This is a genomic window from Streptomyces sp. NPDC028907, assembly GCF_055564995.1.
Window position 1 is genome coordinate 563,206 of record NZ_JBVHVE010000005.1, and the last position, 102,477, is coordinate 665,682.

Here is a 102,477-nt window from a genome sequence, read left to right on the forward strand (position 1 = left end):
TTCCACCCCTGGCCGGTGCGCCGTGACGACGTCGACCGCCCCGACGAACTCCGCATCGACCTCGACCCCCAGCCCGGCACCGACTTCGACGACGCCGTCCGCGCCGCCCATGAACTGCGCGCCGTTCTCGACGAGTTCGGCGGTCTGCGCGGCTGGCCCAAGACCTCCGGCGGGCGCGGCCTGCACGTCTTCGTGCCCATCGAGCCACGTTGGACCTTCACCCAGGTCCGCCGCGCCGCCATCGCGGTCGGCCGGGAGATGGAACGCCGGATGCCGGAACACGTGACGATCAAGTGGTGGAAGGAGGAGCGGGGCGAGCGCATCTTCATCGACTACAACCAGACCGCCCGTGACCGCACCATCGCCTCCGCCTACTCCGTACGGCCCCGCCCGCACGCCCCCGTCTCGGCACCCCTGCGCTGGGAGGAGGTGGGGGCCGCCCACCCCCAGGACTTCGACATCGCGACCATGCCCGCGCGTTTCGCCGAACTCGGCGACGTGCACGCCGACATGGACGCCCACCGCTTCTCGCTGGACGCGCTGCTGGAGCTGGCCAACAAGGACGAACGCGACCATGGACTCGGCGATCTGCCGTACCCGCCCGAGTATCCGAAGATGCCGGGGGAACCCAAGCGGGTACAGCCGAGCCGGGCGAAGAAGGAACCGGGCGGGAGCGGCTAGGACGGCTCCGCACGGGGCAACGGGCCTGACGGGAGCCCCGGTCAGAGCTCCGTCAGCTCTCCTTGCAGACCCTTCAGAGCTCCTTGATCCGGATGTCCCGGTAGGACACCACGTCCGTCGTGCCGTGCACCTGGAGTCCGATGTATCCGGAGGCGAACCGCCGCCCGTCCGTGCCCGGGTCGTCCGAGCGGGGCGGGACGAACTCCTGGCCGCCGGTGTTGTCGAACTCGTTGATCAGCACGCCGTTGCGGTAGACCGAGTAGTGCTGGTCGACCACTCGGATCTCGTAGTCGTTCCAGGTGCCCTTCTGGGTGACGCCGGCACCGGCGAGCCCCACCCGGTCGAAGCCGTAGACCGACCCCGTCTTGTACATGTCGCCGTCAGGACGGTCGAGCACCTGCACCTCATGCCCGTACTTGATGGCGACCCACTCGGGCCTCGACTCCTCGGGGTGGTCGTGGACCCACGGGAACCGGACGAACACGCCGGAGTTGGCGTTGCCCGTACCCGGGGCGTCGTCACGCCACTGGAGCTTGAGCGAGAAGTCGCCGTACTTGCGCTCCGGGAACCACAGCATGCCCAGGCCGGCCTTCGTCGTCCCGGACGTGATCGAGCCGTCGCCGTTCGGTGCGAACGAACCGCCGCCCACCTGCTGCCACTTGGCGAACGACTCAGCGCTGCCGTCTAGGATCGTGCGGTAGCCCTCGGTCTGCCCGGGCGTGCCGATCTTGGACTGACGGGCGGCCTTGCGGATGGCGTCGTACTCGCGCTGGTCGACGACCCCGTCCCTGAGGAGCTGGTCCAGGACCGTCTTCACATGCTTGAGGAACAGCGCCTGGGACGTCCACTCCTTCTCGTCCTCGATCAACTCGTTGATGCGGCACCGGCTGTTGGTGAGCCGGTTCGGGACACCAGAGTCGACCGTGCCGACGATCACCGTCAACCGCTCGTCGAACTCCGGGCAGTTGGGAGCCGGTACCTGACTGGACACGACGGTGAACGTCACCGTGCGGGCGTCGGAGGTGTTGCCCGCCTTGTCCGTGGCCCGGTAGGCGAGCGTGTGCGTGCCGGCGCGGTCGACGACCACCGGGGCGCCGTACGCCAGATATGGACCGCCGTCGAGCGAGTACTCGATCCGGTCCACGCCCGAGCCGTGGTGCTCGTCGGTCGCCGTGACGGTCACCTTGGCGTTGCCGACATACGCACCGTCGGAGTTCTTCGTGCCCTCGACACTCACACCGGTCACCGGCGCGGTCGTGTCCGGCTGCGGCGACGCCACGACCGTGAACTGCACGTTCTCCTCGGCCGCGACGTTCCCCGCCTTGTCGGTGGCCCGGTAGCGCACCGTGTGGCTGCCGACCTCGTGCACCATCACGGGCGCGGTGTACGGCTGCCAGGCGCCGGAGCCGATCGCGTACTCGATGGTGTTGACGCCGGAACCGGTGTCCGAGGCGGAGACGGTGACGGTCGCCATGCCCACGTACGTGCCGTCGGGATTCTGCTCGCCGCTGACCGTCGCTGAGGTCTCCGGCGGGGTCGTGTCGTCGGACTGCGGTGCCACGACCGTGAACTCGACGCTCTTCTCCGCCGAGACGTTCCCCGCCTTGTCGAGCGCGCGGTAGCGGATCTTGTGGTCGCCGACCTGGTCGACGACGACCGGGGTGGCGTACGGCGTCCAGGCGCCCTCGTCGCCGACCGCGTACTCGACGCGGTCGACCCCGGAGCCGCCCTCCTCGTCGGTGGCGTGGATCGCCACGCTCGCCGAACCGACGTACTGGCCCTGGGTGTTCTGCGTCCCGCTGACGTGGGCCGAGGCCTCGGGCGCCGTCGTGTCCTCGCCGCTGCCCTCGGTCACCACGAGAATGCCCTGCATCTGCCCGTGCCCGGGGATCGTGCAGTAGTAGCGGTACCGGCCCGGGGTGAGGGTGACCTCGGCGGTGTGGCGGCCGCCCTGGTCGTCGTTCGGATTGGCGAGGATGTTCAGCTGGACGTCGTTGTTGTACTCGGGATCGGACGTGTCGAACGTCAGCGTGTGCGGCATCCCGGTGGTGTTGCCGGTCGCCGTGCTGTTCTCGAACACGATCGTCGTCGTACCCGCCACGGCGGTCGTGGGCGCCGAGGAGTACTTCGTGATGTCGTCACCGGCGGTCCAGGTGAGGACCTGTGCCGCGGCGGCCTGCTGTGGTTGTGGCTGTCCGGTCGCGGGAAGGGCCTGCAGCCCGAGCACCACGAGCAGTGCGGCCAACAGGGCCGCCCACATTCTTCGCTGTCGTGTCACTGTGCCCCCCTGGCCAGCTGGTCGGCGGCCGGAGTGGGTCCGCCGCCCGTGTAGGTCACCCTCCACAGCGCCGACTTGGCGTCCGAGGTGAAGAAGCCGCGGCCGTAGTCGAGCACGTACAGCGCGCCGTCCGGACCGAACTTCCAGTCCATGAGGTTCTTGATGCCGTCGTTGCCGATCGGCACGATCTTCTTCAGCGACTCCGAGTGCACCGGCAGACCGCCGTCACCGTGGGTCTTCGGGTCGGTGATCACCGCGTTGCGCGGCTGGTCGGCGTCGTAGAAGTCACCGACGAACCACTTGCCGTCCCAGTACGCCGGCCACTTCGTCCCGCTGGTGCTCGCCGCGTCGTACCGGTAGACCGGCCCGTTCATCGCCGCCTGACCGCCGCCCTTGAGCCACGGCAGCCCGTAGATGGCTTCCTCCTGCTTGTACGACGGCACGCCGCTCGCGTCGCGCGGGAAGTCAGGGGCGCCGCCCTGGGGCGAGTACCAGATGTTGTTGCCGGTGACCGGCGGGAGGTTGACGAGGCCGTCGTTGTTCGGCGACTCGTTCTTCGGGTGGTCGCAGTCGTACCAGCCCAGCGGCTTGCTGGGATCGGGCAGATTGCGGTCCCGGTAGGGCTGCTTGTTGCCCATGCAGTACGGCCAGCCCCGGTTGCTCGCCTTGGTGATGACGGCGAACGTGTCGTACTTCGCCGGGCCCCAGGTGGTGGACGGCGCCGAGGCGTCCGGGCCGACCCAGCCCGCGTACAGGACGTCGGTCTGCTTGTCGACGGAGATACGCGCCGGGTTCCTGACGCCCATCACATAGATCTCGCCGCGTGTCTTGCCGCCGCCCTCGTCGGTCTCCTGGCCGGTGAAGAGGTTGCCCTCCGGCAGCGTGTACGTGCCGTCCGGCTCCGGGTGGATGCGCAGGATCTTGCCGTTGAGGTTGTTGGTGTTGCCGGCGGTGCGGCGCGCGTCGGCGAAGGACACGCCCTTGTAGTCGGGCTCGGGGTTGTTGCCCGAGTAGCCGCCACTGAAGCCACTGGAGTTGTTGTCGCCGGTCGCGATGTACAGGTTGCCCTTGGAGTCCCAGGCCATCCCGCCGCCCGCGTGGCAGCAACTGTGGATCTGCACCGGCCACTTGAGCAGCACCTTCTCGCTGCCCAGGTCCAGCTTGTTGCTCGCCAGGTCGAGAGTGAAACGGGAGACGCGCCGCTCGGCCATCCGCGTGTCGCGGTTGATCTGCGAGTGCGGGGTGTAGTGCAGATACACCCACCCGTTCTCCTCGAACCGCGGGTCGAGCTCGATGCCGAGGAGCCCCTCCTCTACCTTGATCAGCTCGCCGCCGCCGCCCTTGTTGCCGAAGACCGTCAACGCCCCGGCCAGGGTGACCTTCTTGGTCTTCGGGTCGTAGACGTGGATCTCGCCCTTGCCCTTGCCGATATCCGGGTTGTTCCAGTCGATGATCACCGGCTGGGAGGAGTCGGCGCCGCCGCGGCCGATGTAGAGCACCCGGCCGTCAGGGGCGGTGACCAGGCCGTGCGGTTCGCCGATCTGGTCGTTCTGGCCCGGCTGGTTGGGCTGGGTGAGCCGCTCGGCCTTGTAGTTGCCGTTGATGGTGGCCTTGCAGTCGGCCTGCGACAGCCGGGTGGTCCACAGCAGGGCGCCGCGCAGATGCGTACGGAAGTCGGTCTCGTCGTACGACGACACCGTGCCGCCCATGCCGGTGTAGAAGGAGCGGCCGCCGTCGTAGTCACGGCACCAGCTCACGGGATGGTCCCAGCCGTTGGCGCTCGAACCCGGCTGGTAGCTGGACTCCCGCACTCGGGCGACCGTGTGCACCGAACCCGAGGGGTTCTTCGCCCAGTTCAGCCACTTGTCCGGCCGTTTCCACTGCACCGGCAGGTCCTTGGTGGCCGGATGCCGTCGGTCGCCGACCTCGACGACGGCGCGCTGCGCGTTCGTCGGGCCGCCGGCCGCCGGACGGGCGCCGACGAGACCGGTGAACCAGTCCGAGTAGGGCTCCGCGCGGGCCGCGTCATGGATGCCGACGAAACCGCCGCCAGCCTCCATATAGGCCTCCAGGCCCGCCTCCTGCTCGGGGTCGAGGACGTCGCCGCCACCGGTGAGGAACACGATGGAGTTGAAGCGGCCCAGCTTGGTCTCGTTGGTGAACACCGAGGCGTCGTTCGTGGCCTCGACCTTGAAACGCTGGTCGGCCGGCCCCGACAGGCCGATCTTCTCGATCGCCCCGATCCCGGCGTTCACCAGCGGCGACTCGTCGCCGGCGGCCGCGGACCCGTAGAAGATGAGCACCCGTACATTCGCGCCGCCCGGTGGCGACTTCACGGACATCGTTGTCAGGGGTGGGTCCGGGGCCGGGCGCGCGTCGGCGGCCGGGGCGGACATCAGCCCGGCGGCGACGAACCCGGCGGTCACACCGGCCACCCAGGTCTGTCTTCTTGTGCTCAACCCTCGTAAGCGCATGGGCACCTCCACGGTCACAGCAACAGCGACAAGGAAGCTAGACCCCTTTGAACGACTCGCCAATACCTATGGCCGTTCTGGGACCAACTTTGTCCTGAGTGTGGATAAACGAGAGATCGGCCGGTACCGTCTCAGCGGTTCATCCCCGTAATTTCCGTACCGCCGCTGGGAGTTCGGCATGAACAGACGCAACCTCGACAGGCGTACCTTCAACAGACGCATGCTGCTGGGTGGTGCGACCGTCGCGACATCGTTGTCCCTGGCGTCGGTACCCGAGGCCGTGAGCGCCGACACCCCGCCGCGCACCGCCCCGGCCGGCGGCGAGGTCCGGCACCTCAAGCTGTACGCCGAGAAGCTCGCCGACGGGCAGATGGGCTACGGCTTCGAGAAGGGCAAGGCGACGATCCCCGGCCCGCTGATCGAGCTCAACGAGGGCGACACCGTGCACATCGAGTTCGAGAACACGATGGACGTACCGGTCAGCCTGCACGTCCACGGCCTCGACTACGAGATCACCAGCGACGGCACCAAGCTCAACAAGAGCGACGTCGAACCAGGCGGCACCCGCACCTACACCTGGCGCACCCATACCCCCGGACGCCGGGGGGACGGCACCTGGCGGGCGGGCAGCGCCGGATACTGGCACTACCACGACCACGTCGTCGGCACGGAGCACGGGACCGGCGGCATCCGCAAGGGTCTGTACGGGCCCGTGATCGTCCGGCGCAAGGGCGACGTCCTGCCCGACGCGACCCACACCATCGTCTTCAACGACATGCTCATCAACAACAAGCCGGCGCACAGCGGACCCGACTTCGAGGCCACGGTGGGTGATCGGGTCGAGTTCGTGGTGGTCACGCACGGGGAGTACTACCACACCTTCCACATGCACGGTCACCGCTGGGCCGACAACCGCACCGGCATGCTCACCGGCCCCGACGACCCCAGCCAGGTCATCGACAACAAGATCGTGGGCCCGGCGGACTCCTTCGGCTTCCAGGTGATCGCGGGGGAGGGGGTCGGGGCGGGCGCGTGGATGTACCACTGCCATGTCCAGAGCCACTCGGACATGGGGATGGTGGGGTTGTTCCTGGTGAAGAAGGCGGACGGGACGATTCCGGGCTATGAGCCGCACGAGCACGGGCACGAGGCGGCGTCGGGGGCCGGGCACGAGCACTGACGGATCACGCCCGGGTGACGGTTGCTCCGCGTCGTCGGCGGGTGGACCCGCAGACAGGGGGTTCCGGGCGCTTTTGGTCATTCGAGAGCGCTCTCACCTCCGCCTCCCGCCACGGCTATCCTGATCGGCAGTCGCCGACGAGGAGCCGCGCAGTGACCGAAACCGCCCCGCGTCCCACCCTGGAGGCCGTGGCCGCCCGGGCCGGGGTCTCGCGGGCCACCGTGTCCCGGGTCGTCAACGGCGGGGACGGGGTGCGCGAACCCCTCGTGGAGCGGGTCCGCAAGGCCGTGGAGGAGCTCGGATACGTGCCCAACCAGGCTGCCCGCAGCCTGGTGACCCGACGGCACGACGCCATCGCCGTGGTGGTCGCCGAACCGGAGACCCGGGTCTTCGCCGACCCCTTCTTCGCCCTGCAACTGCGCGGCATCAGCAAGGAGTTGACGGCCCACGACAACCAGCTGGTGCTGCTCCTCACGGAAGGCCGTGACGACCACGCCCGTGTCGGCCGCTACCTCGCCGGCGGCCATGTCGACGGGGCGCTCGTCTTCTCCCTGCACCTCGACGACCCGCTGCCCGGACTGATCCAGCGCGCCGGCGTCCCCACCGTCTTCGGCGGACGGCCCGGCTGGGCCGGCGACCGGCGGGGCGTCGTCTACGTCGACAGCGACAACCGCGGCGGCGCCCGCGACGCCGTACGGCACCTCGCCGGCCTCGGCCGTACCCGTATCGCCCACATCACCGGTGCCCTGGACCAGACGTCGGCGGTGGACCGTCTCGACGGATACCGGGACGTCATGGTCGACGCCGATCCAGGGCTGATCGTCGAGGGCGACTTCACACCGACCGGCGGTGAACGGGCCATGCGTGAGCTTCTCGCCCGCTGCCCGGACCTGGACGCCGTCTTCGCCGCCAACGACCTCACCGCGGCCGGTGCGCTGCGGGTGCTGCGCGCGTCGGGGCGGCGGGTGCCGGACGACGTCGCGGTGGTCGGCTTCGACGACATGCTTCCCGTGGCGGAACAGACCGACCCCGCTCTCACGACGGTCCGTCAGGACATCGAGGAGATGGGCCGGCTGATGGCCCGGCTGCTGCTGCGCGGCGTCGACCGCCGGGTCGGCGAGCAGGTCGGAGGGGCGCCGTCCAGTGTCGTCCTGCCGACCACACTGGTCCGACGCGCCTCCGCCTAGGGCCTGTCTGTGCGAGGCGATGGGGTGCCCGGGCCGCCGGGCTCAGCTCGGTGCCGGAGCGCTCTTGATCACCGCGAAGCGGGCGCCGTACCGGTCGGTGAGCTTGGCGATACGGCCCACGTCCGGCAGGTCCGTCGGAGGCATTCGGACGGAGCCGCCCAGCTCCTCCGCCTTGGCGGCCGTGGCGTCCGTGTCGGTGACCTCGAAGTACGGCAGCCAGTACGGCGGGCTCTCCGCCTCCGCGGGGTCGTCGGCCTTGTCCACCACGCCGCCGAACATGGCGTCCTCCCCGGCCGCGGCCGGGCTGAACGTCGTGTACGTGCCGCCGTAGAAGTCGAGGGCGAAGGTCTCCAGACCGAGCGTCGCGTGGTAGAAACCGGCCGCGGCCGGCACGTCCGTGGTGTACAGCTCCAGCCAGCACAGCGAGCCGGGCTCCTGGACGACGTCGAGGCCCTTGTTGGTGCCGGGCTGCCAGAGCCCGAAGCCGACGCCCGCCTTGTCGGCCAGGATGGCCATACGGCCCATGTCCAGCACGTCCATGGGCTGCACCAGCACCGAGCCGTGCGCTTGCTCGGCCGCCTTCGCGGTGGCGTCCGCGTCCGGCGTCTGGAAGTACACCGTCCAGGACGGCGGACCCTGCTCCTCGGTGGTCTGCATCCCGCCGGCCACCGTCCTGCCGTCGAGCTGGAAGACGCCGTAACCGCCGGTCTCGGGACCGCCCGGTCGGAACCGCCAGCCGAACAGGCCGCCGTAGAAGGAACGGGCGCCCTCGATGTCGGGTGTGCCGACATCGATCCAGTTCGGCGCGCCGGTGACATAACGAGTGGTGAGCATCATCGCCCTCCTCGGAAGGGGTCCCCTTTGTCAGCTCTGCCGGTCTCTGCTCTGCCGAGTCTTGCACCGCCCACTGACAATCGCTGCCGGAGCGCCGCCGTCGGCTGAAGCGGCGACGGCGATCACCGTGGATGACCGGCGGGGATCTCATCGCTTTCAACTGTTTCCGCGCGCCGCCGTGCGCCGCACCGCGCGGAGGGAGACCATCGGACTCGGCCGGAGGCCCTGCGGCGCGGCGTTGATCCCGCGTTGATCGAACGTTTTTCGCCGAGCGGCACGATCCTGAGCATGCACATCGATTCGATCACAACGATCACCTCGCCCGACCTGGACTGGCAGCAGGATGCGTTGTGCGCACAGACCGGCGCGGACTTCTTCTTCCCCGAGCCGGGCAGCTCCGTACGGGAGGCCAAGCGGATCTGCGGCATGTGCCCGATCCGCTCCGCCTGCCTGGAGTACGCCCTCGACAACGACGAACGCTTCGGCGTCTGGGGCGGCCTGTCGGAGAAGGAACGACTGGAGCTCAGGCGTATGTCACGTTGAGCCCCCGGCAACGGCGGTGGGCGGCGCGATTGCCGGGGCATCGCGCCCAGTCGTCCGCGGGGCGGCGGGGGCGGGCGGGCCACGGCCGAACTCATCGGGGCCGCACGGTCGTTGCGCACGTCGCATCTGGTGCAGACCGCCGCCGTGATCGAGGCGGGTGCCGTCGATGAACTGTTCGTCGCCGGCGCCCTGGAGCGGGCACCTTACGGCCGGCTCGACCTCGGGCGGTGCGGGCGGCGGCGCTCGGTGCGGTGGACCACCGCGTCGAGCGCGCGGGTGCCGGGGTGATGGGAGAGGTGCGTGCTCCGTCAGGGGATCCCGGCGAGCATCGAGCGCCGTACGGACGGACGGCGCCCGCCCGGCGCGACAGCCGGCGCGAGGCTTCTCGCCCTGCCGCTTCCGCCAAGGGGCCGCCGAGGGGCGCATCGCACCCCCGGCCGGCCCCGGCAGCAGGCCGTCGGGTTCCTGCGCCCCGACCGCTCGTCAGCCCGCGGCGCGAGCCGCCATCCGGGCCTTGCGGGCCGCCAGCTTCTCGTCGAACTTCAGGGCTTCCGCGTCGAGACCGCCCATGAACAGGCCCAGTTCCTCCTGGGCCTTCTGGCCCTCGGGGCCGAGGCCGTCGATCTCCAGGACCTTCAGGTGGCGGAGGACGGGCTGGAGGACGTCGTCGTGGTGGATGCGCATGTTGTAGACCTCGCCGATGGCCATCTGGGCGGCGGCGCGCTCGAAGCCGGGGATGCCGTGGCCGGGCATGCGGAAGTTGACGACCACGTCGCGCACGGCCTGCATCGTGAGGTCCGGCGCGAGCTCGAACGCGGCCTTCAGCAGGTTGCGGTAGAACACCATGTGCAGGTTCTCGTCGGTCGCGATGCGCGCCAGCATGCGGTCGCAGATCGGGTCACCGGACTGGTGGCCGGTGTTGCGGTGCGAGATGCGGGTCGCGAGCTCCTGGAAGGCGACGTAGGCGACGGAGTGCAGCATCGAGTGCCGGTTGTCCGACTCGAAGCCCTCGCTCATGTGGGACATGCGGAACTGCTCCAGCTTGTCCGGGTCCACCGCGCGCGAGGTGAGCAGGTAGTCCCGCATCACGATGCCGTGCCGGCCCTCCTCGGCCGTCCAGCGGTGCACCCATGTGCCCCAGGCGCCGTCCCGCCCGAAGAGCGAGGCGATCTCGTGGTGGTAGCTGGGGAGGTTGTCCTCGGTCAGCAGGTTCACCACCAGCGCGATCCGGCCGATCTCGGTGACCTTGGACTGCTCCTTGTCCCAGGCCTCGCCGTCCTCGAAGAGACCGGGGAAGTTACGGCCGTCCGTCCACGGCACGTACTCGTGCGGCATCCAGTCCTTGGCGACCTTCAGATGCCGGTTGAGCTCCTGCTCGACCACTTCCTCCAGGGCGTACAACAGCCGGGCGTCGGTCCAGACGGCAGGGCTGCCGAGGTGAGGGGAAGCGATCGTCACGGGAACTCCAGGGGACGCACAACACGGGGCAGGTGACCGGCGAGCGGTTGCCGGGAACCTACGGGATCGTAGGCTACGAACCCGTAGGTTACGAAGCCGTAGGTTAAGAACGATGTAAAGACCCCTGATCAGCGGCCATTCCGCCTGGACTTCCCGGGTATGTGAAAAGCCCGAGGACCCGCAGGTCCCGGGCTGAAAGAGTGTTGCGCTCAGTCCGTCAGGCGTACAGATCACGCATCCGGACCGAGAGACATGTCACACATCCCTCGAGCTTCTCGAACTCGCTGATGTCGACCGGCACCGGCTCATGGCCCAGGTCGGCGAGCAGCTCCGCCGTCTTCGGCGCGCTCGCGGCCATGAGCAGCTTGCCGCCGCCCAGCAGCACCACATGCGCCCCGGACTCCTCCGGCACCGGCAGGAAGCGCGGGAACAGCGAAGGGGCGTCCAGCTGCGGAATGCGGCCGAGAATCGTTCCGTCGGGCAGGGCCGTGATCGCCGACTTCAGGTGCAGCACCTTGCTCACGGGGACGGCGACGACCTGTGCCCCCAGCGGTTCGAAAGCGGCCCGCAGCTGCTGGACGCCGGCCGCGTTGGTACGGCCGCCCCGGCCGACGTAGATCGTGTCGCCGACCTTCAGCACGTCGCCGCCGTCCAGCGTGCCAGGCTCCCAGATCCAGTTCACGGAGCAGCCGAGCGAGGCGACGGCCTCCTCGACGCCGAGGGTCTCGTCGCGCCGGGACTCGGCGCCGGGCCGGGTGATCAGCGCGACGTTCTTGTACATGACGACCGTGTCCTCGACGAACACCGAGTCCGGGCAGTCGTCGGCCGGGTCCACCTCGATCGTCTCCCAGCCGTGCCCCCGCAGGGCCTCCACGTACCCCTCCCACTGCTCGACCGCCAGGTCGACGTCGACCTTCTCCCGGTCGATGTGCGTCAGAAGCCCTTCGGCGAGGCGCGGGCTGGGGTGGCGGACGAGGGCCTTCTTGCTGGGCACGAGGGATCTCCGGGTCGGTGGCAGGTGTCGGCGCCATGATGCATGGGGCACCGACCCGCCATCATGCAGGCGTTACCCGCCCGTACAAAACCCCCGGCGTCAGGCTGTGGCCCTCCTGAGATGCTCGGCGGTGAAGGAACCGGTGGCGTCGAGGAGCTGGCGCGGGGTTCCCTCGAAGATCACCCGGCCCCCGTCGCGGCCTCCGTCCGGCCCCAGGTCGATGATCCAGTCGGCGTGCGCCACCACGTCCAGGTTGTGCTCGACCACCACGACCGTGTTGCCCGCGTCGACCAGCCGGTCCAGCAGCCCGAGCAGCCCGTCCACGTCCGACATGTGCAGTCCGGTCGTCGGTTCGTCGAGGACGTACACCGCTCCCGTGCGGTGCAGCCGCGTCGCCAGCTTGATGCGCTGGCGTTCACCCCCGGAGAGAGTGGAGAGCGGCTGCCCGAGCGTGAGATACGTCAGCCCGACATCCCGCAGGGCGCGCAGCCGTCGGCGTACGCCCGCGTCCTGGAAGAACTCCAGCGCCTGGTCGGCCGTCATCTCCAGGACGTCCGCGACGGAGCTGCCGTCGACGGTCAGCCGCAGCACCTCGTCCCTGAAGCGCCGCCCCTCGCAGTCGTGGCACGTCGTCGTCACCGGATCCATGAAGGCCAGGTCGGTGTAGATGATCCCGCGGCCTTCGCAGGTGTCGCACGCGCCGGACGAGTTGAAGCTGAAGAACCCCGGCTGGGCGCCCGTCCCGCGCGCGAAGATCTTCCGAACCGTGTCCATGATTCCGAGGTACGTCGCCGGAGTCGACCGCGCGGAGATCCCGATCGACGACTGGTCCACGACGACGGCGTCGGCGTGCGCGGCGGTGAACTCCGCGACCAGCGTGCTCTTCCCGGACCCGGCGACCCCGGTGACGACGGTGAGCACCCCGGCCGGGAACTCCACCGTCACGTCCCGCAGGTTGTGCCGGCCCGCCCCCTTCACCCAGAGCCCCCCGTCCGCCGCGCGGACCTCCTCCTTCAGCTCCGTACGACGCCCCAGGCAACGCCCGGTCAGCGTGTCGGACCCGGCCAGCTCGCCCGGCGTCCCCTCGAACACGACCCGTCCGCCGCCCGCGCCGGCCCCCGGCCCCATGTCGACGACGTGATCGGCGAGCGCGATGACGTCCGGGTCGTGCTCGACCACGAGCACGGTGTTGCCCTTGTCGCGCAGCCGCAGCAGCAGGTCGCCGAGACGCCCGACGTCGCGCGGGTGCAGTCCGACGCTGGGCTCGTCGAAGACGTACGTCATGCCGGTCAGGCTGGACCCCAGGTGGCGCACGGTCTTCAGTCGCTGTCCCTCGCCGCCGGAGAGCGTGGACGTCTCGCGGTCGAGGCTGAGATAGCCGAGCCCGATGGCGGCGATGCGTTCTAGGGCGGTGACAGCGGCCCGGGCGACCGGCCCGGCGACGGGACCGTCGATCTCCTTCAGTACCGCGATCAGGTCCGTGACCTGCATATGTGTGCAGTCGGCGATGTTCAGGCCGTTGATGCGGGTGGCCAGCGCCGCCGCGTTCAGCCGGGCCCCGTCGCACACCGGGCAGTCGCCCTCCACCAGGAACTCCCGCACCAGATCACGGGTCTTCTGGCTCATCGCCGACAGGTCCCGCCTCAGGTACAGGCGTTCGAAGCGGGTGGCCAGGCCCTCGTAGTCGGTGGTCCAGGTGCCGCCCGTGCCGTTGACGGTGACCTTGCTGCCGGGGCGGCCGCGCATCAGGAACTCACGCTCGGCGGCGGTGAACCGCCCGACGCGCTTGTCCGGGTCGAGTTCGGCGCTGTTCGTGTACGCCTGCCCCTGCCAGGTGCCCGCCGCGAACGGCGGGAAGCGGACCGCCCCGTCGGCGAGCGTCCGGTCCGGGTCGAGGATGCGGTCCCAGTCCGGCCGTACCGTACGGCCCAGGCCGTCGCACTCGGGGCACATGCCCGACGGGTCGTTGAAGGAGTAGGCGGTCGCCGGTCCGGCGCCAGGGGTTCCGTGCCGGGAGAACAGCACGCGGATCACCGAGTAGACGTCGGTCATCGTGCCGACCGTGGACCGCGAGTGGCCCCCGATCGGCCGCTGGTCGACGACGATCGCGGGGGAGAGGTCCTGAAGCGCCTCCGCGTGCGGGCGCTCGTACTTGGGCAGCCGGTTGCGCACGAACCACGGGAAGGTCTCGTTGAGCTGGCGCTGCGACTCGACCGCGATCGTGTCGAAGACGATCGACGACTTCCCCGAGCCCGAAAGGCCGGTGAACACGGTCAGCCGGCCTTTCGGGATACGGAGGGAGACGTCCTTGAGGTTGTTCTCCCGTGCTCCGCCGATGGTGATGAACCCGGGCGTGAATTCGGGCGTGAATTCGGGTGCGGATCCGGACGTGAAATCAGGCATGAAGCCGAAGCTAGGCGGGATACCCGACAGCTTCTGGCGTGATTTCCCTCAGTTCTCCCTCCTCCATCATCAGCCAGCGAGTGATGCCGATCGACTCCAGGAACGGCAGGTCGTGACTGGCCACGATCAGCGCCCCCTCGTACGACTCCAGGGCGGTGGTGAGCTGCCGCACGCTCGCCATGTCCAGGTTGTTCGTCGGCTCGTCCAGCATCAGCAGCTGCGGTGCGGGCTCGGCCAGCATCAGCGCGGCCAGCGCCGCCCGGAAGCGCTCACCGCCGGACAGCGTCGCCGCCTTCTGGTCGGCGCGAGCGCCCCGGAACAGGAAGCGGGCAAGCCGCGCCCGGACCCGGTTGTTGGTGGCGCCCGGCGCGAACCGTGCGACGTTCTCGGCGACGCTCAGCTCACCGTCCAGAACATCGAGCCGCTGTGGCAGGAACCGGTGCGGGACATGTGCCGTCGCCTCACCCGACACCGGCGGCAGTTCCCCGGCGATAGTCCGCAGCAGTGTCGTCTTGCCCGCGCCGTTGCGCCCGACCAACGCGACCCGCTCAGGGCCGCGCAGATCGAAGCCGCCGGTCACACGCGCGCCGTACGCCAGCTCCAGGTCCATGAGCGTGAGGACGTTGCGCCCCGGCGGTACGGCCGTGTACGGCAGGTCGACGCGGATCTCGTCGTCGTCCCGTACGGCCTCCACCGCCTCGTCGAGCCGCTCCTTGGCCTCGGCGAGCTTCTCCTCGTGCATGATCCGGTGCTTGCCCGCGGACTCCTGTGCCGCCCGCTTGCGCGCACCCATGACGATCTTCGGCTCGCGCTTCTGCTCCCACATCTTCTGCCCGTACCGCTTCCGCCGGGCCAACTTGACCTGGGCGTCGACCAGTTCGCGCTTCTGCTTCTTCAGATCGGCCTCGGCGACCCGAACCATCCGCTCGGCCGCCTCCTGCTCGGTGGCGAGCGCCTCCTCGTACGCGGAGAAGTTGCCGCCGTACCAGGTGACCTCCCCGGCCCGCAGATCGGCGATCTGGTCGACGAGCTCCAGGAGTTCACGGTCGTGGCTGACCACCACCATCACCCCCGGCCAGGACGCCACGGCCGCGTACAGCCGTCGACGCGCGTACAGATCGAGGTTGTTGGTCGGTTCGTCGAGCAGCAGGACGTCCGGACGGCGCAGCATCAGCGCCGCCAGCCGCAACAGCACCGACTCGCCGCCCGACACCTCACCGACGGTGCGGTCCAACTCGACGTGCCCGAGACCGAGTTCGCCGAGGGTGGCCACGGCCCGCTCCTCCACGTCCCAGTCGTCGCCGACGGTCTCGAAGTGCTCCTCGGCCACGTCGCCCGACTCGATGGCGTGCAGCGCGGCCCGCTGGTCCGCGATACCGAGAACCTCGTCGACCTTCAGGTCGGTGTCGAGCGTGACGTTCTGCGGGAGATACCCCACCTCGCCGGCGACGCGCACGGCGCCGTCGGCCGGTGCGAGCTCACCCGCGACCAGCTTCAACAGGGTTGACTTTCCAGACCCGTTGACGCCGACCAGCCCCGTCCGGCCCGGACCGAACGAGACGTCGAGGCCCTCGAAGACGGGAGTGCCGTCGGGCCAGGTGAAGAAAAGGGAAGTACAAGTGATGGAAGTAGACATACGGGCCTCCGCGGATGCTCGAAGCGATCAAGGGCAAACGCGTATCGAGACACCGGCGACCAACGGGGAGGCCTCGGGGAATTCAGGGAAACGAAAAAGCCCTGCTCCGGAGGACGGCTCGAACGCAGAGGTCGCACGCAGCGCAAACACACCTCAGGTGTGGCGCGGTGTCTCAGGACCTCAGACGAGCAACGTCCTTCTCCAATCGACGGCAACAGGACCGAGATACACGGTATGGAGGCGAGGAGAGGGTGTCAACGGAATTAAATCGAGCCAAGCCGACGCACCCCCAGCCCATCCGCCGTTTGAGGGCGAGCCGCATTTTCAGCCCGTCCGGCGTTTGAGGACGAGGCCCTCCGGGCCGATGGCGGAATCTGGGGCGGCAGCCCCAGCGGGGTCGAAGGGGCGGAGCCCCTTCAAGGGATGGGGCGGGTAGGGGCGGCGGGGGCGAGAAAACCGCCCGCGTCAGCAGGCGTCCCTCATCAGCTCCGCCAGATCCCGGTCCAGATCCAGCTGAAGATGCTCCAGCCCCATCGGCACCAACTCACTCGTCGACTCCAGGAACCGCCGAACCTCCCCCGACCGGATATGCACGACAGCCGTCCCCTCGGGCGCGTGGAACTCCAGCACCGTACGGTCGAACCCGTACGGCCGCACCCGGACGTCCCCGTGCCCCTGGGGCTCCTCAAGCCCGCCCACCAGCAGCTCCCGGCTGAAGGTCCAGCAGACCTCGACCCCCTCCAGCGTCGCCGGGGCCGGAAAGGACATGCGGACGGCGAACGGATCGCGCCGGTCGTAGTGCAGGGTCGCCGGAATGCTCGGCATCCGCGGCGCGGCGGCGACGAGACGGGCCTCAACGGGCTGCTCGATGACGGTGGACAACGCCTTGCTCCCTTGTGACGGCTGGACGAACATCCGGGCGGACGAGACCGGGCACTGGTAGAGACGATGGAATCAGCCAATCCGTGCACACGAAGAGCGAGTGACCTCTGTCACCGCCTTCATGCACGGGGGTGACGCGTTCGTCCTGCTGTGCCGGGAAAGTCACGTGTGACGGGGGCGGTCTGGACGCCGCCGGAGCCGTCGGCTAGCTTCGCCCGCCATGAGGCGTTCGGGGAGCACGCGACGGTCGGGGCGTACGTTTCGGACAGTGGCCGCGGGGGTGGCGTGCGCGGCGGCGCTGGCCGCGCTGACGGCCGTACCCGCGCAGGCGCACGAGCGGGAGCGCCGGGCGCCACACTGGGAGCTCAAGGACAGCGGCACACCCGAGGTCCGCTTCCGGGGGCTCTCGGCGGTCAGCCGGAACACCGCCTGGCTGGCCGGAACGGCGGGCACCGTCCTGCGCACCACCGACGGCGGCACCACCTGGCGAAACGTCTCGCCGCCCGGCGCCGGCGAGCTTCAGTTCCGGGACGTCGAGGCGTTCGACGCGCGCCGCGCGGTGGTGCTGGCCATCGGGGAGGGCGAGGCGTCCCGCGTGTACCGCACGGACGACGGCGGCGCGACCTGGACGGAGTCCTTCCGCAACACCGACGCGCGGGCCTTCTACGACTGCATGACCTTCTTCGACCGTCGTCACGGACTGGCGATGAGCGACCCGGTCGACGGCAAGTTCCGCATCCTGTCGACCAGCGACGGCGGCCGTTCCTGGAGGGTGCTGCCCAGCGCGGGGATGCCCGCCGCAATGGAGGGCGAGGCCGGTTTCGCGGCGAGCGGACAGTGCCTGGTCGGCTCCGGGCCGAAGGACGTCTGGCTGGCCACCGGCGGCGCCGCACGCGCGCGCGTGCTGCACTCCCGCGACCGAGGACTGACCTGGACGGCCGCCGACACCCCCATCCCGGCCGGCGACCCCGCCCGTGGCGTCTTCGCCCTCGCCTTCCGCGACCGTACGCACGGCCTGGCGGTCGGCGGCGACTACCGCCCGGACCAGGCCTCCCCGCAGGCCGCCGCACGCACCCGCGAGGCAGGCCGGGCGTGGCAGCCCGCCGCCACGCCCCCGCCCGCCTACCGCTCCGGTGTCGCCTGGCTCCCGCACAGCCGTACCGCCGCCCTCGCGGTCGGCCCCACCGGCACCGACCTGACGACCGACGGCGGCCGCACCTGGCGGACCGTCGACAGCGGCTCGTACGACACCGTGGACTGCACGCCCGACCTGGGCTGCTGGGCCGCGGGGGAGAAGGGCCGGGTCGCACGGCTGGAGAGCTGAGGCCGAAAAGTGGGTACTCGGGCGCCGACTGCGAGAGGAGTGACCCGAGATGCCACGCGGTTCGAGCCCCAAGCGGGAACGCCAGTACGAGCACATCAAGGAGAGCGCCGAGGACCGGGGCGAGAGCACACGCCGCGCCAAGGAGATCGCGGCGCGGACGGTGAACAAGGAGCGAGCCCGGTCGGGCGAGTCGAAGACCGCGAGCCGCACGTCCACCCAGGACATGTCCTCCGGCAAGCGGGGCGGCCAGCGGTCCGGCAAGGGTTCCCAGGGACCCACCTACGACCAGCTCTACGAGGAGGCCAAGCGCCGCAACATCCACGGGCGTTCGGACATGAACAAGAGCCAGCTCAAGCAGGCGCTGGGCGGGAAGTGACCGACCGCCCCGACCGACCCGCCCCGGCCGACCGCCTCAGCCGGACGTCTCGCGGTAGCGCTCCAGCCCCGGCGCCGTCTTCGTGGCGACGAACTCGGTGATGCGGTACGCGCACACCCCGGCCGTGACGAACGGATCCCCGGCGGCGATCTCCTCGATGCGCCCGCGGCCCTCCGCGACGGCGAGGATCACCCCGCCGTCGCGGGGGTTCTTGCGTCCGGACGCGAGGAACACCCCTTGCTCGTACTGCTCGTCGAGCCACGCCACATGGGCCTCCAGCACGGCGTCGACGTCCTCGAGCGGGGCGGTGTAGGTCAGTTCCAGCACGAACATGATCGCGAGCCTACCCCTGGGCCCGTACGCTCGTGCCCACCATGACGACCGTAAGCATTCCAGCGGGCTGGCCCGCGACCGAGGCAGAGGCCCGCGCCGTCCAGGACGAACTGCGGGAGCGAGTCGTGCTCGACGAGCCGGGCCCGCCGCCTGGATCCGGCCATGTGACCGGCGTCGACGTGGCCTACGACGATGAACGGGACGTGGTCGCGGCCGCGGCGGTCGTCCTGGACGCGTCGACTCTCGAAGTCGTCGCCGAGGCAACGGCCGTCGGCCGGATCTCCTTCCCGTACGTCCCCGGCCTGCTCGCCTTCCGCGAGATCCCCACGGTCCTCGCCGCCCTCGACGCCCTGCCCCGCCCGCCCGGCCTGGTCGTCTGCGACGGCTACGGCCTCGCCCACCCCCGCCGCTTCGGCCTCGCCAGCCACCTCGGCGTCCTCACCGGGCTGCCGACGATCGGCGTCGCCAAGAACCCGTTCACCTTCACCTACGACGACCCGGGCCCCGAGCGTGGCGCCGCCTCGCCCCTCCTCGCGGGCACCGAGGAGGTCGGCCGCGCCCTGCGCACCCGCGACTCCGTCAAGCCGGTCTTCGTCTCGGTCGGCCACCGGGTGAGCCTCGACAACGCCTGCGCCCACACACTCGCGCTCACCCCCGAGTACCGGCTTCCGGAGACGACCCGCCGCGCGGACTTCCTGTGCCGGCGGGCACTCAAGGAGGCGACCGGTCCCCGGCCGGAACTCGCCGCCCGGGCAGCGGCGGACCCCACCCGGACCTGGGGGCGTTCCGTGTTCGAGAGCCAGCCGCTGCCCGTGAGCTGGGCAGGGCGGGTGCTCGCGGCCGCGGCGCAGGGCGTCGGCCGGACCCCGGAGATCGACGCCGCGGTGGAACTCGCGGCCGATCGCGCTCGCTGGAGCCGTGGCCGGGATGTGTTCGGGCTGGTCCGCGGGAGAGGGCTCGATGCCTGGGAGCATCCGACGGAGCAGCAGCGGTTGCTGATCCGGCTGGCGGAGCTGGTCGGCAAGGTCGCCCACAACGAGGCAGGGCCCGCTCCCTTCTTCGACCATAACGCGGGCTGGCAGATCGGCCCCCTCGCCGTACGGCTCGCGACCTCTTCGCCCGATCCGTCCGTGCGGGAGCGGATCGCGGAGGCGCTGGGGGACTGGCCGGCGACGACCGATGACATCGGCTGAGCACCCCGGCTGAGTACGTCGTCTGAGTACCTGTACGGATGTCGCCGCCCACGGTGATCGGCAGGCTGTGACGCATGACGACGCACCGCGCCCCGAAGCCCCTCGCCGACCCCGACCGCCCCGTCGAGCGCGCCGTGACGGCCGCGCTGGTCCTCGCCGTGGTGGCGGGGCTCGCCTGGATCGGCGGGATGATCTTCACCGTGGCGGGGTGGACCCTTTAGGGCCGCTCAAAGAGGTCGCGCAGGGCCGGTTCAGCAGGTCGCGGCCACCCGGAAGGTGATGCCCGCCTTTCGCAGCCGTTCGATCAGCGCGTCCCCCATCGCGACCGCCGTCGTGACCTGACCGGCCGTGGGCGGCAGATCGTCGACGGCGAGGGACAGGGCCGACTCGGCGAACATCTTCGCCGTCTCGCCGTACCCGGGGTCACCGCCCGCGACCTCCGTGAAGACGCGCCGGCCGCCGCCTTCGCCGACGAAACGGACCGAGAACCAGCTCTTCGCGCGCTTCTCCGGGCTCGGCCCCTCACCGGGCTTGAGCCGGTCGGACAACCAGCGCCGGGCGGGCGGCAGTTGGGCGGCCGTGGCGAGGGCGCCGACCGCCGCGACCCCGCCGAGCGCGACCGGCAGATGCCGCACGGCGGCGTAGTGGCGGTAGCGGAAGTCCGGGCCGTACCGGTCGAGGGCCCGCGCTGAGCGCCGGACGATCTGCGGGTCGATCGTCGGCAGCGGCACCGCCCAGGCGCCGACCTCCTTGGCGAACCGCGGCGCCCCCGTCGGCGCCTGCGCCCGGCGTCCCATCAGCCGTGGCTCGTGGCGGGCCCGGTCGCGCGCGGCGGACAGCATCTGGCGGCCGCGCGCGAACTGGTTGAGCGCCGACGCGAACGTGCCACCGGAGAACATGGCGTCGGCGGTCACGAACCCGTCCACCGTCAGCGGCACGCCCTGTGGCAGTTGCTGGACGGTGAAGTACGCGCCCAGGTCGTGCGGGACCGAGTCGAAGCCACAGGCGTGCACCAGCCGCGCGCCCGTCTCACGCGCGCGTGCGTCGTGCCGGACGTACGTCAGGTCCACGAACTCCGGCTCACCGGACAGGTCGAGATAGTCGGCGCCGGTGTCCGCGCAGGCGGCGACGAGATCCTCGCCGTACTTCAGGTACGGCCCCACCGTCGTGGCCACCACGCGCGCGTGCTCGGCGAGCCGCCGCATCGAGGCCGGGTCCGAGACGTCCGCCTCCAGCACCCCGACCCCCGCGCCGCCCGGCAGCCGGTCGCGCAGCCGCTCCAGCTTCTCCTTGCCGCGCCCGGCGATCGCCCAGCGCAGCCCCTCGGGCGCCTGCGCGGCGAGGTACTCCGCGGTGAGGATCCCGACGAAGCCCGTCGCTCCGAAGAGCACCACGTCGTACGGGCGATCCGTCCTGTTCAGCCTGGTCATGACACCCCTCGGTCTCGCAGCACGCGCCGTTGTCGGTGGCCGAGGCTAGCGTGAGGTGTGCGGAGCCCGACGACGAGCCCGGAGGTAAGCGGTGGCCGTGCCCAGGTCTGCCCTGAAGAAGTGGGAAAAAGTGCGCGGGTTCGCGCTCGGGATGCCGGGTGCCGTCGAGCCACGCGGCGGAGCCGCAAATCGATACAGCCCCTGGGGCGAGACGGCCGCGAAGGTCAACAAGAAGGTGTTCGTCTTCCTCGGCGTCGACGACGGCAGCTACCCGCTGGGCGTCACGGTCAAGCTCAAGGACGAGGCGGCCCACGCCCACGCCCTGACCTGCCCGGGAGCCGAACCCGCCGGATACGGCCTGGGCAAGGCGGGCTGGGTCGGCATCCCGCTGGAACACAAGGGCGCCCCGACGGCCGAGCTGCTCTGCGACTGGGTGGAGGAGAGCTACCGCACCATCGCCCCGAAACGGCCGTTAGCGGAGCTGGACGCACGCTGACTCGTACGGCAACGGTTCGCGGACCGGCTTCCGGCGGGTAACTTCCTAAGCGCTTGCTCTTGTATCCGTCGGTGCATGTTCTTAGCATCACTGGTGTTACAGCAGTTGTGTCATATACCTGGGGGCAGGATGGCGACGACGCCACAACAGGGCCCGCTCACCGGCGTGCGCGTGGTCGAGCTGGCCGGAATCGGGCCCGGCCCGTTCGCCGCCATGCTCCTCGCCGACCTGGGCGCCGACGTCGTCCGCGTGGACCGCCCCGGCGGCACGGGACTCGCCATCGACACCGCGTACGACATCACCAACCGCAACAAGCGCTCGGTGATCGTCGACCTGAAGTCCCCCGACGGCGCGGACCGAGTCCTCGACCTCGCAGGTCGCGCCGACATCCTCATCGAGGGCTACCGCCCCGGCGTCGCCGAGCGCCTCGGCGTCGGCCCCGAGGCCTGCCACGCCCGCAACCCGGCGCTGGTCTACGGCCGGATGACCGGCTGGGGCCAGGACGGGCCGCTCGCCCAGCGCGCCGGCCACGACATCGCCTACATCGCGCTCACCGGCACCCTCGGCATGATCGGCAGCCCCGACGAACCGCCCGCCGTCCCCGCCAACCTCGTCGGCGACTACGCGGGCGGCTCCCTCTACCTCGTCGTGGGCGTCCTCGCCGCTCTCCACCACGCCCGCGCCACCGGCACCGGTCAGGTCGTCGACGCCGCCATCGTCGACGGCACCTCGCACCTCGCCGCGATGATCCACGGCATGCTCGCCGCCGGCGGCTGGCAGGACCGGCGCGGCGCCAACCTCCTCGACGGCGGCTGCCCGTACTACGGCACCTACGAGACGGCCGACGGGAAGTACATGGCGGTCGGCGCCCTGGAGCCGCAGTTCTACGCCGAGTTCCTGCGCCTGCTCGACATCGAGGAGCACGCGGACGCCCGCAAGGACTGGTCCCGCTGGGGCGAGCTGCGCGAGGCGGTCGCGGCCCGCTTCAAGTCCCGTACGCGGGACGAGTGGACGGCCGTCTTCGAGGGCTCCGACGCCTGTGTGGCCCCCGTGCTGTCCCTGCGCGAGGCCCCGCACCACCCGCACCTCGCCGCGCGAGGCACCTTCACCGACCACGGCGGCATCACCCAGCCCGCCCCCGCGCCCCGCTTCTCCGCGACCCCGACGGCCGTACGCGGCGGCCCCGCCCAGCCCGGCGCGGACACCGCCGACGTGGCGCGCGACTGGGACGCACCCGACCTTCTGAAGCACCAGGAACCCACGAAGGGCCCCGAATGAAGCGGCAGATCTTCGCCCCCGAGCACGACGCGTTCCGCGCGACCGTGCGCAGCTTCCTGGCCAAGGAGGTGCTGCCGTACTACGAGCAGTGGGAGAAGGACGGCATCGTCTCCCGCGACGCCTGGCGCGCGGCCGGCAAGCAGGGCCTGCTCGGCTTCGCCGTCCCCGAGGAGTACGGAGGCGGCGGCACACCCGACTTCCGCTACAGCGCCGTCCTCGCGGAGGAGTTCACCCGCGCGGGCGCCCCGGGACTCGCGCTCGGCCTGCACAACGACATCATCGGCCCGTACCTCACCTCGCTCGCCACCGACGAGCAGAAGCGCCGCTGGCTGCCCGGCTTCTGCGACGGCTCGCTGATCACGGCCATCGCCATGACCGAGCCCGGCGCCGGCTCAGACCTCCAGGGCATCCGCACCCACGCCGAGGACCACGGCGACCACTGGGTGCTCAACGGTTCCAAGACCTTCATCTCCAACGGGATCCTCGCCGACCTGGTGATCGTCGTCGCCAAGACGAGCCCGGAGGGCGGCGCGCACGGGCTGTCGCTGCTCGTCGTCGAGCGCGGCATGGACGGCTTCGAGCGCGGCCGCAACCTCGACAAGATCGGCCAGAAGGCACAGGACACCGCCGAGCTGTTCTTCCGCGACGTCCGCGTGCCCAAGGAGAACCTCCTCGGCGACCTCGACGGCGCCTTCGTCCATCTGATGACGAACCTCGCGCAGGAGCGGCTGAGCATCGCGGTCTCCGCCATCGCCGCCGCCGAACACCTGCTGGAGATCACCACCCGGTACGTCAAGGAACGCGAGGCGTTCGGCCGGCCACTGGCCACCAAGCAGCACATCCGGTTCGAGATCGCCGAGATGGCCACCGAGTGCGCCGTCACCCGCACCTTCCTCGACCGCTGCATAGCCGACCACGACAACGGCGAGCTCGACGCCGTGCACGCCTCCATGGCCAAGTGGTGGGCGACCGAGCTCCAGAAGCGGGTCGCGGACCGCTGCCTCCAACTGCACGGCGGCTACGGCTATATGAGCGAATTCCCGGTCGCCCGGGCCTTCACCGACGGCCGTATCCAGACCATCTACGGCGGGACGACCGAGATCATGAAGGAGATCATCGGACGTTCCCTGCTCGGCTAGGGCTCCCCCGCTCAGCTCCCTCGCTCGGCTGACCCTCACCCTCGAAAGGCTTCCCTGTGAGCACCGAAGCGTACGTGTACGACGCGATCCGCACCCCGCGCGGCCGCGGCAAGGCCAACGGCGCCCTGCACGGCACCAAGCCGATCGACCTGGTCGTCGGCCTCATCCACGAGATCCGCGACCGCTTCCCCGGCCTCGACCCGGCCGCCGTCGACGACATCGTGCTGGGCGTCGTCGGCCCGGTCGGCGACCAGGGCTCCGACATCGCCCGCATCGCCGCCATCGCGGCGGGCCTCCCGGACACGGTGGCCGGCGTACAGGAGAACCGCTTCTGCGCCTCGGGCCTGGAAGCCGTCAACCTGGCCGCCGCCAAGGTGCGCTCCGGCTGGGAGGACCTCGTCCTCGCGGGCGGCGTCGAGTCCATGTCCCGGGTGCCGATGGCCTCGGACGGCGGTGCCTGGTTCAACGACCCGATGACCAACCTCGCCGTGAACTTCGTGCCGCAGGGCATCGGCGCCGACCTCATCGCCACCATCGAGGGCTTCTCGCGCCGCGACGTCGACGAGTACGCGGCGCTCTCCCAGGAGCGGGCGGCGACGGCCTGGAAGGAGGGCCGCTTCGACCGTTCCGTCGTGGCCGTGACGGACCGCAGCGGTCTGACGGTCCTCGACCACGACGAGCACCTGCGCCCGGGCACCACCGCCGACTCCCTCGCCAAGCTGAAGCCGTCCTTCGCGGACATCGGCGACCTCGGCGGCTTCGACGCCGTGGCCCTCCAGAAGTACCACTGGGTCGAGAAGATCGACCACGTCCACCACGCGGGCAACTCCTCCGGCATCGTCGACGGCGCCAGCCTGGTCGCCATCGGCTCGAAGGAGGTCGGCGACCGCTACGGCCTCACCCCGCGCGCCCGCATCGTCTCGGCCGCCGTCTCCGGCTCCGAGCCCACCATCATGCTCACCGGCCCCGCGCCCGCCACCCGCAAGGCGCTCGCCAAGGCCGGCCTGACCATCGACGACATCGACCTCGTCGAGATCAACGAGGCCTTCGCTGCGGTCGTCCTGCGCTTCGTGAAGGACATGGGCCTGTCCCTGGACAAGGTCAACGTCAACGGCGGCGCCATCGCCCTGGGCCACCCGCTCGGCGCGACCGGCGCGATGATCCTGGGCAGCCTGATCGACGAACTGGAGCGCCAGGACAAGCGGTACGGCCTCGCGACCCTCTGCGTCGGCGGCGGCATGGGCATCGCCACCATCGTCGAGCGCATCTGAACACCCGGCGGAACCAAGAGACTTCAGAGACTTCAACGGAGACCCCGTCATGACGCAGAGCACCACCATCCGCTGGGAACAGGACCGCACCGGCGTCGTCACCCTCGTCCTCGACGACCCCGACCAGTCCGCGAACACCATGAACCAGGCGTTCCGCGACTCCCTCGCCGTGATCACCGACCGGCTGGAGGCGGAGAAGGACACCATCCGCGGTGTCATCATCACCTCCGCCAAGAAGACCTTCTTCGCCGGCGGCGACCTGCGCGACCTGATCCGCGTCACTCCCGAGACGGCACAGGACCTGTTCGACGGCGGCCTGGCCATCAAGCGCGACCTGCGCCGCATCGAGACCCTGGGCAAGCCGGTCGTCGCCGCGATGAACGGCGCGGCCCTGGGCGGCGGTTACGAGATCGCGCTCGCCTGCCACCACCGCATCGCCCTCGACGCGCCCGGCTCCAAGATCGGCTGCCCCGAGGTCACCCTCGGCCTGCTGCCGGGCGGAGGTGGCGTCGTCCGCACCGTCCGCCTCCTCGGCATCGCCGACGCCCTGCTGAAGGTCCTCCTCCAGGGCACCCAGTACAACCCGCGGCGCGCCCTGCAGAACGGCCTGATCGACGACGTGGCCACCACCCAGGAGGAACTGCTCGCCAAGGCCCGCGCCTTCATCGAGGCCCACCCCGAGTCGCAGCAGCCCTGGGACAGGCCGGGCTACAAGATCCCCGGCGGTACGCCCGCCAACCCCAAGTTCGCGGCGAACCTGCCCGCATTCCCGGCCAGCCTGCGCAAGCAGACCAACGGCGCCCCCTACCCGGCCCCGCGCAACATCCTCGCGGCGGCGGTGGAGGGCTCCCAGGTCGACTTCGAGACGGCTCAGGTGATCGAGGCGCGCTACTTCGTCGAACTGGCCGCCGGCCAGACGTCGAAGAACATGATCCAGGCGTTCTTCTTCGACCTCCAGGCCGTCAACTCCGGCGCCAACCGCCCCAAGGGCATCGAGTCGCGCCCGGTCCGCAGGGTCGCCGTCCTGGGCGCCGGGATGATGGGCGCCGGCATCGCCTACTCGTGCGCCCGCGCGGGGATCGACGTCGTCCTGAAGGACGTGTCGCTGGAAGCCGCCCTCAAGGGAAAGAGCTACTCCGAGAAGCTGTGCGCCAAGGCGGTCTCGCGGGGCCGTACGACCCAGGAGAAGGCCGACGCGCTCCTCGCCCGCATCACACCCACGGCCGACCCCCAGGACGTGGCCGGCTGCGACGCGGTCATCGAGGCCGTCTTCGAGAACCCCGAGCTGAAGCACAAGGTCTTCCAGGAGATCCAGGACATCGTCGAGCCTGACGCCCTGCTGTGCTCCAACACCTCCACGCTGCCGATCACGGTGCTGGCGGAGGGTGTCGAACGCCAGTCCGACTTCATCGGCCTGCACTTCTTCTCGCCTGTCGACAAGATGCCGCTCGTGGAGATCATCAAGGGCGAGCGGACGGGCGACGAGGCACTGGCCCGCGCCTTCGACCTGGTCCGGCAGATCAAGAAGACGCCGATCGTCGTCAACGACTCCCGTGGCTTCTTCACCTCCCGTGTCATCGGCCACTTCATCAACGAGGGCGTGGCGATGGTCGGTGAGGGCATCGAGCCCGCGTCGGTCGAACAGGCGGCGGCCCAGGCCGGCTACCCGGCCAAGGTCCTCTCCCTGATGGACGAGCTGACGCTCACCCTTCCGCGCAAGATCCGGGGCGAGTCCAAGCGGGCCGTGGAGGAGGCGGGAGGCACCTGGACGTCCCACCCCGCCGAGGCCGTCATCGACCGCATGGTCGACGAGTTCGACCGTCCCGGGCGCAGTGGCGGGGCCGGTTTCTACGACTACGACGCGGACGGCAAGCGGGTCGGCCTGTGGCCCGGGCTGCGCGAGCACTTCACCCGCGAGGGCGCCGAGATCCCCTTCCGGGACATGCAGGAACGCATGCTCTTCTCCGAGGCCCTGGACACGGTCCGGCTCCTTGAGGAGGGCGTCCTCACGTCCGTCGCCGACGCCAACATCGGCTCCATCTTCGGCATCGGCTTCCCCGGCTGGACCGGGGGTGTCCTCCAGTACATCAACGGCTACGAAGGCGGCGTCCCCGGCTTCACCGCCCGCGCGCGCGAGCTGGCGGAACGGTATGGGGAGCGGTTCGCTCCGCCGGCGCTGCTCGTGGAGAAGGCGGAGAAGGGTCAGCGCTTCGGCGACGCCTGACCCGGGGCGCGCCGGGGGTTCTCGCCCCCGCCGCCCCTACCCGTCCCGTCCCTGGGGGCTGCGCCCCCAGACCCCCGCTTCGGCCCTTCGGGCCTCGTCCTCAAACGCCGGACGGGCTGAAGATTCAGCCCCTCCGGCGTTTGAGGAGCGGGGTCTGGGGCGGAGCCCCAGAAGGATGGGACGGGTAGGGGCGGCAGGGGCGAGATCCGTCAGGGGCGGTCGTGTTCCTCGGGCACGCCGCCCACCCACCCCCGCAACTCCTCGCGCAACGACCGCTGAAAGGTCGTCAACAGAGCCTGCACCACCACCGGCTGCATGGACGCGGACAACGACCGCACATCCTGCGCGGCACGCTCCGACACCTCCCCACGGAACAGCTGCGACAACTCACGCGCGACGGCACGCGAGTGCTCGACGAGGACCTTCCGCGCGGCGAGGATCGCCTCCTGCGACAGCGGCATGTCCAGCAGCCCGACCCCCAGCCGCAGCAGCCCGAGATCGACGCGATAGTCACCGCCACCACCATCGGCACCGCCGCCCGCCTCGACCACCCCCATCGCGACCAGCCGCTCCACGTCCTCGTCACCGAGCCCCCGCCCGGCCCGCCGCTCCAGTTCCCCCCGCGTCACCGTCTCCACGGCCTCCGGCGCCCAGGACGCCACCACGGCCCGGTGGATGGCGAGATCATGGGCGTCCAGCCCGGGCGGCAGCTGCTGCACATACCGCTCGATCGCGGCGAGCGTCATCCCCTGCTGCTGCAACTCCTCGATGAGCGCCAGCCGGGCCAGATGGTCACGCCCGTAATGCCCCACCCGACGCGGACCGAGCACCGGCGGCGGCAACAGCCCCTTGGTGCCGTAGAACCGCACCGTGCGGACCGTCACACCCGCCCGCGCGGCCAGTTCGTCGATCGTGAGGGTCGTCTCCTCGGTGCCGGTCGTCATGTGCAGCAGTATCGCTGTCTCACCAGCGCTGTGACACCTCCGGCGGCCGATCAGGACGGTGCGGGAGTGCCATGTGAGAAGTAACGCTCTGTGACGTGCGCCACCGCGTGAGCCGCGTGCGCTGGGGGAAGGTGACCCCTTGGTCTGCGCCTTTTACCGAGGGCGCAGGCCATACGTACGTCCGGACACCGAGCGAGACCCGCTCGGGAGCACCAGAGAGTGGTACCACCCGTGAGCAAGGACGCCGTGAACACGGCCGTGGCCGCACCTCGCAGCGACGCGGCCCAGATGCCCGCGGACGCGGGCGACGCCGGTTACAGCAAGGACCTCAAGGCCCGCCACGTCAACATGATCGCCATCGGCGGGGCCATCGGCACCGGCCTCTTCCTCGGCGCCGGCGGCCGCCTCCACAACGCGGGCCCGGCACTGGCCATCGCCTACCTGGTCTGCGGCATCTTCGCCTTCTTCGTCGTCCGTGCCCTCGGCGAGCTCGTGCTCTACCGCCCCTCGTCCGGCTCGTTCGTGTCGTACGCGCGTGAGTTCCTCGGCGAGAAGGGCGCGTACGTCGCCGGCTGGATGTACTTCCTGAACTGGTCGACGACCGGCATCGCCGACATCACCGCCATCGCGCTCTACACGCACTACTGGAGCATGTTCACCGACATCCCGCAGTGGGTGCTCGCCCTGGCCGCCCTCGCGGTGGTCCTGGCGGTGAACCTGATCTCGGTGAAGATCTTCGGCGAGATGGAGTTCTGGTTCGCGATCATCAAGGTCGCCACGCTCGTCGCCTTCATGTTCGTCGGCATCTTCCTGCTCGCCACCCAGCACGAGGTAGGCGGGCAGACCCCGGGCCTGGACGTGATCACCGACCACGGCGGTGTCTTCCCGCACGGCCTGATGCCCGTCGTCCTCGTCATGCAGGGCGTGATCTTCGCGTACGCCGCCCTGGAACTGGTCGGCGTCGCCGCGGGCGAGACCGCCGAGCCGGAGAAGGTCGTCCCGCGCGCGGTGAACTCGATCATGTGGCGCGTCGGCCTCTTCTACGTCGGCTCGGTCGTCCTCCTCGCCCTCCTTCTCCCCGGCTCGGTCTACTCGGCCGACGAGAGCCCCTTCGTCACGGTCCTGTCGAAGATCGGCGTCGAGGGCGCGGGCGACGTGATGAACCTGGTGGTCCTGACGGCCGCGATGTCCTCCCTCAACTCCGGCCTCTACTCCACCGGCCGCATCCTGCGTTCGATGGCGATGGCCGGTTCGGCCCCGAAGTTCACGGCCCGCATGAACCGCAGCCAGGTCCCGTACGGCGGCATCCTGCTCACCTGCGCGGTGTGCGTCCTCGGCGTCGGCCTCAACTACCTCATGCCCAGCCAGGCCTTCGAGATCGTGCTGAACGTCGCGTCCCTCGGCATCATCTCGACCTGGGTGATCATCATGATCTGCCACCTGCTCTTCGTCCGCCGCGCCAAGGCGGGCCTGGTCACCAGGCCCAGCTTCCGCCTTCCCGGCAGCCCGGTCACCGAGATCGTGACCATCACCTTCCTGGTCGCCGTCCTCGGCCTGATGTGGAACGACCCCGAGGTCGGCCGCAAGACCCTCCTCCTCATCCCGGTCATCGCCCTCATGCTGATCGTGGGTTGGTTCGCCGTTCGCCGCCGCGTCGTCCAGGCGGAAGACCGAGAGCTGGCCGACCTCACGAAGTAATCACCGCCCGTTGTCAGTGGCGGGCTCTACGGTGGCGTCATGTCGGAGATCACTTACATCCGGGGTGACGCCACCGTTCCGTCGGTGAAGGGCGTCAAGGTGATCGCCCATGTCTGCAACGACATAGGGGGATGGGGAAAGGGCTTCGTCCTGGCCATATCGCGCCGCTGGCCGGAGCCCGAGAAGTCCTACCGGGCCTGGCACCGCGAGCGCGCCGGGAACGACTTCGGGCTCGGCGCGGTGCGGTTCGTCCAGGTCGAGCCGTACGTCTGGGTGGCCAACATGGTCGGGCAGCGCGGCATCCGCACCGGCAGCAAGGGCGTGCCCGTGCGCTACGAGGCGATCGACACCGCGCTGGCACGGCTGGCCGACAAGGCGGCCGAGCTCGGCGCGTCCGTGCACATGCCGCGGATAGGCTGCGGGTTGGCCGGTGGCAAGTGGTCCCGCGTCGAACCGCTGATCACCGAGCGGTTGGTGCGGCGGGGGATCGCCGTCACGGTCTACGACCACGGGGAGGGCACGCGTACCTCGTGACCGACGGCGAGGTCACGCGTGTCCCCACGGTGGCTCCGCCGGCGCCGGTGGTGGACTCCCACGGCGCCGGCGACGCCCACGCCTGCGCGGGGGGCCGTCGACGGGGACGGACCCGAGAGGCCCGGACGAGCCGATCGAGCGTGCGGTTTCGTTCGAGGCCCTCGGACGCCCCGAGACGTCAGTGCTCGCCCTCGTGCCCGTGTTCGTGCACGCCGTTCGTCGCCGCGATCCTCTTCCAGGACTTCGGCTGCACCGGCTCCTCGGCCGACCTGGCGATGGACGCGCTGCGCGCCGCCGGAGCGGCCGGCTTCGACGGCTGGAACAGCCAGGTGTCGAAGAGCGCGGCCAGCGGCTTCCCGGACACCTCCTCGGCGTACCGCTGGAAGTCGGCCACCGAGGCGTTGCCGTAGGCGTACTTCTGCGGCCAGCCCTTGAGAAGCGCGAAGAACACGCCGTCACCGATCTCGTTGCGCAGCGCCTGCAAGGCCAGCGCACCCCGGTCGTAGACCGCGATGTCGAACTGGTTGTCCGGCCCGGGATCGCCGGGCTTCACCGTCCAGAAGGCGTCGTCGGCCGCATGCGAGGCGTAGACGTAGTCGGCGATCTCCTGCGCCGTCCCCTCGCCCTCGTGCTCCGACCACAACCACTGCGCGTACCGGGCGAAGCCCTCGTTGATCCAGATGTCCTTCCAGCCCTTGACGGACACCAGGTTGCCGTACCACTGGTGGGCCAGCTCATGGACGACGACGGAGGTGTTCGACCCGTTGGCGAAGTTCGCCGGGCTGTAGAACGGGCGGGTCTGCGTCTCCAGCGCGTAACCGGTGTCGGTGTTCGGGACGTATCCGCCGAGCGCGTTGTAGGGGTACGGCCCGAAGTACTCGGAGAGCCAGTCGGCGATCTCCCCGGTCCGCTCGATGCTCGCCTTCGCCGCACCGGTCTTGTCGCCCAGGTCCTTGCTGTAGGCGTTGATGACCGGAATGCCGCTCTCGCTGGTCCCCGTGGTCACGTCGAACCTGCCGACGGCGAGCGTGGCCAGATACGTCGCCTGAGGCTTGTCGGAGCGCCAGTTGTAGCGGGTCCAGCCCAGCCGTGAACTCGTCGACCGCAGCGTGCCGTTGGAGATGGCCTGCGTGCCGTCCGGGACCTGCACCGAGACGTCGTACGTCGCCTTGTCCAGCGGGTGGTCGTTGCTGGGGAACCACCACCAGGCGGCCTCGGGCTCGTTCGCTCCGACCCCGCCGTCCGGGGTGCGGTGCCAACTGGTGTAGCCGTACGCCTTCTTCGACGACGGCACACCCCGGTAGCGCACGACCACCGTGACGTCCGTGCCCTTGGCCAGCGGCTTCGCCGGCGTGATCTCCAGCTCGTGCTCGCCGGACGTGGAGAACGACGCCTTCGCGCCATTGACCCGCACCTCGCTGACGTCCAGCAGGAAGTCCAGGTTGAACCGGGACAGATCCTGCGTGGTCCGTGCCAGCAGCGTCGCCGTCCCCTGCAACTCGTCCGTGGCCGGCTGGTACTTCAGCCGGAGGTCGTAGTGCGAGACGTCGTATCCGCCATTGCCGTAGGCCGGGTAGTAGGGGTCGCCGATGCCCGGAGCGCCGGGGGTGGAACTCGCGGCCGACGCCGGGATCGCCAGCATCAGAGAGGCGGCTGCGAGCGCGCCCGGCGCCTTGATTCTGCGGTGCACGAAAGCTCCAAGTCGTAGGGGCCCGAAGTCTGTCCGGAGCCTATTCAGTACCTGTGGCTCCGGTGTGTCCATGACCACCGCTGTCACACGATCGCCATTCGGCCGCAATGGTCCGACTCCTCCCAGGGGCGTTTATCAGCCACACGGGACCTCATACGCCGTCAGCCGCCCTCTTCTGCACAGGAGTTCACCGATGTACCGTCCGCGCATGCCGAAACGCATGCGCCTCACGATCTTCAGACAGCTCGCGGCGGCGGCCACAGCCGCCCTGCTGGCCACATTCCTCGCCCCCGCCGCGGCGCAGGCCGCCGCGCCACGGGAGAGCAGGCCCGTCTACTCGTACGAGAACGCCATCCGCGAGGCCGTATGGGTGGACACCGGGCTCGATCTCGACCGCGACGGCCGACGCGACCGCGTCGCCGTCGACATCGTCCGGCCCCGCGAGGCGGCCGCGCAGGGCCGCAGGGTGCCCGTCGTCATGGACGCCAGCCCTTACTACTCCTGCTGCGGGCGCGGCAACGAGAGCCAGAAGAAGACGTACGACGCGAACGGCGACGTCGTACAGATGCCGCTGTTCTACGACAACTACTTCGTGCCCCGCGGCTACGCCTTCGTCGGCGTCGACCTCGCCGGCACCAACCGCTCCGACGGCTGCGTGGACGTCGGCGGCCGCTCCGACATCCTCTCCGCGAAGGCCGTCGTCGACTGGCTGAACGGCCGCGCCAAGGCGTACACGACCCGCACCGGCACCACCAAGGCCGCCGCGACGTGGACGAACGGCCGCACCGGAATGATCGGCAAGAGCTGGGACGGCACCATCGCCAACGGCGTCGCCGCCACCGGTGTCGAGGGCCTGAAGACCATCGTCCCGATCAGCGCCATCTCCTCCTGGTACGACTACTACTTCCAGCAGGGCGCCCCGCTGTACGACTCCGGCCCCGACGCGCTGTCCGACTACGTCGACAGCCCCGACGCCCGAGCCAAGTGCGCAGCCGTCCAGCAGAAGCTCGTCGACGGGGCCCCGCGCACCGGCGACTGGACGCCCCTGTGGACCGAGCGCGACTACGTGAAGGACGCCCGCAAGGTCAGGGCCAGCGTCTTCCTGATCCATGGCATGCAGGACCTCAACGTGCGGATGAAGCACGTCGGCCAGTGGTGGGACGCCCTCGCGAAGAACGGCGTCGAGCGCAAGATCTGGCTCTCCCAGACCGGCCATGTCGACCCCTTCGACTTCCGCCGCGCCGAGTGGGTCGAGACCCTGCACCGCTGGTTCGACCACGAACTCCTCGGCTACGACAACGGCATCGACCGTGAGCCGATGGCCGACATCGAACGCCACCCCGACCAGTGGGTCACCTCCAAGGTCTGGCCGCCGCGCGGTACCGACACGACCACGCTGCGCCCCGCCAAGGGCAGCCAGGCCGGTGTCGGCACCCTGGGCCTGCGTCAGGGCAAGGGCACCGAGACGTTCACCGACGACCCGCAGCACGGCGAGACGGACTGGGCCGCGCACATCGACCGGTCCACCCCCGACAAGGCGGGCTTCGTCACCAAACCGCTCACCCGTGACCTGCGCCTGTCCGGCTCCTCCGAGGTCACCGTCACCGCGACCCCGACCACCTCGACGGCCCACCTCTCCGCCGTCCTCGTCGACCTCGGCCCCGACACCATCCGCGACTACGCGGCCAGCGGCGAGGGCATCAGCACGCTCACCGACCGCACCTGCTGGGGCGTGAGCACGACCGGCGACAGCGCCTGCTTCAAGGAGACCGAGGCCAAGACCGCCGACGTCGACTACACGATCGTCAGCCGCGGCTGGGCCGACCTCGGCAACCACGCCTCGGACCACAAGGGCCGGCCCCTCACTCCGGGCAAGGCGTACACGATCACCCTCGACCTGGCGTCCACCGACCACGTCGTCCCGGCCGGCCACCGTCTCGCCCTGATCGTCGCGGGCACCGACAAGGACCTGATCGACCCGCCGTCGACCAAGCCGACCCTCACCGTCGACCTCTCCCGTACGAATGCCCGCGTCCCGCTGGTCGGCGGCGCCCACGCCTTCGCCCGCGCCACGGCGGGATCCGTCGCCGCGGCCCCCGAGGCCACGCCCCTGGACGGCGTCGCCCCGCCGCGCACCGCCCACCGCATCCCGGAGGGAGGCCAGTGACCCGCACTCCAGCGACCCGCACTCCTACCCGTACCCGAACCCTGACCGTGGCCGCCGGGGCCCTCGCCGCGTCCCTCGTGGCGGTCCCCGCCCAGGCCGCCGACTCCCCGCCCCGCACCGGCTTCGAGCAGTCGAACGGCGCCCGCTGGACCAGTCAGCCGGAGGAGCAGAGCCTCCTCAGGGCCGTCGACAGGGCCAGCGACCGGGTCTCCGTCAGCCGCATCGGTACGACGAAGCAGGACCGCCCGCTCCAACTGGTCCGGATCGGCTCGCGCCACGCCCCGAACAAGGTGCTGCTGGTGTGCAGCCAGCACGGCGACGAACCCTCCGGTCGCGAGGCCTGTCTGTCCACCGTCCGCGACCTGGCGTACGCGAAGGACCGGCAGACCCGGCGCTTCCTGGAGCGCACCACCCTGCTGGTCGTGCCCACCGCCAACCCCGACGGCCGGGCCGCCGACACCCGGGGCAACAGCGACGGCGTGGACATCAACCGCGACCACCTCGCGCTGCGGACCGCCGAGGGCCGCGCCATGGCGGCGGTCGTCCGCGACCAGCGCCCCGACGTGATCTACGACCTCCACGAGTACGGCGCCACACCGCAGTACTACGACAAGGACCTGTTCGACCTGTGGCCGCGCAACCTCAACACGGACGCGCACGTCCACGACGAGGCACGGACCCTGTCCCAGGGGTATGTACGCCCCGCCGCGACCGACGCCGGCTACTCGACGGGCACGTACGGCATCTGGACCGACCCCGTGACGGGCGAACCGATCAAGCAGGTCGCCGGTGACGGACAGGAACGCATTCTGCGGAACATGTCCGGCATCAAACACTCCGTGGGCCTGCTCATCGAGAGTCGCGTCGACCCCCTGACCGAGGAGGAGAAGACCGACGAGTCGCTCAACAACCGGCGCCGGGTGAGCTCTCAGCTGGCGGCGCTGGACGGCCTGTTCGACTTCACCGAGGTCCGTCGCCGGCAGGTCGAGGCGGCCACCGGCGCCGCCCGTCTCGCGGGCCTCGCCGACTCCGGGCCCGTCTACGTCGGCGGCGCCGACAACGACCGGCCGGAACCCGCCGAGGTGATCCAGGACCCGCCCTGCGGCTACCGGCTCACCACTGACCAGTACCGGCAGGTCAAGGACGAACTGGCGCTGCACGGAGTGAGGTCCGAGACGACCTCCACGGGCGCCCTGGTCCCGCTCCGCCAGTCCCTGCGCAACCTCGTCCCGCTGCTCCTCGACGAGCGCGCCCCGTACCGCATCACGGCCGGTCAACCCGACACCGACTGCACAAGCGGCTGAGATCGACGGGATCTGTGGTAGGTCCTGGGAGACGACGTGGAACCGGCGTATCCACCGTTCACCGGGGAAGGTGCCGCAGATGACTGAGGATCTGAAGAAGAGAGGTGGCCGGGAAGGTCCGTCGGACGTTTCCGGTCACCCCAGCACGGACCGAGTGGTGTTCGGCGTCACCGCCGTCATCACCGTGGCCTTCGTGATCTGGGGCTGGGCTGCCACGGACTCGCTGGAGAGCGTGTCCACGAAGATGCTGAACGGCCTGATCCACAACGGCGGCTGGGCGTTCATGCTCGCCGCCTCGTGCTTCGTGGTCTTCGCGCTCTGGCTCGCGATCAGTCGCTACGGCCGCATCCACCTCGGTGCCGAGGGCGAGGAACCCGAGTTCAAGACCGTCTCGTGGGTCGCGATGATGTTCAGCGCCGGTATGGGCATCGGCCTGATGTTCTACGGCGTCAGCGAACCGCTCTCGCACTACACGACCCCGCCCCCGGGCACGGACCCCGCAGGCTCCGGCGAACGCATGGAGACGGCGATGGCCACCACCCTCTTCCACTGGACGCTGCACCCCTGGGCGATCTACGCGGTCGTCGGGCTCGGCATCGCCTACAGCACCTTCCGCAAGCGCCGGCGCCAGACCATCAGCGCGGTCTTCACCCCGCTGATCGGGGAGAAGCACGCCAACGGCGCCGGCGGCCGGGTGATCGACATCCTCGCGATCATCGCCACCGTCTTCGGCTCCGCCGCCTCCCTGGGCCTGGGCGCCCTCCAGATCGGCTCCGGCTTCCAGGAGCTGGACTGGATGGACGACGTGAGCACCGGCCTGCTCGTCGCGATCATCGCCGTACTGACCCTGGCCTTCGTGGCCTCCGCCATCTCCGGCATCGAGCGGGGCATCCAGTGGCTGTCCAACACCAACATGGTGCTCGCCCTGATCCTCGCGCTCTTCGTGTTCATCGCGGGCCCCACGATCATCGTGCTCGACCTGCTGCCCACGTCGATCTTCGCCTATCTCGGCGACCTGCCCCAGCTCGCCGGCCGCACCGAGGCCAGCGGCGGCGAGGGCGTCGCGGACTGGCTCGGCAGCTGGACCGTCTTCTACTGGGCCTGGTGGATCTCCTGGACGCCCTTCGTGGGCATGTTCATCGCCCGGATCAGCCGGGGCCGTACGATCCGGCAGTTCGTCGGTGGCGTCATCCTCGTGCCCAGCACCGTCAGCCTCGTCTGGTTCGCGGTCTTCGGCGGTACGGCGATGAAGCTGAAGGAGGGCGGCGGGCTCGGCGGCGAGGACACCCCCGAGGGGCAACTCTTCGGCGTCCTGCAGGAGTTCCCCATCGCCACCGTCACCAGCCTGCTCGTGATGATCCTCGTCGGGATCTTCTTCGTCTCCGGAGCCGATGCCGCCTCCATCGTGATGGGCACCCTCTCCCAGAAGGGAGCCCTGGAACCCGGACGCTTCGTCGTCGTGTTCTGGGGTGTGGTGACCGGAGCCGTCGCCGCCATCATGCTGCTCGTCGGCAGCGGTCAGGGCGACGCGCTCACCGGCCTGCAGAACCTCACGATCCTGGCCGCGGCGCCGTTCGTCCTCGTGATGATCGGCATGTGCGTCGCCCTCATGCGCGACCTGCGCCGCGACCCGGTCATCGTGCGCAACGAGATGGGTTCGGAGGCCGTGGAACTCGCCGTGATCGAGGGCCACAAGAGGTACGACGGCGACTTCGAGATCAGGGTCGGCCCGGGACCCGGCACCGAGACGGAGGGCGACCCGCTGGGCCACGACCACGGCTGAGCGGGGCACGTGGGGGCGGAGGAGGCGAGCGGTGCGGCCTCCTGCGCCCCCGGGGCCATCAACGCGCCCCCGGCAACCGGGGAGGTGGAGCCGGGGCGATTAGCGGAATATGTCATGCCGCGCTCATATAGGTCCCGTCCTGGGGATACTCACAGCATGTCTGCCGAGTACGCGACCTTCGGCCTGGCACCGGCGATGCGTGCCGGTGGCGTCCTCGCCAACGGTGACTACCAGGTGCACCGGGACTTCGTGGACTTCATCGTCGACGGACGCCCGCTGCTGTTCCAGCTCTCCGACCTCGACGCCGTCTCCCCGCTCGCCTCCGACGTCCCGCCCGCCATCTTCACCGCCCAGGTCCGCAGCCTGCTCCTGGAGGCGGAAGCCCCTCTTCCGGGCGGCCGGTACGTCATCTACGGCTGCCCCGACTGCGAGGACCTCGCCTGCGGCGCCGTCACCGCGCTGATCGACAAGGACGGCGACGACTACATCTGGCGGGACTTCGCCTGGCAGACCGACGAACACGCCGACCTGGAGCTCAACGGCTACCACGGCATCGGCCCCTTCCGGTTCCGCGCCACCGAGTACCGCGCCGCGCTCGGCTCCCTCCTCGACCGCGACGCCGGGGCGCCACGCCGCCGCGTACTCCTCATCGGCGCCCGCGTCGCCCTCCTGGCCAAGCTCGCCGCCGCCCTGCGCACCATCGGCATCGGCGCCGAGATCACCCACGACGTGAGCGGCGTCGCCGCCGACGAACTGCGCACCTACGGCGCCGTGGCCTTCGGCCGGGGGATCGGGGTGGAGCAGCGCGCCGGCGTGCGCCGTGCCTTCACGGACGCCGGGGCCGAGGTGGCGTACGTGGACGGCCTCGCGCCGATCGTGCCGTTGCTGGTCGCGCAGATCGAACACGCCCTGGACCGAAGTCCGGCCGAACAGCGCCGACTGACCCGGCTGGTGGCCGCCGACGGGGCGGCGGGCATCGAGGTCACCTCGCCGTGCCGGGTGCGCCTCACCGCGTATCGCGTGGACCGGCTGTACCGGACTCATGCGCATGAGGTGTTCGACGGGGTGCTGGAGGCGGGGCGGCATCGGATCGCGCTGGATGCGAAGGCGGTGAAGGGGGAGTCGTTCGTGGTGGCTCGGACGTCGGGGAGTGTGCTGGTGGAGGCGATGGCGAGGTAGTACGCCGTCGGGGGGCGCCGCGATGTGCATATCGATAGTGCCCCGCGCCCATTTGAGGGCCTTGCCGGCCCCGGCGTACTTACGCGCCGGAAAAACGCGGCGAGTGTGTGGCGGCTCGGCTATTAGGATCGCTCCCTGTGACCGCAACCCTCGTCGTCAAGAATCTCGCCGCCGGACACGGTGACCGTTCCCTGTTCAGTGGGCTCGACCTCGTCGTGGCGCCCGGAGACGTGATCGGGCTGGTCGGGGCCAACGGTGCGGGCAAGTCCACGCTGCTGCGTCTGCTCGCCGGGCTGCTCGTGCCGGAGGAGGGCGAGCTGAGGCTGTCCCCGCCGACCGCGACCGTCGGTCACCTCCCGCAGGAGCCCGAGCGGCGTCCCGGCGAGACCGTGCGGGCGTTCCTGGCCCGCCGTACCGGGGTCGCCGAGGCCCAGCGGGTGATGGACGAGGCGACCCAGGCCCTCGTCGACGGGGCACCGGGTGCGGACGACGCGTACGCGACGAGCCTGGAGCGCTGGCTGGACCTGGGCGGCGCCGACCTCGACGAGCGGGCCGAGGAGGTCGCCGACTCACTGGGGCTGTCGGTGGACCTGGACCAGCCGATGACGTCCCTGTCGGGCGGCCAGGCGGCTCGCGCGGGGCTGGCCTCGCTGCTGCTGTCGCGCTACGACGTCTTCCTCCTCGACGAGCCGACGAACGACCTCGACCTCGACGGCCTGGAGCGCCTCGAACGCTTCGTCGGCGGCCTGCGCGCCGGGACCGTCGTCGTCAGCCACGACCGCGAGTTCCTCACCCGCACCGTCACCAAGGTCCTCGAACTCGACCTCGCCCAGCGGCAGATCAACCTCTACGGCGGCGGCTACGAGGCCTACCTGGAGGAACGTGAGGTGGCCCGCCGGCACGCCCGCGACGACTACGAGGAGTACGCCGACAAGAAGACCGCCCTCCAGGAGCGGGCCCAGACGCAGCGCGCCTGGATGGACAAGGGCGTCAAGAACGCCCGGCGCAAGGCGGGCAACGACAACGACAAGATCGGCCGCAAGTTCCGCAGCGAGGCCAGCGAGAAGCAGGCCGCGAAGGCCCGCCAGACCCAGCGCATGATCGAGCGCCTGGAGGTCGTCGAGGAGCCGCGCAAGGAGTGGGAACTGCGCATGGAGATCGCGTCGGCGCCCCGCTCGGGGGCGGTGGTCGCGACCTTGCGGGACGCCGAGGTACGACGCGGCGACTTCACCCTGGGCCCGGTGTCCCTCCAGATCGACTGGGCCGACCGGGTGGCGGTCACCGGCGCCAACGGCGCGGGCAAGTCGACGCTGCTGGCCGCCCTGCTGGGCCGCGTCCCGCTGACCGCGGGGCAGGCGCACGTCGGCTCCGGCGTCCTGATCGGCGAGGTCGACCAGGCCCGCAAGCTCTTCCACGGCGAGGAGTCCCTGCTGGACGCCTTCTGCGCCGCGGTCCCGGACACCGAACCGGCGGAAGTCCGCACCCTCCTGGCCAAGTTCGGCCTCAAGGCGGACCACGTCCTGCGCTCGGCGGCCACCCTCTCCCCGGGCGAACGCACCCGCGCCGCCCTGGCCCTCCTCCAGGGCAGGGGCGTCAACCTCCTCGTCCTGGACGAGCCCACCAACCACCTCGACCTGCCCGCCATCGAGCAGCTGGAATCGGCCCTGGACGCCTACGAGGGCACGCTGCTCCTGGTCACCCACGACCGCCGCATGCTCGACGCGGTCCACGTCACCCGCCGCCTGGAGGTCGCCGACGGCAAGGTGAGCGAGCGCTAGGGCGAGTGCGTCGGTGTCACCCCTTCAGGAGTCGCCGAGCCGCGTCGCCAGCCCCGGGTAGTCGACGACGAAGCCGTCCTCGTCGAACGTGATGTCGCGGCGGAAGTCGTCTGAGACGAAGCGGACGCGACGCCGCCCGAGGTGGGTGTAGGTCTGCCGGGCGGGAAGGACGGCCAGCTCGGGCACCGACACCCAGGCCATCAGGAACTCCCGTTCCCCGGGCGCCAGATGGAGACCGTGCCGCAGCACGGGCATCGTGTTGGTGAGCGGACACAGGCCCAGGTCGCAGTCGCGGGCGCCGTCGACCTCGGGCAGGTGTTCACCGTCCGCCGTCCACCGGCCCGTCCCGTCGTGCCGCAGGTCGAGCGTGCGTACGCCGCCCGCGGACTCGACGGTGACCTCAAGCCGACGCGTCACGAAGGCCTCGGTCGTGTCGAGTTCGTACGAGAGCCAGTACGGCTCCGGAACCGTGCCGACCGCTCGGCCACGCGCGCGCAGGGTGTCGTCGTCGAAGTCGACCCAGGCGGTCCCGACGCCCGCGCTCTCCGACACTTCCCAGGTGATGACGCGCGACATCGGCATGGCATCACCCTACGGGCCGACCGGCCCGGACCCCTGTCGTTGCAAAGAGCCCGGGCCCGTGTGTCGTCTCAGCGCTTGCCCTTCTTGGGGTCGAGCAGACCCGCGCGGCGCAGCGCGTCGGCCATGGCGCTGTTCGCCGGAGGCGCCGCCTGACGCGAGCCGCCGCCCCCGCCACCGCCGCGCCCCTGGCGCTGCTGCGGCGGGCGTCCGCCGCGCTGCCGGCGTTCGCCGCCGCCCCCGCCCTGCTGGCCCTGCGCCGACGCCTCGTCGTCGAGCCGCAGCGTGAGGGAGATCCGCTTGCGCGGAATGTCGACGTCGAGGACCTTCACCTTGACGATGTCACCGGGCTTGACCACGTCCCGCGGATCCTTGACGAACGTCTTGGACAGCGCGGAGACGTGCGCCAGACCGTCCTGGTGGACACCGACGTCGATGAACGCCCCGAAGGCGGCCACGTTCGTCACAACGCCCTCCAGGACCATCCCGGACACCAGGTCCGAGATCTTCTCGACGCCCTCCTTGAAGGTGGCCGTCTTGAAGGCGGGACGCGGGTCGCGCCCGGGCTTCTCCAGCTCCTTGAGGATGTCGGTCACGGTCGGCAGACCGAACGTCTCGTCCACGAAGTCGTTCGCCTTCAGCGACCGCAGCACGCCCGTGTTGCCGATGAGCGCGGCCACCTCCTGACCGGACGTCTTCACCATGCGCCGGACGACGGGGTAGGCCTCGGGGTGCACGCTGGACGCGTCCAACGGGTCGTCGCCGCCGCGGATCCGCAGGAAGCCCGCGCACTGCTCGTACGCCTTCGGGCCGAGCCGCGCCACGTTCTTCAGCTGCGAGCGGGAGGTGAACGGGCCGTTGGCGTCCCGGTGGGACACGATGTTCTCGGCGAGGCCGGAGGTGATGCCGGAGACCCGCGCGAGCAGGGGGGCTGAGGCGGTGTTGACGTCCACACCGACGCCGTTCACACAGTCCTCGACCACCGCGTCCAGCGAGCGCGACAGCTTCACCTCGGACAGGTCGTGCTGGTACTGGCCGACGCCGATCGACTTCGGGTCGATCTTCACCAGCTCGGCCAGCGGGTCCTGGAGGCGGCGCGCGATGGACACCGCGCCGCGCAGCGACACGTCCATGTCGGGCAGTTCCTGCGAGGCGAAGGCCGAGGCCGAGTACACGGAGGCGCCCGCCTCGGACACCATCACCTTGGTGAGCTTCAACTCCGGGTGCTTGGAAATGAGTTCACCGGCGAGCTTGTCGGTCTCACGGGACGCCGTGCCGTTGCCGATCGCGATCAGGTCGACCGCGTGCTCCTTCGACAGGCGGGCCAGCTTGGCGATGGCCTCGTCCCACCTGTTGGCCGGGACGTGCGGGTGGATGACGTCGGTGGCCACCACCTTGCCGGTCGCGTCGACCACGGCGACCTTGACGCCCGTACGGAAGCCGGGGTCCAGGCCCAGCGTCGCGCGTGTGCCGGCCGGGGCGGCGAGCAGCAGATCGCGTAGGTTCGCCGCGAACACGCCCACGGCCTCGTCCTCGGCGGCCGTGCGCAGGCGCAGGCGCAGGTCGATGCCGAGGTGGACGAGGATGCGGGTGCGCCAGGCCCAGCGGACGGTGTCCTTCAGCCACTTGTCTGCGGCACGGCCGCGGTCGGCGATCCCGAACTTCCCGGCGACGATCCCCTCGTACGACGAAGGTCCCTCCGTCGGCTCCTCCGGCTCCAGGACGAGGTCGAGGACCTCCTCCTTCTCGCCGCGGAGCATCGCCAGGACGCGGTGCGAGGGGAGTTCGGTGAACGGCTCGGCGAAGTCGAAGTAGTCGGCGAACTTCGCGCCCGCCTCCTCCTTGCCCTCCCGCACCTTCGCGACCAGCCGGCCGCGCACCCACATGCGCTCACGCAGCTCGCCGATCAGGTCGGCGTCCTCCGAGAACCGCTCCGTGAGGATCGCCCGGGCGCCGTCCAGTGCGGCCTGCGGGTCGGCCACGCCCTTGTCGGCGTCGACGAAGGCCGCGGCGGCGGCGAGGGGCTCGACGGTCGGGTCGCCGAGCAGACCCTCGGCGAGCGGCTCCAGTCCTGCCTCGCGGGCGATCTGTGCCTTTGTCCTGCGCTTGGGTTTGTACGGCAGATAGATGTCCTCGAGCCGCGCCTTCGTCTCGGCGCCGCGGATCTGGGCCTCCAGCTCGTCGGTGAGCTTGCCCTGCTCGCGCACCGACTCCAGGATCGCCGTCCGCCGCTCCTCCAGCTCCCGCAGGTAGCGCAGCCGCTCCTCGATCGTGCGCAGCTGCGCGTCGTCGAGCATCTCGGTCGCTTCCTTGCGGTAGCGGGCGATGAAGGGCACCGTCGAACCGCCGTCGAGCAGCTCCACGGCAGCCTTCACCTGCCGCTCTCGTACGCCGAGCTCCGCGGCGATCCTGCCTTCGATGGACCCTACGAGGGGTGTCGTCACGATCCCGTCCCGCCTTCTCACTGAGGTTGCGCGGCAATTGTGGCAGGTGGCACCGACAACCGGGGATCAGGGCGGCGACGCGGCCCGTCGCGGCGGGTCGGAATCAAGCCCTACGACTGCGTGTACTGCTCGATGCACCTCCGAAGAGCCGGGCCAGAGCCCGGAACGGCAACGTCACGACGGTGGCGATGGCCCCGCCTATCTGCCGGAGCACGTCTGCGATGGCACGGAACACGTGACTACTCCTTCCTCAGGTTGAGGACCGGGTACCGCGACATGGGCGGGCTATGCGGTCGCTGACGTCTCAGCCCGTCTGGGGCCCCTCTGAGGAAGTTTGCGGACGAGGCCGTTCAGGCCCTGCCCAGGAGGTCCGAGGGGAAGGCGCCCGCTGCCACCGCCGCTCGTGCGAACCCGGCGCCGAGTTCCGTCAGCCGCCCGACCCTCTCCGCCCCGAGGTGCTCGTACGGCGCCCGGTCGAGCCGGTCCGTCTCGGATTCGATCCGCTCCCGCAGCGTGACCCCCTCCGACGTCAGCTCGCCCGCCTCGTCCAGGAGGCCACGCACACGCAGCCGGTCGGACGCCGCGTCCCAGTCCTCCTGGGCCCAGCCACGCGTGGTGAACACCCACTTCGGCGTCATGCCCTTGCCGGTCGCCGTGTGGGTGACGACCGCCTCCAGCCCGTCGAGCCCGGCCGACATCAGTACGGCGAGATGCCCGTCACCCCGGTGCTCGCGCAGCAGCGTCGTGGCGTGGAAATACGCCAGGTGCGCCTCCTCGGGCACCGGCAGATCCGCATGGGCGGAGTACAGCGGCCGCGCGCTGCGGGAACACGCCTCGGCCGCGCGCAGTGCGAGCCCGGCGGCCTCCGTCATCTCCGGGGACGTCACGGCGTCCTCGCCCAGCAGCCGCCGCAGCGCGGCGTCGACCGCACGCGCGCGTGCCGCCAGGACGTCCTCGGGCGAGGCGATCGCCCAGACCGCGGGGACATGCCGGGCCACCAGGTCGTGCTTGTAGTTGTAGAACGCCGCCGTCACCGCCCCCGCCCCCACCGGCCCCAGCGCGGCCGCCCGCACCGCGAAGTTGACGGCCCTGGGGTGCGTGATCCCGAGGGCGCCCAGCTCCTTGCCCAGCTCGGGGGCGAAGTAGGACGTCGAGTGCAGGGAGTTGAGCATGTTGTGGCAGCGGCGGCCGGCTCGCGGCTCCAGGGCGGCAGTAGTCATGAGCGGGAGGTTACCAACCGCTTGGTACGTTCCCCGGGTCCGTGCGCGCTCATGGCAGGAAAGGTGGGGAGCCCGTCATTGTGGTCATGGCGTCGGCCCCGAAGAATCGATGGCATGGCGCAGCGAACCGTTCTCTTCGTTCTCTTCGACGGTGTACAGAGCCTCGACCTCACCGGCCCCCTGGAGGTCTTCGCGGGGGCCGAGAAGCACCGGCCGGGCACCTACCGCATCCGCACGGCCTCCTTGGACGGCGGCCCCGTCCGCGCGTCCAGCGGCCTGACCGTCGTACCGGACGAATCCCTCGCCGACGTGTCCGACCCGCACACGCTCCTCGTACCGGGCGGCGAAGGCACGCGCGGGCCTCGGCCCGAGCTGGTCGACTGGCTGCGTGCGCACGGCCCTCGTGCCGAGCGTCTGGTCTCCGTCTGCACCGGCGCGATCCTGCTCGCGGGGGCGGGTCTGCTGGACGGTCGCCGTGCCACGACCCACTGGGCGTACTGCGACAAGCTCGCCCGGGACCATCCCGAGGTGCAGGTCGACCCGGACCCCATCTTCGTGCGTGACGGGCATGTGGCCACCTCCGCCGGCGTCACCTCCGGCATCGACCTGGCGCTCGCCCTGGTCGAGGAGGACCTGGGCCGGGACGTGGCCCTCGGCATCGCACGACACCTGGTGGTGTTCCTGCGCCGCCCCGGTAACCAGGCCCAGTTCAGCGCCCAGTTGGCCGCCCAGACCGCCCGGCGCGAACCCCTGCGCGACGTCCAGCGCTGGATCACCGAGCACCCCGACACCGATCTGAGCGTCGAGGCGCTCGCGGCCCGCGCCAGCCTCTCCCCGCGTCACTTCGCCCGCGCCTTCCAGGCCGAGACCGGCATGACGCCCGGCCGGTACGTGGACCGGGTCCGTCTCGAACATGCCCGCCGCCTGCTGGAGGACACCACGGACGGCGTCGAGGAGATCTCCCGGGCCAGCGGCTACGGCACCCCGGAGGCGATGCGGCGCGCCTTCGTCAAGGCCCTCGGGGCGGCCCCCGCCGAGTACCGCCGCCGGTTCCACCCCGCACCCACCCACTGAGACCCTGCCGAAAGGAAGCACCGTGCAGATCGCCATGGTTCTCTACGACCGCTTCACCGCCCTCGACATCGTGGGCCCCTACGAGGCGTTGAGCCGCCTCCCGGACGTCCGGGTCGACTTCGTCGCCGGGACGGCGGGGCCCGTGCGCGCCGACACGGGATTCCTCGCCCTCACGGCCGACAAGGCGCTCGCCGACGTGCCGCACCCGGATGTGATCGTGGTGCCGGGCGGGCCGGGAACCTTCGCCGAGGTCGAGAACGAGGCCCTCCTGGAGTGGCTCAGGACCGCCGACGCCACCAGCACCTGGACGACCTCCGTGTGCAGCGGCTCGCTGCTCCTCGGGGCCGCAGGACTCCTGGAGGGGCGCCGTGCCACCTCGCACTGGCTCACCCTCGACTTCCTGCCGCAGTACGGCGCCGAGCCCACGGGCGAGCGGGTCGTGCCGGACGGCAAGTACATCACCGCGGCCGGAGTCTCCTCCGGCATCGACATGGGACTGACCCTGGTCGGGAAGATCGCCGGTGACGAACACGCCCAGGCCGTCCAGCTGTTGACCGAGTACGACCCTCAGCCGCCCTACGACGCCGGCTCCCCGCAGAAGGCGCCCGCGCACCTCGTCGAGGAGTTCCGCACCAACAGCCGCTTCAGCCTGACGTAGGAACGTTCCAGGTGAAGTGCGGCTGCCTGCGCTCCAGGAACGCGGCGACGCCCTCCGCGGTGTCGCCGCTTCCGCGTGCCTGCTGCGCCCAGTGCTCGTCGCGGTCGGTGCGACCGTCCGCGAACTCCTTCGCCGCGGCCTGCGTCAGCTGGGAACGCGACACCAGGATCCGGGTGAACTCCGCCACGCGCTTGCCGAGTTCGCCCTCGGGCAGCACCTCGTCCACCAGGCCCGTGCGCGACGCGCGCCCCGCGTCGATCAACTCACCCGAGAAGAGGAGGTACTTGGTGGCGGACGGCCCCACCAGCGACGCCAACCGCCGGGTGGAGGAGGCCGGATAGACGATCCCGAGCTTGGCCGGCGTCACCCCGAACCGCGCCCCCTCCTCGGCGAACCGCAGATCGCACGCCGCCGCCAGCTGGGACCCGCCACCCACACAGTGCCCCCGGATCGCCGCCAGCGTGGGCTTCGGGAAGGCGGCCAGCGCCTCCTCGGCCGCCACGGCCAGCCCCTGCGCCTCCTGGGGCGACCCCTGGAGCGTGGAGATGTCGGCGCCCGCGCAGAACGTCCCGCCCTCGCCGGTCAGCACCAGCGCCCGTACGGCCGGATCGGCGGCCAGCGTGCCGAGCAGCGGCGGCAGCGCCCGCCACATCGCGGCCGTCATCGCGTTGCGCTTGGCCGGATGGTGGATCACGACGGTGGCGACCGAATCGGTGACGCTGTGCAACAGCTGGGGCTCCATGGGCCGGATGCTATCCGGCGACCTCGAACGGCCGGTCAGGAAGGGCCCTGTGATCGTTGACGAGCCAGGGGCGGAACTGGGTACACGGGAGCAGACCGATCCGGGAGGCACTCATGACGAGGTCCACCCAACCCACGGGCGAGGCGGCGAAACTCCGGCGCGGCTTCAGCTGGCTCGGCGTCCTCGGCGTACTGCTGGTCGTCGGCGGACTGGTCGGGCTGCTCTACACCGCGTTCGCCACGCTGACCTCGATGCTGCTGTTCGGCTGGCTGCTGCTGATCGGCGGGGTCGTCGGTCTGGGGCACGCGGTCCAGGCGCGCGGCACCAACTTCTTCTGGCTGGGCGTGGTGGTCGCGGCACTGAACATCGCGGCCGGCGCGGTCGTGATCCGCAGGCCGGAGGCGGCGGCCGAGGCGCTGGCCATGTTCGCCGCCCTGTTGTTCCTCACGGGCGGGCTGTTCCGGCTGGTCGGCAGCCTCGTGGTGCGCGGTCCGCAGATGGGCTGGACCCTGTTGCAGGGCGCCTTCGACCTGTCCCTCGGCATCCTGGTACTGAGTGCCTGGCCCAGCAGCCGGTACATCATCGGGACGCTGTTCTCCCTCGTCCTCCTCTTCGACGGACTCGGCCTGATCGCGACCGGCTACGGTGGACGCCGGGTCGTCAGCATGGTCTCCGAGCAGCTGATCACCGAGAGTGACGGTCGGGACGGGCCGGACGGCGGTGGCGGCAAACCCGTACAACCCGAATAGTTCGTGAAGTCGGCACAAGCGGCGCCGGAGCGGTCCCACAACTGACCGGGTCATACGCCAACGGTCAGAAACGCTCGATACCCGCTGACTTGTGTTCAGTTCTTCGGTCTGGACCTGCGCGTTACCAACACTCTACGTGTGGTGACAATCGAGCGCGAGGGTGGCGACCGGACGATGGAGAACCACGGGCGCGGGTCCGGCCCACGCCCAGGAGGTGGCGCGGACGAGTCGCTCGTCCAGCGGCCGCCGCATCCACTGCCGTACGAGGGCGTCTGGCGGTTCACCGCCCCAGCCGTCGACGCCTCGGTCCCGCAGGCCCGGCACGCCGTGCGGGACCTGCTGTACCGCCAGGGCGTGCCGGTACCGGACGATCTGGTGCAGGGAGTGCTGCTGATCGTGTCGGAACTGGTCACGAACGCCGTCCGGCACGCGGCGCTGCTGTCGCCGACGCTCGCCGTGGAGGTCGCTGTCGGCGCCGAGTGGCTACGGGTCTCGGTGGAGGACAACCACCCCTACCGTCCGACCGCCCTGGAGGCCGACCACGGCCGGACCGGCGGCCGCGGGCTGCTCCTGGTCCGCGAGGTCACGCGGGAGGCGGGCGGCGTGTGCGACGTCGAGCACACGGCGAGCGGCGGCAAGGTGATCTGGGCCGCCGTCCCGCTCAAACCCGTGCGTGTGCCCTAGGGGGTGCTGTGCGGGACTTTCGAAACACCCCCCAGGCCCCCGCGGTCCTCGTCACCAGCCGGCCGACGGGCCCGTCAGCTCCCTGACCGCGGGGCGGGCCGCGTCGAGGACGGTCATGAACCAGGACGAGAAGGTGTCCTTCGCGTGGCGCTCCGCCAGCTCGGCGGGCGTCACGAAGGCCGTGTCGCCGACCTCCTCGGGGTCCGGCCGCAGCGGCGACTGCACCAGGCCGACGAAGAGGTGGTTGTACTCCTGCTCCACCAGGCCCGAGTCCGGGTCCGGGTGGTTGTAGCGGACCGTGCCCGCCTCGGCGAGCAGGGACGGGGAGACGCCGAGCTCCTCGTACGTCCGGCGGGCCGCGGCCGCGAAGGGTGCCTCACCGGGGTAGGGGTGGCCGCAGCAGGTGTTGGACCAGACGCCGGGGGAGTGGTACTTGCCCAGCGCCCGCTGCTGGAGGAGCAGCCGGCCGTGCTCGTCGAAGAGGAACACGGAGAAGGCGCGGTGCAGCTGACCGGGAGGCTGATGGGCGGCGAGCTTCTCCGCGGTGCCGATCGTCACACCGTTCTCGTCGACCAGTTCCAGCAAAATCGCGTCCGCGGTGCCGTTCGACGCACGGTGCGTCGTGGTGGCAGGTGTGATCGGCATACCCATCCTTCGCCTCGGTCTTGCGCCCCAAGTGTGCCGTACGAATCCGACACTCCCGGCAGTTGATCGTGCCCGGCGCGGCGGGTACGGAACCGCTCGAAGCGGCGCTGTGGGCATGAGGACGCGACCGACCACCGGATCGCTGCATTCCGTCCGTACTGACGTCTTGTCGGACCGTACGGTTGTTTCAGTGGCAGAGCCGGGCCTCGTGCTCCGCGTGTCCGACCGGCTCCAGCTGGAAGGTGCAGTGCTCCACGTCGAAGTGGTCACCGAGGCACCCCTGGAGCTCGTGCAGCATCTTCTCGTGGCCGATCGCGTTCAGGACGTCGGAGCGCACCACCACATGGGCGGACAGCACGGGCATGCCGGAGGTGATCGTCCAGGCGTGCAGATCGTGGACGTCCTCGACGCCGTCCAGGGCGAGTATGTGGGCCCGCACCTCGTTCATGTCGACGTCCTTGGGGGCCGACTCCAGCAGTACGTCGAGGGTCTCGCGCAGCAGCTTGAGGGTGCGCGGCACGATCATCACGCCGATCACCAGCGAGGCGATCGGGTCGGCGGCCTGCCAGCTGGTGGCCAGGATCACCGCCGCCGAGACCAGCACCGTGAGCGAGCCCAGCGTGTCCGCGGCCACCTCCAGGAACGCCCCGCGCACGTTCAGGCTCTCCTTCTGGCCGCGCATCAGCAGCGTCAGCGAGATCATGTTCGCGACCAGACCGATCGCACCGAACACGATCATCAGGCCGCCCTCGGTGTCGGCGGGCGTGAAGAACCGCTGGATCGCCTCGTACAGGACATAGCCGCCGACGCCGAGCAGGAGCAGGCAGTTGGCGAGGGCGGCGAGGATCTCGGCGCGGGCGTAGCCGAAGGTGCGGGTCGTGCTCGGCGGGAGGTTCGCGAAGTGGATGGCGAGCAGGGCCATGCCCAGACCGACCGCGTCCGTCGCCATGTGCGCGGCGTCCGCGACCAGGGCGAGCGAGTCCGCGGCCACACCGCCGACGATCTGGACCACCATGACGCCGAGCGTGATCGCCAGCGCCACCCGCAGTCTCCCGCGGTAGGCGGCAGCGGCCGTACCGCTGGTCGGCCCGTGCCCGTGCCCGTGATCGTGCCCAGCCCCCATGGGAAGCCGCCCTTCCGTGATCTGTCCGACGATCGCAATGTCCGTCCGGGATCACAGTGAACTACGGGCGGGGGGTATCGGGCAACGCGGCACTGAACACCGTTGTCATGTGCCCTGACCTGCGGAAACGAGCCGCAGGTCAGGGCCCTGCATGATCAGTTGCCCGGCCGGCCGCCGTGGTGCAGCAGCCACCCCTGCCATGCCGACTCGACCATCTCGCGTACCCCGCGCCGGGCCGTCCAGCCGAGCTTCCCGGCGGCGAGTGCGGCCGAGGCGACCGCGCGCGGGGCGTCGCCGGGGCGCCGGGCCTCGACGACGGCGGGGCGCGCGTCGCCGGTGACCTCGCCGATGACGGTGATCAGCTCGCGTACGGAGACGCCCTCGCCGCGGCCGATGTTGACGGTCAGATCGCCGCTCGCGTCGGGTGCCGTCAACCGCCGGGCCGCCGCCAGGTGCGCCTCGGCGAGGTCGGCGACATGGATGTAGTCACGCACGCAGGTGCCGTCCGGCGTCGGATAGTCGTCGCCGAAGATCCGCGGGGCCTCGTCGCGGGTCAGCCGGTCGAAGACCATGGGGACGATGTTGAAGACGCCGGTGTCGGCCAGCTCGGGCGAGGCGGCGCCCGCGACGTTGAAGTAGCGCAGGCAGACGGTGGAGATCCCGTATGCCTGGCCCGCCGCCCGCACCAGCCACTCCCCGGCGAGCTTGGTCTCGCCGTACGGGTTCACCGGCGCGCACGGGGTGTCCTCCGTGATGAGATCCACATCCGGGTTGCCGTAGACCGCGGCGGACGACGAGAACAGGAACCGCTTGATCCCCGCCTCGGCGACCGCTTCCAGGAGCGTGGCCAGACCGCCCACGTTCTCCCGGTAGTAGCGCGTCGGCTCCGCCACGGACTCGCCGACCTGCTTGCGCGCCGCGAGATGCACCACACCGGTCACCGTGTGCTCGGCGAACACCCGCTTCAGCAGGTCACCGTCGAGCGACGAGCCCTCGACGAGGGGAACATGAGCGGGGAGCCGAGCGGGCCGCCCGGCCGAGAGGTCGTCCAGTACGAGGACCCGCTCCCCGGCGTCGGTCATGGCCCGCGCCACATGTGCTCCGATGTATCCGGCTCCGCCTGTGATCAGCCATGTCATGGTCGCCCACCCTATGCCGGGGTGCCGACGGTGGAACCAATGTCCCCGATGTCTCGTCTGTCAGTACGAGTTTGTGGGCGGAGCCCCGGATCCCCGATGATGATCGCGGCAATGCGCTGGGCAAACCGCGTTGATCGCTCCGTCAAACGGGTGGTGAACGTCGGCTTCCATCCATCCGATAGCCTCTGCCGACACGCCGCCCGGCCGCCACCGCCAACGGGCGCCGCCACCCACGTACATGACCGGCGCGGACACGCCGGCCCCCAGGGAGTGAGTTCGGTTGTCGACCGCCATCCTCACCGGTCAGCCGGTCCCCGGATCGTCGATCGAGGGCGATCTGCGGTCCCTCGGCTATGACGTGCGGGTCGCATCCGACGCCGCCGACGCCGAGACGCTCCTCGCCCAGGTACCCGGCGACCAGCGGGTCGCCGTCGTCGACGCCCGCTTCGTCGGCCACCAGCACGCGCTGCGCCTCGGCCTGACCGACCCCCGCTTCCCGCTCGCCGCGATCCCCGGCGCCGTGACGGCCCAGCCGGCCGGCCGCCACGCCCTGACCCGCGCGATGGCGCGCGAGAACTCCGCGGGCGGCGGCACGGCCGTGGCGGTCGACAACCTCGCCGACCGCATCGTCACCGCGCTCGACGACGAGGGCACCGACGTCCACCGCCCCGAGCTCGGCAGCCTGGTCGCCGCCGTCCCGGCCGACCCGCAGGCCCGCAACGAGGCACGGCAGGCCGTCCTGACCGTCGACGACGAGGCCGTACGCCTGAAGTCGGCCGTGAAGTCCCGTGACGGCTTCTTCACGACCTATTGCGTCAGCCCCTACTCCCGCTACATCGCCCGCTGGTGCGCCCGCCGTGGCCTGACCCCCAACCAGGTCACCACCGCCTCCCTGATCACCGCGCTCATCGCGGCGGGCTGCGCGGCCACCGGCACCCGGGGCGGGTTCGTCGCGGCCGGGCTCCTGCTGATCTTCTCGTTCGTCCTGGACTGCACCGACGGCCAGCTCGCCCGCTACTCCCTGCAGTACTCCACGCTCGGCGCCTGGCTGGACGCCACCTTCGACCGGGCCAAGGAGTACGCCTACTACGCCGGCCTCGCCCTCGGCGCGGCCCGGGGCGGCGACGACGTCTGGGCCCTCGCCCTCGGCGCGATGGTCCTCCAGACCTGCCGGCACGTCGTGGACTTCTCCTTCAACGAGGCCAACCACGACGCCACCGCCAACACCAGCCCCACCGCGGCCCTCTCCGACAAGCTCGACAGCGTCGGCTGGACGGTGTGGGTGCGCCGGATGATCGTTCTGCCGATCGGCGAGCGCTGGGCGATGATCGCGGTGCTCACGGCGGTCACCACCCCTCGGATCACCTTCTACGCGCTGCTCATCGGCTGCGCCTTCGCCGCGACGTACACCACGGCGGGCCGCGTACTGCGCTCGCTGACCCGCAAGGCCCGGCGGACGGACCGGGCGGCGCAGGCGCTGGCGGACCTGGCGGACAGCGGGCCGCTCGCCGAGGCGTTGGCACGAGCGCTGCGCAAGCTGCCCGCCAAGCCGCCGTTCGGCGCCCGCGTCCTCGTCGCCCTGCCCGGCGCGGCCCTGCTGGTCCTCGCGGCGGCACTGGAGCCGTACGGCAGCGCGTTGCCGGTCGCGGCAGCCGTCCTCTACGTGCTCACCTCGGCCGCCGCCGTCGCCCTGCCCCTCAAGGGCGCCCTCGACTGGCTGGTCCCCCCGGTCTTCCGCGCCGCCGAGTACGGCACCGTCCTCGTCCTCGCGGTCAAAGCGGACGTGAACGGAGCCCTTCCTGCGGCTTTCGGGCTGGTGGGGGCCGTCGCCTACCATCACTACGACACGGTGTACCGCATCCGCGGCAACGCCGGAGCGCCCCCGGCCTGGCTGGTGCGCGCCATCGGGGGGCACGAAGGACGGACGCTGCTCGTCACCGTCCTCGCCGCGGTGCTCTCCGCCTCACAGTTCACGGTCGCGTTCACGGTGATCGCCGTGGCCGTGGCCCTGGTGGTGCTCGTCGAGAGCATCCGCTTCTGGGTGTCCTCCGGGGCGCCCGCCGTACACGATGAAGGAGAACCCGCATGATCGGCCTCGTGCTGGCGGCCGGCGCCGGACGGCGTCTGCGCCCCTACACAGACAGCCTTCCGAAGGCTCTGGTGCCAGTGGGGCCCGCGGGTATAGAGGGGGAACCCACGGTTCTCGATCTGACCCTCGGGAACTTCGCCGAGATCGGTCTGACCGAGGTCGCGATCATCGTCGGCTACCGCAAGGAGGCCGTGTACGCGCGCAAGGAGGCGCTGGAGGCGAAGTACGGCCTCAAGCTCACCCTCATCGACAACGACAAGGCCGAGGAGTGGAACAACGCCTACTCCCTGTGGTGCGGCCGTGACGCCCTCAAGGACGGCGTGATCCTCGCCAACGGCGACACCGTGCACCCGGTCTCCGTCGAGAAGACGCTGCTCGCCGCCCGCGGCGACGGCAAGAAGATCATCCTCGCGCTGGACACGGTGAAGAGCCTGGCCGACGAGGAGATGAAGGTCGTCGTCGACCCCGAGAAGGGCATGACGAAGATCACCAAGCTGATGGATCCCGCCGAGGCCACCGGCGAGTACATCGGCGTCACCCTCATCGAGGGAGACGCCGCCCCCGAGCTGGCCGACGCCCTGAAGGCGGTCTGGGAGACCGACCCGCAGCAGTTCTACGAGCACGGCTACCAGGAGCTGGTGGACCGCGGCTTCCGCATCGACGTGGCGCCGATCGGCGACGTCAAGTGGGTGGAGATCGACAACCACGACGATCTCGCTCGCGGACGGGAGATCGCATGCCTGTACTGACCCGGCTGATCCCCTCGCCCGTCGTCGTCGACATCCGCGCGGGCGCCCTCGACGACCTGGGCGGTGTGCTCGCCGACGAGCGCATCTCGCACTCCGGCAAGCTGGCCGTCGCGGTCAGCAACGGTTCCGGTGCCCGGCTGAGGGAGCGGCTCGCTCCCGTGCTGCCCGGCGCCAGCTGGTACGAGGTCGGCGGCGGCACGCTCGACGACGCGGTGCGGCTGGCCAGTGACATAAAGGCCGGCCACTACGACGCCGTCGTCGGCCTCGGCGGCGGGAAGATCATCGACTGCGCCAAGTTCGCCGCGGCACGCGTCGGCCTGCCCCTGGTCGCCGTACCGACGAACCTCGCGCACGACGGCCTGTGCTCGCCGGTCGCCACCCTCGACAACGACGCGGGCCGCGGCTCGTACGGCGTGCCGAACCCGATCGCCGTCGTCATCGACCTCGACATCATCCACGAGGCCCCGGCCCGCTTCGTACGGGCCGGCATCGGCGACGCGATCTCCAATATCTCGGCGATCGCGGACTGGGAGCTCGCCAACCGCGTCAACGGCGAGAAGATCGACGGCCTCGCCGCCGCCATCGCCCGCCAGGCCGGTGAGGCGGTGCTCCGGCACCCCGGAGGTATAGGGGACACCGGCTTCCTCCAGGTGCTCGCCGAGGCGCTGGTGCTCAGCGGTATCGCCATGTCGGTGTCGGGCGACTCCCGTCCGTCCTCCGGCGCCTGCCACGAGATCAACCACGCCTTCGACCTGCTGTTCCCCAAGCGTGCCGCCGCCCACGGCGAGCAGTGCGGACTGGGTGCGGCTTTCGCCATGTACCTGCGCGGGGCGCACGAGGAGTCGGCCTTCATGGCCGAGGTGCTGCGTCGGCACGGGCTGCCGGTACTGCCCAGGGAGATCGGCTTCACGGACGACGAGTTCGTCCGCGCGGTGGAGTTCGCTCCGCAGACCCGGCCCGGCCGCTACACGATCCTCGAACACCTCGACCTGACAACCGACCAGATCAAGGACATCTACGCCGACTATGTCAAGGCCATCGGTAGCTGAACTCCGTCCGGTCGTCCACCCCGCAGGGGTCAAGGACCGGCGCAGCGGTGAGCACTGGATGGGACGCCTCTACATGCGTGAGGTGTCCCTGCGGGTCGACCGCTACCTGGTGAACACCAGGGTCACGCCCAACCAGCTCACGTACCTGATGACCGTTTTCGGTGTGCTCGCGGCCCCGGCCCTTCTGGTGCCGGGGATCCCGGGCGCCGTGCTGGGCGTGGTGTGCGTCCAGATGTATCTGCTGCTGGACTGCGTCGACGGCGAGATCGCCCGCTGGAAGAAGCAGTACTCGCTGAACGGCGTCTACCTCGACCGCGTCGGCGCCTATCTCACCGACGCCGCCGTGCTCGTCGGCTTCGGGCTGCGCGCCGCCGACCTGTGGGGCAGCGGCCGTATCGACTGGTTGTGGGCCTTCCTCGGCACGCTGGCCGCGCTCGGTGCGATCCTGATCAAGGCCGAGACCGACCTGGTCGGCGTCGCCCGCCACCAGGCCGGCAAGCCCCCGGTCCAGGAGGCGGCGTCCGAGATGCGCTCCTCCGGCATGGCCCTGGCCCGCAGGGCCGCCGCCATGCTCAAGTTCCACCGTCTGATTCTCGGCATCGAGGCCTCGCTGCTGATCGTGGTCCTCGCGATCGCCGACCAGGCCCGCGGCGACCTGTTCTTCTCCCGGCTCGGCGTCGCCGTACTCGCCGGCATCGCGCTGCTGCAGACCCTGCTGCACCTCGTGTCCATCCTCGCCTCCAGCAGGCTGAAGTGAACGGGATGAAGGTCGGCGCGGTCATCATCACGATGGGCAACCGCCCCGACGAACTGCGTGCCCTCCTCGACTCGGTCGCCAAGCAGGACGGCGACCGCGTCGAGGTCGTCGTGGTCGGCAACGGCTCCCCGGTGCCGGACGTCCCCGAGGGCGTGCGCACCATCGAACTGCCCGAGAACCTCGGCATCCCCGGTGGCCGTAACGTCGGCATCGAGGCCTTCGGGCCCAGCGGTCGTGACGTCGACATCCTGCTCTTCCTCGACGACGACGGCCTGCTCGCCCACCACGACACCGCCGAGCTGTGCCGCGAGGCCTTCGAGGCCGACCCGAAGCTCGGGATCGTCAGCTTCCGCATCGCCGACCCGGAGACCGGAGTCACCCAGCGCCGCCATGTGCCCCGGCTGCGGGCCTCCGACCCGATGCGTTCCTCGCGGGTCACCACGTTCCTGGGTGGCGCCAACGCCGTCCGGACCCAGGTCTTCGCCGAAGTCGGCGGGCTGCCGGACGCATTCTTCTACGCCCATGAGGAAACCGACCTGGCATGGCGGGCCCTCGACGCGGGCTGGCTGATCGACTACCGGTCCGACATGGTGCTGTACCACCCGACGACCGCGCCCTCGCGGCACGCGGTCTACCACCGCATGGTCGCCCGCAACCGCGTCTGGCTGGCCCGGCGAAACCTTCCGGCCCCGCTCGTCCCGGTCTATCTGGGCGTGTGGATGCTGCTGACCCTCCTCCGCCGCCCGTCCCGCCCCGCCCTCAAGGCATGGTTCGGCGGATTCCGGGAAGGGTGGACCACCTCGTGCGGTCCCCGCCGGCCCATGAAGTGGCGTACGGTGTGGCGGCTGACTCGACTGGGCCGACCTCCCGTCATCTGACAAGCTCGGTCCTGAAGAGCCCCCGGGCCCCATCCGGGCCCCAGGTTCATGCCAAGCCCGCACAGGCTGCGCATCTCGAAGACGAAAGTTTCCACTGGTGAGTGAGACAACGCACGACGGCGGAGTCGCGGTGAGCGCGCCTCCGTCGCCCGACGAGGGACTCACGGCGGCCCAGCTGGCCGCCAAGCACGGGCTGACCGTGAGCGGCGCCCGCCCCTCGCTGTTCGAGTACGTCCGCCAGCTCTGGGACCGGCGGCACTTCATCCTCGCGTTCTCGCGGGCGAAGCTGACCGCCCAGTACAGCCAGGCGAAGCTCGGCCAGCTCTGGCAGGTGGCCACCCCGCTGCTGAACGCGGCCGTGTACTTCTTCATCTTCGGCATGCTGCTGGGCGCCCGGGAGGGCATCCCGGGCGACATCTACGTGCCGTTCCTGGTGACCGGCGTGTTCGTCTTCACGTTCACCCAGAGCTCGGTGCTCGCGGGTGTGCGTGCCATCTCGGGCAACCTGGGCCTGGTACGCGCACTGCACTTCCCCCGGGCCTCGCTGCCGCTGTCGTTCGCGCTCCAGCAGCTCCAGCAGCTGCTCTACTCCATGGGCGTGCTCGTCGTGATCATGATGGCCTTCGGCAGCTTCCCCGACCTGTCCTGGCTGCTCGTCGTGCCCGCGCTGACGCTGCAGTTCGTCTTCAACTCGGGGCTCGCTCTGATCTTCGCCCGCATGGGCAGCAAGACGCCCGACCTGGCCCAGCTGATGCCGTTCCTCCTGCGTAGCTGGATGTACGCGTCCGGCGTGATGTTCAGCATCCCGGCGATGCTCGCGGACAAGAACTGGCCGGGCTGGATCACCGACGTCCTGCAGTGGAACCCCGCGGCGATCTATATGGACCTGGTCCGTTTCGCGATGATCGACGGATACGATTCCTCGTTCCTGCCCGCGCACGTGTGGGCCTTCGCGCTGGGCTGGGCGGTGCTGGCGGGCGGAGCCGGCTTCGTCTACTTCTGGAAGGCGGAAGAGAGGTACGGCCGTGGCTGACCCCGAGCAGGACGCGGAGCGCATCCCCACCGTCATCGCGGACGAGCTGCACATCGTCTACCGCGTCAACGGCGCCAAGACCGGCAAGGGCAGCGCCACCGCCGCCCTGAGCCGCATCCTCAAGCGCGGCGAGGAGCGGGGCGTGCGCAAGGTGCACGCCGTCCGGGGTGTCTCCTTCGTCGCCTACCGGGGCGAGGCCATCGGCCTGATCGGCTCCAACGGCTCCGGCAAGTCCACGCTGCTGCGTGCCATCGCCGGCCTGCTCCCGGCGGAGAAGGGCAAGGTCTACACCGACGGCCAGCCCTCGCTGCTCGGTGTGAACGCGGCCCTGATGAACGACCTCACGGGCGAGCGGAACGTCATATTGGGCGGGCTCGCCATGGGCATGTCCCGCGAGCAGATCAAGGAGCGCTACCAGGAGATCGTCGACTTCTCCGGCATCAACGAGAAGGGCGACTTCATCACCCTCCCCATGCGCACCTACTCCTCCGGCATGGCGGCCCGCCTGCGCTTCTCCATCGCCGCCGCCAAGGACCACGACGTCCTCATGATCGACGAGGCGCTGGCCACCGGCGACCGCAAGTTCCAGAAGCGCTCCGAGGACCGCATCCGTGAGCTGCGCAAGGAAGCCGGCACGGTGTTCCTCGTCAGTCACAACAACAAGTCGATCCGCGACACCTGCAACCGCGTCCTGTGGCTGGAACGCGGCGAGCTGCGCATGGACGGACCGACGGACGAGGTCCTCAAGGAGTACGAGAAGTTCACGGGCAAGTAGTCCACCCGGACATGGGCCGTGCGGCCCAGGACGCTTCGCAGGGCCCCGCCGGAACTGCTCCGGCGGGGCCCCGCGTCTGCAAAGGAAACGTCAACTCCGGCTGGTCTCGGGAACCTTGACGCCAATCGGTGTGTTGTTGTGATGTGCAGGACACCCCCACGGGCCCGGCCCCGTTGTACAACGTAAGCTGTACCGGTACCGAAACGCGGCAAGTGGGGCGATAACGAACGGCACCCCCGCGCAGGGCCGCGGCGCGGACGCCAGGCGGCGTGTCCGAAATAGTGTGCATTGGGTCTGCGGTGTAGAACGGGAGATGTGACGGCAATGGCTACGGAAACTCCCCAGCTCCACGCAGCATGTGCCGTCCCCGCGCCGGGCAGCCCCCGGTGACGGGAACCGGCGCGCGCACAGCTGATCCCGAGCGTGGCACGCTCGACAAGGCCGCCGCGGAGAACTTCCCCGTGGCGCCTTTCTTCCTGCCCAGGGCCTGGCGCACCGACCTCATGGCCGTATACGGCTTCGCCCGCCTCGTCGACGACATCGGCGACGGCGATCTCGCCCCCGGTGGCGCCGACGCCCGGCTGCTCGGCGTGTCGCCCGCGGAGGCCGACGACCGCCTGGTGCTCCTCGACGCCTTCGAGGCCGATCTGCGCCGCGTCTTCGACGGCACCCCGCGCCACCCCCTGCTGCGCCGCCTCCAGCCCACCGTGCGCCGGCGCTCGCTGACCCCCGAGCCCTTCCTCGGCCTGATCGCCGCCAACCGCCAGGACCAGCTCGTCACGCGCTACGAGACCTACGACGATCTCCTTGCTTACTGCGAACTGTCCGCCAACCCCGTCGGCAGGCTCGTCCTCGCCGTCACCGGCACCGCCACGCCCGAGCGGATCCGCCGCTCCGACGCGGTCTGCACGGCCCTGCAGATCGTCGAGCACCTCCAGGACGTCGCCGAGGACCTCGGCCGTGACCGGATCTATCTGCCCGCGGCGGACATGAAGCACTTTCACGTCCAGGAAACCGACCTAGCGGCAAAAACAGCAGGCGCATCGGTGCGCGCACTGGTTGCATACGAAGCCGAACGCGCTCAAACCCTCCTGAATGAAGGCACCTCCCTGGTGGGTAGCGTCCACGGCAGGCTGAAGCTGCTGCTCGCGGGATTCGTGGCGGGGGGAAAGGCGGCGATCCGTGCGATCTCCGCCGCCGAATACGACGTACTTCCCGGCCCGCCGAAGGCCAGCAGGCTCCAGCTGCTGCGCGAGGTGGGCGTGACTCTGCGAGGAGAGGGGTGATCCGGACCGTGGAGTCTGCACCACACGCGTCCGCACCGGTACTCGCCGCCTACAGCTACTGCGAGGCCGTCACGGGGCAGCAGGCCCGTAACTTCGCCTATGGCATCAGGCTGCTGCCCACGGCCAAGCGCCGCGCGATGTCGGCGCTGTACGCGTTCTCGCGCCGCGTCGACGACATCGGCGACGGCGCCCTTGCCGGCGACGTCAAGATCGCCAGGCTCGAGGACACCCGGGAGCTGCTGAGCCGGATCCGTGACCGCGAGGTCGACGAGGACGACACCGACCCCGTGGCCGTGGCCCTCGCCCACGCCGCCGACACCTTCCCGATCCCGCTCGGCGGCCTCGACGAGCTCATCGACGGCGTCCTGATGGACGTACGCGGCGAGACCTACGAGACCTGGGACGACCTGAAGGTCTACTGCCGCTGTGTGGCGGGCGCCATCGGACGGCTCTCGCTCGGCGTGTTCGGCACGGAACCCGGCGCGCGCGGGGCCGAGCGCGCACCCGAGTACGCCGACACGCTCGGGCTGGCCCTCCAGCTCACCAACATCCTGCGGGACGTCCGCGAGGACGCCGAGGGCGGGCGCACCTATCTGCCCTCCGACGACCTCGCCAAGTTCGGCTGCTCCACCGGCTTCAGCGGGCCGACACCACCGGAGGGCTCCGACTTCGCGGGCCTCGTGCACTTCGAAGTGCGTCGGGCCCGCGCCCTTTTCGCCGAGGGCTACCGGCTGCTCCCCATGCTGGACCGGCGCAGCGGCGCCTGTGTCGCCGCCATGGCCGGCATCTACCTCCGCCTCCTCGACCGCATCGAACGCGACCCCGAGGCCGTGCTGCGCGGCCGGGTCTCGCTGCCCGGGCGGGAGAAGGCGTACGTCGCCGTGCGCGGTCTGTCCGGTCTGGACGCCCGGCATGTGACCCGGCGAACCGTCAGCCGTACCATCAGGAGGCGCGCCTGATGGACATTCCGGCCCAAGGTGATGCCACCGGCGAAAAGCGGCGGGCAACCCTCCGCTGCCGGGTCGCGTCCCTGACTGAGACGACCGGCCGTGCACCGTTCAAGTACCGGGACGGCGGTCGCGCTGGGGAGGGTGCACGATGACCGACGGCACGCGGCCCGAGGGGTCGCTCGCGGACATCCCGGGAGACAGTGCGGGGAAGGACGCCGTCGTGGTCGGCGGCGGGCTCGCCGGCATCACCGCCGCGCTCGCACTCGCCGACGCCGGAGTGCGCGTCACCCTGATCGAGGGCAGGCCGAGGCTCGGTGGTCTGGCCTTCTCCTTCCAGCGCGGCGACCTGACCGTCGACAACGGACAGCACGTCTATCTGCGCTGCTGCACCGCCTACCGCTGGTTCCTCGACCGCATCGAGGGAACGGCGCTGGCACCGCTTCAGGACCGTCTCGACGTACCCGTGGTCGACCTGGCGCGGCCCGAGGGCCGTCGGCTCGGCAGACTGCGGCGCGACGCGCTGCCCGTACCCCTGCACCTGGGCCGGAGCCTGGCGACATATCCGCATCTGTCGCTCGCCGATCGCGCGAAGGTCGGGCGTGCCGCGCTCGCGCTCAAGGGGCTCGACCTCGCCGATCCGAGCCTGGACGCAACCGACTTCGGCAGCTGGCTGACCGCGCACGGCCAGTCGGCGCGTGCCGTCGAGGCCCTGTGGGACCTGGTCGGGGTCGCCACCCTCAACGCGGTCGCGGGCGACGCCTCACTGGGGCTCGCCGCGATGGTGTTCAAGACCGGTCTGCTGTCCGACCCGGGCGCGGCCGACATCGGATGGGCACATGTCCCGCTGGGCGAACTGCACGACCGGCTGGCCCGCAAGGCGCTCGACTCCGCGGGCGTGCGCACCGAGGTCCGTACACGCGTCACCTCCATCTCTACTGACGAGAACGGGCGTTGGATCGTTCAGGTTCCCGGCGAGACGCTGCGCGCGGACGCGGTCGTGCTCGCGGTGGCCCAGCGCGAGGCGTACGACCTGCTGCCCGAGGGTGCCCTCGACGCCCCGGAACGACTTCTGGAGATCGGCACCGCGCCGATCCTCAACGTCCATGTCGTGTACGACCGCAAGGTGCTCAGCAGCCCGTTCTTCGCGGCGCTCGGCACCCCGGTGCAGTGGGTGTTCGACCGGACCGACGCCTCCGGGCTCAGGGACGGGCAGTACCTCGCCCTGTCCCAGTCGGCCGCGCAGGACGAGATCGACGAGCCGGTCGCCGCGCTGCGCGAGCGGTATCTGCCGGAGCTGGAGCGGCTGTTGCCCGCGGCGCGCGGTGCGCGGGTGAAGGACTTCTTCGTGACCAGGGAGCGCACCGCGACGTTCGCCCCCATCCCCGGCGTCGGGCGGCTGCGGCCCGGCGCCCGCACCAAGGCACCCGGCCTCTGTCTGGCCGGAGCGTGGACCGCCACTGGGTGGCCCGCGACCATGGAGAGTGCGGTCCGCAGCGGCGTGAGTGCGGCCGAAGCCGCGCTGAGCGCCCTGGGCCGGCCCCGCCCCCGTCACCTTTTCGACGTCGAGGAGGCGGCGTGATGCTGAACCAGCGCCCGGCGGCAGGCCCCCGCACCCCCGGTACCGCAACAAGAGGAGAGACCGTGCCCACTGTGCCCCCGGCCGAGAAGGCCGCTCGAGAGACCGCGGTGGACGTGGCCGCGCTCCTGGAGCGCGGGAGGACCCTGGCCACACCGGTACTGCGGGCGGCGATCGACCGCCTGGCCGCTCCCATGGACACCGTTTCCGCCTACCACTTCGGCTGGATCGACGCCGACGGCAAGCCCACGGCCGGCGACGGCGGCAAGGCCGTGCGCCCCGCCCTGGCGGTGCTCTCCGCCGAGGTCACCGGCGCCTCGCCCGAGGTCGGCATCCCCGGCGCCGTCGCCGTCGAACTGGTCCACAACTTCTCCCTGCTCCACGACGACCTGATGGACGGCGACGAACAGCGCCGCCACCGCGACACGGTGTGGAAGGTGCACGGCCCCGCCCAGGCCATCCTCGTCGGCGACGCCCTGTTCGCCCTCGCCAACGAGGTCCTGCTGGAACTCGGCACCGTCGAGGCCGGCCGCGCCACCCGCCGCCTGACCACCGCCACCCGCGCCCTGATCGACGGTCAGGCGCAGGACATCTCCTACGAACACCGCGACCGCGTCAGCGTCGAGGAGTGCCTGGAGATGGAGGGCAACAAGACCGGCGCCCTGCTCGCCTGCGCCAGCTCCATCGGCGCGGTGCTCGGCGGCGCCGACGACCGTACCGCCGACACCCTGGAGAAGTACGGCTACCACCTGGGCCTCGCCTTCCAGGCCGTCGACGACCTGCTCGGCATCTGGGGCGACCCGGTCTCCACCGGCAAGCAGACCTGGAGCGACCTGCGCCAGCGCAAGAAGTCCCTGCCGGTCGTGGCCGCGCTCGCCGCGGGCGGCTCAGCCTCGGAGCGGCTCGGCGAGATGCTCGCAGCCGACGCCAAGAGCAGCGACTTCGAGAACTTCTCCGAGGAGGAGTTCGCGGCCCGCGCCGCCCTCATCGAGGAGGCGGGCGGCCGTGAGTGGACCGCCGACGAGGCACGTCGTCAGCACGCCGTCGCCGTCGAGGCGCTCGACGCGGTCGACATGCCCGACCGGGTGCGGGCGCGGTTCACTGCGCTCGCCGACTTCGTCGTCGTACGGAAGAGATGAGCACCAACGGGCGAAAAGAGATGATCAGTATCGGTCGAATAGCCCTCGCGTAGTCGCCGGCCGGTGTGGCGGGAACCAGCGCACCGGCCGACGGCGGACCCACAGCAGACGCACTACAGAGCACTGCACGAAGGGGAAGCCATGACAGCGACGACCGACGGAAGCACCGGGGCTCTCCCGCCCCGGGCAGCCGCGGCCAGCGACACCGACAGTGAGACCCTCGTGGCGGCCGGGGTGCACGAGGCCGCCCGGCGCGCGGTCCGGCGCGCCACCGACTTTCTGCTGACGCGCCAGGACGCCCAGGGCTGGTGGAAGGGCGACCTCGAGACGAACGTCACCATGGATGCCGAGGACCTGCTGCTCCGCCAGTTCCTGGGGATCCGCGACGAGAAGACCACCCGGGCCGCCGCGCTCTTCATCCGCGGTGAGCAGCGCCAGGACGGCGCCTGGGCCACCTTCTACGGCGGTCCGGGCGAGCTCTCCGCCACCGTCGAGGCGTACGTCGCCCTCCGGCTGGCCGGCGACGCGCCGGACGCACCGCACATGGCGAGGGCGTCGGCGTGGATCCGTGAGCGGGGCGGGATCGCCGCCTCCCGGGTCTTCACCCGGATCTGGCTGGCCCTGTTCGGCTGGTGGAAGTGGGAGGATCTGCCGGAACTCCCGCCGGAGCTCATCTACTTCCCCAAGTGGGTGCCGCTCAACATCTACGACTTCGGCTGCTGGGCCCGGCAGACCATCGTCCCGCTGACGATCGTCTCCGCGAAGCGCCCGGTACGGCCCGCGCCCTTCCCGCTCGACGAACTGCACACCGACCCGGCCGACCCCAACCCGCCGAGGCCCCTTGCCCCGGTGGCGAGTTGGGACGGCGCCTTCCAGCGGCTCGACAAGGCGCTGCACCAGCTGCGCAAGGTCGCCCCGCGCAGGCTGCGCAGAGCCGCCATGCACAGCGCCGCCCGCTGGATCATCGAGCGGCAGGAGAACGACGGCTGCTGGGGCGGCATCCAGCCACCGGCGGTGTACTCGATCATCGCGCTTCACCTGCTCGGCTACGACCTCGAACACCCCGTCATGCGCGAGGGGTTGGCGTCGCTGGACCGTTTCGCCGTCTGGCGCGAGGACGGGGCCCGAATGATCGAGGCGTGTCAGTCGCCCGTCTGGGACACCTGCCTCGCGACCATCGCACTCGTGGACGCCGGTGTGCCCGCCGATCATCCGCAGCTCGTCAAGGCCGCCGACTGGATGCTCGGCGAGGAGATCGTCCGTCCCGGCGACTGGGCGGTCAAACGGCCCCAACTGCCGCCCGGCGGCTGGGCTTTCGAGTTCCACAACGACAACTACCCCGACATCGACGACACCGCCGAAGTCGTCCTCGCGCTGCGCCGCGTCAAGCACCATGACCCGGAGCGCGTCGAGAAGGCCATCGGGCGCGGGGTCCGCTGGAACCTCGGGATGCAGTCGAAGAACGGGGCCTGGGGCGCCTTCGACGTCGACAACACCAGCCCGTTCCCCAACCGGCTGCCGTTCTGCGACTTCGGCGAGGTCATCGACCCGCCGTCGGCCGACGTCACCGCGCACGTCGTCGAGATGCTCGCGGTCGAGGGCCTCGCCCACGACCCGCGCACCCGGCGCGGCATCCAGTGGCTGCTCGCCGAGCAGGAGCCGGACGGCTCGTGGTTCGGACGCTGGGGCGTCAACTACGTCTACGGCACCGGATCCGTCGTACCCGCCCTGGTGGCGGCCGGTTTCCCGGGCTCGCACCCGGCGATCCGCCGCGCCGTGGCCTGGCTGGAGTCCGTCCAGAACGACGACGGCGGCTGGGGGGAGGACCTGCGCTCCTACAAGTACGTCAAGGAGTGGAGCGGCAAGGGCGCCTCCACCGCCTCGCAGACCGCATGGGCGCTGATGGCGCTGCTGGCCGCGGGGGAGAAGGACTCCAAGGCCGTCGAGCGCGGCATCGAGTGGCTCGCGGCCACCCAGCGCGAGGACGGCTCCTGGGACGAGCCGCACTTCACCGGAACCGGCTTCCCGTGGGACTTCTCGATCAACTACCACCTCTACCGTCAGGTCTTCCCGCTCACCGCACTCGGCCGGTACGTCCACGGAGAGCCCTTCGCCGACAAGGCCGGGGCGGCTCTCGACGAGGCGGCTCTCACCGAGGCCAAGGGAAGCTGATGAGCCCACAGCCCGCCCCGGCCCCGCTGCTGATCGCCTGCGCGCTCGGCATCGAGCAGCTCGCCCTGCGCGCCGGTGACCGCGGCGGGGCCGGCGGGCCGGTCACCGTCCTCCGCACGGGCATGGGACCCCGGGCGGCGGAACGCTCCGTCACCCGGATGCTGGCCGACCCGGCCTTCAGTGGGGCCGCCGTGCTCGCCACGGGTTTCTGCGCCGGGCTCGCCCCCGGGATGCACCCCGGTGATCTGGTGGTCGCCGAGGAGACCCGGGATCCGGCGGGAACCGTTCCGTGCGTCGGAACCGACCTACTCGTCAAAGAACTCAAGCGCGCCGCTCCCGGCCGCACCGTCCACACCGGACCGCTCACCGGCTCGGATCACATCATCCGAGGTCAGGAGCGGTCCGATCTGCTCGCGACCGGCGCAATCGCTGTCGACATGGAGTCGGCGGCCACGCTCCTGAGCGCCGTACGCACGGGCGAGCGCCCGGTTGCGGCCGTCCGGGTGGTCGTGGACGCTCCAGAACATGAACTCGTCCGGATCGGCACGTTGCGCGGTGGAATATCGGCTTTCCGCGTCCTTCGTGTCGTTCTACCCGCATTCTACGAATGGCACCGTTCTTCGCTGCTCCCCAGGAGGTGAGCCAGATGGCCATGCCGCTGCGTCAGTCCATCAAGGTCGCTACTTACTTGGCCGAACAGAAGCTTCGCAGGCGTGACAAGTTCCCGCTGATCGTCGAGCTGGAACCGCTTTTCGCCTGCAACCTCAAGTGCGAGGGCTGCGGCAAGATCCAGCATCCGGCCGGAGTCCTGAAGCAGCGCATGCCGGTGGCCCAGGCCGTGGGGGCCGTGCTCGAATCCGGTGCGCCCATGGTGTCCATCGCCGGCGGCGAACCGCTGATGCACCCGCAGATCGACGAGATCGTGCGCCAGCTGGTGGCCAAGCGGAAGTACGTCTTCCTGTGCACCAACGCCATGCTGCTGCGCAAGAAGATGGACAAGTTCACGCCCTCGCCCTACTTCGCCTTCGCCGTGCACATCGACGGCCTGCGCGAGCGCCACGACGAGTCGGTGGCCAAGGAGGGCGTGTTCGACGAGGCGGTGGAGGCGATCAAGGAGGCCAAGCGGCGCGGCTTCCGGGTCACCACCAACTCGACCTTCTTCAACACCGACACCCCGCAGACCATCGTCGAGGTGCTCAACTTCCTCAACGACGACCTCAAGGTCGACGAGATGATGATCTCGCCCGCCTACGCCTACGAGAAGGCGCCCGACCAGGAGCACTTCCTCGGCGTCGAGCAGACCCGCGAGCTGTTCAAGAAGGCCTTCGCGGGCGGCAACCGCAGGAAGTGGCGGCTCAACCACTCGCCGCTGTTCCTCGACTTCCTCGAGGGCAAGGTCGACTTCCCGTGCACCGCCTGGGCGATCCCGAACTACTCCCTGTTCGGCTGGCAGCGCCCCTGCTACCTGATGAGCGACGGGTACGTCCCGACGTACCGGGAGCTGATCGAGGACACCGACTGGGACAAGTACGGCCGCGGCAAGGACCCGCGCTGCGCCAACTGCATGGCGCACTGCGGCTACGAGCCCACCGCCGTCCTCGCCACCATGGGCTCCCTGAAGGAGTCGCTGCGCGCCATGCGCGAGACGGTCTCCGGAAACCGGGAGTGACGCCATGACCGCCATCTCCTTGGGCGTCCCCGAGGTGCCGGCCCGCCCGATCGCCGAGCGGCGCCTGTCGCGGCAGATCCAGGTCGGGCCGGTGGCGGTCGGGGGTGGGGCCCCGGTGTCGGTGCAGTCGATGACGACGACGCGTACGTCCGACATCGGCGCGACTCTCCAGCAGATCGCCGAGCTGACGGCGTCCGGCTGCCAGATCGTGCGCGTGGCCTGCCCGACGCAGGACGACGCCGACGCCCTGTCGACGATCGCCCGTAAGTCGCAGATCCCGGTGATCGCGGACATCCACTTCCAGCCGAAGTACGTGTTCGCGGCGATCGAGGCGGGCTGCGCGGCGGTCCGTGTGAACCCCGGCAACATCAAGCAGTTCGACGACAAGGTCAAGGAGATCGCGCGGGCCGCCAAGGACCACGGCACCCCGATCCGCATCGGCGTGAACGCCGGCTCGCTGGACCGGCGGCTGCTCCAGAAGTACGGCAAGGCGACCCCGGAGGCTCTGGTCGAGTCGGCCCTGTGGGAGGCGTCGCTCTTCGAGGAGCACGACTTCCGGGACATCAAGATCTCGGTCAAGCACAACGACCCGGTGATCATGATCGAGGCGTACAAGCAGCTGGCCGCCCAGTGCGACTACCCGCTCCACCTCGGTGTGACCGAGGCGGGCCCGGCCTTCCAGGGCACGATCAAGTCGGCCGTCGCCTTCGGCGCCCTCCTCTCCCAGGGCATCGGCGACACCATCCGCGTCTCTCTGTCGGCGCCCCCGGCGGAGGAGGTCAAGGTCGGCATCCAGATCCTGGAGTCGCTGGGCCTCAGGCAGCGGCGCCTGGAGATCGTCTCCTGTCCGTCGTGCGGGCGCGCTCAGGTCGACGTGTACAAGCTGGCCGACGAGGTCACAGTCGGCCTGGAAGGCATGGAAGTGCCGTTGCGGGTAGCCGTCATGGGCTGTGTGGTCAATGGCCCCGGCGAGGCGCGGGAGGCGGACCTGGGGGTCGCCTCCGGCAACGGCAAGGGCCAGATCTTCGTGAAGGGCGAGGTCATCAAGACCGTCCCCGAGTCCAAGATCGTCGAGACCCTGATCGAAGAGGCGATGAAGATCGCCGAGCAGATGGAGCAGGACGGGGCCGCATCGGGCGCCCCCGCCGTCACGGGGAAACCGGCCGTGACGGTGAGTTGAAGCAAGGCACGGACCGAGAGGGGGCCCGAGCGTGACGATTCTGGAGAGCATCCGGGGACCACGTGACCTGAAGGCGCTGTCCGAGACGGAACTCGGTGATCTGTCCCATGAGATCAGGGAGTTCCTGGTGCACGCGGTCGCCAGGACCGGCGGACATCTCGGGCCCAATCTGGGGGTGGTGGAACTCTCCATCGCGCTCCACCGGGTCTTCGAGTCGCCGGTCGACCGCATCGTCTGGGACACCGGTCACCAGAGCTACGTACACAAGCTTCTGACGGGACGGCAGGACTTCTCCAAGCTGCGCGGCAAGGGCGGCCTGTCCGGCTACCCCTCGCGCGAGGAGTCCGAGCACGACATCGTCGAGAACAGCCACGCCTCCACCGCGCTCGGCTGGGCCGACGGCCTCGCCAAGGCCCGCGAGGTGCAGGGGGAGAAGGGCCATGTCGTCGCGGTGATCGGCGACGGCGCGCTGACCGGCGGCATGGCCTGGGAGGCGCTGAACAACATCGCGGCCGCCAAGGACCGTCCGCTGATCGTCGTCGTCAACGACAACGAACGCTCTTACGCCCCGACCATCGGAGGGCTCGCCAACCACCTCGCGACCCTGCGCACGACCGACAGTTACGAGAAGGTCCTGGCCTGGGGCAAGGACGTACTGCTGCGGACGCCGCTCGTCGGCAGCACGATCTACGAGTCGCTGCACGGCGCGAAGAAGGGCTTCAAGGACGCCTTCGCACCGCAGGGCATGTTCGAGGACCTGGGCCTGAAGTACGTCGGCCCCATCGACGGCCATGACATCGGGGCCGTCGAGTCGGCGCTGCGCCGGGCCAAGCGGTTCCACGGGCCGGTGCTGATCCACTGCCTCACGGAGAAGGGGCGCGGCTACGAACCCGCCCTGGCCCACGAGGAGGACCACTTCCACACCGTCGGCGTGATGGACCCGCTGACCTGCGAGCCGCTCGCGCCGTCCGGCGGGCCGTCCTGGACGTCGGTGTTCGGCGAGGAGATCGTGCGAATCGGGGAGGAGCGGGACGATGTCGTGGCGATCACGGCGGCCATGCTGCACCCGGTCGGGCTCGGCAAGTTCGCTGAGCGGTTCCCGGACCGGGTGTGGGACGTGGGGATCGCCGAGCAGCACGCGGCCGTGTCGGCGGCGGGGCTCGCGACGGGCGGGCTGCACCCGGTCGTCGCCGTCTACGCCACCTTCCTCAACCGGGCCTTCGACCAGCTGCTGATGGACGTCGCACTGCACCGCTGCGGGGTGACGTTCGTGCTCGACCGAGCCGGCGTCACGGGCGCCGACGGGGCTTCCCACAACGGCATGTGGGACATGTCGATCCTCCAGGTCGTACCGGGGCTGCGGATCGCCGCGCCGCGCGACGCCGACCAGCTGCGGGCGCAGCTGCGGGAGGCCGTGGCGGTGGACGACGCGCCGACCCTCGTACGGTTCCCGAAGGAGTCCGTCGGCCCGTCGATCCCGGCCGTCGACCGGGTGGGCGGCCTCGACGTGCTGCACCGGGACGCCGGCGAGCCGGAGGTGCTGCTGGTCGCCGTGGGCGTGATGGCGCCGGTGTGCCTCCAGGCCGCCGAACTGCTCCACGCGCGCGGCATCAACTGCACCGTCGTCGACCCGCGCTGGGTGAAACCCGTCGACCCCGCGCTCGCGCCCCTCGCCGCACAGCACCGGCTGGTGGCCGTCGTCGAGGACAACAGCCGCTCGTCCGGTGTGGGCGCCGCGGTGGCGCTGGCGCTGGGCGACGCCGATGTCGACGTGCCCGTACGGCGGTTCGGCATCCCGGAGCAGTTCCTCGCGCACGCCAAGCGCGGTGAGGTCCTCGCCGACATCGGGCTCACGCCCGTCGAGGTCGCCGGGCGGATCAGCGCGAGCCTCGCCCTCAAGGACGCCGAGGGCAGCCCGCCCGGCACCGAGCAGGCCGACGGCGGCGAGGACGGCCGTAGCGTCGTGCCAGTCAAGGAGAAAGCCGAATGACCACGGAGTTCGACCTCGGCAGACTCCTGGCCGAGCGCGGGGCCGAGCGCTACGAGCTGCACGGCAGGTACCTGAACCACCAGCTCCCGCGCATGCTGCACACCATCGGCTTCGACAAGGTCTACGAGCGGGCCGAGGGCGCCTACTTCTGGGACGCGGACGGCGACGACTACCTGGACATGCTCGCCGGGTTCGGGGTGATGGGCCTCGGCCGTCATCACCCCGTCGTCCGCAAGGCGCTGCACGACGTCCTCGACGCACAGCTCGCCGACCTCACCCGCTTCGACTGCCAGCCGCTGCCCGGCCTGCTGGCCGAGAAGCTGCTCGCGCACAGCCCGCACCTGGACCGGGTCTTCTTCGGCAACAGCGGCACGGAGGCGGTGGAGACCGCGCTGAAGTTCGCCCGGTTCGTCACCGGCAAGCCGCGGGTGCTGTACTGCGATCACGCCTTCCACGGGCTGACCACCGGCTCCCTGTCCGTCAACGGCGAGTCCGGCTTCCGGGACGGCTTCGCCCCGCTGCTGCCCGACACGGCCGTACCGCTAGGCGACCTCGACGCCCTGGCACGGGAGTTGAAGAAGGGCGACGTGGCCGCCCTGATCGTCGAGCCGATCCAGGGCAAGGGCGTGCACGAGCCCCCGCCCGGCTATCTGCGGGCCGCCCAGGAGCTGCTGCACCAGCACAAGGCGCTGCTCATCGCCGACGAGGTGCAGACCGGGCTCGGCCGTACCGGCGACTTCTACGCCTACCAGCACGAGGACGGAGTCGAGCCGGACCTGGTGTGTGTGGCCAAGGCGCTCTCCGGCGGCTATGTACCGGTGGGCGCCACGCTCGGCAAGGACTGGATCTTCAAGAAGGTCTACTCGTCCATGGACCGCGTGCTGGTCCACTCGGCGAGCTTCGGGTCCAACGCGCAGGCCATGGCGGCCGGGCTCGCCGTGCTGTCCGTCATGGAGAACGAGCAGATCGTCGCGAACGCGCGGGCGACGGGCGAACTGCTCAGGTCCCGGCTCGCGGCGCTGACCGACAAGTACGAACTGCTCGCCGACGTGCGCGGGCGAGGGCTCATGGTCGGCATCGAGTTCGGCCGGCCCGACTCGCTGAAGCTGCGCAGCCGCTGGGCCATGCTCCAGGCCGCGCGCAAGGGCCTGTTCGCGCAGATGGTCGTCGTCCCGCTGCTGCGCCGGCACCGGATCCTCACCCAGGTCTCCGGCGACCACCTTGAGGTGATCAAGCTGATCCCGCCGCTGATCATCGGTGAGCGGGAGGTGGACCGGTTCGTGGACGCCTTCACCGATGTGATGGACGACGCGCACAGTGGCGGCGGGCTGATGTGGGACTTCGGGAAGACGCTGATCAAGCAGGCGGTCGCCAACCGTTAGACACGGTCCGAGACGGCGAGCCCATGTTCTTTTGCCTCTGAGGCAAGAAATTTGCCGCAGAGGCAAGGCTGGGGCTGAATGGAGAGCATGAGCTCTCCCGAAAGCGAGCCGGGGACCCGGCGGACGGGGCCGGTCGACGCCCTGCCCGCCGTCGCGCCCCAGCTCCGCGCGCTGCGCCGCCGTGCCTCCCTCACCCTGGAGGCCGCCGCCCGCTCCGCCGGGCTGTCACCCGCGCATCTCTCCCGTCTGGAGACCGGGCAGCGCCAGCCTTCACTGCCGATGCTGCTCGCGCTCGCGCGTGTCTACGGTACGACGGTCTCCGAGCTGCTCGGCGAGACGGTCGCCGACCGGGACGCCGTGGTGCGCTCGGCCGACATGGAGCCGACCGCGGCCGGCGGCTGGACATACCGGCAGGCGGGGGCGCCGGGGCGCGGGATGCAGGCCCTGCGGGTCCAGGTGCCGTACGGCTCGCAGGGCGACATCGTGCGGGTGCATCCGGGGGAGGAGTGGCTCTACGTACTCGACGGCAGGCTGCGGCTGCGCCTCGGGGACACCACGCACCGGCTCGCGCCCGGCGACAGCGCGCACTTCGACTCGCTCACCCCGCACCGCATCGCCGCCCAGGACCCGGGCGGGGTCGAGCTTCTGTTCGTCCACACCCTGCTGCAGAGCCCCACGGCCACGCTGTGCCTGGGCCCCACCCCTGGAGAGATGCCATGAGCAACCTGGAGGAGAAGTTCCCGCGCGCCCTGTGGGTGCGGCTCATCATCTACATCGCGGTGGGGCATGTCTTCGCGGCCTTCATCTACCTGCTGTTCGAGGTGGGCGCGAAGTAGGCACGGGCGCCTGGCCGGGCGTCAGTCGAGCAGGCGCTCCCGCAGCCGCTCCCGGAGCTCAGGGGTGATCCTCAGGCCCTGCTCCAGGTAGGCGTCGACGCCGCCCCAGGTCTCGTCGATCGTCTCGAAGGCCGCCGCCAGATACTCGGCCCGGGCGTCGAACAGGGGGCTGAGCAGCTCCATGACCTCGGGCGAGTAGGCCGACGCGTCGCTGCCGCTGCGGCGCACCTTGTAGCGGCGGTGCTTGGCGTTGGACTCCAGGTAGTCGGCGATGATCGCCTCGCGCTCGACGCCGAGGGCGAGCAGCGTCACGGCGATCGACAGGCCCGCGCGGTCCTTGCCGGCCGCGCAGTGCATCAGCGCGGGGACGCTGTCCTCCGCGAGCGCGTGCAACACCTGGGAGTGCTCGGTGGTGCGCTCCTTCATGATCGTGCGGTAGGAGGCGATCATCCGGCCCGCGCCCTTGCCGTCCGCCAGGATCTCCCGCAGCTGTTCGATGTCGCCGTCGCGGACCATCTTCCAGAACTCCGCGCCGTCCGCGGGGTCGGACAGCGGCAGGTTCACATTGCGCACCCCGGGCAGCTCCACGTCGGCGCCTTCGAGCTTCTGGTCGGCCGCGTTGCGGAAGTCGAAGATCGTGTGCAGTCCGAGGGAGCCGAGGAAGGTCGCGTCGTCGTCGGTCGCGTGCGCGAGGTGGCCGCTGCGGAACAGGACCCCGTGCCGCACCCGCCGTCCGTCCACGGTCGGCAGTCCGCCCACATCACGGAAGTTGCGAACTCCGGCCAGTTCGGGCTCGGTCGACGGGATCTGCTGCGTCACGGGGGCTCCTCCCAGTCGGCCCCGGCGGCGCGGCTCGGCGATGCGGCCGACGGGGTGCGCTCTCGACCATACGACATGGCTTCCTGGGGCAATGAGTTGTCCACAGGCGTTGCCTCAGAAGCACGCGGACCTTGATGATGTTGGTACTTGATCGCACCTGTTCGTCTCTGTGAGGGCTTGATGCTGGAGATCTCCGACAACGGTCGTACGTGGCTCCTGACCGGGCTGACCAGCAGTTACGCCGTCCATCTCACGGACGCCGACGAACTCTTGCACCTCCACTGGGGGCCGCGGATCGCGCTCGCCGACGCCGAGGCCCTCGCCGTACGGCCGCTGCCGGAGTACTGGCCCTTCGAGTCCCCCCTCGACGGGCGCGAGGAGTACCCGGTCGAAGGCGGCCCCCGCTTCGTCCGGCCCGCCCTGTCCGTGCGCACCGAGGAGCGGCGCGGCACCGAGTGGCGTTTCGAGCGGTACGAGACCGACGGGGACGAGCTGCGGTTGCGGTTCTGCGACGACGGGCTGACCGTCGCCCTGCACTACCGGATGCGCGGGGACGTCGTGGAGCGCTGGGTGACCCTGGACAACCAGGGGCCCGCCCTGGAGCTGCTGCGCGCCGACTCGGCCACCTGGACGCTGCCCGACCGCGAGGACTGGCGGCTGTCGCAGCTGCACGGCCGCTGGGGCGCGGAGTCCCGGCTGGCGCGGGCTCCACTCACCTACGGTGAGAAGGTCATCGGCAGCCGCCGCGGGCACACCGGGCACCAGCACCTGCCGTGGGTCGCCCTCGACACGGACGCCACCGAGGAGCGGGGCGAGGTCTACGGCTGCGCCCTCGGCTGGTCCGGGTCCTGGCGCATCGCCGTCGCGCAACTCCCCGACGCGCGCGTGCAGATCACCGGCGGGGCCGGACACGACGACTCGGGCCTGCTGCGGCTGGCCCCGGGGGAGTCCTTCACCACACCAGTCTTCGCCGGTCTGTGGAGCGACGGCGGCTTCGGCGGGGCGAGCCGCGCCTGGCACGCGTACCAGCGCGCGTATGTGATCCCAGACGCCGACCAGGACCGGCCGGTGCTGTTCAACTCCTGGGAGGCGACGGAGTTCGACATCTCCGAGGAACAGCAGAGTCTGCTCGCGCGGCGGGCCGCGGCCATCGGCGTCGAGCTCTTCGTCGTCGACGACGGCTGGTTCGGGACGCGTACCAGCGACCGCGCGGGCCTCGGCGACTGGACGCCCAACCCCGACCGCTTTCCGTCCGGTCTCAAGCCGCTCGCCGACTACGTGCACGCGCTCGGCATGCAGTTCGGCATCTGGGTCGAACCGGAAATGGTCAATCCGGACAGCGAGTTGTATCGCGCCCATCCCGAGTGGGCTCAGCATCAAACGGGACGAAAGCGGACGGAGTTCCGCAATCAGCTCGTACTCAATCTCGCGCGCGAGGATGTCCAGGAGTACCTCTTCGAGCGCCTCGACGGGATCCTCTCCAGCGCCCCGATCGACTATGTGAAGTGGGACTTCAACCGCTGCTTCACCGACGCCGGCTGGCCCGGCGAGCCATATCCGCAGCGACTGTGGGTCGACCATGTGCGCGCCCTGTACGGCCTGCTGGACCGGCTGCGTGCGGCCCATCCCGGTGTCGCCTTCGAGTCCTGCTCGGGCGGCGGCGGGCGGATCGACCTCGGTGTGCTGAGCCGCACGGACCAGGTGTGGACCTCGGACAACACCGACCCCCTGGACCGGCTCGCCATCCAGCACGGCTTCAGCCAGCTCCACCCGGCCCGGGCCATGGCCGCCTGGGTCACCGACAGTCCGAACGCCATGCTCAACCACCGCGCCAGCTCCCTGCGCTTCCGGTTCGTGAGCGCCATGGCCGGGGTGCTCGGGGTCGGCGGCGACCTCACCCGGTGGACCGAGGAGGAACTCGCCGAGGCCCGGGAATGGGTGACCCTCTACAAGGAGATCCGGCCGGTGGTGCAGCGCGGAGACCTGTATCGGCTGCGGGTTCCGCGGGGTGGGCTGAGCGCGGTGCAGTACTCACTCGGGGACGAAACGGTTGTTTTCGCCTGGCTCCAGGCGCAGAGCTTCGGCGAGCCCGTCCCGGCGCTGCGCTTGCGCGCCCTCGACTCGACAGCGTCGTATGAATGCCTTGAAACGGGCGAAATTCACCGAGGTGCCGTACTGGCACATCACGGACTTCGCGCAGGCTTGCGTGGCGACCTCGATGCGACGGTTATCCGACTGCGTCGCATCTAGGGTTTCTGTCCGAATTGATGCCTTCATTCCAACTCGCTCTGGAGCGAAGGAAGGTGGAGCGGCGTCACGTGAGGAGCGTCATATTCGTGACCGTGCGTCGCCCGTCATGTCCATGTAATTCACGTGCTTTTCAAGGGGTTTTGAGTCCGGCGATGCCCCGATAATTCACGCAGGGTGACGGGTATTTCCCACAAGGGATCAACAGGAACGCATTCGGACGGAACCCCTCACTTGTTCCCTTGCGTCTTCCTCGCTTACGTTCGCCACCAATCCGGACGGACGCCGAATCCTGCCGCCGACCGGATCCCGCGCAAACTCACCCGTGCACGGCAGGAGCGGGGGACCCACAGGTACAACCGCCTGTTCCGGTCTCCGGAACAGGCTTGGGGTCAAGTCGCGTCCCCACGCGGCCGGGCATCTCCAGCCCGCACCCGACAGCTCACCTCGCAGGCGCCGGAGAGGAATTCGCCATGCCCGCCAAGGGTAAGCACCGCCGCCCGAAGTCCCAGCGCTTCACCCGCTCCATCGCCGTCGCCGGAACCGGTGGAGCCGCTCTCGCTCTCCCGCTCATCGGTGCCACCGGCGCCCACGCCGCTCCCGCGCAGTCCGTTTCGGAAAAAGCCGTTCAGTCTCTTCCGGTCGCCGGGAAGAAGGCCGTCGAGAAGAAGGCCTCCGACAAGAAGGCGGGCCTGCGGACCTATTCGGTGAAGGTCGGCGATTACCTCTCGAAGATCGCCGACGAGCAGAACGTCAGCGGTGGCTGGAAGAAGCTCTACGCCGACAACCGCGAGGCCGTCGGCGACGACCCGTCGCTGATCCACCCCGGCCTGAAGCTCTCCCTCGGCGGCAAGAAGGCGACGACGAGCGCCCCCAAGTCGTCGTCCGCCCCCTCGTCTTCCGCTCCCTCGTCTTCCTCCTCCGAGTCCTCCGCCGACTCGACCGCCTCGAAGTCCTCCGCGGCGAAGAAGACCACGACCACCCAGAGCGCGGAGAACGCCGGCCCGACCAGCGGCTTCTCCGCCCCCGTCTCCGGCGCCTCGGTCGGCACCGCCTACAAGGTGGCGGGCAGCATGTGGTCCAGCGGCTACCACACCGGCGTCGACTTCGTCGCCCCCACCGGCAGCCCGCTGAAGGCGGTCGGCGCGGGCACCGTCGTCTCGGCCGGCTGGGGCGGCGCGTACGGCAACCAGGTCGTCATCCAGCTCGCCGACGGCTACTACGCCCAGTACGCCCACCTGTCCTCGCTCTCGGTCTCGAGCGGCCAGACCGTTACTGCGGGCCAGCAGATAGGCCTCTCCGGCGCGACCGGCAACGTGACCGGCCCGCACCTCCACTTCGAGATCCGCACCACGCCGGACTACGGCTCGGACCTCGACCCGGTCGCCTACCTCCGCTCCAAGGGCGTCGCCATCGGCTGACGGCGGTTCTTCGCGCAGACCACCTGCCTGACACGCGACCGAAGGCCGGACCCCGATCCCCGGGTCCGGCCTTCGGTGTGTCCTGAAGCGGGCGTCTGGGCGGGTCGGGGTGTCGACAGGGCGGGGGCTATGGGGGGAGAGTGATCTCCGACCGCTTGGAGCAAGCGCTTTCCATGGTGCCTTCCACGTCCTCACACAGCGAAGGAGTCCTTCCCGTGACGACCACGCGCAGAGCATTCGGAGTCCTGGCCGCAGGCGTCGCCCTCGGGGCGCTGGCCCCGGTCGGCGCGGCGAGTGCCGCCTCTCCCGGCCGCCGGCTGATCGCCCAGGACGACTTCTGCCACGGCCTCGGCCAGTGGGAGACCGAGCTGCAGGACGGCGGCACCGTCAGCGCCGCGCGCGGGGTGCTGGAGATCGACGTGCCGAGCGGGGCGACGGTGTGGTTCAAGAAGCGGCTCGAAGGGCCGTACGTCATCGGGTACACGGCCACCGCCGTCTCGGCCGGCGGGCCCAACGACCGTGTCTCCGACCTGAACAACTTCTGGAACGCCCTCGACGTCCGCTCCCCGGACGACCTCTTCGCCACGCCGCGGGCCGGTGCGCTGGACGAGTACGACCACCTCAAGACGTACTACTCCGGTTACGGCGCCAACTACAACACCACGACGCGACTGCGCCGCTACGTCGGCGAGGCCGGAGTCCGTCCGCTGGTCTTCGACTACACGGAGCCGCTGCTGGTGGCCAACGAGCCGAACCGGGTCCGTATCGTCTCCGACGGCTCGACCGTCCAGTGGTGGAACAACGGGCGGCTGGTCTTCGACCACGCCGACCACGAGCCGTACACCAGTGGGCACTTCGCCTTCCGGACCGTCTGGAGCCACTTCCGCGTCAGCGACTTCCGGGTATGGCGGCTGCGCCCACAACACCCCTGATCAGACGGATATTCCAGGTTTGGTGAACCCTTTGGAAGTGGCTTATCTCACCGCTCGTCAACCCTTGCCTACGGTCGCGTAGGTCACATTCGAAGGTGAATCATGTGCCGATGTGGCAGACGATTCGAAGAGTGACAGCAGATCAGTGATCGGGTCGTACGTCGCGGTGGGGGACAGCTTCACCGAGGGCGTCGGCGACCCCGGCCCCGACGGGGCGTTCGTCGGTTGGGCCGACCGGTTCGCGGTCCTGCTCGCGGACCGGCGCCCCGAGGGCGACTTCAACTACACGAACCTCGCCGTGCGCGGCAAACTGCTCGACCAGATCATCGAGGACCAGCTCCCGAAGGCCGTCGAACTGGCCCCGGACCTCGTCTCGTTCTGTGCGGGCGGCAACGACATCATCCGACCCGGAACCGATCCCGACGAGGTCGCCGAGCGCTTCGAGCGGGCCATCGCCCGGCTCACCGCCGTGGCAGGCACCGTCATGGTGACGACCGGATTCGACACCCGTGGCGTGCCCGTGCTGAAGCATCTGCGCGGCAAGATCGCCACCTACAACGGTCATGTGCGGGCCGTCGCCGACCGGTACGGCTGCCCGGTGCTCGACCTGTGGTCCCTGAAGACCGTCCAGGACCGCCGGGCCTGGGACGACGACCGGCTCCACCTGTCTCCGGAGGGGCACACGCGCGTGGCGCTGCGCGCGGGGCAGGTACTCGGCCTGGACATCCCGGCCGACCCGGACCAGCCCTGGCCGCCGCTCCCGCCGCGCGGCACCCTGGAGATCCGCCGGGACGACGTCCACTGGGCGCGCGAGTACCTGGTGCCGTGGATCGGGCGGCGCCTGCGCGGTGAGTCCTCGGGGGACCATGTGACGGCCAAGGGCGAGCTGTCCCCGGACGACATCAAGATGCGGATCGAATCGGTGGCTTGAAGCGCCGCTTCACTTCGGTGTGGGCCGTGTCTGTCCGGGGACGCGGCCCACGCGGCTGTCGGGGCCGCGGTGTACCGAACGCCTGGCGAGGTCTGCGGCCTCACCGCGCCGACGCCGTCAACGCCTCCCGCTCCAGACCCAGTTCCCGGGCCAGCGCCTCGTCCACCCACTCCTGGGCACGCGCGCGTGACACCGCGCCACGGTACGACGTCAGCTGTACGGCGAGCCCGTCGAGGAGGGCGGTGAGCCGCAGGGCCGCGCCGGCGGGGTCCGCGCAGACGAACTCGCCGGCTGCCACGCCCTCCGCGATGACCTCGGCGATGGCGCGCTTCCACTGCCGGTCGAGGTCCCGCGTGACCTCCTGCAACGCGGGCTCACGCAACGCCCCCGCCCAGCCCTCGATCCACAGCCGCCAGCCCTTGGCCTGGCCGGTCGGCGCGTACCAGCGCACGGCCGTCCGCAGCCGTCGTAGCGCCGTCGTACGGCGGCCGAGGATCCTGCGCAGCCGGGTCAGGTCGCCCTCCGCCGCGTGGGTGAACGCGGCGGCGACCAGCTTCTCCTTCGTGGCGAAGTGATAGAGCACCAGTGCGTTGCTCACCCCGAGCGACGAGGCCACGTCGGCGATCCTGACCGCCGCCACGCCCCGCGCCTCTATCTGCTCGACGGCGGCCCGCAGCAACTCCTCACGCCGCTCCGCCACGCTCAACCGCACTCTCGCCACCCGGTCACCCTAAAGCCTCGTCACGAGCCGTTCCCGGGCCGAGGCGGGGTCACGCGTCCTCGACCGCCGTCACCGGTGCCGCCCGAACCGTTCGGCGATCACCGGCAACCGGTCCTGCGCGATGGCGTGCGCGGCCGCCCGGGGCGTCGTCCCGTCGGCCTCCGCGCGGGCCAGCGTGAGGTCGGTCAGGGCACGCATCGAGCGCCGGGTGTGGGCGAACGCCTCCTCCGCGGACGGGCCGATGTCGCCGAACAGCGTCCACCACCACCAGGCGTTCGTGGCCGAGTTGACCACGACGTCCGGCAGCACCGTGATGCCCCGCCCGGCCAGCGCCTCCTCCGCGTCCGGCCGTACGGGCATGTTGGCCGCCTCGGCGATCCAGCGGGCGGTGACGCGCCCCTGGTTCGCGGCGTCGATCACATACGAGACGGCGGCCGGGACCAGCACCTCGGCCTCGGCCGACAGCCAGGCCTCACCCGGCAGTTCGCGGTCGCCCCGGCGCAGCGCCGCGCGGTCGACCGTGCCGTAGGCGTCCCGTGCCGCCAGCAGGCTCTCGACGTCGAGCCCCGCCGGGTTGGCGACCGTGCCCTTGATGTCCGCGACGGCCACGACCGTGAGGCCCGCGCGCGTGAGGAAGCGCGCCGTGGCACCGCCCATCGTCCCGAGGCCCTGCACGGCGACACGCGTCCGCCAGCGGGGCACCCCGGCCCGGTCCAGCGCGGTGAGCACCGACTCGGCGACCCCGCAGCCGCCGATCAGCTCGTCCAGCCCGATGCCGTCCACCTCGACCGCGAACGCGTCCGCGAGCCGCCGACGCGCCTCGGCCTCGTCGTCCAGCAGCGGATACACGGCCTGCACGGACGAGACGAGCCCCGCCTCGGCGGCCGCCCGGTCGACCACGTCCTGGGTGAGCCCGAGGTCCTCGCCCGTGGTCCAGAAGCTCTCGATGTACGGCCGCACGGCCCGCAGAAAGCGCACCAGGAGCCCGTACGCCTCCGGATCCCGGGGATCGCAGTCGATGCCGCCCTTGGCGCCGCCCAGCGGGACGTACCGGGCCGCGGGGTCGTAGTGCAGCGCTTCCTTCAGACTCATGCCGCGGGCCAGCCCGGTGACCTCGTCCAACGTGCATCCCGGCCGCATGCGCAGCCCACCGCTGGACACGCCGCGCACCAGCCGGTCGATGACCAGGAAGCCCTGGCGGCCGGTGACGTCGTCGGTCCAGGTGAGCGACACCAGGGGGGTGGTCATGGGGGGGGGCTCCGGGGGAGGGGCGGGAGCCGCGGGGAGGGGGCGGGGAGCCGCGAGCCGCGCTCTTACTGAACGATGGGTCAGTATCGGAGGCGGGTGAGGACATGTCAACGTACGGAGCGGTGCGGAATGGATCAGGGGGTGCACGGGGTTGTCGGAGGGGCCGACCATAATGGATTTTCTCACCGACTCCACCTGGAGGTACCGTGGCCGGTTTCCGTTTCCCGAGCTCCGGGCTGCGTGCCCTGCGGCCCGAGGCCTTCGGTGTGGACCCGAGCGGTGAGCGCATGGCGCGCATCCGCAGATCGCCGCACTTCCGGGACGGGGTCTTCCAGAACCCCGGCGGCGTCGCGCGCACCAGACCGTCCGGATCGATGCTGGAGTTCGCCAAGGTCTTCTTCGACCGGGACACCCGGCCCCGCCGCGCTCCGAAGTCCACCGTGCCGATCCACCCCACCACCTACGCCGACCTGGTCAAACCGCCCGCCGGCGGACTGCGCCTGACCTGGATGGGGCATTCCAGCGTCCTCGCCGAGATCGACGGGCACCGGGTGCTCTTCGACCCGGTGTGGGGTGAGCGCTGTTCGCCGTTCCCCTTCGCCGGGCCCAAGCGGCTGCACCCCGTGCCGCTGCCCCTCGCCGCGCTCGGGCCGGTCGACGTCGTCGTCATCTCGCACGACCACTACGACCACCTCGACCTGCCCACGATCAAGGCGCTGGTCGGCACGGACACGCTGTTCGCCGTACCGCTCGGCGTCGGCGCCCATCTCGAACACTGGGGCGTGCCGGCCGACCGGCTGCGCGAGCTGGACTGGCACGAGACGACGAAGATCGGCGGCCTCACCCTGACCGCCACCCCGGCCCGCCACTTCTGCGGCCGCGGCCTGCGCAACACCCAGCACACCCTCTGGGCGTCCTGGGTCGTCGCCTCGGACGAGCACCGGATCTACCACAGCGGCGACACCGGCTACTTCGAGGGCTTCAAGGACATCGGCGCCGAACACGGCCCGTTCGACGCCACGATGATCCAGCTCGGCGCCTACTCGGACTTCTGGCCCGACATCCACATGACGCCGGACGAGGCCGTCCGGGCCCACCTCGACCTTCAGGGCGGTGATCCGGCCGCGGGCGTCATGCTGCCGATCCACTGGGGCACCTTCAACCTGGCGACGCATCCATGGGCCGAGCCGGCGGAGCGGACCATGCGGGCCACGCACAAGGCCGGGGTCACCATGGCGGCGCCCGTCTGCGGCGAGCCCTTCGAGCCCGCCTCGGTGCCGCCCGTGACGCCGTGGTGGCGTGCGGCTGCCGAGGAGCCCGCCGAGGGATGGCCGGCCTGGCCGCCGGTCGCGCCGACGTCGGACACGCCCGACACACCCGACACGCCGGACACCCCGGACAGGCCTGACAGCGTGGCGGTCGGGTAGCGCGACCGCGACTTTTGCGGGCCCCGTCGATCGCGGATCGGCGGGGCCCGCTGTGGCGTGTGCGGCATGTGCCGGACTCGTATGGGCGCCCTATCGGGCGCCCGCTTTTCTTCCAGCGCCCTTCCGGGGTGGTTCGCGCGGGGCGCGTGGGAGCACTTCGGGGCGCTCGTGGAGCCTTGCGCGCGGATACGGCCCGTGACATGACCGGGGTCGGTGAGCGGGGCGCGCACAGTGCTGAATCGTCTCGGCCAGGGTTGCCGCGGACGAGGAAGTCAGGGGCCCGACAGGCGTGCGGCGGCTGAAGCGCCGCGATGCTCGACTTCTCTTCGTGACCACTTCTGACCAGGTCCGATCGTTCGATTGCTCATTGTGGGCGAACGGTGGAGCGGGTTATCGGTCTGTCGTACGAGACCTCATACCAGAGCGGGACGCTGCCTGCGGGACTTTGTCAACTGCCCACCGCACTTGATGCGGAGGCGACTACTGTCAGTGTCCGTTGGGCGACACGGAGCCGAATTCGTCGGCTCCGTCGACCGACATCGCGATGGCGCATGCCCCGGGCCGCGCAGACCGCGCGCACTCCCAAGGCCCCGACCGACGGACCAGTACGAGGACCCTGATGTCTCAACTCCGCGCCCCGGCCGCACGCGCAGACCGCCGTGAGGGCGGGCGGCACGGGCGCCCGGCCGCCCGCACCGCAACCGCGCTGCCCGAGACCCACATACGGCCCCAACTGCTGCGCCTGGCGGTGCTGCCACCCGTCGCGGTGACCCTCAGCGCCTGCGCGGCCGTGCTGTTCGTCGTGCGCTCCACCGGGGCACGGCCGAGCCTCACCCTGTGGGGTGTGCTGGCCGGCGCGGTCTCGGTGACCGTGGCGGGCATCCTGATCGCAGCGGTCGCCGCCAACCGCACCGCCAGATCCGTGAGCGAACGCATCGGCGCACTGCGCCGCAACAGCGCACGCGGCGAGGCCGATCTGCGCACCCTTGTCGAGGCGCTGCGCCGTGGCGACGTCCCGCCGAAGCGCAAGCCGCGCGGCGGTCCGCCCGAGGGCGCCGACGACTTCGAACTGCTCGCATCCGACCTGGCCCGCGCCCACGACGGCGCCGTCAGCGCGGTGGTCCAGGCCGCACAGCTCTCCAGCCAGGCGGGCAGCGAACAGAAACTCGAGGTCTTCGTCAACCTCGCCCGCCGCCTCCAGTCGCTCGTCCACCGCGAGATCTCCATCCTCGACGAGCTGGAGAACGAGATCGAGGACCCGGACCTGCTCAAGGGCCTCTTCCACGTCGACCACCTCGCCACCCGTATCCGCCGCCACGCCGAGAACCTCGCCGTGCTCGGCGGGGCCGTCTCCCGCCGCCAGTGGAGCAACCCGGTCTCCATGACCGAGGTGCTGCGCTCGGCCATCGCGGAGGTCGAGCAGTACTCGCGGGTCAAGCTCGTGCCTCCCATCGACGGAACCCTGCGCGGACACGCCGTCGCCGACGTCATCCACCTGCTGGCCGAACTGGTCGAGAACGCCACGGTGTTCTCCGCACCGCACACCCAGGTGCTGCTCCGGGCCAACCTCGTGACCTCGGGGCTCGCCGTCGAGGTCGAGGACCGCGGGCTGGGCATGCCCGTCGGCGAACAGAACCGTATGAACGCCCTGCTCGCCGACCCCGATCAGGTCAACGTGGCCAGCCTGCTGGCGGACGGACGCATCGGACTGTTCGTCGTCTCCCAGCTCGCCAAGCGACACGGCATCCATGTGCGGCTCCAGACCAACATCTACGGCGGTGTCCAAGCCGTACTCGTGGTGCCGCAGGGGTTGTTGGGGGCGGAGCCGGAGGGTCGGCGTGGCGGTGCGCCGCGGGCGCAGGACCCGGCAGGGGTGGCCGCTGGTCGTGCCGGTGCCGGTGCGGGCGCGAGCCCGGGTGTCGGCGGGCCCGTACCGTCGCGCTCCACGTCGCAGACGCGTCCGCAGCAGCATCGGCGGCCCACGTCGTCCGCATCCGCCGCCCCTGCCGCACCCGCGGCTTCGGCCGCGCCCGAAAGCGGGCAGCGGGGTGTGGCCGAGACGTCGGCGGGGGTGCCACGTCGGCAACAGCCGCAGTCGCAGCCGCAGTCCGGTGGCTGGGGTTCGCCGTCCGGAGCGCACGCCAACGGGCCCGCACCTCTGCCCGTGCGCGGCGCTCGTGAGGAGCGGGCCAACCCGGCGGAGGCCGTGCCCGGCATCAGGCCCGACGAACGTCGGGTCGTCGCTGAGAACACCGTCGAGCCGCCGACCCCGCGCACCGGAACCGTCCGCGGCACCATGGGCAAGCCCCAACTGCCCCGACGCCGGGCTCAGGAACACATCGTGCCCCAGCTGCGGAGCGCGCCCGTGCCGCGTCCGGAGACCGACGAGCCCGCTGGGCACGACCCGGGGCTGATGGCCGCGTTCCAGCGGGGGATCGGGCTCGCCGAGACGCAGCAGCACATGGAGTCAGCGCAAGGGGAGTCGGCACACATGGAGTCGGCCCACATGGATGCCGGACATGTGGAGGTCGGGCATGTCGAGAGCGGACGTGTGGAAGCCGGACGTACGGATGCCGAGCGCATGGGCGGCGGGCACATGGACGCGAGGAACCTGGGTGCAGGCCACGTGGGGACCTCCCACACAGTGTCAGGCCACATGGTGTCGGGACACACAGCGTTCGACCACACGGCGCCCGACCACCTGAGCGCGAGCCACATGGATGCAGTCCATATGGACTCAGCCCACATGGACTCGGCACCCACCGTCGGTACCCAAGGCACCACATCCGCCTACACCCCCTCGCCACCCCAGCCCGGCCACCCGGACCCGACCCGCCTGGAGTTCATGCGCCCGGCGTCGATCCACCTGGAGGCGACGGGCCTCGACGCGGGGCGGGTGCAGCCCGCACAGCAGTCACAGCCCACACCTCTGCGCCCGGCGTCCATGGACCCGTCCCACATCACCGACACCCACCCCGGCCCCACACCCGGTCCCGACCGCACCCCCTGGCACGACGGGAGCACACCAGCCGGATGACCACGACCGTGACCAGCTCGACGTCCGCCTGGAAGTCCGCCCCCACGCCCACCCGCACCCCCACCCCCAGCGCTCCCGCTGACCTTCGTACCTCAAGGAGTCGATCCATCATGGCGAGCGAAGCGCCGACCGCTCATGTCTCCGATCTCGACTGGCTGATGAGCGGCCTCGTGCAGCGTGTCCCGCACACCACCAGTGCGGTGCTCCTCTCCTGCGACGGGCTTGTGAAGTCGGTTCACGGCCTCGACCCCGACAGCGCGGACCACATGGCCGCCCTGGCCTCCGGCCTGTACTCCCTGGGCCGCAGCGCGGGGGTCCGGTTCGGCGACGGCGGAGACGTGCGCCAGGTCGTCGTCGAACTCGACTCGACCCTGCTCTTCGTCACGACCGCCGGTTCCGGCACATGTCTCGCGGTGCTGGCCGGCCGCGAGGCCGACGCCGCGGTGCTGGGCTACGAGATGGCGATGCTGGTCAAGAGCGTCCGCCCGTACCTGGTCACCGCGCCCCGGCAGCACTCCGTCGAACCCTCGGCGATGAGGCCTTGAACGTGACGGCGGCCGGCGACGGGCCCTGGCTCGACGACGCGGCCGGACGGCTGGTGCGCCCGTTCACGGTCAGCAACGGCCGTACCCGGCCCACCATCGCGCTCGATCTGATGTCGCAGGTCATGGCCACCGGGGCGACCCCCCTCGGCTACCTCGGCCCCGAGCACGAGCAGGCACTCGACCTGTGCCGCGCCCCCGTCTCGGTCGCCGAGGTCGCCGCCCACCTGAAGCTGCCGGCCGCGGTCACCAAGGTGCTGCTGTCGGACCTCGTCGACTGCGGGGCGCTCACCACCAAGCCCCCCGAGTTCCACCACAACCCGACTGACCGGGCCCTTCTGGAGGCAGTGCTCGATGGACTACGACGACAGCTCTGACCCCTTCCCCACCGCACTGAAGATCTTGGTGGCAGGTGGGTTCGGGGTAGGCAAGACGACCTTCGTCGGCGCGGTGAGCGAGATCGCGCCGCTCAGCACGGAGGAACTGCTCACCACGGTCAGCGCCGCGACCGACAGCCTCGAAGGTGTCGAGAACAAGGTCGAGACGACGGTGGCCATGGACTTCGGCCGCATCACCCTCGACCCGGAACACGTCCTGTACCTGTTCGGCACGCCCGGACAGGAACGGTTCTGGTTCATGTGGGACGAACTCTCGGAGGGCGCGCTCGGCGCGGTCATCCTCGCCGACACCCGGCGCCTGGAGGACTGCTTCGCCGCCGTCGACTTCTTCGAGCAACGAGGCCTCGGCTTCATCGTCGCCATCAACGAGTTCGACGGCTCCCACCGCTACGACCCGGAGGAGGTACGAGCCGCGATCGACCTCGACCCGCAGATCCCGGTCGTCCGCTGCGACGCCCGGATCTCCAGCTCCGGTGTCCAGACCCTGCTGACCCTGGTCCGGCACCTCATCGCCCACGCGCCGGCACCCGCACCGAGTCACGGCGCCCACATGTGACATCCGCACACAAAGCACGGAGCCGCATATGACCCACGCCCACAGCGACGGAATCCGCCCATGAGCCACGGCCCACCCCACCCGGTCGCTCGCCTGCTGCTCACTCCCGAGGACAAGGAGGCCCCCGCCCGCGCACGGCGGCTGTTCCAACTGGGTCTGGGGGAACATCCCGATCCTGCCCTGGACGTCTTCGCGGACCATCTCGCCGAACTCACCGGGGCGCCGTACGCCATGGTCAACTTCATCGGCGAGAACCGGCAGTTCTTCGCCGGTCTGCATGCGCGGCCGACCGTGAGTCTCGCTCGGAGCGACGACACCAAGCCGGTGCTGGGCCGCCATATGGAGCGCGACCATGGGTTCTGCCCCCATGTGGTCGTCCGACACAAGGCGCTGGTGCTGGAGGACGTCCGTGACTATCCGCGGTTCGCCGGGAACCCGATCGTCGACGAGTTCGGCATCCGCTCCTACCTGGGTGCCCCGCTCATCGACTCCACGGGGATGGCGCTGGGCACGGTGTGCGTCGTCGACGCGGAGCCGCGGGCGTGGGGGAGGGCCGGCCTGGAGACCATCAAGGCGTCCGCCGCGGAACTGGTGATGCGGCTGGAGCGACGGGCGGCGGACGGGCTGCCCCTTTAGCGAGGGCGTGAAGGAAAGCTGTGGCGCCGCTTAAGAAATCCTCGATGGACCTGGGCGCCGCCGTACGGCAGATTCAGGTGCGATTCCACCCCCCTCCCCGGCCGCGGGCGCCTTCGGCATGCCCGCGGTCGGGACTCACGCACAGGAGCCGTACCGTGAAGGCGCTGGTCAAGGAGAAGGCGGAGCCCGGGCTCCGGCTCGCGGACGTGCCGGACCCGGCCGTCGGACCCGGTGACGTACTGATCAAGGTGCTGCGCACCGGCATCTGCGGCACCGATCTGCACATCCATGCCTGGGACGGCTGGGCACAGCAGGCGATCCGCACCCCGCTCGTGCTCGGGCACGAGTTCGTGGGCGAGGTCGTCGAGGTCGGACGCGACGTCGGTGACATCGCCGTCGGCGACCGGGTCAGCGGCGAGGGCCATCTGGTGTGCGGCAAGTGCCGCAACTGCCTGGCCGGACGCCGCCATCTGTGCCGGGCCACGGTCGGCCTCGGGGTCGGACGGGACGGCGCCTTCGCCGAGTACGTCGCGCTGCCGGCCGCCAATGTGTGGGTGCACCGCGTGCCCGTCGACCTCGACGTGGCCGCGATCTTCGACCCGTTCGGCAACGCCGTGCACACCGCGCTGTCGTTCCCGCTGGTCGGCGAGGACGTCCTGATCACCGGCGCCGGTCCGATCGGCCTGATGGCGGCCGCCGTGGCCCGGCACGCGGGCGCCCGCAACGTCGTGATCACCGATGTGAGCGAGGAACGGCTGGAGCTTGCCCGCAAGATCGGCGTGAGCCTGGCGCTGAACGTCTCCGAGTCGACCATCGGCGACGGGCAGCGCACACTCGGCCTGCGCGAGGGCTTCGACATCGGCCTGGAGATGTCCGGCCGTCCCGAGGCGATGCGCGACATGATCGCCAACATGACGCACGGCGGCCGTATCGCCATGCTCGGCCTGCCGGCGCAGGAGTTCCCGGTCGACTGGGCCCGGATCGTCACTTCGATGATCACCATCAAGGGCATCTACGGCCGGGAGATGTTCGAGACCTGGTATGCGATGTCCGTACTGCTGGAGGGCGGCCTCGATCTCGCCCCCGTGATCACCGGCCGGTACGGCCACCGCGACTTCGAGGCGGCGTTCGCCGACGCGGCGAGTGGGCGTGGCGGCAAGGTCATCCTCGACTGGACCGTCTGAGTCACCGCGCACGTCCCCTGCCCCCCCCGCGTAAGTCATCTGCCTTTCTAGGAGCTTTCCGATGTTCGACTCCGTGCGCGACGACCTGCGCGCCACCCTCGACGAGATCCGCGCCGCCGGTCTGCACAAGCCCGAGCGGGTCATCGACACCCCGCAGTCCGCGACCGTCAACGTCAGCGCGGGCGGCCGTCCCGGCGAGGTCCTCAACTTCTGCGCCAACAACTACCTAGGCCTCGCCGACCACCCCGAGGTGATCGCCGCCGCCCACCAGGCGCTGGACCGCTGGGGCTACGGCATGGCCTCGGTCCGCTTCATCTGCGGCACGCAGGAGGTCCACAAGGAACTGGAGGCACGGCTCTCCGCGTTCCTCGGCCAGGAGGACACGATCCTGTACTCCTCCTGCTTCGACGCCAACGGCGGCGTCTTCGAGACGCTGCTCGGCCCGGAGGACGCGGTCATCTCCGACGCCCTGAACCACGCGTCGATCATCGACGGCATCCGGCTGTCCAAGGCCCGCCGGTTCCGCTACGCCAACCGCGACCTGGCCGATCTGGAACGGCAGTTGAAGGACGCCGCCGACGCCCGCCGCCGCCTGATCGTCACTGACGGCGTCTTCTCCATGGACGGCTACGTGGCGCCGCTGGCCGAGATCTGCGACCTCGCCGACCGCTACGACGCCATGGTCATGGTCGACGACTCGCACGCCGTCGGCTTCGTCGGCCCCGGCGGCCGCGGCACGCCCGAGCTGCACGGCGTCATGGACCGCGTCGACATCATCACCGGCACCCTCGGCAAGGCGCTAGGTGGCGCGTCCGGCGGCTATGTGGCGGCCCGCGCCGAGATCGTCGCCCTGCTGCGCCAGCGCTCCCGCCCGTACCTGTTCTCCAACACCTTGGCCCCGGTGATCGCGGCGGCCTCACTGAAGGTCCTCGACCTGCTGGAGTCGGCGGACGACCTGCGCGTCCGGCTGGCCGAGAACACGGCGCTGTTCCGTCGCCGGATGAACGAGGAGGGCTTCGCCATCCTCCCCGGCGAGCACGCCATCGCGCCCGTGATGATCGGCGACGCGGCTGTCGCCGGCCGGATGGCGGAGCTGCTGCTGGAACGTGGTGTGTACGTGATCGGCTTCTCCTACCCCGTGGTGCCGCAGGGCCAGGCCCGCATCCGCGTCCAGCTGTCCGCCGCGCACTCGACGGACGACGTCAACCGCGCGGTGGACGCCTTCGTCGCGGCCCGGGCGGAACTGGAAGGCTGACGTCCGGCCCGCTCCGGACCTTGCGATAATCGATCTCATGATCGAAGCGCGGCGGCTCCACATCCTCCGTGCGGTGGCCGACCACCGCACGGTGACGGCGGCTGCCGCCGCGCTGTATCTGACCCCCTCGGCGGTCTCCCAGCAGCTGACGGCCCTGGAGCAGGAGACCGGCCACCGCCTCGTCGAGCGCGGCGCCAAAGGCGTACGGCTGACCCCGGCCGGCGAGATCCTGCTCAATCACACCAACGCCGTCCTCGCCCAGCTGGAGCGGGCGGAAGCGGAGCTCGCCGCGTACGACTCGGGGGCGGCCGGCACGGTCACCGTCGCCTCGTTCGCGACCGGTATCGCCCAGGTCGTGGCCCCGGCGGTGTCCCGCCTCGCCGGGACGTCCCCGGGTATTCGCATCCGTGTCCAGGACGCCGAGGGCGACGCCAGCCTGCCGATGGTGCTGGACCGGCAGGTCGACATCGCGGTGGCCGTCGAGTACCGGGGGGCGCCGCCCGCCGACGACCCGCGCCTGGCGCACCTACCGCTGTACGCCGAGCCCTTCGACGCGGTCGTCCCGGTGAGCCACCGGCTGGCCGACACCGCCGAGGTCCCTCTCGCGGAGCTGGCCAAGGACCCCTGGATCGGCCCGTACCCCGGCAATCCCTGCCATGACGTGGTCGTCCTGGCCTGCGAGAACGCCGGTTTCCAGCCCCGCCTCGAACACTCCTCGGACGACTTCCGCGCGGTCGTCGCCCTCGCCTCGGCCGACGCGGGCGTGGCACTCGTACCGCGCTCGGCGCTGCGCGGCATGGACCTCACAGGGGTTGTCGTACGTCCCGTGGACGGGGTGGCGCCCACGCGCCGGGTGTTCGCGGCCGTACGGCGAGGCGCCGAGGAGCACCCCTTGATCCGGCCGGTGCTCGCGGCGCTCGGGGCGGCGGCGGGGGAGTGAGCGGCCCGTAACATCGCTGTTTCATATCTGGGATAACTTCCCGGATGTGAGACAGGTGGATAGGAAACAAGGAAATGTGGACGGAGTCGAAACCCTGGACCCCGTCGACGCCCGACTCGGCACGCGTCTGGCCGAGTTGCGGGCCGAGCGCGGCTGGTCCCTGGGCGAGTTGGCCGAGCGCAGCGGCGTCAGCCGCTCGACCCTGTCCCGCGCCGAGCGCGCCGAGACCAGCCCCACGGCCTCGCTGCTGAACCGCCTGTGCCATGTGTACGGGCGGACCATGTCCCAGCTGCTCAGCGAGGTCGAGGGCGAGCCGGCGCTGCTGGTGCGGGCGGCCGAGCAGCCAGTGTGGGAGGACCGCACCTCCGGGTTCGTACGCCGATCCGTGTCCCCGCCGCACACCGGGCTGCGCGCCGAACTCGTCGAGGGACGGCTCGACGCGGGCGCCGACATCGCGTACGACCGGCCGCCCGTGCCGGGCCTGGAGCAGCACATCTGGGTGCTGGAAGGAGCCCTCGACGTGACGGTTCAGGAGACTGAGCACCATCTCGACCCCGGGGACTGTCTGCGGATGCGGGTGTGGGGGGCCACGCGGTTCCGGTGCGCCGGTCCCGAGGCGGTGCGGTATGTGCTGGCGGTGGTGCTGCCGTGATCGTGACGCGACTGGACGGGGCCCAACTCCTGGAACTGGTCGAGGACTTGGCCGACCTGCTGGTGGACACCGTGACGGACGGGGCCTCCGTCGGATTCCTCGGCCCCCTCGACCGCACGGCGGCCATGGCCTGGTGGAAGGATCGCGCGGCCGCCGTGGCCGCCGGCCGGCTGGCCGTGTGGGCGGCATCCGAGGACGGGCGAACCGTCGGCACGGTCAGTCTGGCGTTCGCCGACAAGCCCAACAGCCGCCACCGGGCCGAGCTGGTCAAGCTGATGGTGCACCGGGACGCGCGGGGGCAGGGCCTCGGCCGTACCCTCCTGACGACCGCGGAAGAGGCGGCGAGCGGCGCCGGGGTCACCCTCCTCCACCTGGACACCGAGACCGACAGCCTCGCCGAGCGCCTGTACGGCTCGGCCGGCTGGAGCCGGGCCGGAGTGATCCCCGACTACGCGGCCGCCCCGGACGGAGTTCTGCGGCCCACGACGATCTACTACAAGCACGTGTGACTCGCCGAGGCGGACGGGGGTGTGCGGGGGTGCGCGGGGCGCGGGGCGGTGAGGTGAGTGCGGTGTCAGTGCCGCCTGGAACACTCGCCGTCGTTGATCGACCACACGACACCCGTATCAAGGGAGATTGCCTGCCATGGGCGTGAGTATCTCGTTCGTCAGCGCGACGACGGAGGAGCTGGACAGGGCGGAGCAGGACCCGAGTTGGGCCGACGAGTTCTACTCTGAGCTGTACTCCGGGGACCACTACCCGATACCCGGTCGCCTCTACGGCGGCCCCGGCCGGGACTTCGCCGGCCTCCAGTTCCTGTTCGACGAGGCCGAGCTGTCACTGGAGTTCGTGATGGACGGGTTCCAGATCCTGGACGACGGCACCCTGTTCGGGTGGACCGCGGAGCAGATCGACGGCGTGGCACGGGAACTGCGGGCGACCCCGTGGGCAAGGCTGGCGTCCCACTACGATCCGGAGCGGATGGCGAAGGAGGACGTGTACCCCAACATGTGGAGGTTCGATCCGGACGGGCGGCTGGACGGGCTCGAGGCCACGTACGGGGAATTGGTCGAGTTCTTCGGGGAAGCGGCCGATCGTGGACTCGGGGCGTTCATGGAATTCAGCTTCTAGGGTCCCGTGCCGGGGTTCCGTTCGCGGAAATCCCTCTCACCAGGTGATTGTCAGTGCCGGCGGCTACCGTGCGTGTCATGCCGGATGCCGAAGACGTACGCCGTATCGCCCTGTCTCTGCCGGACACGACGGAGAAGATCGCCTGGAGCATGCCCACCTTCCGGGTCGCGGGCAAGATGTTCGCCACACTGCCCGAGGAGGAGACGTCCATCGCCGTGCGCTGCCCGAAGGAGGAGCGCGACGAACTGGTCGTGGCCGAGCCGGGCAAGTTCTGGATCGCCGATCACGAGGCGCAGTTCGCCTGGGTCAGAGCCCGGCTCGCCGCCCTGGAGGACGAGGACGAACTGCGCGACATCCTCGCCGACTCCTGGCGGCAGGCGGCACCCACGAGGCTGTTGGACGCGTATCCGGAGTTGGGGCTGCCGACGGGGGAGTGAACACCGGGGGGCCACCCGGTGTGGTCGCGCGACCTCGGTCCGTTCCCGAGCTGGTGGCCACGCATAAACGAGTGCGCGACCACCGACCCGAGTGCGGTATTGTTTCCATGCACGTTCGGCCGGGGGAAACCCCAGGTCAGACAGGCACCGGGACGTGGCGCAGCTTGGTAGCGCACTTGACTGGGGGTCAAGGGGTCGCAGGTTCAAATCCTGTCGTCCCGACGGTGCGAAGGGTCTTCACAGGCGAAAGCCTGCGAGGGCCCTTTTTGCCGGGCGGCCGCGCCCTCAGTCCGTCGCGGCGTCCGTCGGGGCTCCGAACCACGTGGGCAGATGACTGAGCAGCTCCCGCTGGTCGTCGCCGGCCCACGCGACATGGCCGTCCGGCCGCAGCAGTACCGCGGGCGCGTCCAGTTCCTCGCTGACGTCGACGACGTGGTCGACCCGGTCCGACCAGCCCGCCGCCGAGAGCCTGCCGGTCTGGTCGAGGAGCAGTCCGCGTCCCGTGTGCATCAGCTCGTAGAGACGGCGCTGCTTCAGCCGCACGTCCCGCAGCCGCCGGCCGAGCAGTTCGTGCCCCTCGCCGAAGTCGTAGCGGACGCCGGTCGCGATGATCTTCTCGGTCAGGTACCGGCTCACGTCCTCGAAGTCCATCAGCTCCGACAGCAGCCGACGCACCGCCTGAGGGCCGGGCTCGGGGGACATCAGCTCCATCTGCGCCCGGGTGTTGTCCAGCACGTCGGCGGCCACGGGGTGACGCTCGGTGTGGTAGCTGTCCAGCAGCCCATCCGGGGCCCAGCCGGCGACCACGGCGGCCAGCTTCCAGCCCAGGTTGAACGCGTCCTGAATGCCGAGGTTGAGCCCCTGTCCGCCGACCGGCGGGTGGATGTGCGCCGCGTCGCCCGCCAGCAGCACCCGACCGACCCGGTAGCGTTCGGCCAGCCGGGTGGCGTCGCCGAAGCGGGACAGCCACCGTGGCGAGTGCACGCCGAAGTCGGTGTCGGCGAACATCCGCAGCTGTCGCTTGAACTCCTCCAGGGTCGGCGGGGCCGAGCGGTCGTCGGCCACGCCCTCGGCCGGCACGACCACGCGGAACACCCCCTCCCCGACAGGCCCGAGACCGAACCGCTTCTGGGTCTTGCGGACTTCGGTCACCAAGGCCGTCACCGTCTCCGGTGGCGCGGTCACCTCCATCTCGCCCAGCAGCGTGTCGACCCTGCTCGGCTCGCCGGGAAAACCGACGCCGATCAGCTTGCGTACGGTGCTGCGGCCGCCGTCGCAGCCGACCAGGTGACGCGCGCGCAGCCGCGTTCCGTTGGCCAGCTCGACGGTCACCCCGTCTTCGTCCTGGCTCAGCCCGATCAGCTCGCAGCCACGCCGGATCTCGGTGCCGAGCTCCGCGGCACGCTCGGCCAGGAGTCGGTCGGTGGTGGTCTGCGGGATGCCGAGGACGTACGGATGCGCGGTGTCCAACCCGTCGGGCGCGGGCTTGTGGATACCGGCGAAGAACCCGCCGAGCGGGTGCCGCTGCCCCTGGGCGAGGAAGCGGTCCAGCAGGCCACGCTGGGCCATCACCTCGATGCTGCGTACGTGCAGGCCCAGCGAGCGCACGAACGGGGGCGGCTCCGGGTCCCTCTCCAGTACGACCACGTGCACGCCGTGCAGCCGCAACTCGGCGGCGAGCATCATGCCGGTCGGTCCCCCGCCGGCCACGATCACATCGATCATCACATCACCCATTTCCGCAGGCACTGGCTTCGGCCGGAGATTCTGCGGTATGACGGGGGCCTTGCCGCAAGCCCCCCGGTGCGCTATACGTTGAGAGTGGCAAGGAGTGGGTGAAGCTCCTTGCCTTCGTCTTTTAGCCCTCCGGCAGCGTCAGACCACGCAGCCCACATGCGCCAGCGCCTGCTTCAGCAGCACTCCGTGCCCGCCCGGCATCTCGCTCTGCACCGCGGGGGACAGCGCCTCCTGCGGGCTGAACCAGACCAGGTCGAGGGCGTCCTGGCGGGGGCGGCAGTCACCGGTGACCGGGACGACGTAGGCGAGGGAGACCGCGTGCTGACGGGGGTCGTGGTACGCGGTGATCCCCTGCGTCGGGAAGTACTCCGCGACGGTGAACGGCTGGAGGGACGTCGGGACCCGGGGGAGTGCGACCGGGCCGAGGTCCTTCTCCAGGTGACGCAGCAGGGCGTCGCGGACCCGCTCGTGGTGCAGTACGCGGCCGGAGACCAGGGTCCGGCTGACCGTTCCGTCCGGTCCGATGCGCAGCAGGAGGCCGATGCTGGTGACCTCGCCGCTGTCGTCGACGCGCACGGGCACGGCCTCGACGTACAGGATCGGCATGCGGGCGCGCGCCTGCTCCAGCTCGTCGGACGACAGCCAGCCGGGCGTGGTTTCGGTCATGTCAGACATTGCTTGATCATACTTTCCGGGAATTGCGAACGCTCAGTCGCGGTGCGGGCGGGGTTCGGGGGCGGGGACGGGGTCGGATAGGGGAAGACCGTAGAGGCGGCGGGCGTTGTCGCCGGCCGTCCACGCCGCGATCCGCAGCGCGTCCGGCAGGCTCAGATCGTCGGCGTCCACCCGGTCCTGGAGCAGCTCGCCCAGGCCGCGGCGGAACGCCAGTGCGCCGAGCGGGTAGAACTCGGCCAGACCATACGCGTCGGAGCTGTACAGCAGCTTGCGGAACGGGGTGATCTCCAGCGCCTCCGCCAGGACCGCCCCGGACCGGGCGGGCCCGACATGGTGCAGGGTGAGGCCGACGTCCAGGTACACCTGCTCGAAGACCGCCGCCAGGAAGGCGGCCTGGCGCTGGTAGGGCCAGCAGTGCAGGAGCAGGACGGGGATCGTGCCCCTGGTCAGATGCAGCCAGTCCGTCAGGTGCGTCGGATCGACCCGGTGCAGACGGATGTCGTTGTCACCGAAGCCGGTGTGCAGCTGGAGAGGGAGGCCGAGGTCGACGGCGGTCCACAGCAGATGCCGGACCAGGACCGGGTCCACCAGCCGTCCGCCGTCCGCCAGCCACTGCCTGGCCGCCGCGGTGACCAGGGCGTCCGAGGGGCGCGCCGGGTCCAGATCGAAGCCGGTGCGGTAGGCGGCCACCGATTTCACGGCCACCACGCCGGGACGCCGTACGGCCTCCTCGGCGGCCGTGCGGAACGCGGTGGCGTACGCGTCCGGTTCGACTCCACCGGCGGCCAGCGACTCGGCGATCACTTCCAGCCGTACGACTTCGTACGCGGTCGCGTCGGCCGTCTCGGCCAGTTCCCGGGGCGTGGTGATGGGGTGCGGGGTGTACCCGGTGTCGACGCAGAAGGCCCGCGTCCCCGCGGCGGCCAGAAACCTTCGGTTCACCTCGTCCCCGCCCAGCTCCGCACGCCGCGCCAGATACGCCTCGGCGGGTGCGTGGCGGGGGAGGTCCAGCAGCGGTGCGCAGTGGCGGCGCACGGACACGCCGACCGGGGTGTCGAAGGACGAGACGCCGGGCCAGGGCTCGCTCTCGGTGAGCAGGGACTCGAAGCCGTCCCGGTCCAGGTCGGCGGTGACGACCCCGTGGCAGTGGTGGTCCACCAGCGGCAGCGCCGCCAGCGCCTCGTGCACCGGTCCCGTGGCACTCACGTCAGTACTTCCAGCGGTAGGCAGCCGCCACCCGGTCGTCGTCCAGCCCGGCCACGGCGGCGAGTTCTCCCTGCCGTACGGCGATGACGGCGTCGGCGAGGACCGGGCCCAGCGCGGCGCGCAGCGGTTCGTTCGTACGGAACTCCTCGACGGCCTCGCCGAGGGAGGTCGGCAGTCTGCGGACGCCTCTGGCAGCTGCCTCCCGGGCACTCAGCCGGGCCGGATCGCCGGTGGTCTCCTCCGGCAGGCGGGCGTCCGACGCCAGTCCGTCCAGCCCGGCGGCGATCAGGCAGCCGAGGGCGAGGTACGGGTTGGCGGCCAGGTCCACCGGCTTGACCTCCAGGTTGGCCGCCTGGTCTCGATGGCCCGCCGTGCCCGTGACGACGCGCAGCCCCGCCTCCCGTGTCTCCCGGCCCCAGGCGGTGAACACTCCGGCCCACTGCGAGGGCCTCAGGCGCAGGTGGCTCGCCGGACTCGGGGCGGTCACCGCGGTGAGGGCGGGGAGGTGGGTGAGCACACCGGCCGCGAAGGACTCGGCCTCGGGACGCATGCCGTGGCGGCGGTCACCGCCCGCGTGCAGGTTGACGCCGTCGCGCCAGGCGGAGAGGTGGACGTGGCCGCCGTTGCCCACGCCCTGCCCGAGGACCGCGGGGGCGAAGGACACGGCGAGGCCGTGGCGTTGTGCCACCGCCCGGATCGTCTGCCGTACCAGCACGCTTCGGTCGGCCGCCGCCACCGGGTCGAGCGCGGCCACCGACAGCTCGAACTGCCCGGCAGCGTACTCCGGATGGAGCTGGTCGACCTCCACGCCCTGCCGGGCGAGCGCCGCCAGCAGATCGGCGGCGCAGTCGCTCAACTCGACCTGGCGGGTGGCGCCGTAGGCCGGACCCGTCACCGCCGGAACGAACTCGCCGTCGGTGCCGGGAGGCCGAGCGACGGCCCACTCGATCTCGACGCTCGCCCGGAACGTGATGCCATGGCGCTCGGCGGCCTCCTGGACCGTCCGCCGCAGGAAGGTGCGGCTGCACGCGGGATGCCGCTCGCCCTCCTGGGTGATCCGGTCGACCGGCGCCCACGCCCAGCCGGGCTGAGCGGACAGCTCCACCAGTGGGTCGAGGTCGGGGTAGAGGCGCAGGTCGCCGTCGGGGGAGCCGAGGACGTCGGTGGTGACGACGGAGTCGTTCGCGAGGAACGTGTCGAACACCGGTGACATCCCGACGCCCCAGGCGGCCGCCGAGGCCAGCTTCGCCGTCGGGATCGTCTTCACCCGGCCGATGCCCGCCGTGTCGACGTAGACCAGGACGATCCCGTGCACGCCCCGCCCGGACAGCTCGCCGCTCAGCGCGCCGGCCCGCTCCACGTCACCGGGGCGCCCTCCCGGGACGGGATCGGCAAGGGTGGTCATACGGTCTCCCGGTCTCCTCGACGAGCTCGGCCGGTCCGCGCCGGTCCGTGTGGTCCCTGCTGGGCGTCAGGGTTTCACGGCGACCGCGCCGTACTGCGGCACCGGAGCGGGAGAGTCGGCGGCCCGCCACTGAGAGCAGGACACCATGCCGGGCTCCAGCAGCTCCAGGCCCTCGAAGAAGGCGGCGATGTCCGGGCCGCTGCGGGCCGTGATCGGCGGCGTGGCGTTCTCGTTCCAGAACTTCATCGCCGGGATCTGGCCCTCGCCGCCGAGCTCGGAGTCGAAGGTCGGGTGGGTCAGGACCAGGTGGCTGCCGGAGGGGACGGCGGCCAGGACGCGCCGTACGATCTCGCGGGCCTTGTCGTAGTCCAGGACGAAGTTGAGGATGCCGAGCATCATCACGGCCACCGGCTCGCCGAAGTCCAGGGTCTGCGCGGCGCGTTCGACGATGGCGTCCGGGTCGTGCACATCGGCGTCGATGTAGGCGGTGACCCCCTCGCGGGTACCGGTCAGCAGGGTGCGGGCGTGCACGAGGACGATCGGGTCGTTGTCGACGTACACGATCCGTGAGTCGGGCGCGACGCGCTGGGCGATCTCATGGGTGTTGTCCGCCGTCGGCAGCCCGGTGCCGATGTCCAGGAACTGCCGCACGCCCCGCTCCTCGGCGACGAACCGCACGGCCCGGCCGAGGAAGTCACGGTCCGCGCGGGCGATGTCCCGGATGATCGGGAACATGCCGGCGACCTGCTCGCCGACCTGCTGGTCGACCTCGTAGTTGTCCTTGCCGCCGATCCAGTAGTTCCACACGCGCGCGTTGTGCGCCACACCGGTGTTCAGCTTCGTCGACCCGCCCGACGGGGTGTGGCCATCACTCACGACTCGTCCTCTCCTCGCACGCACGACCGAAACCGGCCATCGCCGCCATTGTGCCGCTCCGTTGATCACGCTGTCCTGGGAATCGGCAGAGCGAGCAGGGAGGTTGGCGGGTGGGAGGACGCTGCGAGGAGGGAGAGCCGCCGCTACTCGATCTCGCTGGGGCTCGCGGCCGGCGTCTTCCCGGCCAGGACGTCCTTGAGGCGCTGGGTGCCGAGTTGCACCGCCTGCTCCATGGAGTCGTGCTCGTCCCCGTCGAGACCGCCCGAGGTGACGGTGATCGCGTCGTTGCCGACACGGACGGCGGCGACGTCCAGGGTCAGTGTGGCCTCGTTGCCGTCGGTCTCGCCCTGGACCGTCACGCGCAGGCCTTCACGGGCGTCGCCCACGTCGGGCAGCGAGGTGTCGACGACCTGGACGGTGCGCTCCTCGCCGTTCTCGGTCATCGTGAACTGGTCGCACTCGTCCGGCAGTTTCGCCATCCAGTTCAAGCCGCCCTGCGGGTCGGTCCGGTCGTAGGCGGCGACCTGGTACAGCAGACGTGAGTCGCCCTGCGTGAAGCCGCGCAGCGCGTTCGCGCCCGACGGCGTGCCCAGCAGGTCGTCGTCGAAGAGGGAGTCCATGAGCCGTTGGCAGTCGGCGGCGTCCGACTTGGCCGTGAGGAAGTCCGAGACGTCGACCGTGCCGATGAGCAGGCTGTCGTGCCAGTTCTCGGCCTCCGTGTCCTTGACCTGCGTCCAGGCGTCCTCGATGTCCGCCTCGGTGATCAGCGCGGTCTGCGCACCGGACTCGGTGAGGACAGCGCTGGGCGAGCCCGTGGGGGATCCGGTGGGCGAGGAGGTCGGCTGCTTGCGGGCCGCTGGTGAGGCCGTGACGCCCGAGGACCGTGCACCGTCCTTGTCGCCGTCGGACGAGCAGGCGGCGGTGGTCACCAGGGTGCCCGCCATCAGGGCCGAGGAGAGGACGCGGACGAGTCGGGTCGGACGACGGGTCATCGGAGTGCCTCCTGAGAACGGGACGAATGTCCTCAGGGCACCACCGCACCCGACGGCCCACCACCGGCACCGGCCCGTTCGAGTGAGCCCCGGCGTAGGAGGCCCGCGCCTCACCCGCCCGGCTGCCCGTGCCCGTGCTGCCAGGCCCAGGCCGCGATCTCGACGCGGTTCCGGGCGGCCAGTTTCAGCTGGACGCTGGACAGGTGTGTCTTGACCGTGGACAGGGAGACGTACAGCTCGGCGGCGATCTCCGCGTTCGTACGGCCGAGGGCGACCAGGCGGACGACGTCGAGCTCGCGGTCGGTGAGGGGTTCCGTGGGAGTGGCCACCGGCTTCACCGGGGCGGCGGAGACGGCCTGCGGGGCGGTGACGTGCTTGAGCAGGCGGACCGTGACCGACGGAGAGACCAGCGAGTCTCCGGCCGCGGCGGCGCGGACCGCCTCGGCGAGGAGGGTGGGCCCAGAGTCCTTGAGCAGGAACCCGCACGCGCCGCCGCGCAGCGCCCCGTACACGTACTCGTCGAGGTCGAAGGTGGTCACCACGACCACCCGCATCGGGTCGGCCACCTCGGGCCCCGCCAGCAGTCGGGTCGCCTCGAGACCGTCCAGCTTCGGCATCCGGATGTCCAGCAGGCACACGTCCGGCCGTTCCTGTCGGGCCAGCGCCACCGCTTCCTCGCCGTCGGCGGCCTCGGCGACCACGGTGATGTCGGGCTGGGCGTTGAGGAAGAAGCGGAAGCCGGTGCGGACCATCTCCTGGTCGTCGGCGATGAGGACGCGGATGGGTGCGCCGGGTTCGGTCGGGACGGTCATGGCTCGATCATGCCTTACGAGGGGTTCGTGCTCAGGGGTTCGTGCTCAGAGGTTCGTGCCTTCCGGAGACCGCGGTGAGGATGCGGCTCAAGCCTCGCCCGGGGCGCCCGGCTCGCGCCTCGGCCATAAGGTCGGTGTCAGCCGACGTCAGTGGGCGGCCCCTCGGCCGGACGGCCGATCCCGCCCCGCTCGGCCTCACCTACCGTGATCGGCATGAAGTCCGTGTCCTCCCGCGGCTGCGCCCGGGGATTCGCCGTCGGCGTCCTGCTCGCCGCCTGTGTCGTCGACGTCCTGATCGCGGGCGCCGACGGAACGAGCGTCCTGCCGACCGCGAACCCCGTCTGGCCGACCCTGGCGATGCTGCTCGTGGGACTGGCCGGCGTGCTGTGGCCGGCCGGACGGCGGCCCGAGTGGCTGACGCCGCAGGTGCGCACCGCCGTGCCCGCCCTCGCCTCGATCCTCTACTCGGTGGCCGCGCTCGCGGTAGGCGCGACGAACCTGTTCGGCCCGGGCGAGGTCCTGATCCTGCTGTGCCTGCTGTTCGTCGCGGTACGGCACTGCCCGCCGCGTCGGGCCTGGGGGTGCGGCGCCCTCGACGTGGGGGCGTTGCTGCTGTTGCCGGGCCGGCATCTGGGGACATGGGACGAAGAAGCGCTGACCTTCATCGTGGTCGGCCTGGTCCTGGTCGGTGTCTTCGCCGGGCTCGGGGGCTATCTGCGCTCGCTGGACTACCGGCGTACGGTCGCCGTCAGCGAGACCCGGCGCGCGGAGCGCCTGGCCATCGCCGCCGACCTGCACGACTTCGTCGCCCACCATGTCACCGGGATCCTGGTGCAGACGCAGGTGGCGCGCATGGTGGCCCAGGCCGAAGCCCGGCCCCAAACCCAGAGCCAGGCCCAAACCCAAACCCAGGCCCAAGTGCAGGCCCAGGTCCAGCCGCAGGAGCTCGACCCCGTCCTGGCCGGTATCGAACGCGCCGCGACCGAGGCCCTCGCCTCGATG

92 protein-coding genes, 1 tRNA gene, 1 pseudogene and 1 riboswitch (1 of these 95 only partly in view) are annotated in these 102,477 nt (G+C 70.6%); of the genes and pseudogenes, 64 read left to right on the forward strand and 30 right to left on the reverse strand.

All coding sequences use genetic code 11. The annotated features are described in order from the left end of the window. Nucleotides 1-681 carry the 3' portion of a non-homologous end-joining DNA ligase gene (gene ligD / locus ACZ4UU_RS18525; protein WP_468040984.1) on the forward strand. It extends 345 nt beyond the left edge of the window, so the window shows 681 of its 1,026 coding nt (coding positions 346-1,026); its start codon lies off the left edge, out of view; its stop codon occupies nucleotides 679-681. Between the two features lie 73 nt (nucleotides 682-754). Here ligD and ACZ4UU_RS18530 read toward each other — a convergent pair whose 3' ends face one another. Next, the gene (locus tag ACZ4UU_RS18530) at nucleotides 755-2,941 is read right to left on the reverse strand and encodes an OmpL47-type beta-barrel domain-containing protein (RefSeq protein WP_468041141.1); all 2,187 of its coding nucleotides are present in this window, start codon (nucleotides 2,939-2,941) and stop codon (nucleotides 755-757) included. Nucleotides 2,942-2,955: 14 nt separating this feature from the next. Beyond that, nucleotides 2,956-5,433 (reverse strand): ThuA domain-containing protein, encoded by a 2,478-nt coding sequence (locus tag ACZ4UU_RS18535; RefSeq protein ID WP_468040985.1) that lies wholly within the window; start codon nucleotides 5,431-5,433, stop codon nucleotides 2,956-2,958. A gap of 178 nt (nucleotides 5,434-5,611) precedes the next feature. Between ACZ4UU_RS18535 and ACZ4UU_RS18540 the strand changes: the two genes are divergently transcribed. Together ACZ4UU_RS18540 and ACZ4UU_RS18545 are read left to right on the forward strand one after the other, a co-directional pair. Further along, the gene (locus ACZ4UU_RS18540; RefSeq protein WP_468040987.1) at nucleotides 5,612-6,613 is read left to right on the forward strand and encodes a multicopper oxidase domain-containing protein; all 1,002 of its coding nucleotides are present in this window, start codon (nucleotides 5,612-5,614) and stop codon (nucleotides 6,611-6,613) included. 152 nt (nucleotides 6,614-6,765) lie between these two features. Then, nucleotides 6,766-7,800 (forward strand): LacI family DNA-binding transcriptional regulator, encoded by a 1,035-nt coding sequence (locus tag ACZ4UU_RS18545; RefSeq protein ID WP_468040988.1) that lies wholly within the window; start codon nucleotides 6,766-6,768, stop codon nucleotides 7,798-7,800. A gap of 42 nt (nucleotides 7,801-7,842) precedes the next feature. On the opposite strand, the gene ACZ4UU_RS18550 is transcribed toward ACZ4UU_RS18545, so the two are convergent. Next, on the reverse strand, nucleotides 7,843-8,634 hold the full coding sequence (locus tag ACZ4UU_RS18550; protein ID WP_468041143.1) for a VOC family protein: 792 nt from the start codon (nucleotides 8,632-8,634) through the stop codon (nucleotides 7,843-7,845). A 288-nt stretch (nucleotides 8,635-8,922) separates the two neighbouring features. Between ACZ4UU_RS18550 and ACZ4UU_RS18555 the strand changes: the two genes are divergently transcribed. Together ACZ4UU_RS18555 and ACZ4UU_RS18560 are read left to right on the forward strand one after the other, a co-directional pair. Beyond that, the gene (locus ACZ4UU_RS18555; protein ID WP_468040989.1) at nucleotides 8,923-9,177 is read left to right on the forward strand and encodes a WhiB family transcriptional regulator; all 255 of its coding nucleotides are present in this window, start codon (nucleotides 8,923-8,925) and stop codon (nucleotides 9,175-9,177) included. 111 nt (nucleotides 9,178-9,288) lie between these two features. Next, nucleotides 9,289-9,465: a hypothetical protein gene (locus ACZ4UU_RS18560; protein WP_468040991.1), complete on the forward strand. Its 177-nt coding sequence runs from the start codon at nucleotides 9,289-9,291 to the stop codon at nucleotides 9,463-9,465. 195 nt (nucleotides 9,466-9,660) lie between these two features. Here ACZ4UU_RS18560 and ACZ4UU_RS18565 read toward each other — a convergent pair whose 3' ends face one another. The 5 genes from ACZ4UU_RS18565 to ssgD form a co-directional block, all read right to left on the reverse strand. Next, nucleotides 9,661-10,635, reverse strand: a complete 975-nt coding sequence (locus ACZ4UU_RS18565) for an acyl-ACP desaturase (protein ID WP_468040992.1) — start codon at nucleotides 10,633-10,635, stop codon at nucleotides 9,661-9,663. 217 nt (nucleotides 10,636-10,852) lie between these two features. Next, nucleotides 10,853-11,629 (reverse strand): dimethylargininase, encoded by a 777-nt coding sequence (gene ddaH / locus ACZ4UU_RS18570; RefSeq protein ID WP_468040993.1) that lies wholly within the window; start codon nucleotides 11,627-11,629, stop codon nucleotides 10,853-10,855. Nucleotides 11,630-11,728: 99 nt separating this feature from the next. Next, nucleotides 11,729-14,032 carry an ATP-binding cassette domain-containing protein gene (locus ACZ4UU_RS18575; protein ID WP_468040995.1) on the reverse strand — a complete coding sequence of 768 codons (2,304 nt, stop codon included), beginning with the start codon at nucleotides 14,030-14,032 and terminating at the stop codon, nucleotides 11,729-11,731. Between the two features lie 10 nt (nucleotides 14,033-14,042). After that, complete coding sequence (locus ACZ4UU_RS18580; RefSeq protein ID WP_468040996.1) at nucleotides 14,043-15,668, reverse strand: ABC-F family ATP-binding cassette domain-containing protein; 1,626 nt, start codon at nucleotides 15,666-15,668, stop codon at nucleotides 14,043-14,045. Between the two features lie 465 nt (nucleotides 15,669-16,133). Then, nucleotides 16,134-16,550: a spore wall synthesis regulator SsgD gene (gene ssgD / locus ACZ4UU_RS18585; RefSeq protein WP_468040997.1), complete on the reverse strand. Its 417-nt coding sequence runs from the start codon at nucleotides 16,548-16,550 to the stop codon at nucleotides 16,134-16,136. Nucleotides 16,551-16,770: 220 nt separating this feature from the next. Between ssgD and ACZ4UU_RS18590 the strand changes: the two genes are divergently transcribed. Continuing rightward, nucleotides 16,771-17,874, forward strand: coding sequence for a WD40/YVTN/BNR-like repeat-containing protein (locus tag ACZ4UU_RS18590; RefSeq protein WP_468040999.1), 1,104 nt, complete (start codon nucleotides 16,771-16,773; stop codon nucleotides 17,872-17,874). 49 nt (nucleotides 17,875-17,923) lie between these two features. Beyond that, entirely contained in the window at nucleotides 17,924-18,250 is a 327-nt protein-coding gene (locus tag ACZ4UU_RS18595; protein ID WP_468041001.1) for a plasmid stabilization protein, read from the forward strand. Nucleotides 18,251-18,286: 36 nt separating this feature from the next. On the opposite strand, the gene ACZ4UU_RS18600 is transcribed toward ACZ4UU_RS18595, so the two are convergent. Next, the gene (locus ACZ4UU_RS18600) at nucleotides 18,287-18,583 is read right to left on the reverse strand and encodes a YciI family protein (RefSeq protein ID WP_468041003.1); all 297 of its coding nucleotides are present in this window, start codon (nucleotides 18,581-18,583) and stop codon (nucleotides 18,287-18,289) included. 41 nt (nucleotides 18,584-18,624) lie between these two features. On the opposite strand from ACZ4UU_RS18600, the pseudogene ACZ4UU_RS18605 reads away from it, so the two are divergent. Next, nucleotides 18,625-19,308 (forward strand): annotated as a pseudogene (locus tag ACZ4UU_RS18605) (endonuclease V); the annotation flags it as partial. A gap of 542 nt (nucleotides 19,309-19,850) precedes the next feature. After that, nucleotides 19,851-19,997 (forward strand): morphogenic membrane protein MmpA, encoded by a 147-nt coding sequence (gene mmpA / locus ACZ4UU_RS18610; protein ID WP_167366184.1) that lies wholly within the window; start codon nucleotides 19,851-19,853, stop codon nucleotides 19,995-19,997. A 30-nt stretch (nucleotides 19,998-20,027) separates the two neighbouring features. Here mmpA and ACZ4UU_RS18615 read toward each other — a convergent pair whose 3' ends face one another. After that, nucleotides 20,028-21,206: a saccharopine dehydrogenase family protein gene (locus ACZ4UU_RS18615; RefSeq protein ID WP_468041005.1), complete on the reverse strand. Its 1,179-nt coding sequence runs from the start codon at nucleotides 21,204-21,206 to the stop codon at nucleotides 20,028-20,030. Between the two features lie 91 nt (nucleotides 21,207-21,297). Here ACZ4UU_RS18615 and ACZ4UU_RS18620 point away from each other — a divergent pair, with 91 nt between their 5' ends. The 5 genes from ACZ4UU_RS18620 to ACZ4UU_RS18640 all read left to right on the forward strand — a co-directional run bounded on the left by ACZ4UU_RS18620 (nucleotide 21,298) and on the right by ACZ4UU_RS18640 (nucleotide 27,614). Continuing rightward, nucleotides 21,298-21,702, forward strand: a complete 405-nt coding sequence (locus ACZ4UU_RS18620) for an MmcQ/YjbR family DNA-binding protein (protein ID WP_468041007.1) — start codon at nucleotides 21,298-21,300, stop codon at nucleotides 21,700-21,702. A gap of 129 nt (nucleotides 21,703-21,831) precedes the next feature. Beyond that, on the forward strand, nucleotides 21,832-22,980 hold the full coding sequence (locus ACZ4UU_RS18625) for a CaiB/BaiF CoA transferase family protein (protein ID WP_468041009.1): 1,149 nt from the start codon (nucleotides 21,832-21,834) through the stop codon (nucleotides 22,978-22,980). After that, nucleotides 22,977-24,119 carry an acyl-CoA dehydrogenase family protein gene (locus tag ACZ4UU_RS18630; protein WP_468041010.1) on the forward strand — a complete coding sequence of 381 codons (1,143 nt, stop codon included), beginning with the start codon at nucleotides 22,977-22,979 and terminating at the stop codon, nucleotides 24,117-24,119. The genes ACZ4UU_RS18625 and ACZ4UU_RS18630 overlap by 4 nt, the downstream gene beginning before the upstream one ends. A 56-nt stretch (nucleotides 24,120-24,175) precedes the next feature. Further along, nucleotides 24,176-25,390 carry an acetyl-CoA C-acetyltransferase gene (locus ACZ4UU_RS18635; protein WP_468041012.1) on the forward strand — a complete coding sequence of 405 codons (1,215 nt, stop codon included), beginning with the start codon at nucleotides 24,176-24,178 and terminating at the stop codon, nucleotides 25,388-25,390. A 49-nt stretch (nucleotides 25,391-25,439) separates the two neighbouring features. After that, complete coding sequence (locus tag ACZ4UU_RS18640) at nucleotides 25,440-27,614, forward strand: 3-hydroxyacyl-CoA dehydrogenase NAD-binding domain-containing protein (RefSeq protein ID WP_468041013.1); 2,175 nt, start codon at nucleotides 25,440-25,442, stop codon at nucleotides 27,612-27,614. A 209-nt stretch (nucleotides 27,615-27,823) separates the two neighbouring features. Here the strand turns inward: ACZ4UU_RS18640 and ACZ4UU_RS18645 are convergent, their stop codons facing one another. Further along, the gene (locus ACZ4UU_RS18645; protein WP_468041015.1) at nucleotides 27,824-28,558 is read right to left on the reverse strand and encodes a MerR family transcriptional regulator; all 735 of its coding nucleotides are present in this window, start codon (nucleotides 28,556-28,558) and stop codon (nucleotides 27,824-27,826) included. Between the two features lie 231 nt (nucleotides 28,559-28,789). Here ACZ4UU_RS18645 and ACZ4UU_RS18650 point away from each other — a divergent pair, with 231 nt between their 5' ends. Next, entirely contained in the window at nucleotides 28,790-30,256 is a 1,467-nt protein-coding gene (locus ACZ4UU_RS18650) for an amino acid permease (RefSeq protein ID WP_468041017.1), read from the forward strand. A 39-nt stretch (nucleotides 30,257-30,295) separates the two neighbouring features. Further along, nucleotides 30,296-30,790: a macro domain-containing protein gene (locus ACZ4UU_RS18655; RefSeq protein WP_468041018.1), complete on the forward strand. Its 495-nt coding sequence runs from the start codon at nucleotides 30,296-30,298 to the stop codon at nucleotides 30,788-30,790. 178 nt (nucleotides 30,791-30,968) lie between these two features. Here ACZ4UU_RS18655 and ACZ4UU_RS18660 read toward each other — a convergent pair whose 3' ends face one another. After that, on the reverse strand, nucleotides 30,969-32,480 hold the full coding sequence (locus tag ACZ4UU_RS18660; RefSeq protein WP_468041020.1) for a M1 family metallopeptidase: 1,512 nt from the start codon (nucleotides 32,478-32,480) through the stop codon (nucleotides 30,969-30,971). A gap of 208 nt (nucleotides 32,481-32,688) precedes the next feature. On the opposite strand from ACZ4UU_RS18660, the gene ACZ4UU_RS18665 reads away from it, so the two are divergent. From ACZ4UU_RS18665 to ACZ4UU_RS18685, 5 genes are all read left to right on the forward strand, one after another. Then, nucleotides 32,689-34,647, forward strand: coding sequence for a Xaa-Pro dipeptidyl-peptidase (locus ACZ4UU_RS18665; protein WP_468041022.1), 1,959 nt, complete (start codon nucleotides 32,689-32,691; stop codon nucleotides 34,645-34,647). Then, nucleotides 34,644-35,951, forward strand: coding sequence for a M14 family metallopeptidase (locus tag ACZ4UU_RS18670; RefSeq protein WP_468041023.1), 1,308 nt, complete (start codon nucleotides 34,644-34,646; stop codon nucleotides 35,949-35,951). Before ACZ4UU_RS18665 ends, ACZ4UU_RS18670 begins: the two co-directional genes overlap by 4 nt. Before the next feature lie 79 nt (nucleotides 35,952-36,030). After that, on the forward strand, nucleotides 36,031-37,734 hold the full coding sequence (locus ACZ4UU_RS18675; RefSeq protein WP_468041025.1) for a BCCT family transporter: 1,704 nt from the start codon (nucleotides 36,031-36,033) through the stop codon (nucleotides 37,732-37,734). Nucleotides 37,735-37,890: 156 nt separating this feature from the next. Then, nucleotides 37,891-38,913 carry an oxidoreductase gene (locus ACZ4UU_RS18680; protein ID WP_468041026.1) on the forward strand — a complete coding sequence of 341 codons (1,023 nt, stop codon included), beginning with the start codon at nucleotides 37,891-37,893 and terminating at the stop codon, nucleotides 38,911-38,913. Between the two features lie 137 nt (nucleotides 38,914-39,050). Then, complete coding sequence (locus tag ACZ4UU_RS18685) at nucleotides 39,051-40,691, forward strand: ABC-F family ATP-binding cassette domain-containing protein (RefSeq protein ID WP_468041028.1); 1,641 nt, start codon at nucleotides 39,051-39,053, stop codon at nucleotides 40,689-40,691. Nucleotides 40,692-40,715: 24 nt separating this feature from the next. On the opposite strand, the gene ACZ4UU_RS18690 is transcribed toward ACZ4UU_RS18685, so the two are convergent. From ACZ4UU_RS18690 to ACZ4UU_RS18705, 4 genes are all read right to left on the reverse strand, one after another. Beyond that, nucleotides 40,716-41,273 carry a putative glycolipid-binding domain-containing protein gene (locus ACZ4UU_RS18690; protein WP_468041029.1) on the reverse strand — a complete coding sequence of 186 codons (558 nt, stop codon included), beginning with the start codon at nucleotides 41,271-41,273 and terminating at the stop codon, nucleotides 40,716-40,718. A gap of 68 nt (nucleotides 41,274-41,341) precedes the next feature. Beyond that, nucleotides 41,342-43,714, reverse strand: coding sequence for a Tex family protein (locus tag ACZ4UU_RS18695; RefSeq protein WP_468041030.1), 2,373 nt, complete (start codon nucleotides 43,712-43,714; stop codon nucleotides 41,342-41,344). 103 nt (nucleotides 43,715-43,817) lie between these two features. Continuing rightward, the gene (locus tag ACZ4UU_RS18700) at nucleotides 43,818-43,949 is read right to left on the reverse strand and encodes an LPFR motif small protein (protein WP_252100478.1); all 132 of its coding nucleotides are present in this window, start codon (nucleotides 43,947-43,949) and stop codon (nucleotides 43,818-43,820) included. A 115-nt stretch (nucleotides 43,950-44,064) separates the two neighbouring features. Continuing rightward, entirely contained in the window at nucleotides 44,065-44,934 is an 870-nt protein-coding gene (locus tag ACZ4UU_RS18705; RefSeq protein ID WP_468041032.1) for an SCO6745 family protein, read from the reverse strand. Between the two features lie 114 nt (nucleotides 44,935-45,048). Between ACZ4UU_RS18705 and ACZ4UU_RS18710 the strand changes: the two genes are divergently transcribed. Together ACZ4UU_RS18710 and ACZ4UU_RS18715 are read left to right on the forward strand one after the other, a co-directional pair. Further along, nucleotides 45,049-46,008: a GlxA family transcriptional regulator gene (locus ACZ4UU_RS18710; protein WP_468041033.1), complete on the forward strand. Its 960-nt coding sequence runs from the start codon at nucleotides 45,049-45,051 to the stop codon at nucleotides 46,006-46,008. A gap of 22 nt (nucleotides 46,009-46,030) precedes the next feature. After that, on the forward strand, nucleotides 46,031-46,666 hold the full coding sequence (locus ACZ4UU_RS18715; RefSeq protein WP_468041035.1) for a DJ-1/PfpI family protein: 636 nt from the start codon (nucleotides 46,031-46,033) through the stop codon (nucleotides 46,664-46,666). On the opposite strand, the gene ACZ4UU_RS18720 is transcribed toward ACZ4UU_RS18715, so the two are convergent. Next, nucleotides 46,653-47,408, reverse strand: a complete 756-nt coding sequence (locus tag ACZ4UU_RS18720; protein ID WP_468041037.1) for an enoyl-CoA hydratase/isomerase family protein — start codon at nucleotides 47,406-47,408, stop codon at nucleotides 46,653-46,655. The genes ACZ4UU_RS18715 and ACZ4UU_RS18720 overlap by 14 nt on opposite strands. A gap of 113 nt (nucleotides 47,409-47,521) precedes the next feature. Between ACZ4UU_RS18720 and ACZ4UU_RS18725 the strand changes: the two genes are divergently transcribed. Both ACZ4UU_RS18725 and ACZ4UU_RS18730 read left to right on the forward strand, forming a co-directional pair. After that, nucleotides 47,522-48,157 carry an HdeD family acid-resistance protein gene (locus ACZ4UU_RS18725; RefSeq protein WP_468041038.1) on the forward strand — a complete coding sequence of 212 codons (636 nt, stop codon included), beginning with the start codon at nucleotides 47,522-47,524 and terminating at the stop codon, nucleotides 48,155-48,157. Between the two features lie 174 nt (nucleotides 48,158-48,331). Further along, nucleotides 48,332-48,841 carry an ATP-binding protein gene (locus tag ACZ4UU_RS18730; protein WP_062716275.1) on the forward strand — a complete coding sequence of 170 codons (510 nt, stop codon included), beginning with the start codon at nucleotides 48,332-48,334 and terminating at the stop codon, nucleotides 48,839-48,841. Nucleotides 48,842-48,892: 51 nt separating this feature from the next. Here ACZ4UU_RS18730 and idi read toward each other — a convergent pair whose 3' ends face one another. The 3 genes from idi to galE form a co-directional block, all read right to left on the reverse strand. After that, entirely contained in the window at nucleotides 48,893-49,486 is a 594-nt protein-coding gene (gene idi, locus ACZ4UU_RS18735) for an isopentenyl-diphosphate Delta-isomerase (RefSeq protein ID WP_468041039.1), read from the reverse strand. A 187-nt stretch (nucleotides 49,487-49,673) separates the two neighbouring features. After that, nucleotides 49,674-50,609: a cation diffusion facilitator family transporter gene (locus tag ACZ4UU_RS18740; protein WP_468041041.1), complete on the reverse strand. Its 936-nt coding sequence runs from the start codon at nucleotides 50,607-50,609 to the stop codon at nucleotides 49,674-49,676. Between the two features lie 155 nt (nucleotides 50,610-50,764). Continuing rightward, complete coding sequence (gene galE, locus ACZ4UU_RS18745; protein WP_468041042.1) at nucleotides 50,765-51,748, reverse strand: UDP-glucose 4-epimerase GalE; 984 nt, start codon at nucleotides 51,746-51,748, stop codon at nucleotides 50,765-50,767. 280 nt (nucleotides 51,749-52,028) lie between these two features. Here galE and ACZ4UU_RS18750 point away from each other — a divergent pair, with 280 nt between their 5' ends. From ACZ4UU_RS18750 to ACZ4UU_RS18845, 20 genes are all read left to right on the forward strand, one after another. Then, nucleotides 52,029-53,837: a DUF5941 domain-containing protein gene (locus ACZ4UU_RS18750; protein ID WP_468041043.1), complete on the forward strand. Its 1,809-nt coding sequence runs from the start codon at nucleotides 52,029-52,031 to the stop codon at nucleotides 53,835-53,837. Further along, entirely contained in the window at nucleotides 53,834-54,586 is a 753-nt protein-coding gene (locus tag ACZ4UU_RS18755) for a phosphocholine cytidylyltransferase family protein (RefSeq protein ID WP_468041045.1), read from the forward strand. The genes ACZ4UU_RS18750 and ACZ4UU_RS18755 overlap by 4 nt, the downstream gene beginning before the upstream one ends. Then, a complete protein-coding gene (locus tag ACZ4UU_RS18760) occupies nucleotides 54,574-55,635 on the forward strand; it encodes an iron-containing alcohol dehydrogenase family protein (RefSeq protein WP_468041046.1) in 1,062 nt (353 codons plus the stop codon). Before ACZ4UU_RS18755 ends, ACZ4UU_RS18760 begins: the two co-directional genes overlap by 13 nt. Beyond that, the gene (locus tag ACZ4UU_RS18765) at nucleotides 55,613-56,392 is read left to right on the forward strand and encodes a CDP-alcohol phosphatidyltransferase family protein (RefSeq protein WP_468041048.1); all 780 of its coding nucleotides are present in this window, start codon (nucleotides 55,613-55,615) and stop codon (nucleotides 56,390-56,392) included. Before ACZ4UU_RS18760 ends, ACZ4UU_RS18765 begins: the two co-directional genes overlap by 23 nt. Before the next feature lie 5 nt (nucleotides 56,393-56,397). Beyond that, nucleotides 56,398-57,270, forward strand: a complete 873-nt coding sequence (locus ACZ4UU_RS18770; RefSeq protein ID WP_468041145.1) for a glycosyltransferase family 2 protein — start codon at nucleotides 56,398-56,400, stop codon at nucleotides 57,268-57,270. A gap of 97 nt (nucleotides 57,271-57,367) precedes the next feature. Next, entirely contained in the window at nucleotides 57,368-58,303 is a 936-nt protein-coding gene (locus ACZ4UU_RS18775; protein ID WP_468041050.1) for an ABC transporter permease, read from the forward strand. Further along, nucleotides 58,296-59,078 (forward strand): ABC transporter ATP-binding protein, encoded by a 783-nt coding sequence (locus ACZ4UU_RS18780; RefSeq protein ID WP_468041052.1) that lies wholly within the window; start codon nucleotides 58,296-58,298, stop codon nucleotides 59,076-59,078. The genes ACZ4UU_RS18775 and ACZ4UU_RS18780 overlap by 8 nt, the downstream gene beginning before the upstream one ends. A 386-nt stretch (nucleotides 59,079-59,464) precedes the next feature. Beyond that, complete coding sequence (gene hpnC / locus ACZ4UU_RS18785) at nucleotides 59,465-60,364, forward strand: squalene synthase HpnC (RefSeq protein WP_468041053.1); 900 nt, start codon at nucleotides 59,465-59,467, stop codon at nucleotides 60,362-60,364. Then, nucleotides 60,361-61,323: a presqualene diphosphate synthase HpnD gene (gene hpnD, locus ACZ4UU_RS18790; protein WP_468041054.1), complete on the forward strand. Its 963-nt coding sequence runs from the start codon at nucleotides 60,361-60,363 to the stop codon at nucleotides 61,321-61,323. Before hpnC ends, hpnD begins: the two co-directional genes overlap by 4 nt. Then, nucleotides 61,323-61,466 carry a DUF6380 family protein gene (locus ACZ4UU_RS18795; protein WP_468041055.1) on the forward strand — a complete coding sequence of 48 codons (144 nt, stop codon included), beginning with the start codon at nucleotides 61,323-61,325 and terminating at the stop codon, nucleotides 61,464-61,466. Before hpnD ends, ACZ4UU_RS18795 begins: the two co-directional genes overlap by 1 nt. Then, complete coding sequence (hpnE, locus tag ACZ4UU_RS18800; protein WP_468041057.1) at nucleotides 61,463-62,893, forward strand: hydroxysqualene dehydroxylase HpnE; 1,431 nt, start codon at nucleotides 61,463-61,465, stop codon at nucleotides 62,891-62,893. Before ACZ4UU_RS18795 ends, hpnE begins: the two co-directional genes overlap by 4 nt. 62 nt (nucleotides 62,894-62,955) lie before the next feature. After that, nucleotides 62,956-64,029, forward strand: a complete 1,074-nt coding sequence (locus ACZ4UU_RS18805) for a polyprenyl synthetase family protein (RefSeq protein WP_468041058.1) — start codon at nucleotides 62,956-62,958, stop codon at nucleotides 64,027-64,029. Between the two features lie 141 nt (nucleotides 64,030-64,170). Continuing rightward, nucleotides 64,171-66,201: a squalene--hopene cyclase gene (gene shc, locus ACZ4UU_RS18810; RefSeq protein ID WP_468041060.1), complete on the forward strand. Its 2,031-nt coding sequence runs from the start codon at nucleotides 64,171-64,173 to the stop codon at nucleotides 66,199-66,201. Beyond that, the gene (locus ACZ4UU_RS18815) at nucleotides 66,201-66,842 is read left to right on the forward strand and encodes a 5'-methylthioadenosine/S-adenosylhomocysteine nucleosidase family protein (RefSeq protein WP_468041061.1); all 642 of its coding nucleotides are present in this window, start codon (nucleotides 66,201-66,203) and stop codon (nucleotides 66,840-66,842) included. The genes shc and ACZ4UU_RS18815 overlap by 1 nt, the downstream gene beginning before the upstream one ends. Nucleotides 66,843-66,847: 5 nt before the next feature. Beyond that, nucleotides 66,848-67,870: an adenosyl-hopene transferase HpnH gene (gene hpnH / locus ACZ4UU_RS18820; protein WP_030945596.1), complete on the forward strand. Its 1,023-nt coding sequence runs from the start codon at nucleotides 66,848-66,850 to the stop codon at nucleotides 67,868-67,870. 4 nt (nucleotides 67,871-67,874) lie between these two features. Further along, entirely contained in the window at nucleotides 67,875-69,050 is a 1,176-nt protein-coding gene (gene ispG / locus ACZ4UU_RS18825; RefSeq protein WP_468041062.1) for a flavodoxin-dependent (E)-4-hydroxy-3-methylbut-2-enyl-diphosphate synthase, read from the forward strand. Nucleotides 69,051-69,081: 31 nt separating this feature from the next. Beyond that, nucleotides 69,082-71,040 carry a 1-deoxy-D-xylulose-5-phosphate synthase gene (gene dxs, locus ACZ4UU_RS18830; protein WP_468041064.1) on the forward strand — a complete coding sequence of 653 codons (1,959 nt, stop codon included), beginning with the start codon at nucleotides 69,082-69,084 and terminating at the stop codon, nucleotides 71,038-71,040. After that, nucleotides 71,037-72,422, forward strand: a complete 1,386-nt coding sequence (locus tag ACZ4UU_RS18835) for an aspartate aminotransferase family protein (protein WP_468041066.1) — start codon at nucleotides 71,037-71,039, stop codon at nucleotides 72,420-72,422. The genes dxs and ACZ4UU_RS18835 overlap by 4 nt, the downstream gene beginning before the upstream one ends. Nucleotides 72,423-72,509: 87 nt before the next feature. Then, the gene (locus ACZ4UU_RS18840; RefSeq protein ID WP_468041068.1) at nucleotides 72,510-73,142 is read left to right on the forward strand and encodes a helix-turn-helix domain-containing protein; all 633 of its coding nucleotides are present in this window, start codon (nucleotides 72,510-72,512) and stop codon (nucleotides 73,140-73,142) included. Continuing rightward, nucleotides 73,139-73,258, forward strand: coding sequence for a DUF6126 family protein (locus tag ACZ4UU_RS18845; protein ID WP_048579905.1), 120 nt, complete (start codon nucleotides 73,139-73,141; stop codon nucleotides 73,256-73,258). Before ACZ4UU_RS18840 ends, ACZ4UU_RS18845 begins: the two co-directional genes overlap by 4 nt. 21 nt (nucleotides 73,259-73,279) lie before the next feature. Here the strand turns inward: ACZ4UU_RS18845 and ACZ4UU_RS18850 are convergent, their stop codons facing one another. Beyond that, nucleotides 73,280-74,077, reverse strand: a complete 798-nt coding sequence (locus ACZ4UU_RS18850; RefSeq protein WP_468041070.1) for a tyrosine-protein phosphatase — start codon at nucleotides 74,075-74,077, stop codon at nucleotides 73,280-73,282. A gap of 180 nt (nucleotides 74,078-74,257) precedes the next feature. On the opposite strand from ACZ4UU_RS18850, the gene ACZ4UU_RS18855 reads away from it, so the two are divergent. From ACZ4UU_RS18855 to ACZ4UU_RS18870, 4 genes are all read left to right on the forward strand, one after another. Further along, the gene (locus tag ACZ4UU_RS18855; RefSeq protein WP_468041072.1) at nucleotides 74,258-76,327 is read left to right on the forward strand and encodes an alpha-galactosidase; all 2,070 of its coding nucleotides are present in this window, start codon (nucleotides 74,258-74,260) and stop codon (nucleotides 76,325-76,327) included. A 307-nt stretch (nucleotides 76,328-76,634) separates the two neighbouring features. Further along, a riboswitch (cyclic di-AMP (ydaO/yuaA leader) is annotated at nucleotides 76,635-76,793 on the forward strand. 4 nt (nucleotides 76,794-76,797) lie between these two features. After that, nucleotides 76,798-77,745: a M23 family metallopeptidase gene (locus tag ACZ4UU_RS18860; RefSeq protein WP_468041074.1), complete on the forward strand. Its 948-nt coding sequence runs from the start codon at nucleotides 76,798-76,800 to the stop codon at nucleotides 77,743-77,745. Between the two features lie 215 nt (nucleotides 77,746-77,960). Continuing rightward, nucleotides 77,961-78,677 carry a DUF6250 domain-containing protein gene (locus tag ACZ4UU_RS18865; protein WP_468041075.1) on the forward strand — a complete coding sequence of 239 codons (717 nt, stop codon included), beginning with the start codon at nucleotides 77,961-77,963 and terminating at the stop codon, nucleotides 78,675-78,677. Between the two features lie 145 nt (nucleotides 78,678-78,822). Beyond that, nucleotides 78,823-79,608, forward strand: coding sequence for an SGNH/GDSL hydrolase family protein (locus ACZ4UU_RS18870; protein WP_468041147.1), 786 nt, complete (start codon nucleotides 78,823-78,825; stop codon nucleotides 79,606-79,608). A 100-nt stretch (nucleotides 79,609-79,708) separates the two neighbouring features. Here the strand turns inward: ACZ4UU_RS18870 and ACZ4UU_RS18875 are convergent, their stop codons facing one another. Next, a complete protein-coding gene (locus ACZ4UU_RS18875; RefSeq protein ID WP_468041077.1) occupies nucleotides 79,709-80,329 on the reverse strand; it encodes a TetR/AcrR family transcriptional regulator in 621 nt (206 codons plus the stop codon). Between the two features lie 69 nt (nucleotides 80,330-80,398). Continuing rightward, nucleotides 80,399-81,577 carry a Glu/Leu/Phe/Val dehydrogenase dimerization domain-containing protein gene (locus ACZ4UU_RS18880; protein ID WP_468041079.1) on the reverse strand — a complete coding sequence of 393 codons (1,179 nt, stop codon included), beginning with the start codon at nucleotides 81,575-81,577 and terminating at the stop codon, nucleotides 80,399-80,401. 206 nt (nucleotides 81,578-81,783) lie between these two features. Here ACZ4UU_RS18880 and ACZ4UU_RS18885 point away from each other — a divergent pair, with 206 nt between their 5' ends. The 14 genes from ACZ4UU_RS18885 to ACZ4UU_RS18950 all read left to right on the forward strand — a co-directional run bounded on the left by ACZ4UU_RS18885 (nucleotide 81,784) and on the right by ACZ4UU_RS18950 (nucleotide 93,994). Continuing rightward, nucleotides 81,784-83,004: an MBL fold metallo-hydrolase gene (locus tag ACZ4UU_RS18885; protein ID WP_468041080.1), complete on the forward strand. Its 1,221-nt coding sequence runs from the start codon at nucleotides 81,784-81,786 to the stop codon at nucleotides 83,002-83,004. 619 nt (nucleotides 83,005-83,623) lie between these two features. After that, nucleotides 83,624-86,041: a sensor histidine kinase gene (locus ACZ4UU_RS18890; RefSeq protein WP_468041082.1), complete on the forward strand. Its 2,418-nt coding sequence runs from the start codon at nucleotides 83,624-83,626 to the stop codon at nucleotides 86,039-86,041. 110 nt (nucleotides 86,042-86,151) lie between these two features. After that, complete coding sequence (locus ACZ4UU_RS18895) at nucleotides 86,152-86,586, forward strand: roadblock/LC7 domain-containing protein (protein WP_003996239.1); 435 nt, start codon at nucleotides 86,152-86,154, stop codon at nucleotides 86,584-86,586. A 2-nt stretch (nucleotides 86,587-86,588) separates the two neighbouring features. Further along, on the forward strand, nucleotides 86,589-86,960 hold the full coding sequence (locus ACZ4UU_RS18900; RefSeq protein WP_234761968.1) for a DUF742 domain-containing protein: 372 nt from the start codon (nucleotides 86,589-86,591) through the stop codon (nucleotides 86,958-86,960). Continuing rightward, the gene (locus ACZ4UU_RS18905; protein ID WP_468041084.1) at nucleotides 86,938-87,537 is read left to right on the forward strand and encodes a GTP-binding protein; all 600 of its coding nucleotides are present in this window, start codon (nucleotides 86,938-86,940) and stop codon (nucleotides 87,535-87,537) included. Before ACZ4UU_RS18900 ends, ACZ4UU_RS18905 begins: the two co-directional genes overlap by 23 nt. 60 nt (nucleotides 87,538-87,597) lie before the next feature. Beyond that, a complete protein-coding gene (locus ACZ4UU_RS18910) occupies nucleotides 87,598-88,173 on the forward strand; it encodes a GAF domain-containing protein (RefSeq protein ID WP_468041086.1) in 576 nt (191 codons plus the stop codon). A gap of 155 nt (nucleotides 88,174-88,328) precedes the next feature. Continuing rightward, nucleotides 88,329-89,357 carry an L-threonine 3-dehydrogenase gene (gene tdh / locus ACZ4UU_RS18915; RefSeq protein ID WP_468041087.1) on the forward strand — a complete coding sequence of 343 codons (1,029 nt, stop codon included), beginning with the start codon at nucleotides 88,329-88,331 and terminating at the stop codon, nucleotides 89,355-89,357. A gap of 61 nt (nucleotides 89,358-89,418) precedes the next feature. Continuing rightward, nucleotides 89,419-90,612 carry a glycine C-acetyltransferase gene (locus ACZ4UU_RS18920; RefSeq protein WP_468041089.1) on the forward strand — a complete coding sequence of 398 codons (1,194 nt, stop codon included), beginning with the start codon at nucleotides 89,419-89,421 and terminating at the stop codon, nucleotides 90,610-90,612. Between the two features lie 37 nt (nucleotides 90,613-90,649). Beyond that, entirely contained in the window at nucleotides 90,650-91,552 is a 903-nt protein-coding gene (locus tag ACZ4UU_RS18925; protein ID WP_468041090.1) for a LysR family transcriptional regulator, read from the forward strand. Between the two features lie 76 nt (nucleotides 91,553-91,628). Next, nucleotides 91,629-92,204 carry a helix-turn-helix domain-containing protein gene (locus tag ACZ4UU_RS18930; RefSeq protein ID WP_468041091.1) on the forward strand — a complete coding sequence of 192 codons (576 nt, stop codon included), beginning with the start codon at nucleotides 91,629-91,631 and terminating at the stop codon, nucleotides 92,202-92,204. Further along, complete coding sequence (locus tag ACZ4UU_RS18935; protein WP_468041093.1) at nucleotides 92,201-92,713, forward strand: GNAT family N-acetyltransferase; 513 nt, start codon at nucleotides 92,201-92,203, stop codon at nucleotides 92,711-92,713. The genes ACZ4UU_RS18930 and ACZ4UU_RS18935 overlap by 4 nt, the downstream gene beginning before the upstream one ends. 136 nt (nucleotides 92,714-92,849) lie before the next feature. Continuing rightward, nucleotides 92,850-93,335, forward strand: a complete 486-nt coding sequence (locus tag ACZ4UU_RS18940) for a DUF1877 family protein (protein ID WP_468041094.1) — start codon at nucleotides 92,850-92,852, stop codon at nucleotides 93,333-93,335. A gap of 77 nt (nucleotides 93,336-93,412) precedes the next feature. Further along, nucleotides 93,413-93,772 (forward strand): MmcQ/YjbR family DNA-binding protein, encoded by a 360-nt coding sequence (locus tag ACZ4UU_RS18945; RefSeq protein WP_468041096.1) that lies wholly within the window; start codon nucleotides 93,413-93,415, stop codon nucleotides 93,770-93,772. Between the two features lie 148 nt (nucleotides 93,773-93,920). Then, a tRNA-Pro gene (locus ACZ4UU_RS18950) sits at nucleotides 93,921-93,994 on the forward strand. Between the two features lie 63 nt (nucleotides 93,995-94,057). Here ACZ4UU_RS18950 and rox read toward each other — a convergent pair. From rox to ACZ4UU_RS18985, 7 genes are all read right to left on the reverse strand, one after another. Then, nucleotides 94,058-95,497 carry a rifampin monooxygenase gene (rox, locus tag ACZ4UU_RS18955; protein WP_468041097.1) on the reverse strand — a complete coding sequence of 480 codons (1,440 nt, stop codon included), beginning with the start codon at nucleotides 95,495-95,497 and terminating at the stop codon, nucleotides 94,058-94,060. A 150-nt stretch (nucleotides 95,498-95,647) separates the two neighbouring features. Then, nucleotides 95,648-96,175, reverse strand: coding sequence for an NUDIX hydrolase family protein (locus tag ACZ4UU_RS18960; RefSeq protein ID WP_468041149.1), 528 nt, complete (start codon nucleotides 96,173-96,175; stop codon nucleotides 95,648-95,650). 42 nt (nucleotides 96,176-96,217) lie between these two features. Then, nucleotides 96,218-97,390: an amidohydrolase family protein gene (locus ACZ4UU_RS18965; protein ID WP_468041098.1), complete on the reverse strand. Its 1,173-nt coding sequence runs from the start codon at nucleotides 97,388-97,390 to the stop codon at nucleotides 96,218-96,220. 1 nt (nucleotide 97,391) lies between these two features. Continuing rightward, nucleotides 97,392-98,795: a type I glutamate--ammonia ligase gene (locus ACZ4UU_RS18970; protein WP_468041100.1), complete on the reverse strand. Its 1,404-nt coding sequence runs from the start codon at nucleotides 98,793-98,795 to the stop codon at nucleotides 97,392-97,394. Nucleotides 98,796-98,861: 66 nt separating this feature from the next. Next, entirely contained in the window at nucleotides 98,862-99,671 is an 810-nt protein-coding gene (locus ACZ4UU_RS18975; protein WP_468041102.1) for an SAM-dependent methyltransferase, read from the reverse strand. Nucleotides 99,672-99,814: 143 nt separating this feature from the next. Next, nucleotides 99,815-100,663, reverse strand: a complete 849-nt coding sequence (locus ACZ4UU_RS18980) for a hypothetical protein (protein WP_468041103.1) — start codon at nucleotides 100,661-100,663, stop codon at nucleotides 99,815-99,817. A 110-nt stretch (nucleotides 100,664-100,773) separates the two neighbouring features. Then, the gene (locus ACZ4UU_RS18985; protein WP_468041104.1) at nucleotides 100,774-101,475 is read right to left on the reverse strand and encodes a response regulator; all 702 of its coding nucleotides are present in this window, start codon (nucleotides 101,473-101,475) and stop codon (nucleotides 100,774-100,776) included. A 213-nt stretch (nucleotides 101,476-101,688) separates the two neighbouring features. On the opposite strand from ACZ4UU_RS18985, the gene ACZ4UU_RS18990 reads away from it, so the two are divergent. Then, nucleotides 101,689-102,477, forward strand: a 789-nt coding sequence (locus tag ACZ4UU_RS18990; protein WP_468041106.1) for a histidine kinase dimerization/phosphoacceptor domain-containing protein, incomplete at its 3' end; no start/stop codon positions are given.

Excerpts from the sequence above, each read along its gene's own strand:
- ACZ4UU_RS18530 (WP_468041141.1), bottom strand. The coding sequence starts at position 2,941 with ATGTGGGCGGCCCTGTTGGCCGCACTGCTCGTGGTGCTCGGGCTGCAG.
- ACZ4UU_RS18535 (WP_468040985.1), bottom strand. The coding sequence starts at position 5,433 with ATGCGCTTACGAGGGTTGAGCACAAGAAGACAGACCTGGGTGGCCGGT.
- ACZ4UU_RS18540 (WP_468040987.1), top strand. The coding sequence starts at position 5,612 with ATGAACAGACGCAACCTCGACAGGCGTACCTTCAACAGACGCATGCTG.
- ACZ4UU_RS18550 (WP_468041143.1), bottom strand. The coding sequence starts at position 8,634 with ATGCTCACCACTCGTTATGTCACCGGCGCGCCGAACTGGATCGATGTC.
- ACZ4UU_RS18555 (WP_468040989.1), top strand. The coding sequence starts at position 8,923 with ATGCACATCGATTCGATCACAACGATCACCTCGCCCGACCTGGACTGG.
- ACZ4UU_RS18575 (WP_468040995.1), bottom strand. The coding sequence starts at position 14,032 with ATGCCTGATTTCACGTCCGGATCCGCACCCGAATTCACGCCCGAATTC.
- ACZ4UU_RS18580 (WP_468040996.1), bottom strand. The coding sequence starts at position 15,668 with ATGTCTACTTCCATCACTTGTACTTCCCTTTTCTTCACCTGGCCCGAC.
- ACZ4UU_RS18590 (WP_468040999.1), top strand. The coding sequence starts at position 16,771 with ATGAGGCGTTCGGGGAGCACGCGACGGTCGGGGCGTACGTTTCGGACA.
- ACZ4UU_RS18595 (WP_468041001.1), top strand. The coding sequence starts at position 17,924 with ATGCCACGCGGTTCGAGCCCCAAGCGGGAACGCCAGTACGAGCACATC.
- ACZ4UU_RS18600 (WP_468041003.1), bottom strand. The coding sequence starts at position 18,583 with ATGTTCGTGCTGGAACTGACCTACACCGCCCCGCTCGAGGACGTCGAC.
- mmpA (WP_167366184.1), top strand. The coding sequence starts at position 19,851 with ATGACGACGCACCGCGCCCCGAAGCCCCTCGCCGACCCCGACCGCCCC.
- ACZ4UU_RS18615 (WP_468041005.1), bottom strand. The coding sequence starts at position 21,206 with ATGACCAGGCTGAACAGGACGGATCGCCCGTACGACGTGGTGCTCTTC.
- ACZ4UU_RS18625 (WP_468041009.1), top strand. The coding sequence starts at position 21,832 with ATGGCGACGACGCCACAACAGGGCCCGCTCACCGGCGTGCGCGTGGTC.
- ACZ4UU_RS18630 (WP_468041010.1), top strand. The coding sequence starts at position 22,977 with ATGAAGCGGCAGATCTTCGCCCCCGAGCACGACGCGTTCCGCGCGACC.
- ACZ4UU_RS18640 (WP_468041013.1), top strand. The coding sequence starts at position 25,440 with ATGACGCAGAGCACCACCATCCGCTGGGAACAGGACCGCACCGGCGTC.
- ACZ4UU_RS18645 (WP_468041015.1), bottom strand. The coding sequence starts at position 28,558 with ATGACGACCGGCACCGAGGAGACGACCCTCACGATCGACGAACTGGCC.
- ACZ4UU_RS18655 (WP_468041018.1), top strand. The coding sequence starts at position 30,296 with ATGTCGGAGATCACTTACATCCGGGGTGACGCCACCGTTCCGTCGGTG.
- ACZ4UU_RS18665 (WP_468041022.1), top strand. The coding sequence starts at position 32,689 with ATGCCGAAACGCATGCGCCTCACGATCTTCAGACAGCTCGCGGCGGCG.
- ACZ4UU_RS18675 (WP_468041025.1), top strand. The coding sequence starts at position 36,031 with ATGACTGAGGATCTGAAGAAGAGAGGTGGCCGGGAAGGTCCGTCGGAC.
- ACZ4UU_RS18680 (WP_468041026.1), top strand. The coding sequence starts at position 37,891 with ATGTCTGCCGAGTACGCGACCTTCGGCCTGGCACCGGCGATGCGTGCC.
- ACZ4UU_RS18690 (WP_468041029.1), bottom strand. The coding sequence starts at position 41,273 with ATGCCGATGTCGCGCGTCATCACCTGGGAAGTGTCGGAGAGCGCGGGC.
- ACZ4UU_RS18705 (WP_468041032.1), bottom strand. The coding sequence starts at position 44,934 with ATGACTACTGCCGCCCTGGAGCCGCGAGCCGGCCGCCGCTGCCACAAC.
- ACZ4UU_RS18710 (WP_468041033.1), top strand. The coding sequence starts at position 45,049 with ATGGCGCAGCGAACCGTTCTCTTCGTTCTCTTCGACGGTGTACAGAGC.
- ACZ4UU_RS18720 (WP_468041037.1), bottom strand. The coding sequence starts at position 47,408 with ATGGAGCCCCAGCTGTTGCACAGCGTCACCGATTCGGTCGCCACCGTC.
- ACZ4UU_RS18725 (WP_468041038.1), top strand. The coding sequence starts at position 47,522 with ATGACGAGGTCCACCCAACCCACGGGCGAGGCGGCGAAACTCCGGCGC.
- ACZ4UU_RS18730 (WP_062716275.1), top strand. The coding sequence starts at position 48,332 with ATGGAGAACCACGGGCGCGGGTCCGGCCCACGCCCAGGAGGTGGCGCG.
- idi (WP_468041039.1), bottom strand. The coding sequence starts at position 49,486 with ATGCCGATCACACCTGCCACCACGACGCACCGTGCGTCGAACGGCACC.
- ACZ4UU_RS18740 (WP_468041041.1), bottom strand. The coding sequence starts at position 50,609 with ATGGGGGCTGGGCACGATCACGGGCACGGGCACGGGCCGACCAGCGGT.
- galE (WP_468041042.1), bottom strand. The coding sequence starts at position 51,748 with ATGACATGGCTGATCACAGGCGGAGCCGGATACATCGGAGCACATGTG.
- ACZ4UU_RS18755 (WP_468041045.1), top strand. The coding sequence starts at position 53,834 with ATGATCGGCCTCGTGCTGGCGGCCGGCGCCGGACGGCGTCTGCGCCCC.
- ACZ4UU_RS18760 (WP_468041046.1), top strand. The coding sequence starts at position 54,574 with ATGCCTGTACTGACCCGGCTGATCCCCTCGCCCGTCGTCGTCGACATC.
- ACZ4UU_RS18765 (WP_468041048.1), top strand. The coding sequence starts at position 55,613 with ATGTCAAGGCCATCGGTAGCTGAACTCCGTCCGGTCGTCCACCCCGCA.
- ACZ4UU_RS18770 (WP_468041145.1), top strand. The coding sequence starts at position 56,398 with ATGAAGGTCGGCGCGGTCATCATCACGATGGGCAACCGCCCCGACGAA.
- ACZ4UU_RS18795 (WP_468041055.1), top strand. The coding sequence starts at position 61,323 with ATGGACATTCCGGCCCAAGGTGATGCCACCGGCGAAAAGCGGCGGGCA.
- hpnE (WP_468041057.1), top strand. The coding sequence starts at position 61,463 with ATGACCGACGGCACGCGGCCCGAGGGGTCGCTCGCGGACATCCCGGGA.
- shc (WP_468041060.1), top strand. The coding sequence starts at position 64,171 with ATGACAGCGACGACCGACGGAAGCACCGGGGCTCTCCCGCCCCGGGCA.
- ACZ4UU_RS18815 (WP_468041061.1), top strand. The coding sequence starts at position 66,201 with ATGAGCCCACAGCCCGCCCCGGCCCCGCTGCTGATCGCCTGCGCGCTC.
- hpnH (WP_030945596.1), top strand. The coding sequence starts at position 66,848 with ATGGCCATGCCGCTGCGTCAGTCCATCAAGGTCGCTACTTACTTGGCC.
- ispG (WP_468041062.1), top strand. The coding sequence starts at position 67,875 with ATGACCGCCATCTCCTTGGGCGTCCCCGAGGTGCCGGCCCGCCCGATC.
- ACZ4UU_RS18835 (WP_468041066.1), top strand. The coding sequence starts at position 71,037 with ATGACCACGGAGTTCGACCTCGGCAGACTCCTGGCCGAGCGCGGGGCC.
- ACZ4UU_RS18840 (WP_468041068.1), top strand. The coding sequence starts at position 72,510 with ATGAGCTCTCCCGAAAGCGAGCCGGGGACCCGGCGGACGGGGCCGGTC.
- ACZ4UU_RS18845 (WP_048579905.1), top strand. The coding sequence starts at position 73,139 with ATGAGCAACCTGGAGGAGAAGTTCCCGCGCGCCCTGTGGGTGCGGCTC.
- ACZ4UU_RS18855 (WP_468041072.1), top strand. The coding sequence starts at position 74,258 with ATGCTGGAGATCTCCGACAACGGTCGTACGTGGCTCCTGACCGGGCTG.
- ACZ4UU_RS18860 (WP_468041074.1), top strand. The coding sequence starts at position 76,798 with ATGCCCGCCAAGGGTAAGCACCGCCGCCCGAAGTCCCAGCGCTTCACC.
- ACZ4UU_RS18880 (WP_468041079.1), bottom strand. The coding sequence starts at position 81,577 with ATGACCACCCCCCTGGTGTCGCTCACCTGGACCGACGACGTCACCGGC.
- ACZ4UU_RS18890 (WP_468041082.1), top strand. The coding sequence starts at position 83,624 with ATGTCTCAACTCCGCGCCCCGGCCGCACGCGCAGACCGCCGTGAGGGC.
- ACZ4UU_RS18895 (WP_003996239.1), top strand. The coding sequence starts at position 86,152 with ATGGCGAGCGAAGCGCCGACCGCTCATGTCTCCGATCTCGACTGGCTG.
- ACZ4UU_RS18905 (WP_468041084.1), top strand. The coding sequence starts at position 86,938 with ATGGACTACGACGACAGCTCTGACCCCTTCCCCACCGCACTGAAGATC.
- ACZ4UU_RS18910 (WP_468041086.1), top strand. The coding sequence starts at position 87,598 with ATGAGCCACGGCCCACCCCACCCGGTCGCTCGCCTGCTGCTCACTCCC.
- ACZ4UU_RS18920 (WP_468041089.1), top strand. The coding sequence starts at position 89,419 with ATGTTCGACTCCGTGCGCGACGACCTGCGCGCCACCCTCGACGAGATC.
- ACZ4UU_RS18925 (WP_468041090.1), top strand. The coding sequence starts at position 90,650 with ATGATCGAAGCGCGGCGGCTCCACATCCTCCGTGCGGTGGCCGACCAC.
- ACZ4UU_RS18940 (WP_468041094.1), top strand. The coding sequence starts at position 92,850 with ATGGGCGTGAGTATCTCGTTCGTCAGCGCGACGACGGAGGAGCTGGAC.
- ACZ4UU_RS18945 (WP_468041096.1), top strand. The coding sequence starts at position 93,413 with ATGCCGGATGCCGAAGACGTACGCCGTATCGCCCTGTCTCTGCCGGAC.
- rox (WP_468041097.1), bottom strand. The coding sequence starts at position 95,497 with ATGATCGATGTGATCGTGGCCGGCGGGGGACCGACCGGCATGATGCTC.
- ACZ4UU_RS18960 (WP_468041149.1), bottom strand. The coding sequence starts at position 96,175 with ATGACCGAAACCACGCCCGGCTGGCTGTCGTCCGACGAGCTGGAGCAG.
- ACZ4UU_RS18970 (WP_468041100.1), bottom strand. The coding sequence starts at position 98,795 with ATGACCACCCTTGCCGATCCCGTCCCGGGAGGGCGCCCCGGTGACGTG.
- ACZ4UU_RS18980 (WP_468041103.1), bottom strand. The coding sequence starts at position 100,663 with ATGACCCGTCGTCCGACCCGACTCGTCCGCGTCCTCTCCTCGGCCCTG.
- ACZ4UU_RS18985 (WP_468041104.1), bottom strand. The coding sequence starts at position 101,475 with ATGACCGTCCCGACCGAACCCGGCGCACCCATCCGCGTCCTCATCGCC.